Here is a 112,464-nt window from a genome sequence, read left to right as displayed (position 1 = left end):
ACACAGATGACCGACAACTTCGATCTCGTGATCGTGGGCTCCGGACCCAACGGCGCGATCATCGCCCGTCAGGTGCACGAGGCGGCCCCGGATGCCACGATCCTGGTGCTCGAGGCCGGGCGTGAGATCACCGACGTCCCGGGCGAGCATCTCGTAGAAGCCGACGAGACCGCCATGAACGCGTCCTACGACGACCTCATGCGCCGCGCGCGTCAGATCGAGTACGTCAAGGATGCCGTCTCGATGAGCGCGATCGAGGGCGACGGATGGGACCCCGAGTCGTCCGGCGTGTTCCCCGCGGCCTTCTTCGGCCACAACTTCGCGGCGTTCCCGGGGGCCTCGGTGTCATGGAACATCGGCGGGATGGGCGTGCACTGGACCGCCGCGACGCCGTGGCCCTACGCCGAGGAGATCCCGGCGTTCATCGACCGCGACGAGTGGGACGACGACCTCGAGACGGCACGACGCCTGCTGCGCACCTACGTGGGACCTCTCGTTCCCGGGAACCCTTTCACCGAGCCCCTGATCGCAGCCGTCCGTCGAGCCGTACCAAGCCCCGATCCCGCTCGAGAAGCCGGCTACATGCCCATGGCGGGCGTGCCCCGAGCGGGCCGGCCGTTCGCTCGCACCGGTCCGCGGGACATCGCGCCCTTCGTGTTCGACGCGAGCGTGCCGAACGTGCAGCTGCGCTCCGGCGTGCTCGTGCACCACATCCATCGCGACGGTGCCCGCGTCACGGGGCTGTCGTATCGCGACCTGGTCACCGGCGAGGAATCCACCGTGCAGGCGAGACGGGTGCTGGTCGCCGCGGACGCATTGCGCACGCCGCAGCTGCTGTGGGCATCCGGCATCCGCCCGGCACCGCTGGGAGCCTTCCTCAACGAGCACGCCACGGTCGACGGCGAGGTCGACATCGACGCCGCTCGTCTCGGCCTGACCGATGCCGACATCGCCACGCCGGCCCCGGGGGAGCCTTTCATCGCCTCGCTCTGGAGCCCGTCCATCGGCGCCGCGCGCCCGACGCACGGTCAGCTCATGGAGCGGGTCTTCGAGGGACGGCACAAGATCAGCGTGGGCTTCTACTGCGCGACGGAGATCCGTGCCGAGAACAGGATCGAGTTCTCGGACGAGTTGACCGATGCCTTGGGCATGCCGCACATGACCGTGCACTTCTCATACTCCGAGGCCGATCTCGAGCAGATCCGGCGCACCCAGGAGGTGCAGCGGGCGGCGGCGGCGGTGATCGGCGACTTCCCGACCGACGATCGTGCCGTCCAGCCTCCCGGCGCCTCGCTGCATTACACCGGCACCGTCCGGATGGGCACGGACGACGACGGCACCAGTGTCGTCGACACCGACGGCCGTGTCTGGGGCTTCGAGAATCTCTTCCTCGCCGGCAACGGCGTCATCCCGACCGCCCTCACCTGCAACTCGACGCTGACCGGTGCCACGCTCTCGGTGCGCATCGCGCGCGCGTTGGCCGCCTCCCTCTGACCCCGTAACACCCAACCAACCAAGGAGATGATCGCGATGCACATCCACCTCTCTTCGCGACACCGGGCGACGATGCTCGGAATCGCGCTGGTGGCATCCAGCGCACTGTTGTTGACCGGATGCGGCCGCAGTGACGCGGGCGCCGCCGGCGGCGGCGAGTCGGTCACCGTCGACGACGGGCCGGCGACCGGCACGATCGAGATCTGGACGCAGGGCGCCGATGGCGCGGAGCTGCCCCAGATGTTCGACAAGTTCACGGCGGACAACCCGGACGTCAAGATCAACATGACGCAGATCCCCGCGGAGGAGTTCGCGTCGAAGATGACGGCGGCCATCACCGCCGGAACCGTTCCCGATCTCATCTACGCCTTCACGGAGACGCAGGCGTCGCTCATCTCGACGGGCGGCTTCGATGCCGTTCCCAACGGACTCGTCGACCCGGACGACTTCTTCCCGGTGATCTGGGACAACTCGGTGTACGACGGCGTCGCCTACGGCGTGCCCTGGTACGCCTATGCGGACATGGTCATCTATCGCACGGACCTCGCCGAGGCGGCGGGAGCCGAGGCGCCGACCGACTGGGACGGCCTGCGTACCTTCGGCGAGAAGCTCAAGGCCTCGGGCGTCGAGTATCCGCTCGCTCTGTACGTCGCCTACGACGACTACACGGCGCGTCAGCTGCTCACCTTCTCGAAGCAGAACGGCGGCGATTTCATCTCGGACGATCTGTCCACATGGACCATCAACTCGCCCGAGAACGTCGAGGCGCTGGACTACTGGGCAGGGCTCATCAAGGACGGCCTCGCCTCGCCGGACGGTCCCGCCTTCCTCGACACCGTGTCGTGGACGTCGACCGGTAAGAACGCGGCGATCATCGACGGCGGGCCCTGGTTCGTCGGCTGGTTCGACGATGCGAACGGCGCCGGGTGGGCAGACAGCCACCTGTCGCTGAGCACGATGCCCGTGGGTCCCGGCGGCGACGCCGCGACGACCGTCGGTGGCGGCAGCTGGTTCGTCCCCTCGGACTCGAAGAACAAGGACGCCGCGTGGAAGTTTGCACGCTTCATGTCGCAGCCGGAGAGCCAGGTCGAGTGGTTCCAGATCTTCAAGAACATGCCGGCGGTCAAGGCCGCGTGGAACGACCCGGCGCTCGCCGACGACCGCCTGCTGCAGACGGTGCAGGCGGGGCTCGAGACCGGAGTGACGCTGCCGAAGGTCCCGACCTGGACACAGGTGGCGACCGTCATCGGACAGCAGATCGAGAAGGTCGTGCGGGGCGGCGCCTCGGCTCAGGACGCGCTCGACGAGGCGCAGTCCCAGGCCGAGTCCATCGGGATGGGCGACTGATCCGCCCATGTCCACCACCGCCACTCGCACCCTGGTCACCTCGGAGGCGTCATCGCGACGCCTCCGAGGGGCCGGGCCCCGCCAGAACCGTCTTCGAGGCGGCCGGAAGGTGCGCGAAGGCTCGCGGGCGGAGACCACGACGGCGTGGCTCTTCCTCACACCCTTCCTCGCGCTCTTCCTGGTGTTCACGGCCATTCCCGCCGTGCTCGCCGTCGCGGCGAGCCTCACCGACATCTCGGCCCGTGACATCCGCGATCCGTTCGCGGTCGACTTCACCGGTCTCGACGGCTTCGCCGCGGTCATCGGCAATCCCGGATTCCAGAGTGCGTTCTTCAACACCGTGCTGTTCGTCGTGCTGTGCGTGCCGATCAGCATGGCGATGGGGCTCGCCCTCGCGCTGATGCTGAACAACGGCATCCGCCGGTTGCGCAACTTCTTCCGCGCCGCCGCCTACGTCCCTGTCATCACCAACATCGTGGCCGCCGCCGTGATCTGGCAGTACGCGTTCTCGATCACGGGCCCCGTCAACACGACCCTCATCGACCTGGGCCTGCCCGCCCCAAACTGGCTGGGCGACCCGGGCTGGGCGGTCACGACCGTCGTCATGATGGGCGTCTGGCGGACCACCGGCACCTGCATGGTCCTCTTCCTCGCCGGCCTGCAAGCCATTCCCGAAGAAATCTACGAGGCAGCATCCACCGACGGTGCGGGGCCGTGGCGTCGCCTGTGGTCGATCACTCTGCCGCTGCTGCGCCCCACCACCCTGCTCGTGACGGTGCTGCAGACGGTGTCCTTCCTCAACATCTTCGAAGAGCCCTACCTGCTGACCAAGGGCGGTCCGCTGGGCTCCACGAAGTCGATCGCGGTCTGGGTCTACGAGCAGTTCGGGTTCGGCAACGTGTCCGCCTCGATGGTCGGTTCGGTGCTCCTGCTCCTGCTGGTGGGCATCGTCGCGATCGTCCAGTTCCGAATCCTGAGGCCGAAACATTGAAAACGATCTCGCCGACGCGTCAGGCGTTGAACTACACCGCGCTCGCCGTCATCACGGTGTTCATGCTGCTGCCCTTCGTCTGGGTCCTCTTCGGATCCTTCAAGACGCAGGCCGAGTTCCTCGCCTCCCCTGGAGCCTGGTTCCCCGAGTCGCTGCAGGTGGGCAACTACATCCAGCTGTTCGCAGACCGGGGCTTCGGCACCTACATGATCAACAGCATCATCGTGTCGACCGTCGCGATCGTGGGCAACGTGCTCTTCAGCGCGATGGCCGGCTACGCGCTCGCGAAGCTGCGCTTCCGCGGACGGGGCCTGGTGTTCCCCTTCGTGATCGCCTCGATGATCGTGCCCTACGTCGCGCTCTTCGTGCCGCAGTTCGTGATCGTCGTGCAGATGGGGCTCGTCAACTCGCTGGTCGCGATCATCCTGCCCGTGCTCATCCTTCCGCTGTGCGTGTTCATCATGCGCCAGTTCGCCCACAGCGTGCCTTTCGAGCTCATGGAGGCGGCGCGATTGGACGGCGCGGGCGAGGCGCGGATCTTCTTCCGGGTCTTCCTGCCCCTGACCGGGCCGGGCCTGGCCACCGTGGCGATCCTGTCTTTCCTGACCTCGTGGAACAACTTCCTCTGGCCGCTCGTCGTCGCGCAGTCGCAGTCGACCTACACGGCTCCGGTCGGATTGTCCGTCGCATCCCAAGCCTCGAACACGATCTCGTTCGGGCTCCTGCTGGCCGGCGCGATGGTCGTCCTGCTGCCGATCCTCATCCTCTTCCTCTTCCTGCAGAAGTACTTCATCCAAGGCGTCGCCGCCACCGGACTGAAGTGACGAAAGGACATCCCGCATGGCGCTGAAAGACCTCAAGTTCGCCCTCAACCCGATCCAGTGGATCAATGTGAAGGCGGATCCCACCGATCCCGACAGCGCGAGCCTCTGGCGCTTCGCGGACCCGGCCTTCGTCGCCGAGTATCCCGATGTCCTGCGCGAGATCCGCCGGGCAGGCTTCGCTGCGACGATGATGGAGGTCCTCGACACTCAGACCCTGCAGAACTACGCAGCCATGGTGCGAGACGCCGGCCTCATCCTCGCTCCGGGATACGTGCAGATCCCGCTGCCCGGCGATCACGGCAGGCGACTCGAGCGCGGCAGCTTCGAGCGCATCCACTGGTTCGACGGCGTCCGCCGCAAAGCGGAGGAATCGAACTATGCCGGTCTCGGCACGATCTTCGTCGCTGCGGAGGTCGATCAGACCGCTGTGCGCTGGCGCCGGCCTGCGGTCGGCGCGGACTTCTCGCAGGATCGTCTCGACGAGCTCATCGACGTGATCGACGAGGCGGTGGACGTGCTCAACTCCGAGGGCATCAGACCGGGTCTGCACAACCATGTCGGCACCTGGATCGAGACCGAACCGGAGATCGAGCAGGTGCTCGACGCGATCGACTCCTCCCGCCTCGGTGCCGCCTTCGACATCGGTCACCTCGAGTGGGCGGGCATCGACGCCAGGCGCACTCTCGCGCGGTGGGGCGACCGCGTGCAGGACCTGCACCTCAAGGACCTCGACCTCGACCTCGCCCGCCGCAGTCGCCTGGAGGGCATCGGTTACGAGCGGGCGACGGATCTCGGGCTCTACCTCGAGCCCGGGCTCGGAGGGATCGATCTCGTGGGCGTGCTGGAGGAGCTGCCCGACGGCTGGGACGGCTGGGTCATCGTCGAGGTCGACCGTGCCAGCATGGATCCGGTCGAGAGCGCCCGTCACACGGCCCGCTGGGTCGCCGAGATCACGGCCTAGACGCCGCGAGAGCAGAAGAAAGGAACGACGATGACGCTCACACGCGACCACTTCTCGCTGAACACCCTGCAGTGGATCACCGTGTCGCTCGGCGATGCGTCGGGCGAGCCCGGCAGTGTCGGCTGGGAGTTCGACCGCCCCCGTTTCCTCTCCCGCCAGCCGGCGGTGCTGGAGCAGGTGCGTGATTCCGGCTTCTCTGCGGTGATGCTCGAGGTGCTGCCCACCCAGACCCTGCAGCGCTACGCTCGCGTGGTCGCCGAGTCGGGGCTGCGCGTCACCCCCGGCTACGTGCATATCGGCCTGCCCGAGGAGTTCGGCCGACGCTTCGGGATGGATGACGACGACCATTTCCGATGGTTCGACGGCATCCGACGTCGCGCCGAGGAATCTCTGTTCATGGGCCTCGACCGCATCTTCCTCGCCGCGGACATGGCGCCGGGGCGCCCCCGCATCGACGAGGCGGCGGCCATCGGCCACGCGTACGACGCCGCCCGACTCGACCGTGTCGCGAACGTGATCGGTGAGGCCGCCGAAGTCCTCGTCGCCGAAGGGGTCACCCCCGCCCTCCACAACCACGTCGGCACCTGGATCGAGACGGAGGACGAGTACGAGTACGTGCTGGACACGGTTTCGCCCTCTCTGCTCGCGGCGGGCCCGGATCTGGGTCACCTCGCCTGGACGGGCGTGGAGGTCGTCGACTGGGTGGCGCGTCACGCCGATCGCATCTCCGACCTCCACATCAAGGACATGGATCTTCAGCTCGCCGCCGCGGCCCGTGAGACGCCGACGCCGTACTTCGACGTCATGGCGCAACGCTTCTTCCTCGAGCCGGGGCTGGGTGACGTTCCCCTGCGCGAGGCGCTCGCCGAGCTTCCCGCCGACTTCGGCGGTACGGTCCTGATCGAGGTCGACAAACCCAGCATGGAGCCGTTCGCCAGCGCGCGTCGCAGCTGGGCCTGGGTCGCCGAGAACTACCCCGCCCCCGCACACATGGAGGACCAGCGATGAGCACGCATCCCGTCACGTTGTTCACCGGTCAGTGGGCGGATCTCCCGTTCGAGGAGGTGGCGCGTCTTGCGGCTTCTTGGGGGTATGACGGGTTGGAGATCGCGGCGTCGGGTGATCATCTGGATCTGCGTCGTGCGGATGAGGATGATGCGTATGTCGCGTCGCGGCGGGAGATCCTCGATAGGTACGGTCTGCAGGTCTTCGCGATCTCGAATCACCTCGCGGGTCAGGCGGTGTGCGATGCGCCGATCGATTTCCGGCATGAGGCGATCGTGCGTGAGTACGTGTGGGGTGATGGGGATGCGGAGGGGGTGCGTCGGCGGGCGGCGGAGGATATGACGCGGGCGGCGCGGGTGGCGCGAAAGCTCGGTGTGGACACGGTGGTGGGGTTCACGGGGTCGTCGATCTGGCCGTATGTGGCGATGTTCCCGCCGGTTCCCGCATCCGTCATCGAGGCCGGGTTCGAGGATTTCGCGGCGCGGTGGAATCCGATCCTGGACGTGTTCGACGGTGAGGGTGTGCGGTTCGCGCATGAGGTGCATCCGGGGGAGATCGCGTACGACTACTGGAGTTCCGTGCGGGCGTTGGAGGCGATCGATCACCGCGGCGCGTTCGGTTTCAACTGGGATCCGTCGCACATGATGTGGCAGAACATCGATCCGGTCGGGTTCATCTGGGACTTCCAGGACCGGATTTATCACGTGGACTGCAAGGACACCAGGATGCGGCCGCGTAACGGTCGTGCGGGGGTGTTGGGTTCGCACCTGCCGTGGGGGGATCCTCGCCGGGGGTGGGACTTCGTTTCCACCGGTCACGGTGACGTTCCCTGGGAGGACTCCTTCCGTGCGCTCGAGGCCATCGGCTACACCGGGCCGATCTCGATCGAATGGGAAGACGCCGGCATGGACCGCCTGCACGGCGCCGCCCAGGCGGTCGAGTTCGTCCGGAGCCTGCTCTGGCCCACACCCACCGCCTCCTTCGACGACGCCTTCCGGAATCAGTGAGGTGGCGGGAACGCTTCACGCGTGAGGCGCTGGCGCGATCCTTCGCGGCGCTGCGCGTCGGGGACTATCGCCGCTGGAGCGCTGCGCAACTGCTCTCCGCTGCCGGCGGTGCGATGTCGCAGATCGCGGTCGCCTGGCTGGTGGTCCAGCTCGGCGGCAATGGTCTGGCCCTGGGCCTCGTGACCGCGAGCATGATGGTCCCCACGCTCGTACTGGGACCGTTCATCGGAGCGCTCGTCGACCGGTTCCCGCGCCGATCCGTGCTCATCGTCACGGCATCCGCGCAGATGGCGATCGCCGCCTGCCTCGCAGGGCTCGCCTTCGGCGAAGCGCTGCAGATCTGGATGCTGGCAGCGCTGTCTCTGGCGCACGGCGTGGCGTTCGCCGCCGACAATCCGGCGCGACAGCTACTGGTGCTCGACATCGTCGGTCGCGAGCGCATCACGAGCGCCGTGAGCATGAACGAGGTCATCATCAACGGCGCGCGGGTGCTGGGGCCCGCTGTCGCGGGCCTGTTGCTCGTGTTCGCCGAGCCCGCGTGGTGTTTCGTGGTCAATGCTCTGCTGTTCGTCCCCTCGCTCCTCGTGCTCTGGCGACTGCGGGTCGCTCCTCGGGCGGCGACGGTGCCCGGCCCCGCGGGTCCGGGTCGAGGGGCATGGGGATTCGCTGCGCGCACGCCCGCGGTTCGCTCGACGCTGTTGCTGGCCGTCTGCGCGGCCGCCGGTTACAACATCGCAGTCGTCGTGCCGCTGATCGTGGCGGATGTGTTCGGCGCCGACGGCGGCACCTACGGTCTGCTTGCCGTCGCCTTCGGGCTCGGGGCGTTGCCGGGAGCGTTCTTCTCGGCAACGGGGCCCACCACTCCCCGAGGCCGCGAGGTGCGGGTTCTCGCCCTGGCTATGGGAGCGGCGGTTCTCGCGGCGGCCCTGTCGTGGACGCTGCCGAGGCTGTTCGTCGCGCTGGCGCTCGTCGGGGCCGTCGTGATGTGGTTCATCGCCCGTGCCAACGCGCTCGTCATGCTGGCGACGCCCCCGTCCATACGCGGCCGCGTCATGGGTATCTGGGCGATGGCGCTGCCCGGCTCGAACGTCGTGACGGGGCTCGCAGTGGGCTCGCTCGCCGAGGCGTTCGACCCCCGTGTCGCCTACGGCGCCGTCGGAGCCGTGACGGTAGTGGTGGCCTGCTCGTGCTGGCGTGCACTGACGCGTATCCCCGGGACCCCCTCACCCTGACGGCCCTCGCGTCCCCTCTGCGAGGGACCGGTCCCACGCAATTATGTTGCACCTCTGGACAAAATTCGCCGAGGTGGTTAATTTTACGGAGCCGTCATAATTCCGACGGTCATCAGCCGGGACGACGAAGCCCCGAGCCCGCCGCAGCGACAGTGCGGGCGCGCCGCTATCGGCCTTGCGATTCAGAGAGGAAACGCACAGCACATGAAGAAGAAGCTCCTTGCGGCCGTGGCGGTCGGCGCCCTCGCCGTCAGCCTCGCCGCGTGTTCGTCGACGCGCGGCGGCGACGACCCGTCCGGCGCCGCGGCCTCGACCGACTGCAATGTCGGCATCGCGATGCCCACCCGCAGCCTCGAGCGCTGGATCAACGACGGCGAGCAGCTGCAGGCCAAGCTGAAGGATGCCGGCTGCACCGTCGACCTGCAGTACGCCGACAACAAGACCGACCAGCAGATCAGCCAGATCCAGAACCAGCTCGCCGGCGGCGCGAAGATCCTCGTGATCGCCGCCATCGACGGCTCCACGCTCGGCCCGGTGCTCGAGGAGGCGAAGGCGCAGGACGCCACCGTCATCGCCTACGACCGTCTCATCAACGGCAGCGAGAACGTCGACTACTACGCCACGTTCGACAACTACAAGGTCGGCACCCTCCAGGGCCAGTACATCGAGACCCAGCTGGGCCTTGCAGACGGCAAGGGGCCGTTCAACCTCGAGCCCTTCGCCGGGAGCCCCGACGACAACAACGCGAAGTTCTTCTTCGCCGGCGCGTGGGACGTCCTGAAGCCCTACGTCGACAAGGGGCAGCTGGTCGTTCCCAGCGGCAAGGCTCCCGCGAACGACGACGCCTGGGCGTCGATCGGTATCCAGGGCTGGGCGTCCGACAAGGCGCAGGCCGAGATGGACAACCGCCTCTCGTCGTTCTACGGCGACGGCAAGAAGGTCAACGTCGTGCTCTCGCCCAACGACAGCCTCGCGATCGGCATCGAGGCGTCGCTGAAGTCCGCGGGCTACACCGCGGGTGCGGACTACCCAATCATCACCGGGCAGGATGCGGACAAGGCGAACGTCAAGGCCATCCTCGACGGCCTGCAGTCCATGACGGTCTGGAAGGACACGCGCGCACTCGGTGACCGCGTGTTCACGATGATCCAGGAGATCACGCAGGGCAAGGAGGTCGAGGTCAACGACACCAAGACCTACGACAACGGCAAGAAGGTCGTGCCGTCGTTCCTGCTGACGCCCGAGGTGGTCACGAAGGACGACGTGCAGTCGAAGCTCATCGACTCCGGCTTCCTCAAGGCCTCCGACGTCGGTCTCTGATCCATCCACGCGGCGGGGCGGGTCTCACCCGCCCCGCCGCTCGAGCGTCGCCCGCGGGCGGCGAAGGGACACACCATGACCGAACCGATCCTGCGCATGGCGGGGATCTCCAAGTCCTTCAACGGCGTGCCGGCGCTCTCCGACGTCTCGATCGACGTCTACCCCGGCGAGGTGCACGCGATCTGCGGCGAGAACGGCGCGGGCAAGTCCACGCTCATGAAGGTGCTCAGCGGCGTCTACCCGGCGGGCAGCTTCGAGGGCACGATCACCCTCTCCGGGCAGCAGGTCGCGTTCCGCTCGATCAATGACAGCGAAGCGGCCGGCATCGTCATCATCCACCAGGAGCTCGCGCTGAGTCCGTATCTCTCGATCGCCGAGAACATCTTCCTCGGCAACGAGAAGTCGCGGCGGGGCGTCATCGACTGGAACGCCACGAACCGGGAAGCAGCAGCCCTGCTCGCGCGGGTGGGCCTCAAGGAGAACCCGGCGACGAAGATCTTCGAGCTCGGTGTGGGCAAGCAGCAGCTGGTGGAGATCGCGAAGGCGCTGGCCAAAGAGGTGAAGCTGCTCATCCTGGATGAGCCCACCGCGGCTCTCAACGACGACGACTCCGCCCATCTGCTGGATCTCATCGACCAGCTGCGGGCGCAGGGGATCACCTGCATCATCATCAGCCACAAGCTGAAGGAAGTGCTGCGCATCGCGGACCGCATCACCATCATCCGCGACGGCCGCACGATCGAGACGATGCGCCGTGACGACCCGGAGACGGACGAGGGGCGCATCATCCGCGCCATGGTCGGTCGCGACCTCAACAGCCTGTTCCCGCCGCGCGAGCCCGACATCGGCGAGGAGCTGTTCCGCGTCGAGCACTGGACCGTGCACCACCCGGTCGACACCGAGCGCGTCGTGATCGACGACGCGTCCTTCATGGTGCGCGCGGGAGAGATCGTCGGCTTCGCCGGTCTCATGGGCGCGGGGCGCACCGAGCTCGCGATGAGCGTCTTCGGTCGCATGTACGGCACCGGGATCTCCGGTGAGGTCTACAAGAACGGCGAGCGGATCGACGTGCGGACGGTGGATGCGGCGATCCGCCACGGCATCGCCTATGCCACCGAGGACCGCAAGAAGTACGGCCTGAACCTCATCGGCGACATCCAGGTCAACGTCTCGGCGTCCGCGCTCGCGCGGCTGGCGCGGCTCGGCGTCGTGGACCGCTACCGCGAGTACAAGGTCGCCGACTCGTACCGCTACAAGATGAACATCAAGGCGCCCAGCGTCGCCGCGATCACGGGCCGGTTGTCCGGTGGCAACCAGCAGAAGGTCGTGCTCTCGAAGTGGATGTTCACGGGACCCGACGTGCTCATCCTCGACGAGCCCACCCGCGGCATCGACGTGGGAGCCAAGTACGAGATCTACGGCATCATCAACGAACTCGCGGCGCAGGGGAAGGCGGTCATCGTCATCTCCTCGGAGCTTCCCGAGGTGATCGGGCTCTCCGACCGCATCTACACCATCTCCGAAGGGCGCATCACGGCGGAGGTCGACCGTGCCGACGCGACCCAGGAAACGCTCATGCGGCACATGACCGCCGGAAGGAACTGACATGGCTACTGCGTCGACGCAGACGGTGGACACCCCGCCGAAGAAGAGGCGGGGTCTGCTCGCCCGGATCAACTTCCGTCAGTACGGCATCCTGGCCGCCCTCGTGATCATCATCGTGCTGTTCCAGGTGATGACGGGTGGCCGCCTCCTGATGCCCGGCAACGTCAACAACCTCATCCAACAGAACGCCTACGTCCTGATCCTCGCGATCGGGATGGTGATGGTCATCATCGCCGGTCACATCGATCTGTCGGTGGGGTCGGTCGTCGCCATGGTGGGCGCGATCGCGGCGATCTCCATGAACAACTGGGGACTGCCGTGGTGGGCGGCGGTCATCCTCTCCCTCGTCGTCGGCGCGGTCGTCGGTGCATGGCAAGGCTTCTGGGTGGCGTTCGTCGGGATACCGGCGTTCATCGTGACCCTGGCCGGCATGCTCCTGTTCCGCGGTCTCACCCTCGTGCTGCTGACCGGCGGCACGATCAGCGGGCTCCCCGACGGCTTCACGGCGATCGGTGCCGGGTGGCTTCCGCCCGTCTTCGGCTACGTCGCGGACCGCGATGCGCTCACCCTCGTGCTCGGGCTGCTCGCCTCGGTCGCGCTCGTGGCCCAGCAGCTGCGCACGCGCGCCACGCTGCGCCGGATGGAGCTGCCGCGCGAGGTCGCGTGGTCGTTCTGGCTGAAGAACGCCGTCGCGGTCGTGGCGATCATGGCCACCGCGTGGACGCTCGCCACGTACAACGGAACGCCGATCGTGCTCATCATCCTCGCGGTGCTCGTGCTCGCGTACACGTTCGTGCTCAACCGCACGGTGTTCGGCCGGCACATCTACGCGATGGGCGGCAACCTGTTCGCCGCCGTCATGAGCGGTGTGAAGACGAGATGGGTCAACTTCTTCATCTTCGTCAACATGGGTGTGCTCGCGGGCCTCGCGGCCGTGGTGAGTACGGCCCGTGCCGGCAGCGCGGTCGCCTCCGCCGGTCAGAACTACGAGCTGGATGCGATCGCCGCCGTCTTCATCGGCGGGGCGGCGGTCCAGGGCGGTATCGGCACGGTCGTCGGCGCCGTGATCGGTGGTCTCGTGATGGGCGTGCTCAACATGGGTCTGTCGATCCTCAGCGTGGATGCGGCATGGCAGATGGCGATCAAGGGCATCGTGCTGCTGCTGGCGGTCGCCTTCGACATCTTCAACAAGCGACGCAGCGGCGGCGCGTGAGCGCCGCGCCCCGCGCCGGGCGACCGCCGGACGCCGTGCCAGAATTGCCGGGTGACTGCGGTGACCGTCGCGACGGGGCCTGATCTTCCACCCCCCGCGGGCTCCGCGGGGGGTGGAACCACGAATGACGCGGTCCGCCGCCAGAACCTCGTGGCCGTGCTCTCGGAACTTCGGCTGAACGGCACCCTCTCGCGCGCGCAGCGCAGTGCCCAGACCGGGCTCAACCGCTCCACGATCACGGGCCTGGTCTCGGAGCTGATGGATGCGGCTCTCGTGCGGAGCTGCCGGCGGTCCCCTCGACCGGCAAGGCGGGCCGGCCCATCTCTGAGTTGCAGGTCGACGACGCGGTCTCGGCGATCAGCGTCGGTGTGGATGCGGACGGCGTCACGGTCGCACTCATCGGACTCGGCGGCACGGTGCACGCCCGCCTCCATCACGACACCGCCCGCCCCGTCAGCCCGCGCCGCTTCGTCCAGCTCGCCGTCGATCTCATCAACGTGATGCGAGCCGACATCGATCGGCACTACCGCGTGGTCGGTGTGGGGCTCGCGGTGCCGGGCCTGGTGGATGCCCGCGGATCGGTGCTCGTGGCACCGACCCTGCAGTGGCGGCACGAGCCCATCGCGGCCCGGATGTCCGACAAGCTCGGCATGCACGTCACGGCGGGCAACGACGCCAGCATCGGCGCGCTGGTGGAGACGCGGTTCGGCGTCGCCCGCGGGGTGCGCAATCTGCTCTACCTCGGCGGCTCGCTGCGCGGGATCGGTGGCGGCGTGATCATGGACGGCACGCTGCTGCGGGGCACGTCCGGGTACGCGGGCGAGCTCGGTCACACGGTCGTCAACCCCGGCGGCATCAAGTGCGTCTGCGGTCGGCGGGGATGCCTGGAGGCGGAGGTGGATCTCAGCCTCATCGAACCGCTGCTGGGACGCCGACGACTCGACGAGGACGAGTTGGATGTCGAACTGGGGGTCGCACGCGACCCGAAGGTCATGGCGGAGGTCGCGCGGCAGGTCGACGTGCTCTCGATCGCTCTGACCAACTTCGTCAACGCCTTCAGCCCCGAGCTCGTGGTGCTCTCGGGCTACTTGGGCTCGCTGCTCTCCGTCAGCAGGGAGCGGCTCTCGGCGGCGGTGCGCCTGCATCCGTTGGGCGCGGAGGGGCGCGTCGTGCGCCTCGAACGTTCCCGGCTGCGCTCGCGACTCATGCTCATCGGGCCCGCCGAACTCGCCTTCGCGCCGATCCTCGCCGACCCGACGACCGCGCCCCGTCGCTGACGAGGATCAGCCCCGCGGCGGTTGCGGCGCCCCGGCGGTGCGCCGCGGCTTGCGAGCGCAGGCGCTTTTAGGCTGCCCTGCCGGAGGGGCAGGCTGTCGAGAATCGTTCGAAACTGAGAGTTTGTTATGCGAGGCCATTGTGTTAGCGCTAATGGTACCGGTAACATCACGAACGGTTCCCCATTCTCGCGTTTTCGCCGACGACCAGACGCCGACGACGCAGGGTGAGTCGGCCCCTCGCAGCGGCGACAAGCCTGCGTGCGAAGGGGACGGCGTCCCGCGGCCTCCCGTGCGCGGACAGGGTGCAGTGAGCGAGGTGGCTCCCTGCGTCGGAACCGGGTTCGTGGCCGGTGAGGCCGGCGACTGATCGACGGGAGCGGCGCTTTCGCAGATGAGGCGCTGGTGGCACTCGAACTCAAAGGAGACAAGACGTGAGACCACCCCTACGCACCCCTCGCCGTGCACTCGCACGCGGGCCACGGACGCTCGGCGCGCTGCTGGGAATCGGCGCGCTTGCGCTGTCCTCGGCGGTCGCGATTCCCGCGGCCCACGCCGCGTCCACCCCGCTGATCGCGAACGGCACGTTCGAAGCCGGGATCAGCGGATGGAGCGCGCCCCTCGGCGGAACGCTCGCCGAGAGCAGCGATGCGAAGTCGGGGAGTAAATCGCTCGCCATCAGCGGTCGCACCACGTTCCAGTCCGGGCCGACGGCCACCGTCACCGGCCTCCTGGATCCTGCGAAGAGCTACGATCTGTCGCTCGCGGTGAAGTTCGACGCGGGCGCGGCCACCCAGAACTTCAACGTCGTGCTGTGCACGAGCTCGCGCAGTCAGTGCGATGTCGTGACCAGTGCCACCCTCACCGCAGGGCAGTGGAAGGTCCTCGAGAAGACCTTCACGCCGGCGATCGCGAACTACGACATCATGTTCGTCGAGACGCCGTGGAACACGAACGTGCAGAGCTTCGTCATCGACGATGTCTCCCTGACGGCGGCAGGCGGCACCGATCCCGGTACGCCCGCCGTGACCGAGCCGCCGGCCGTCGCCGGCAACCTTCTTCCCGATGGCCGGTTCGTGGACGGGTTCACGGGATGGACCGCGACGCGCTCCGGCACGCTCGCCCTGAGCGATGACGCCGCCAGCGGCGCACATTCCCTCAAGGTCACGGGCCGCACCAACACCCAGTCGGGTCCCTTCGCCTCGGTGACCGGCAAGCTCGAAGTCGGCGCCACCTACCGCCTCGGCGGCAAGCTGAAGTACACCGAGGGTGAGCCGACCCAGCAGTTCAACTTCACGTTCTGCCCGAGCAACTTCAACGACTGCGTCGACAACGGTCAGACCTACACGCGCGGCGAGTGGGGCACCTTCTCCAAGGAGTTCACGGCAGGGGCCAACCACGCGTCCGCGGACTGGTTCTTCGTCGAGACACCGTGGGGATCGAGTGCACTGCAGGACTTCCAGGTCGACGACATGTCGCTGATCAAGGTCGCGGACGCCCCGGCGGCCCCGACCTACGGCAGCCTGGAAGAGGTGCAGACCAAGCCCGTCGGCGACCACAACCCGCTCGTCGGCCACAAGTTCGGCGCCGACCCGCACCACCTGATCTACAACGGCCGCCTCTACATCTACTCGACGGATGACACGCAGCAGTACGAGAAGAACAGCAAGGACGCGAACGGCCTGCCGACGCAGTCCAACGGCTACGGCGACATCACGCGTCTGAACGTCATGTCGACCTCCGACATGGTCAACTGGGTCGACCACGGCGCGGTTCCGATCGCGCGTGAGGGCGGCGCAGCTCCGTGGGCACGCAACTCCTGGGCTCCGGCGGCGATCGAGAAGGACGGCAAGGTCTACCTGTACTTCTGCGACAGCGGTACCGGCACGGCCGTCGTCGTGGGTGGATCGCCCCTCGGGCCCTGGACCGACCCGGTCGGCAAGAAGATCATCCCCGACACCGTCTCGCCGGAGTACATCGCCGGTGGTGGATTCCCCGCGGGGATGTGGCTGTTCGACCCCGAGGTCTTCATCGACGACGACGGACAGGCGTACCTGTACTTCGGCGGCAACTCGCAGATCGGCTCGGGCAGCAACGTCCAGGGTCCGCAGAACCCGAAGTCGACGCGCGTCGTGAAGCTGAAGGACGACATGGTGACGCTCGACGGCGACCCCGTGGAGATCGACGGCCCCGGCATGTTCGAGGCCTCGAGCATGTTCAAGCGCGGCGACACGTACTACTACTCGTACTCGTCGAACTTCCAGGTGCGTCCGCAGGAGGGGGTCTACCCGCCCACCGGAGCGATCGCCTACATGATGACCGACGACCCGATGAACCTGCCGGCGTCCACGTATGCGGGTGTCGCCTTCCAGAACCAGTCGAACTTCTTCGGCGCGGGTAACGGCGGCAACAACCACTCCGACATGTTCACGTTCAAGGGCGAGACGTACTTCACGTACCACGCTCAGACGCGGGGCGCGGCGTGGGCTGCGGCGCTCGGAACCCCGGGATCGACCCAGGGCTACCGCTCGGTGCACATCGACAAGCTCGAGTTCAACGCGGACGGCACCATCAAGCCCGTCCAGGGAACCCGCGCAGGCGTCGAGCAGGTCGAGGCGTTCGACCCGTACCGCACCTTCGAGGCAGAGACGCTGGCATGGCAGCTCGGGCTGAAGACGGTCGCGACGGATGCGGCGTCGGTCGAGTTCCCCGAGCACAACGGCAGCGGCAACATGGCGCTGAGCTCCATCGACGACGGCGACTTCGCCGGAATCTCGGGGGTCGACTTCGGTGACGGGGCCGCCTCGGTCTCGGCCCGGGTCAAGCCGCTCGTGGAGGGCGCGTCGATCCAGGTCCGGCTCGACGAGGTCGACGGCCCCGTCGTCGGCGAGATCGCCGTCGAGGGAACCGTGGGCGAGTGGACCACCGTGAAGGCTGACGTCACCGGCGCGACCGGGGAGCACGATGTGTTCTTCGTCTTCGCGGAGCCCGAGGGCGGCACGGACTCGAAGCTCATGGAGGTCGACAACTGGACGTTCACGGCCGAAGACGGAACCGAGCCCGGCAACCCGGGCAACCCGGGCAACCCGGGCAACCCGGGCAACCCGGGTGAGTCCGACGTCACCGCGGTCCTGTCGCGCACGGACGTGCGGGCCGGAGAGTCGTTGACGGTGACGGCGCAGGGACTCGATGTCGCGAAGGTGGAGATCGGCATCGCGAGCACGTATCGCGCGCTCGCCACGGTCGATGTGACCGACGGCGCGCTCCGTGCGACCGTGACGATCCCCGCGGACATCACGCCGGGGGAGCACCACATCCAACTGCGCGATGGCGACCGGATCCTCGCTGAGCTACCCGTCACCGTACGTGCGGCCGCGGGTGCGCTGGCCGCGACGGGGCAGGACACGACGCCGATGATGTCCGCGTCGCTGTTCGGCGCCGCGATGCTCGGCCTCGGCATCCTGGCGATGCTCCGGCTGCGGGCGCGGGCGCGTCGCTCCGAGCTCTAACGGATGAGCAGCAGGTGCCCGGGACGGCGTTCGCCGTCCCGGGCACCTGCTTTTGCGTGGAGGGTGAGAGAATCGACCGATGTCCGAGCCGTCGCTTTCCTCCGTCGCCCTCACTCGCGACATCGCCGCTGCCGAACGGATGTGGGGGAGTATCGCGCCGCCCACCCCGAGGCGGTGAGTGCTTCACCCGACTACACCGTCGAGCACTTCGGTGATTCGGCGCGCCTGGCCGACGAGCTCCTCGACATCGTCCTGTCGGGACGCAAGCGCGCGACCGCCGAGCTCGTCGCGGACTTCGTGGCGCGTGGCGATGCCGTGCCGCGTATCGGTTCCCACTGGATCGCCTGCGACAGCACGGGCGCACCGCGCATCGTGATCCGCAGCACCGAGCTGCGCCTCGGTCCCTTCACCAGCGCCGACGCATCCTTCGCCAGGGACGAGGGAGAGGACGACGGCTCGCTCGAGAGCTGGCGGCGCGAGCACCGGCGTTACTGGGAGCGGGTCAGCGCCGCGCGCGGCGCCGTCTGGTCGGAGGACGAGGAGATCGTCTTCGAGCGGTTCTCCGTGGTGTGGCCGCCGGAACACGCGGACTGACCGCGGCGGCGTGAGTCGGAGACCCCGCGACGTCGGGCGCAGGGTCTCTCGGCTCAGCTTGCGCCGCCCTCCTGGGAGGCGATGCGATCGGCTTCGGCGCTGTCGATCTGGTCGTCGTCGAGGTCCCCGTCCAGCACCTCTTCGCCGTCCACGTCGCGCGTCGGCTCCTGGTCTCGCTCTCCGTCCCCGGGAAGCGGTACGGGGGGAGGGAAGGTGTTGTTCGACATCGTGGTCTCCTTTCGATCGGATCCAGCGGATGCCGGCACGCTACGCCGCGCCGCGTTCTCCCTCGCGGGGGTTGACGCGGCGTCGTGTCAGGGACCGCTCTGGATGACCTGCTCGAGCTGCACGATCGTCAGCGGCTGCCACGGCGAGCCGTCCGCATCCGTCGCCTGCGCGGCGGGGCTGTCGCCGCGCGTCCAGTACTTGGCTTCATTGGGGACCTGCTGGAACATCACCCGTTGGCCTTCGGTGTACGTCGTCACCGGGTCCCAGTCCGGGTAGGTGCCCTCCGGCAGCGTGGGCTGCGGGTAGGGCGTCTCGCCCGGCAGCACGGGACCGATCAGCCGCCACGGCCACGAGTCCGCATCCGCCAAAGGGTTGTCCGGATCGTCGCCGCGCGTCCACCACTTCGCCTCGTAGACGTTCTGCCGCCATACGACCTTCGCGCCTGAGAGGTACGTGTTGGTCTCGGTCCAGATCGGGTACGGGCTGGCCGCGGGGTCGTCGGTCGCCGTGGGCACGGGCTCCGGCGTGGTGCGGCGCCCCGCAGATTCGTCGGGCGCGGCCTCGAATCCGGGCTGCAGGGTCTCGGCGAATGTCGCGTCCTGCTGGTCGATGCCGCTGCAGTCGTTGGAGACGACCGAGGTGTCGGCGTAGTTGGTGCCGCACGTCCGGTCCCGGTTCAATGACCACATCGACAGTCGTGACATCCGCTGCTGCTGCGCGAAAGCGTTCAGCGCCGTCGCATCGTCGAGGGTGAAGACCTCGTCGGGCACGTCGTTCTGGCCGATCATGGGCGTGGCCGCCAGCTTGCCCCAGAGGGTGGGCGCGGTAAGGGTCGTCCCGGCGTCCTCGTAGAGCGCGCCGAGTTGCGCATGCGTCGCGCGGAGCGCGTCGATCGCGGTCTCGGCCATGGTCTGCCTGCCACGGTCGACGCCGAAGTCCATCGTCATGACGTTGACGCCGGTCAGATCCACCCCGGACTCCAGCATCTGCGCGATGGCGGTGCGCGCAGCGGCGGTCAGCCCGTCGGGCGCGACCGGCAACGTGAGCCAGACCGCGAGGTCCTCGCCCGCCGCCCGCCGCTCGCGCTGCAGGTCGGCGATCGCGACCGCGCGGCGCAGACCCGACACGGGGTCCTCGAGGTTCTCCCCCTCGATGTCGAGGTCGATCGTCGATACGTCGTAGCGGTCGACGACACTCCGATAGGCCTGCCCGAGCCCCTCTTCGTCGGCGCAGGCATTGGCGAGCTCGGTGCCCGCTGCGCCGCCGAAGGACAGGACGACATCGCCGCCGCTCTCGCGCAGCCGCGTGATGCGCCGGTCCAGATCGACATCGCGCGCCGCCTCGTCGAGGTCGTAGTACCCGCCCCAGGACGGCGTGCACGAATCCGCCGCGGCGGCCACCACGAACGAGAGGACGACGTCCCGGTCGGCATCGTTCTCGGGTTTCTCGAACGCGAAGAACGGTGTCGTGGTCACGTCGACGTACGGTGCGAACCACGCGGCCCCCGTCACCGCGCGCACCTGATCGACCACGAGCAGGCGGTAGCCGAAGAGCGAACCGGCGACGATGGCCACGAGGATGATCACCCCGAGCGTGACCCGCCACGGCGACAGGCGTTTGCCGTCGTATGGGCCGGGAGCGGGCGGTGCAGTGTAGGCGACGCGCGGGTTCATGCGCGCCGGCCCGTCGCGCTTCTCGCCTCGAGCGCGCGCGACGGTGCCTGCTCGACCGCGGCGGATGCGGTGGGCCGGGCTGCGCGACGGACCGGATCGCCGGCCGCGGGGTAGCCGTGGAACAGTGCATCCTGCCAGTCGAACCCGGGCTCACCGGGGGCGGCGCGGCCCGAGGTCTCGGTGGGAACGGGAACCCACATCCAGTTGGTCAGTCCCATCCACACATCGACGAGCGAGTTGCGGATGCCGATGTTCTCGACACACGCCCACAGGGCGCAGACCGCGTTGAGCGTGCCGAAGAAGAACGTTCCCCAGTTCTGGGCGTTGAAGCTCCACCACGCGGTGAAGATCGAGAACGCGACGATCGCCCAGGGCGCGACGACGTAGAGCAGCGTCGTCGCCGTGCGCTCGCGCACCTTCGGAGTGCGGGCGAACGGGATCTTGCGGCCGGTCAGGCCCTGTTCGATCGACTTCAGCACGCCGGCGAGGTTGACCGGCAGGAGGATGAGGTTGAAACCGTAGATGCGGAGGATGTCGAGGTAGCGGTAGCCGGAGTACTTCAAGTCGCTCGCCTGGCACAGGAAGTACGGGGCTGCCGCCACCAGGACGAGCGGGCTCAGCAGGTCGCTGTCGAACGGGAACGTGAGCAGGAAGAGCAGCGCGAAGCTGGCCCACGCGAGCGAGGCCATGTAGTTCACGCGGATCATCCACTCGCCCAGGCGTACGGGGCGCGACGTGCGTCTGCGGGCGCGCACCTGGCGCAGGAACTTCGGCAGGATGAGCAGGCCGCCGTTCGCCCAGCGCCGCCGCTGCACCACGAGCGAGCCGAAATCGGGCGGCGTGGCCGAGTAGCTGAGTCGCTCGGGGTAGTTCACGAGCGTCCAGTTGTGATCGGCGAGATCCACCGAGGACTCGGTGTCCTCGATCACGGTGCGGTCCTGCACGTAGCGACGCACCTCGAAGCCCTCGGCATCATCGATCTGCATGATGTCGTCCATCGCCTCCATGCGGATGACGGCATTGGCACCGACCCAGAAGGTCGCGTCGTAGCCCGACATGCCCTGGTGGAGGATGTGCTGGATGTCGGTCGTCGCGCCCGCCAGTCGCTCGATGCGCGTCGGAGCGCCGCGGAACGAGGAGTACGGCGTCTGCGTGACGGCGACGCGTTCGTTGCCGGGCTGCTCGAGGAAGTAGACCAGCCGCAGGCAGTAGTCGCGGAGCAGGAGAGAGTCGGCGTCGAGGGTGAGCAGGTAGTCCGAGTTGGGGATGACGAGGTCCGCTTCCTGTCCCGCGCCGGCGACCAGGCGCAGCACCGTCTTGCGACCGGGGCCTTCCACGAACCGGTAGCGACCGCCCATCAGGCCGATGTACGCGTTGAGGTTCATCGCCTTGTTCGCTTCGCTGGACAGCGAGGCGTAGCGCTTGCGCTCGAACGTTCCCACATCCACCGAGAAGATCCACACCAGGCGCCGATGCAGCTCGTGCAGGCGCTGGTGCGAGAGCTCTGTCTGGGACTCGGCCGCGGATTCGAGCGCGGACGCCGTGAGGTCCAGGTCGTCGGCCAGCCCGCGGACGACCTGGTCGATGAAGAAGGTGTCGACGTGGTCCTCGTGCGGTTCGGAGTCCGCCATGTCGTTGAGCCAGGCGACCGCGTAGCGGTACTCGTCTCGCAAGGAGAGGATCTCCGCCTCGCCGACGCCGCCCGTTGCGGCGCGCTGCTCGAAGTCGAACATCGCCTCGGTGAAGCGGTACGCGGGTTCGGCGAGGTCCTCGGCGATTCCGAGGGCGATCTGGCGGGTCGCCTCCAGGCGTGCGATCGTGTGCGGATCCGTGGGGAACGGGGGGTCGTCCAGGAGCAGCACGACCCGCAGCGACGGATACTCCTGCAGCGCCGCCGACCACATGGTCTTGCGGATGACCGAGGGCTCCTCGGCATAGGAGGGGATGAGGACCGTCATCCCCTCGCCGTGCTCATCGTCGAAGTGACGGTCCAGCCCGCGCGCGGCACCCGATCGTGATCGCGGAACCGTCGGAGAGCGGCTTCCCGCTGCACGAGGAACATCAGCGCAGAGAAGCTCAGTGCCGTGATGACGAGGGCGTAGATGCACGCCTCGATCGTGGGCCAGATGTGCTCGCCGTCGTACGCGAAGATCTGGCGCAGTGCCGTGGTGAGCATGTAGGCGGCCCAGCCGGCGACCGTGATCGCGATGGCGATGCGTGCCCAGACGATCTTCGCGGCCGAGGGACGCGGGTGGAGCGTGGGCAGTGGCTCGCGGCGTCGTTCGGATCCCCACTGCCGCTTTCGTGCGCTCGGAAGCGCAGGAGTCTTCGCCATGTCGTCCCCTGCCGAAGGAGCGGTGAGCGCCCACGTCTTCGGGTGACGGGGCGCTCACCGAGAGCAGCGGAGTGCTGCTGGAGCTACGGTACGAGAGCGGTTCCAGCTGCGGACGGCGTACGGGGGAATTCGGACGGAACCACCCGAATCTTGCGGTGGGATTGCGGATCTTGCGCATTTCTTGCGCATTCCTTGCGGTTCGAGCAGTGACGCTCAGACGCGACCGAGTCGCAGGATGTCGATTCCCAGCCACCCCAGGGCGCGCAGTCGGCGGCGGTCGGCCCGGTCGCGTGTGGTCGCCAGCGAGGGCGCGGTGCTGACCACGATCTGGTGGACGACCTCGGCGCTCAGCAGACGCGCGAGGGTGCGCGGTGCCACCGAGTTCGCGCCGCCCACGATGAGACAGATCCGCGGTGCGTCGTCGACGAGCTGCGCATCGATGCGGGAGAAGAACTCCTGCGCGCGGTGCAGGGTGGAACCGTGCGCCTTGCGGTCGATGATGACGACGCCGAGATCGGCCGGCCGCTCGCCGACACCGGGTAGGACGAGCTGATCGGGGCCGATGACGCGCCGGATGCCGGTGATGAGAGCCTCCGCGTCGCCGTCGATGAGCACCCGGGCGCTGCGCAGGTCTTCTTCGACCCGCCGACGCAGTCGCGCCTGGAGACTCATCGTGCGCTCCTCGCCTCGCCGGTATCGTCCCTACACGCTATCGCGCCGCGTCTGTGCGCGCGCGAGTCGGGCGCCCGCTTCGCGGAGCCATCGTCGCGGATCCGACACTGCCGCAGAGGCGGAACCCGCGAGCTCTTCCAGCGACAGGTCATCCATCCCGGGGGTTACGCCGAAGCGCCCCGCGACGACGCTCACGGGCACGCCCCGAGCCTCGGCGTACGCGCGGACGACGCCCGGCGCCTTGCCCAGCAGCGACTGGGAGTCGTAGGACCCTTCGCCCGTGATCACCCGTTGCGCGCCCGCGAGGGCGGCGTCGAGTCCGATCGTCTCGGCGACCGCGTCCGCCCCCGAAGCGAGCCGGGCGCCCCAGACCAGGAGGCCGAAACCGCATCCGCCGGCCGCTCCCGCCCCCGCCGCATCCGGGGCGGCACCGGCGACCCGGGCCCACTGCGTCAGCGCGGTCTCGATCCGGTCGACCTGATCGGGGTCCGCCCCCTTCTGGGGGCCGAACATCCGCGCGGCGCCGCCGGGGCCCAGGAGCGGGGCGCGCACGTCGGAGAGCACGAGGCTCCCGTCGGCCGGCGGCGGCAGGAGCCCTCTGGCATCGAGGGATGCGGCGCGCGAGAGGCCGGCCGCTCCGGAGGGCACCTGGCGGCCGTCCGTATCCCGGACGATCGCGCCGAGCGCGGTCAACACTCCTGAGCCGCCGTCGCTGGACACGCTGCCGCCGATCCCGAGCAGAAGGCGGGTGGCACCCGCCGCGAGGGCGGCGCGGATGGCTTCGCCGAATCCGAGCGTGTGCGTCGTCAGCGGGTCGACGGTCTCGCCTGCCTCCACGAGCTCGATGCCGGACGTGCACGCCAGCTCGACCACGGCGGTGCGGGGGTGCTCGCCGGGCAGCATCAGCCAGTGGGAGTCGATCCGACGCCCCGTGGGTCCCGTCACGGCGACGGGAACGCGTCGAGAGCCCGGGATCGCTGCAGCGAACGCATCCAGGGTGCCTTCGCCGCCGTCGGCCATCGGCCTCAGCAGCAGCTCGTCGTCGGGGCGGACGCTCCGCCACCCCTCGGCCAGGGCGCCCGCCGCGCTCGTCGCGTCGAGCGAGCCCTTGAAGCTGTCGGGGGCGACGACGATCCGCGAGCGGGCGGGGGAGGTGGGGTCGGACACCCGTCGATCGTCGCAGCCGGGGCCCGGCATGGGTATCCCTGGAAGCGACGTGCCCCGCGACCGAGGCCGCGGGGCACGTCCGTTCCGGCTTACTTGAAGGCGTCCTTCACGTTCTCGCCGGCCTGCTTGAGATCGGACTTGGCCTGTTCGGCCTTGCCCTCGGCCTCGAGCTTCTCGTTGCCCGTGACCTTGCCGGCGGCTTCCTTGGCCTTGCCGACGAGGTCCTCCGCAGCGTTCTTGATCTTGTCGTCGAGTCCCATGAGGGTCTCCTTTCTCTTCTTTCGGATGACCCGCGCGCGGTGCGCGGTCACGTGAGGGTGCGCCGGTCCGAGGCGAGACGTGCCCGGAGCCCTGCGTGAAGTGAGATGTAGGTGCGCGTGGGGCGGTCCAGGAGGGTGTCGAGACGGGCGCCGACGGTGGCGACGTGGTCGGCGATCTCGCGCGGCGACGCCTGGGGGTGCGGGGTGACGGCCACGTGGAGCACGGGAGCGTTCCGGACGTCGTCGGCCACGACGCGCGTCGACAGGATGTCGGCCCGCCGCGCCAGCGACGCAGTGACCGCGTCGGAGGCGAACCCCTCCCGGACGACGACGCGGCCGGGAGCCGCATCCGCCTCGGCGCTGCGCAGTACGGTGCGCGAGCGGCGGTGCGCCAGCAGTGCGACCGGGGTGAGCAGAAGCACGATGAGGATCACCGCGCCGGCCACCGCGCCCATGCCCGCCCAGGAGACGGGACCCGCGCCGACGAGGGTCGCTGCATGTGCGGCATCCACGGCCTCTGCGCCCATGGTCAGAGTCTGCTCCCACAACCGATGCGCGTCGGCGGACAGGGACGCCCATACGACCACCGCTCCCGAGGCGAGGGCGATGAGGCCGACGAGGAGGACGAGGGCCCGGTTGAGACCGCGGCGGGTGGTGTTCATCGCTCCTCCTTCCTGTCGAGACGGCGGTGCACGCTCAGCACGACCGACGGGCTCAGCCGGTATGTGGCCAGCTCCGCGTCGGCCGCGGCACGCACCTCATCGAGGTCGATGTTCAGACCCGTCTCGGGCCGGACGGTGACATCGACGCGGCGGTGGCCCACTCCGACGGTGAGCCGGCGCCGATCGATGCCGAGGGTGTCGCTCAGATGCTGAGCGAGGGCGGCGGCGACCACGCCGTTGTCCACGACGACGATCGTGCCGTCGCCGGCGGCCATCGTGTGCTTCGCGAGTCGGCCGGGGGTGACGGCGATCACCACGAGGACCGCCCCCAGAAGCGCCACGGCCGCACCGATCGCGGTCATGACCGTGCCGGATGCCGCGGCGAGGCCGCGCAGCAGATCGGCCGGGGCCGCGATGAGCGACGGTGCGTCCGCCATGACCAGCACGATCTCGGTCGCAAGGTAGGCGACCAGCGCGATCAGCAGGACCACGGCGACGACCATGGCCGTCGACCGGGGCGAGTGGGTCTCACGTCGCCGCACGCGCGCGAGGGCGCGGTCCGACGACGCGGTGGTACCGGTGGCGGTCATCTCACCCTCCTCTTCTTCTCGATGCGGGCGCCGGTGATCGTGAGGTCGATGCGGCGCACCTCGCGGCCCGTGAGCGCCGCGACGTCGGTGCGGATCTGCTCGCGGATGCGGTGCCCGCGGGCAGTGACGGTCTCGGACTGCGCGGACGGGAGCGCTTCCGACAGGTCCGGGACGGGAAGCGGTGCCTCCACCCGGACCGCCAGTGCGCCGGCGGTGGCGCCGAGCCGGACGCTGACCTCGCGCCGCGGCAGTCCCATGGCCCGGGCCGCCACCTGCTCGCAGACGGCGACCAGGGCGCGCTCGGCCACGAGCGTCCGGCCCGGCAGGACCGTCTCGGCGGCGGGCGTCATCCCGCCGCCGAGCGCGGACCAGGTCGCGGTGCTCATGATGTGCGGCGGCCGGAGAACACGTTGGCGAGCGCGCGAAGGTCGAGCGAACCCGACACGACGCGACCGACCAGCGCGCCGATGCCCATGAACAGGGCGACCAGGAGGAATCCCCAGAAGCCGAACAGCAGGGCGGACACGGCGAGCACCGCACCCACGAGCGCTCCGCTCACCGTGGCGCTCATGCGACGCGCGCTTCGGTGTCGTCGTCGGTGTCGTCACCGGGAAGGTGCACGTCGTTGACCTCCACGTTGACCTCGACGACCTCGAGGCCCACCAGCCGCGAGATCGCGCCGGCCACCGCGGCCCGGACGCCCGCGGCGACCTCCTGGATGGGGGCGGGGTACTCCACGACGATCGTGAGGTCGGCCGCGGCCTGCGTCTCGCCGACCTCGACCTTCACACCCTGTGTGAGGTCGGTCGCGTTGATCGCGTCGCGGATCATTCCGAGCGCGCGGGCGCCGCCGCCGCCGAGCGCGTACACGCCGGGGACCTCGCGTGCCGCGATGCCGGCGACCTTGGCGACCACGCCATCGGCGATGACGGTCCGGCCTGCGGCCGCGACCGTCGGGGCGGTTCCGGTCGTGCCGACGGCGCCGCGGTCGACGCGGGCGGGGGTCACGGCGGGGGTGGTCTTCTGCTCAGTGGCCATGATGTGCTCCTTTATCTCGTTGCCAGGGCGGTGACAAGAGCGCGAGACGGTTCTCGTCGTCGGCGCTAACTTCGCCCTACTGACATGAGGCACCTACCCGCCGGATCGTCACAAAAAAGTTCCGGTGGATTTCGGAGGGGCCGATGGCGGAGCCTGAATCGGCTGCGAAGGGCCTCGCAGCACTGTCCGACCGCATCCTGGTGCAGCGCGCGGTCGACGACGACGTCGCAGCCTTCGCGGAGATCGTGCGTCGGCACAGTCCGCTCATGCGCGCGTGCATCGCGCGCATGCTCCGCTCGCAAGCAGATGCCGACGACGTGGTGCAGGACGCCTTCGTCGTCGCGTGGCGACAGCTGCCGACCCTGCGCGACGGTTCGTCGGTCAAGGCGTGGCTGCTGCGCATCGCGTCGCGCGAAGCACTGCGGGTGCTGCGCCGCTCCGCGAAGGAGGAACCGTTCGAGGACTGGGAGCCGTCCACACCCGAGAGCACCAGGCCCGAGCACGTCGCCGAACGCAACGCTAGACTCGCGGCACTCTCGGCCGCGTTGGAGAGACTGCCGGAGGCGCAACGACGGACCTGGCTCCTCAGGGAAGCCGCGGGACTCGGCTACTCCGAGATCGCGGAGGAGTTGGACGTGCCGGTGAGTACGGTACGGGGAAACCTCGCCCGCGCCAGAGCGAGCATCATGATCGGGATGGAGGGATGGCGATGACCGCCTCGAACGCCTCACCCGACGTCCTCGACTGCGGGCGCACGGTCCAGGAGCTGAGCGAGTACCTGGAAGCGGGACGTTCGCCGCGCGACGCCGAGATCGAGCAGTGCCCGGAGTGCCTGAACGCCCTCGAGTCCCTCTCCCGCGTCGGAGACCTCTCCCGCGATCTGTTCGCCGCCGATGCGGCCTCGCTTCCCGAGCCGTCGGCGGGGTGGTTCGGCGGCATCCTCGACCAGGTCGCGGCAGAGCTGCGGTCCGGCCGCGATCTGCCGGTGCGCCATCCCGACCCGAGAGTGCGGATCACCGTCGCCGAAGGCGCGGTGCGTACCCTCCTGCGCTCGGCCGCCGACGAGCTGGACGGGGTGTTCATCGGGCGCACGCGCATCATCGGAGATGTCGAGGAGCTCGGCGCCCCGGTGACGATCGACATCACCGCATCCATCGCCTGGGATCTCGACGCGCACGCCGTGGCGGACGACGTCCGCCGCCGGGTCGCCGAGGTCGTCGAGCGGCACACCGATCTCGAGGTCGCAGCGATCGACGTCACGATCGAGGACATCCACGCCCCCCAGCCGCGAAAGGACGCGTCATGACCCTGCCCTCTGCGCCGCGGGACGCGGTGACCGAACTCGTGCTCGGCTCGCCCGGCGTCGCGGCGGTGTTCCCGCCGCGCGTCGCGGATGCGGTGGCCGGCGCGCTCGGCTCGGTCGCGCCGTTCGTGGCGGGTGGTGCGGCCTCGGAGGCGGTCCAGGTGCGGATCGCCGCGGACGCGTCGGCGGGAGCGGCCGACGCGGGCCGCGAGGTCGCGGATCTCCTCCTCGCGCGTTTCCCGGATGCGGGGCTCATCCGCGTGCAGGTCGACCGCATCCAGTGAGCCGGGCGGTGCAGAGGTGAAGGAGTACCGCGTCCAGTTCAAGAACTCCTGGTCCGAGAAGAACGGCGATGAGGTGACCGAGAGAGTGATGACGCTCGAGGATGCGCAGCGCTTCATCGCGGAGCATCCCGAGACCGAGTACGTCGTCCTGGAGCGCAGCGTAGGTGACCCGCCCTCGATCTGGTCGCTGCTGGCGCCGGAGGACGCGGGATGATCGAGCGGGTCAGAGCGCGACGAGCGTCGCGTCGATCCGGTTGCCGTCGATCGTGACCCTCATGCAGGTGTGGGCGGGCTGACGGCGGCGGTCGGTCGGCGAGCCGGGATTCAGCAGGCGCATCCCCGCGGGCGTGACGGTGTCCCACGGGATGTGGCTGTGTCCGAACACGAGAAGATCCGTCTCGGGGTACGCCGCATCCATCCGACGTTCCCTCGAGCGCGCGTCGCCCGTCTCGTGCACGACGCTCATGCGCACATCCTCGATCCGACGGTGCGCGACCAGCGGGAGCCGGGCGCGGAGGTCGGCGCCGTCGTTGTTGCCGTAGACGCCGACGAGCTCGCCGTGCCGAGCGAGGTCGTCCAGCACCCCCGCGACGACCCAGTCGCCGGCGTGCACGATGAGATCGGCGTCGTCCGCGAGCCGACGCACCGCATCCGGGAGGGTGCGTCGACGCGCCGGGATGTGGGTGTCGGAGATCAGCAGCAGCCGCGTCGTCACGCGCGGGCCGCCGAGAAGGGTCCGCGCAGCGCCGCCCACTGCAGCAGCATGATCGTCTTGGCGTCGACGATGTCGATGCCGATGCGCGCGAGCGCGTCGTCGACGTCGAGCTCGAGCACCTCGATGTCTTCGCCCTCGTCGGCGAGTCCCGCTCGCGCCCCCGATACGACGTCGCCGCGGCGGTAGGGCGCGGCGAAGAAGTGCAGCCGTTCGGTCACCGAGCCGGGGCTCATGTACACGTCGAAGACGTGCTCCACGTCGCCGACCGGGCGCCCGGTCTCCTCCTCTGCCTCGCGCCGGATGGCGGCTTCGGGAGCATCGTCGTCGAGAAGTCCCGCGGCTGCCTCGATCAGCATGCCGTCGGGATGCCGGTTGACGTAGACCGGGTAGCGGAACTGACGGGTCAGCAGCACGGTGCGCGCCTCGGCGTCGTAGAGCAGGATGCACGCTCCGTCGCCGCGGTCGTACGTCTCGCGGTGCTCGGTGGTCCAGGTGCCGTCCGAGTGCTGGAAGTCGAAGGTCGTGGTACGCGTCACGAACCAGTTCGAGGTGAGCACGCGGACCTCGCGCACCCTCACCCGGGGGTTGCCGTCCAGATCGCGCCCTACGCGATCGAGGCCCGTGCGGCCACGCGCATCGGGGACATCGACTCCGGGCTGACCCGTCATCGGCGTTCCAGACGGACCACGGGGATGGTGCGCGTCGTGCGTCGCTCGTAGTCGCCGAAACCGGGGCTGGCGGCGAGGAAGCGCTGCCACGCCGCATCCCGTTCGGACGGACCCAGCACCCAAGCCGTGACCTGGACCTCGCCCGCCGGCGTCTCGATCGTCACGTCGGGGTGGGCGCGGAGGTTGTGGAACCAGGCGGGGTTGTCCTCCGCCCCCGCCTTCGAGGCGGCGATCAGCCAGGCATCGGCTCCGTCCGGGAGGGCCATGAGCGGGGCGATGCGCTCGAGGCCGCTGCGGGCGCCGATGTGGTGCAGCAGGATCAGGGCGTCGCCGAAGTTCTCCACCCGGCCGCCGTTTCGCCGGAACTCCGCGATCACGTGATCGTTGTACGAGGTCATGCCTGTGCTCCGTCCGTCGGTGGGTCCGCCGTCTCGATCCTCGCACCCCGCGCGGGAGATCGGAGATGCCGCCTGCGAGCCGTCTGCGCACGCTACCGTCGTCGTGTGAGCGATGACCGTCGAGACGACGAGGTCGATCTGCTGATCGACGCGTGGGGCAGACGCCTGCCCGATGTCGACCTCACTCCGCTCGATGTGATGTCGCGGCTGCGTCGTGCGGCCATCCGGCTGGACCGGCTGCGTGCGGCCGCGTTCGCGACGGCGGGTCTGGCCTCGTGGGAGTTCGACGTGCTCGCGGCGCTGCGCCGGGCCGATCCTCCGCACCGGCTGAGCCCCGCACAGCTGATCGAACGGACGATGATCACGAGCGCGACGATGTCGCACCGGCTGGCGAACCTCTCGACGCGAGGGCTCGTGGTGCGAAAGCGCAACCCCTCCGACGGGCGCAGCGTCTACATCCTGCTGACCGAGGAGGGCATCAGAGTGGTGGATGCGGCCATGACGGAGCTGGTGCGGCGGGAGGCGGAGGTGCTGGCGGGGTCGGATCGCGCCGACATCGCGGCGCTGACGCGGGCCCTGCGCCCGCTCATGGGCCCCGAACGCGGGTGACGCGCCCGTCGAGTTGTGGCGGAGCCGGCCGACGAGGACAATCCCGCGTATGAGTCACGAGACCGTCGCCGTGCCGACTCGTCCCTCCGAGCTGACCGATGCGCAGTGGGAGCGGTTGTGCGCGTACGGCACCGCCGAGGAGGTGGACGCCGGGGACTACGTGTTCCGCTCCGGCGATCACGACTACGACATGATCCTCGTCGACACCGCCGAGATCGAGATCGTCCGCGACGGTCTGGGCTGGGTCGACGAGGTGGTGCTCACACGCATGGGTGCGCGCACGTTCGCGGGTGAGTTGAGTCTGCTGAACGGGCAAGGGGCGTTCCTCTCCGCCCGCGTGGCCGAGCCCGGCCGCATCCTGCGGGTGCCGCGGGGGCAGCTGCGTCGGCTGATGGCGGAGGACGACGAGCTCTGCGACCTGATCCTGCACGCCCTGTGGGAGAGGCGGGAGTCGTTGCGAACCGGCCCCGCCGCCCTCACTCTCAAGTTCGTCGGGCTGCGCGGATCGCGCGAGTTCCTCGCTCTGGACCGCTTCGCCGAGCGGCTCGACCTCGTGCACACCGCCGTCGAGGTGGATCCCGACGACATGGGCGTGCATGCCGATCACGGCGTGCGTATCGAGGACCTGCCGATCGCCTATCTGCAGGGCGAGCCGGTCGCGCGCGCGACGCCCGGCATCGTCGCGGACCGGCTGGGGCTGAGCTACCAGGCCGAGACGGATGCAGCCGTCGACCTCGTCGTGATCGGCGGCGGACCTGCCGGTCTCGCCGCCGCCATCTACGGCGCATCCGAGGGCCTGAACACGGTGCTCCTGGATGCGGTCGCGCCCGGTGGTCAGGCCGCCGCGACATCTCGCATCGAGAACTTCCTGGGCTTCCCGTTCGGCGTGAGCGGCGGTCAGCTCATCGGGCAGGCGACGCTCCAGGCGCTCAAGTTCGGGGTGCGCGTCTACGCCCCATGCGAGGCCGTCGCGATCGCCGAGGTTCCCGAGGGGCTCGAGGTCACCCTCGCCGACGGGCGCCTCATCCGCACCCGCACCGCCATCGTCACCTCGGGGGCCGCCTACCGCCGTCTCAACATCGAGGGCTGGTCGCGGTTCGAAGGCTCGAGCATCTACTACGCGGCGACGCCCCTCGAACTGCACCAGGTCGCCGGAGCACCTTCTGTCGTCGTCGGCGGTGCGAACTCCGCGGGGCAAGCCGCGCTGTACCTCTCCGGCAACGGCTGTCCCGTGCACCTCGTGGTGCGCGGAACCGATCTGCGCCAGCGCATGTCGAGTTACCTCGTGGACCGGCTGCTGGAGAGCCCGGGAGTCCGCATCCACACGGCCGCCAACGTCACGGCGCTGGGCGGCGACGGCATCCTCGAGAGCGTGCGCATCGACACGGTCGGCGACGTCGACGCCCGTGGACTGTTCTGTTTCATCGGTGCCGAGCCCGCCACATCCTGGCTCGGATCGCTCGACCGCGACGACCACGGTTTCCTGCGCACCGGCACGGACGTCACCGTGCAGTCGATCTCCCGCTGGCAGCAGCTGGGCCGCGAGCCGCTGCCGTTCGAGACCTCGCTGCCGCGGCTGTTCGCCGCAGGGGACGTGCGACGCGGATCCATGAAGCGGGTGGCGGCGGCGGTCGGGGAGGGATCCAGCGCCGTCGCATCCGTCCATCGGGCGCTCGCGCTCGCGTGAGCGCCGTCGCACTCATGGCCACGCCTACGCTGGTGCGATGATCAACGTCGCCACGATCGGCTCGAGCATCATCACCGAGGCCTTCGCGCGTGCCGTCGCCCAGGTCGACGGCATCGCGCTGCATACGGCGACCTCGCGCGACGCGGACCGCGCGGCCGAGATCGCCCTGCGCATCGGCGCGCCGCACGCGGCATCCGATCTGGATGCCGTGCTGGCCGACCCGGCGATCGATGCGGTGTACGTGGGCTCTCCCAACTCGGTGCACGCCGAGCAGATCCGCGCGGCGCTCGCCGCAGGCAGGCACGTCATCGTCGAGAAGCCGGCCGTCTCGTCCGAGCGGGAGTGGGTCGAGCTCACCCGGGAGGCGGCGCGGCGCGGCCTCATCCTCATGGAGGGGATGCGGATGGCCTACGACCCGGGGATCGGCGTCGTGCGCGACCTGCTGCCGACGCTCGGTGTCCTGCGGCGGGCGTCGCTGCACTACGGCAAACGGTCCTCGCGCTACGACGACGTGCTGGCGGGGCGACGCGTCAACATCTTCGACCCGGCGATGGGCGGCGGCGCGCTCGCGGATCTCGGCGTGTACAGCGTTCACGCGGCCGTGCTGCTCTTCGGCCGCCCCGACACGGTGCAGGCGCTGGACGTGCCGATCGCGAGCGGCGCCGACGGCGCCGGCGTTGCGCTGCTCGGCTATCCGGGCCTCGTCGTGGACGTGTCGTACTCGAAGATCACGAACGCCGGGCGTCCGAGCGAGATCGAGGGGGAGCGGGCGACCCTGTCGATCGACGACCTCGTCAGCCCGCGACGCGTGGTGCGTCACGCCGTCGGCGGCGATCGTGAGGCCGTCGAGGTGCCCGACGAGCGTCACTCGCTGCGCGGTGAGGTGGAGCGTTTCGTGGCCCTCGTCGAGGCGGGCGGGACCGCCGCCGCCGAGGACCAGGAGCGCACGCGCCTCACGCTGGAGACGATGGACCGCATCCGGGCCGCCCTCGCCCGCTGACACCGACTGCGTTGGCCCGCCGCGCTCGCCTGTCACAGATCGAGCCTCCGGCGTCGTTCTGTGACAGGCGAGCACCGAACCTCCACGCTCCCCTGTCACAGATCGACCGCGGCGCGTCGTTCTGTGACAGGGGAGCGTGGGTGGGAGACGGAACCGGCGGGGGTCAGTGGCGGCGGAGGGTGCGCAGCAGCGGCGATAGTGCGGCCAGGATGACGGCTGGCACGAGGAATGCGGGGCCGAGCGACGGCCCTGCGGCGATGAGTCCGAGCGCGACCGCTCCGGCGACGGCGCCCGCGTAGTTGAAGAGGTTCACGCGTGCGATCACCTCGTCGCTGCGTTCCGGAAGCAGCTCGCCGGCACGGCTGAACGCGATCGGCACGAGCGCCCCCGATGCCACGCCCATCGCCGCGAAGCCGAGGATCGCCGTCGGCACGAACGGCGCCGCCGCCACCAGCACGGTGCCGGCCACGGCCACGACGACCGCCGCGACACCCAGCCGCATCCGTCCGATCCGTCGCACGAGCGGGTCCGTGCCCAGTCGCGCCGCCAGCATCGCGACGAGGTACGCCCCGTAGCCGAGGGGCGTGACGCCCGGGTCGGCCCGGAGCCCGTCGGTGAGGTAGATCGTGCTCCAGCTCGCGACCGCGGAGTCCACCACGAACGCCGCGAACACGATCGCACCCACCGCCCAGATCGCTCGGCGCGGCAGGGCCGGGCGGGATGCGGCCGTGTCGTCGACCTCGTGCGCCGCGCGCGTGGGATCGAAGGCTGCGAGTCCCCATCCGGCGATCGCGATCTGCGCCGCCGCGGCGATGACCAGGGTCAGGCCCGCGGGGGCGCCGGTGGCCAGCACCGCCGCGGTGACGCCGGTGGCGACGATGGCAGCACCCGTGTATCCGGCGTACAGCCGGCCGAACACCGGCCGCTCGTGGTGACGCTGCAGGAGCGAGCCCTGCATGTTCGACGAGGCGTCGACGGCGCCGAGTCCCACGCCGTAGAGCACGATCGCGACGATCAGCACGGGAAGGGATGCGGTGAAGCTGACGAAGAGGAGTCCCACCGCCTGGGCGGCGAGCCCCGACGCGAGGGCGAGCCGGCTGCCCGCGCGCACGGCGATGACGTCGGCGAGCACGGAGCCGAGCGCCGCGGCGAGACACGTCGCGAGCAGAAGCATCGACACCGCGTCGTCGCCGATGTCGACGCGGTCCTTGATCGTCGGCAGAGCGGTTACGATCGTGGCGTAGCCGAGGCCCTGCGCAGCGTAGGCGCCACCGACGGCGGCACCGCGCGTGCGCAGTGCCGGCAGCGACGTCATGCCTCGATCGCGCGGAACGCCTCGTCGGCGATCTCGAGCGTCCGGGTGATGTCGGCGCTCGTGAGCGCCGCGTTGATGAAGTGGTTGTGGTGGGAGCTGAAGAAGGCTCCGCGCTGCACGCACTCGGCGATCCACCGCTGATGGAGCATGAGCGACTCGTCGTCGGCGAGTCGCAGGTAGAACAGGGCCGGCTCGCCGGAGGCGACGAGCGTCCGGCCGTGCGACGCGGCGACCTCGGTGAGTCCCGTCGTCAGTGTCGTGCCGAGCTCGCGGAACAGGGCGGGGGCGTCGATCGCCTTGAGCTTCTCGATCGTCGCGATGCCGGCGGCGAAGGGCACCGCGCTCATCCAGTAGCTCCCGGTGTAGGTGATGCTCGACACCGCTTCGCGCAGGCTGTCCTTCCCGCACAGCGCCGACATGTTGTAGCCGTTCGCGATGGCCTTGCAGAAGCAGATGAGGTCCGCCTCGAAGCCGTAGAAGTGGTCGCTGCCGGCGAGGTCCAGTCGCCAGCCTGCGCGCACGTCGTCGACGATGAGCACGACGCCGTGCTCGTCGCAGAGCCGCCTCACCGCCTGCCAGTAGCCCCTGGCGGGCAGGGCGTTGTCGAAGAAGTTGCCGTGCTTGTACGGCTGGGCGATGAGCGCGGCGATCTCGCCTCGGTGCTCGGTGAACACCCGCCGCATGGCCTCGATGTCGTTCCACGGGACCTCGATGTTGCCCTGCACGTCGGTGTCGAGCACGCCGGGGTAGTCGAGCTTCTGGGTCCACGGCGCGACGCCGTGGTAGTACCCCTCGATGAAGACGATGCGTCGGCGGCCCGTCGCGGCGCGGGCGGTCATGATGGCCAGCGTCGTCGTGTCGCCGCCGTTCTTCGCGAAGAACGCCCAATCGGCGCTCGCGACGGTGTCCACCAGCAGCTCCGCCAGGTCGATCATCGTCGTCGAGGGGAGCGAGACCACGTCCTCCTTGCGCGCCTGCGCCTGGGCGGCGGCGGCCACATCCGCGTCGCCGTAGCCGAGCACGTTGGGACCGTAGCCGCACATGTAGTCGATGTACTCGTTGCCGTCGACGTCCCAGAACCGGGTGCCTTCAGCACGCTCGGAGAACAGCGGGTATGCCGATCGGGGAATGAAGCAGCCCTCGGAGGGGCCGAGGTGGCCGGGGACGCCGCCGGGGATGACCTTCACGGCCCGGGCGAACGCCTCGTTGCTCTTCGTGTAGCTGTAGACGGGGGTCAGGGTGGGGGTACTCATGATCACGCTCCGAGGTAGGCGCCGACACGGTCGAGGATGCGGCTGGTGTTGTCGACGAGGGGGATGAAACCGCGCATGGCGAGCCTGCCGTCGCAGACGCAGGCCAGCGCACTGTCGCGGCCGCTGATCACACCACCGGCGACGTCGAGGTCGGCGAAGCGGAGGGCGGCGCGCGGCGGGTCGGACAGTTCGTCGTCGAGGCGGATGCGGTGGTTCTTCACCTCGAGGCGGTAGCGCAGCTCGTCGCCGATCTCGAGGTCGAGATCGCCGTCGGGCATGTGCGCGGCGGAGAAGCGCCCGCTGGTGTCCTCGTTTCCGACGACCGCGATCGCTCGTGCGGCGACCTCGAGGGTGAGTAGGGTGCTGCGGCGGCGGAACTCCGCATCCTCGAGGCGTTCGTCATCGGGCTTCAGGTAGACCCCGAGCAGATCCGTGAGCGGTGTGAACACACGCGTCAGGAACCGGATGCCGGCGGGGCCGGCGATCGGGATGGGCTGCGCGGTTCCGGCGATGACGGCGTTGAGGTGATCGACCGAACGGAACATCAGCGTCGGTCCGCGACCCTCGGACACCGGCGCGATGCCGTCCGGGGAGAATCGGTATCGCGTCACGGGGATCCCCGGTGCGACGAGCGACAGCGTCGTGGGCGCGGGCAGGGTTCCGAGGATGCGTCCGGCCTCGGGCACCAGCTCGACCAGGCGGGGAAGCGCCCCCAGCACGGCTCGCGCGTTGGTGAGCGCGAGCACGCGGGCATCGGTCTCAGTCAGCATCGGTGGTCTCCTTCACAGGGGTGGCGTAGGCGGCGAAGGCATCGGCGAGCAGGCGGATGTGGCGGCGTGCCGCATCCGAATCGCGCGTGCTGAGCCACGAGAGGGTGAGTCCGTCCAGGCAGCTCGCCAGCGACCACGCGAGATCGTCGAGCGGACGTGTCCAGGCGATGCCGGCGAGTTCGGCGGCGTACGAGAGGCTGGCGCGCGCTGCGGCGCGGTAGGTGGCCCACTGGCGCCCCACCGCCTCCGGATCGTGCCGCATGGCGTGCGTGGCGACGTCGAGCAGGGTCAGCTCGCGCTGGGGCTCCGACTCGAGCAGCCGCAGGTAGGCGTCCAGCCCGCGCGCCAGCACCTCGGCGCAGGTCGCGTCGGTGTCGGCGTCCATCCACGCCGCGAGGCGCTCCTGCTCGGTGATGTGCTCGACGATCGCGGCGATCAGGTCGTCGCGCGAGGCGAACACGTAGTGGAATGCCCCCAGCGGCATATCGGCCTCGGCGACGATCGCGCGCGTCGTGGCCGCCGCCAGTCCCTCGCGCCCGATGACCCGCACGGCCGCGTCGAGCAGCTCGCTGCGGCGCTCCTCGAAGGAGAGCCGGCGCATCAGGCGCCCCTCCCGGCGCGCTCGGTCGCGGCGCGGCCGACCCTGAGCGTGAGCCGGCGCGGAGCGAGCTTGGCACCGATCGACTGGATCCGGTTGCCCCAGCCGACCGTGACGACGGGTCCGCGGCGGGCGTCGAGGGCTGCGAACGTCGCGTCGAGCACCTCGTCGATCGTGCCGACGCGGCCGACCTTGAACTGCTCGGAGCCGGAGGCCTCGAAGAACTCGGTCGCCGTCGGGCCCGGGCACACGGCGAGTACCCGCATCCGGGACCCGCGATTCTCCTCCCAGATCGACGCCGTGAGCGAGGTGAGGAACGCCTTGCACGCGCCGTACACGGCGAGGTTCGGGGTGGGCTGGTGACCGGCGATGCTGGAGACCATGAGCAGGATGCCGCCGTCGGCGGCGAGGAGGTCGGGCAGCAGCAGCCGCGTGAGCACGGTGGGTGCGGTCACGTCGACCGCGATCTCCTGGGCGATCCGCGCGGGGTCCTCACCGGCGAAGGCCCCGGCGGTGCCGAATCCGGCGCAGTTCACCAGCACCTCGGCCGTGAGGGAGCGCTCCGCGAGCGCCGCCGCGATCCGCGCGGGAGCGGCGGGATCGGTGAGGTCGGCGGGGATCACATCGACGTCACGACCGTGCTGCGCGCGCAGCGCGGCGGCGAGCTCCTCGAGCCGGTCCGCTCGGCGGGCGATGAGCACGAGGTCGTGGCCGCGGGCGGCGAAGCGCTGCGCGTACCCGCGCCCGAGCCCCGAGCTCGCCCCCGTCACGACCGCCACGGGTCGTCGCGTCTCCTGCATGTGAGCCTCCTCCGCCACTGCGCCTTCGCAGTTGGACGTTTGACCAAGTTGGTTCATGAAAGCGCACGCACCCCGCGCAGGGCAAGCATTCGCCGCGATTCGCAGGTGGGCGAAACGCCGCCGTAATCTGCGGCGCGCGGGAGATACGCCAACCGCCCCGCAGAACGAACGGGAGAGATCGTCCTGCGGGGCGGAGTCGTGCGACGGCGGATGCGAGGCGTCCTCGCATCCGGCCGACGTCAGGCGCGGGGCTTGTCGGGGAAGGCGGCGGCGACGCCCGCGTTCGCGATCGAACCGCGGAGCGTGTTGAGCCCGAGCGCGAGGGCCGGATCGTCGGCGAGCGCCCGCTCCCAGCCCTTGTCGGCGAGGGCGAGAGCGTAGGGCAGCGTCGCATTGGTCAGGGCGGGCGTCGAGGTGCCCGCCGCGGCGCCGGGCATGTTGGCCACACACGAGAAGATCGTGGGGCCGACGCGGAACGTCGGGTCGTCGTGGGTCGTCGGGTGGGAGTCTTCGAAGCAGCCGCCCTGGTCGATGGCGATGTCCACGAGCACGCTGCCCGTCTTCATCCGTTCGACGATCTCGTGCGAGACGAGGTGCGGCGCCTTTGCGCCGGGGATGAGGACGGCGCCGATGACGAGGTCCGCATCCAGTACCGTGCGCTCGATCTCGTACGCGCTGGATGCGACCGTGCGCACCGCGCCGCGGTACAGATCGTCGAGCTGGCGCAGCCGCGGGATCGAGATGTCGAGCACGGTGACATCCGCTCCGAGCCCGACGGCCTGCGCGACCGCATTGCTGCCCGCGATGCCGCCGCCGATGACCGCGACCTTGGCGGGGCGTACGCCGGGCACCCCGGCCAGCAGGACGCCACGACCGCCCTGCGACCCGAGGAGGTGGTAGCCGCCGGTCAGCACGGACAGGCGTCCGGCGACCTCGCTCATGGGGGCCAGCAGCGGCAGGGAGCGGTCGGGCAGCTGCACGGTCTCGTAGGCGATCGCCGTCGTGCCGGCGGCCAGCAGCGCGTCGACCAGGTGCTCGTCGGCGGCCAGGTGCAGGTAGGTGAACAGCGTCAGGTCGTCGCGCAGGTAGCCGTACTCGGAGGCCACCGGTTCCTTGACCTTGAGCACGAGCTCCGCCGACCACGCCTCGGCGACGTCGACGAGCCGCGCGCCCGCGGCGGCGAACTCCTCGTCGGTGATCGAAGCTGCCGACGCCGGCACCGTTCTGCACGACGACCTCATGGCCGTGCCGCACCAGCTCGCGCACACCGGCGGGTGTGGCGGCGACGCGGTACTCGTGGTTCTTGACCTCGGCGGGGATTCCGATGCGCATGGGCGCCGTCCTTCGTGTCGATGTATCAGGATGTTCGTCTGGAGCGGGCCGAATCTAGAAGAAAACCGTGTCAGAATCACTAGCTGCCGAAGAGAATTCTCTGCTGGCGCGCAATTGCGGAGAATCTCCGGCTGAATGCGAGGTAGGGCATGGCGCAGGCGCAGAACCGACGGACGGATCCGGTCGATGAGAGCATCCTCTGGGAGCTGCGCCGCGATGCGTCGCAGACCAATGCGGCGCTCGCCGCGCGGGTCGGGCTCTCGCCCTCGGCGACGCACGCCCGCGTGCGCGCCCTGAGGGAGTCCGGCGCTCTCGGTTCGGCCCACGCCGACGTGGACTTCGCCGCTCTGGGGCTCCCGCTCCAGGCCATCGTGGCGGTCAAGCTCCGCGCGCAGGCACGTCCGGCGATCAAGACCTATGCCGAGAAGGTCTCGCGTCTGCCGAACGTCCTGAACCTGTTCTTCCTCGGCGGTCAGACCGACTTCCTCATCCATGTCGTGACGACCTCGCCCGAGCAGCTGCGCGACTTCGTCGCCACGCGCCTGAGCATGGATCCCGCGGTCGCCTCCACGGAGACCCAGATCGTGTTCGATTGGGTGCGCACCTCGGCGCGCGCCGCCGGGTTCGACGACATGCGCGGCCCCATCGGCTGACCCCGCATCCCACCCTTCTCCCCGGCATGCGACCCTCCCGCGTGCCACACGCCGCCCCTTCCCCCGCGAGACTGCACCTTTCGCACGAGATCACGGGTAATGACAGTGATCTCGTGCTCGAAATGCAGTCTCGCGGGAAATGGATGGGGGTGAGCCCGCGGGTCAGGGCTGGAGGTAGCGGCGCAGGAGCAGGCGCAACTCCTGCAGGGTCTGCTCCTGCGCGGCAGGCGGGGCGGCGAAGGCGTCGTGCAGCACGGCGTCGGCGGCGAGGAACGCGACGCGGGCGCGGGCCGTGGCATCCGTCTCGTCGCGGGTGAGTCCGCTGGCGTTCAGCAGGCGCGCGGCGGCCTCGGCCATCCGCTGCTTGTGGGCCGCGCGGTCGGCGTCGATGAGTCCGCCGGCCGACGCGGTGCCGAGGGTGCGCACGACGTCGCGGTCGCGGTAGACCTCGGCGACGGCGTCGATCACGTGGCCGACGGGATCGGCGGGCGGCGTGCTCTCACGCGTCAGGACGACCGCGTTCTCCAACAGGGCCTCGAGTCGTGCGTGGTATTCCGCCACGAGTGCGCGCACGATCGCGTCGCGATCGGGAAGGTACTGGTACAGCGCGCCCACGCTGACGCCCGCGGTCTCGGCGACGCGCGGGAGCGTCAGAGCGGCGACGCCCTCTCGAGCCACGAGCTCGGATGCGGCCGCCAGCGCACGCGCCACCTTCTCGCGCGAGCGTTGCTGACGCGGAGCGCGCTGCAGCGGGATGCGGTCCCAGTCGGGCTCTGTCGGGGCGAGAGGTGCCACGGTCGCCGCATCCTTCCCTCAGAAACCAAACTTGACTTTGGTTTGTCCTCGTGGTCATGCTAGCGCCATGACAACGACGTCAGATATCTCCGCCGCGCGCGTCGCGGTGGCAGACGCCTCCCGATCTCTGGCCGAAGCAGGCCTTCTCGTCGGCACGGCCGGCAACGTCAGCATGCGTGTCGGCGAGTTCGCCGCCGTGACGGCGACCGGTGCCGTGCTCGGCGAGCTCACCCCGGAACAGGTGACGATCGTCACGCTCGACGGTGAGGTCGTCCAGGGCGACTGGGCGCCCACATCCGAGACGGCTCTGCATCTGGGCGTGCTTCGGCATGCGCCAGCTGACCAGGTCGGCGCGGTGGTGCACACCCATGCACCGATGGCGACGAGCCTGTCGCTCGTGCTCGACGAGGTGCCGGTCGTGCACTACCAGCAGCTGCTTCTCGGCGGAGCGCTGCGCGTCGCGCCCTTCCACCCCTTCGGCAGCGTCGAACTCGCGGACGCCGTCGGGGCGGCGCTCGACGGGCGGCTCGCCGCGCTCATGGCCAACCACGGCGCCGTCGCCCTCGGGCGCGACCTCGTCCACGCCGTCGAGAACGCGCTGCTCACGGAGTGGATCTGCGGCCTGTACTGGCACGCGCGCGCCATCGGCGAGCCCCGCGCGCTGGACGCCGCCGCGCAGCAGGCGGTCGTCGAGGCCGCGACGCGCCGTGGATACGGACAGCCGCAGCGAGCCGAGCGATGAGCGCCGTGGGCTCCCGGCCGATCGCCCGCGGTCGGTCCGCCGAGGTGTTCGCCGACGGCGACGACCGCGTCGTCAAGCTCGCATTCGGCGGCATCGACGCCGGCGAGGTCGCGCAGGAGATCGCCGCCTCGCGCCTCGCCTACGAGCTCGGCATCACCCCGGTGCGCTGTCACGGCGGCGTCGAGATCGACGGACGCCACGGCATCGTGTTCGACCGCATCGACGGCATCCCGCTCACGGCCGTGGCAGAGCGCAACATCCTGCGCCTGCCTCAGGTCGGCAGCACGCTCGCGGCCGAGCACCTGTTCGTCCACCGCGCCCGCACCGACCGGCTGCCCGATGTGCGCGAGCTCGCCGTCGCTCAGCTCGACACCCCCGCGCTCTCGGCCCTCACACAGACCGAACGGGATGCCGTCGCCCGCCGCATCCGCGCCCTCCCGGCGGGAGATGCGGTGCTGCACCTCGACTTCCACCCGCAGAACGTGTTCGTGCTCGCCGAGCGCAACGTCGTCATCGACTGGCAGACCGCGGTCGCCGGTCAACCCGCCGCCGACGTCGCCCTCACGCGTCTGCTGTTTCGCGAGGCGGAGCTGTTCCCCGGTACCTCGGCGCCGATGCGCGTCGTCTACGGGGCGGTGCGCCGCATCCTCCTCCGCTTCTATCTGCGGTCGTACCTGCGGGCCGACACCGTCAGCGTCGCCGACCTCGATCGATGGGAGATCGCCGCGCGCGTGCTGCGTCTGGGGCTGCTCGACATCCCCTCCGAGCGTGAGCGCATGATCGCCGGCATCCGCGCCGACCTGGCGGCGGCATGAGTCTGCGGCGCGCCCTCCCGACCGGAGCGGTCGACGTGCTGATCGTCGGCGGCGGCATCACCGGCGTCGCCGCGGCCTACGAGGTGGCGAGCCGGGGCTCTCTGTCGCGCTCGTGGAGGCGGACGATCTCGGCGGCGCAACGAGCGCGGCCACCGGCAAGCTCATCCACGGCGGCCTGCGCTACCTCAAGAACCTCGAGGTGCGGCTCGTGCGCGAGTCCCTCGCCGAGCGGCGCACCCTGCTCGCCATCGCGCCGCACCTCGTCCGCCCGATCGGCATGGTGCTGCCCGAGCCGGGACTCATCGAGCACCTCGGTCTGACCGCGTACGACGTGCTGTCGTTCGATCGCAACCGGCTCCCGGATGCGGCCGCGCACATCCCCCGGCACCGGTCGTTGTCGGCATCCGAACTCGTCGACCGCGGACTCGGATGGATGCGGCACGGCATCCTCTACTACGACGCGATGATGCTCTCGCCGGAACGCCTGACGCTCGCGTTCGCGGAGGCGGCCGCATCCCACCGCGCGACCATCTCGACCTACACCCGTGCGACCCGGCTGCTGGTGCGCTCCGGGCGCGTGGTCGGGGCCGAGGTGCACGATCTCGTCGCGGACGAGACGTCGGAGATCGCCGCCACGGTGACGATCGATGCGACCGGCTCGTTCTCGCACGACTTCCTCGCCCAGACCCCGCTGCTGCGCGAAGCCATCGGCCCGGCGCCGGCCGTGCGTTCGGAGGGCATCTATCTCGTCACCCGACGACTCGGCGAGACGATGGTGCTCACGGTCTCCTCCGGCGGGCACTTCAGCGTCGCGCCGTGGCGGGATCGGAGCCTCATCGGGCCCACGGAGACGCCGTACACGGGCCCTGTCGATCAGTGGCGACTCACGCTGGGCGCGATCGAGCGCTTCATCGCCGAGATCAACGCCGGCGCGAAGCTGCCGGAGCCGCTGACGCTCGACGATGTCACGGCCGCGTACGGCGGTCTGCGTCCGCTTGCCGAGTCGGCGGGCACCGACACGTACCGGGCATCCCGCGCATCCGATCTCGTCGATCATGCGCGGCACGGTGCCGCGGGTCTTCTCTCGGCGCTCGGCGGGAAGTACACGACCTCCCGCGCGTTCGCCCAGCAGATCGTCGACGGGCTTCCCGCGCACGGCCTGCACCCCGCGCCGTCGACCACCGCGACGACGCCCCTTCCCGGTGGCGATGTCGACGACGTTACCGCCGCGCAGGCCGTCCTGCGCCGGGATGCCGCGGGGCTCGGTTTCGCGGCGGACACAGCCGACGTGCTCTTCGCCCATTACGGCAGCAGGGCGCGATCCGTGCTGGCGCTCGCCGCATCCGACCCGCGTCTCGCCGAGCGGGCCACCTCTGACGGCGAACCGCTCGCAGCGGTCGCGTGGGCCGTACGCGACGAGGCACCCGAGCACCTCACCGACGTGCTGCTGCGGCGCACCGGTATCGGACGCCTCCAGGACCCCGGGGAGCGCATCCTCGGTCTCGCCGCCGACATCATGGCCGAGGCCCGCGGCTGGAGCCCGGAGCGCACCGCCGCGGAACTCGCCACGGCGCGCACCGCCGTCCGCCTGCCCGTGGACTGACCGCCCGGGCCGAGTTCCGCGACATCTGCACGACCCGTGGTGCAGAAGGGGTTCGGTGGGAAGGAGGGGACGCCCGCCCGGCGATCGATCGTGCACATGTCGCCGCACGGCCGGCCCCGCACCGGCCCGGATCAGAGGGCGCGGAGCTTCTCCAGCAGGGGAGCGGCGACCTCTGCGACGAAACGCTCCTGCTGCGCGTCACCGATCTGGACGACGGCGACATCGGTGAAGCCCGCATCCAGGAACGGTCGCACGCTCTCGGCCAGTTCGTCGAGGTCCGGTCCGCACGCGATCGAGTCCGCGACGTCCTCCGGACGAACGAACTGGGATGCGGCCGCGAACCCGGCGGGAGTCGGCAGGTCGGCGTTGACGCCCCAGCCGCCGCCGAACCAGCGGAACTCGTCGTGCGCCCGGGCGATCGCCGCCTCGCGGTCCGGATCCCAGCTGATCGGGATCTGCCCGATCTTGCGCGACTCGCCCGATTCCGAGCCCCCCGTCGGGTGTTTGCCGTCCCACGTCTGCACGAGATCCGCATCCGGCTCGACGGCGATGAGGTGATCGGCGAGGTCGACGAACCTCTCGATCGAGCTGTCGCCCGACACCGCGACGCCGATGGGCACGCCGCCCTCCGGGTTGTCCCAGATGCGGGCCGAGTCGACCCGGAAGTACTGGCCGTCGTAGGTGACGAGCTCGCCCGTGTGCAGCGCCCGGATGATCTCGATCGCCTCGACGAGCATGTCCTGGCGCATCTGCACGGCCGGCCAGCCTTCGCCGACGACGTGCTCGTTGAGGTTCTCACCGGAGCCGAGACCCAGCGTGAAGCGCCCCTCGGAGAGTAACTGCAGCGTGGCCGCCTTCTGGGCGACGATCGTGGGGTGGTAGCGCATCGTGGGGCAGGTGACGTAGGTCATCAGCTCGACGCGGCTCGTCGCCTGCGCGACGGCTCCCAGCACGGTCCACGCGTGCGGAGCGTGTCCCTGGCTCGTCAACCACGGGGAGAAGTGGTCGCTGGAGACGAGGAAGTCGAATCCCGCTTCTTCTGCGCCGGCGGCATAGCGCACGAGCTCGCGCGGCCCGCTCTGCTCGGTCATGAGGGTGTAGCCGAAACGTGTCATCGCGTCGTCCTTCCGTGAGGGGTGCCAGCGACGCTATGCCCCGCACAGCCGGGCACCCCGGGCCTTGCGCCGAGCCCGCGGATGCGGCAGGCGACGCTCGCTGTCAAGCCGCTGCGGCGGGCGGGAGGTGCGGGTAGCGTCCGCGATGTGCAAGCGGACGGAGGCGACATGAGACCGCGGATCGCATCGGCGCTTGCCGTGGCGGCGACGCTCGCACTGGCGCTCACCGGATGCGGCATCCCCGCCGATCCGGACGGATCGCTCGATCGCATCACGGGTGGCGTGCTCCGCGCCGGCGCATCGCCGAGCGGGAACCTCGTGATCGTGGACGGCGACGAGGTGTCGGGCGTCCTCCCGGAGGTGATCGAGGACTTCGCCGCGACGCGGGATGCCCGCGTCGAATGGACGGTCGACAGTGAAGAGGATCTCGTCGACGATCTGGCTTCGGGGCGTCTCGACGTCGCCGTGGGAGGCATGACCGCTCAGACGCCGTGGGCCGAGCGGGTCTCGGTCACCCGCGCGTATCCGGAGCTCCCCGGGTCGAACGGGGCGGATGTGGTCATCCTCCTTCCGATGGGCGAGAACGGGCTCCAGGCGGCGATCGAGCGTTACCTCGACGAGGAGGTCGGCTGATGCGGATCGACTCGGTCGGGCGCACCGATCTTCCCGACGAGCAGCGGGATGCGCTGCGCTCGGCTGTGCGCTGGGAGTGGTTCACGATCGGATACACGACGGTCACGATCGTGCTGATCGCCCTGGTCGTGGGCGGATCACAGGCGATGAAGACGGCGTGGATCGAGGACATGCTCTCCCTCATCCCGCAGGTCTCGTTCTTGATCGCGCTCCTGTTCATCCGTCGCCGGCCCACGCGCGCATTCCCGTTCGGGCTGCACCGTGTGATGGGCGTCGGGCACCTCGTGGCCGGTGTCGCTCTGCTGGCGATCGGCGGCAGTCTCGCCATCGAGTCGGTCATCGGACTCGTGAACGCCGAGCATCCGGCGATCGGGACGGTGCGCGTGTTCGGTACGACCGTGTGGCTCGGATGGTTCATGGTCGCCGTCATGGCGCTCGTGGTGGTGGGGCCGTTCTTCTACGGCCATGCGAAGGCGAAGCTCGCGCCGGTCCTGCACAACAAGGTGCTCTACGCGGATGCCGACATGGCCAAGGCCGACTGGACCACGACGGTCGCCTCGATCGTCGGAGTCCTCGGCGTGGGAATCGGCCTCTGGTGGCTCGACGGCGTCGCCGCACTTTTCATCTCGGTCGGCATCGTCTGGGACGGCATCAAGAACGCACGCACGGCCATCCTCGATCTGATCGATCAGCGCGCACGAACAGAGGACGACAGCGGCATCCATCCGCTCATCGGCCGCATCGTCCAGCGTCTCGAGGAGCTGCCGTGGGTGGATGCGGCCGCGGTGCGCATGCGCGACATGGGCCAGGTCTTCCACGTCGAGGCGTATGTCGTGCCCCGACGCCGGAAGGTGCGCGTGCGCGAGCTCGACGAGGCGCGCCGCGCCGTGGCGGAGATCGACTGGAAGATGCAGGACGTGTCGATCGTGGTGGTGCCGGCCTTTCCAGAGGAGGCGACGCCGGCGACGGTCGTGGCCTGATCAGCGCAGGCCGAGCACCGCATCCCAGACCGCGTCGGCCACCTCGCGCTTCGAGCCGGAGGCCTCGGTCTCGGTATGCTCCGTCAGCAGCAGCGCGGCGTTCTCCTCGGACTCGAACCCCTCGCTCCAGCCGACGCGGTTGACCACCAGCAGGTCGGCGCCCTTGCGCTCGCGCTTGCGGCGCCCGCGCTCGCGCAGTTCGTCGCCGGATGCGGTCTCGGCGGCGAATCCGACGATCGTCTGGCCGGGTCGGCGCGTGCGGGCGAGTCCCGCCAGCACGTCGGGGTTCTCGACGAGCCGCAGGGTCAGCGTGCCGTCGCCGCCCTCCTTCGTGAGCTTCGTGTCGGCGACCTCGCTGACGCGGTAGTCCGACACCGCGGCGGCCATCACGACGACGTCTGCGACGGATGCGGCGGCCACCACCGCATCCTGCAGCTCGGCGGTCGTGCCCACGTGCGAGATGTGGATACGGGGGTGGGAGGCGGCCGCGAGGACGGCGGCTTCCACGTGCGCGGCGACGAGATCGACCTCGGCCCCGCGATCGGCAGCGGCGAGCGCGAGGGCGATGCCTTGCCTCCCGCTGGAACGGTTGCCGATGAAGCGCACCGGGTCGAGCGGCTCCCGCGTGCCGCCCGCGCTCACGAGCACCCGCAGGCCCGCGAGGTCGGGAGTGGAGACGGCGCCGAGGGCCGTGCGCAAGATGTCCGCCGGCTCACTCATCCGGCCGGGCCCGCTGTCGCCGCCGGTGAGCAGTCCGTCGTCGGGGCCGACGACGATCACGCCGCGGCTGCGCAGGGTGGCCATGTTCGCGGTCGTGGCGGGGTGGCGCCACATCTCGGTGTGCATCGCCGGGGCGATGACGACGGGTGCGGTCGTGGCGAGCAGTGTCGTGCCGAGCAGGTCGTCGGCGATGCCTGCCGCCATCTTGGCGATCGTGTTCGCGGTGGCGGGCGCGACGATGATGAGATCCGCCTGTTGCCCGAGGGAGACGTGGCGCACGCGCGCGACGTCGTCATGCACCGAGGTGGTGACCGGGTTGCGGCTGAGCGCCTCCCACGTCGGCAGGCCCACGAACCGGAGGGCATCGGCCGTGGGGACGACGTGGACCTCGTGGCCGGCGCGAACGAGGTCGCGCACCAGATGTACCGTCTTGTATGCGGCGATGCCGCCCGTGACTGCGACGACGACGAACATGTCTCGATTGTCGCATCCGGTCCCGTCGCCCGAAGGAGACCGTCCCGCCGATGTGCACCGTGATCGTCCGCGTGCCCGAGGATGCCAGCGAGCCCACACGGATCGTGGCCATCCGCGACGAGGACCCGAACCGTCCCTGGAATCGTCTGGGCCCCTGGTGGCCGGACGCCTACCCCGGGGTCATCGGGGTGCACGACGTCCGCGCCGGGGGCGCGTGGCTCGCGGCGGACCCTGCCGCCTCCCGGCTGGCGGTGCTGTTGAACCGCGCCGACAGCTCACCCCTCGCGGACGACGCGGTCACCTCGCGCGGTGTGCTGCCGCTGGAGGCGGTGGCGGGCCGGGCTCCCGAGGGAGCGCCGCCGACGCGCGGCTTCAACCTGCTCGACGTCTCGCCGGCCGGCGCCCGGGTGATATCGTGGGACGGTGAGGCGCTGCGCGAGAGCGTCCTGAGCCCCGGCACGCACATGATCGCCCACGACGACCTCGACGATCCGCGCACGGCGCGCATCACCCACTGGCTGCCGCAGTTCGCCGCGGTGGCCGACGAGGAATCCGGCGACGGCTGGTGGCGCACCTGGCTCGAGGTCATCGAGCGCAGCGCGGAACTCGAGGCGACGGACGACCGCGCCCTCATCCGGGATCACCGCCATCTCGGCATCCCGACGCTGTCGTTGCTCGTGTGCGTGGCGAGTGTCGGGGGAGCCGGCGGCGTGGACGTGCGCTACGCGGACCTTCCCGCCCCGGGGCACTGGGGCCCGCTCACCCCGACCGCCTGAGTCAGGAGGCCGTCGGGGCGGGGTGGGAGTCGAAGTGCTCGGCGACGAGCATGATGCCACCGGAGGAGTTGGCCGAGTTCGCCAGCTCCTCGACCCATTCGCGGCTGAGCATGGCCGGCTCCGGGTCGTCGAAGACGAAGCGCAGCGGGATCGAGGGATGCAGCCAGAGCGTGCTGCGCCCGCGCGGCTGATCGTCGGGGTGCCGCCACGACAGAGTGAAACTCTCACCGCGGCGGAGCTTGGTCGCGATGACGACCTTGAGATGCGCGAGAGCACGATCCTCGATGTGGATCGGCGTGCTGCCGCCGCCGTAGTAGATGGTTCCCATGCGCACACCCTAATCCCGACCCACCCGGAACGGGAGGTCACAGCATCCGGTGCCCGCCTGGTTATGCTCGTACCGTGGGCCGATTCATTTACGACACCGCCTCGAACGCCGTCGAGATCGAGGACAGGACTCTTGCGCATCTGCGCATCGTCGTGATGAACAAGCTGCGCCGCGGCGAGCCGTTCATGTTCGACGTCGAGGTGGGCGACGGCAGCGGCCGCCGCAGCTTCTGGGTGCATCCGTCGGTGCCGATGCAGTTCCACTTCTACGGCTCGCGTCAGCCGAAGATCAACCGTGCCTGGGTCGAGGACCTCATGCTCGCCGCATCCGGTCCGCACGGGCTCTCGATCGTGCCGGAGCCGGCCGACGAGCCCGTCGACCACGGCTGAGAAGCTCTACGGCGCCCGGTTCGCGCTGTCAAGAGCGCCCGGGCTCGTCCCGCGGATGAGGCAGGCTTGTCTTCCGCAGGAGGTGAGGCCGATGCGCCCCCGCGACGAGAACGCCCAACCCGATTCGCCCGAGGCGGGCGCGTTGTTCGACAGCATGCCCGGGATCGACGTGGTGGACGGCGAGCTCGCTGCCGCGAACGGACGGCCCCCTCAGCCCGGGGTCGTCGCGCTGACCCAGTCCAGTACGCGCTCGTGCACGAGCGTCCTCGCCAGCGGCTCGCAGTGGCCGTCCGCGCCTTCGGCTGCGGTGAAGCGCACCAGGTGCGAGACGGTCGTCGTCAGGGCGGCGAGTCTCTCCGACTGTCCCGGCCAGAACTGCTCGCCTTCCGGGGAGGTGATCAGCAACGGTGTGTCGATGCTCGCCGCCTGAGCATCCGTCAACGCGAACTCCCGGATGCGGCGGATCACCGCGGCGTATCCGCTGACACCCACCGGCCGGGCGCGGAACGCCCAGGTCGCCGAAAGATCGTGGGAGAACCGCATCCCGAGAGCCATGTCGCGATCGAACTGCGCATCCTTGCCCTCGTCGAGGAGCTTGCCGAGCGACGCCGGCAGGTGATCCGTCCACGACGTCGACACGTCGACGACGCCGGGATCGACGACCGCGGCCGCGAAGCGATGCTCGCCGGAGAGCGCCCGCGGCACCCAGTAACCCGCCTGACTGATGCCCCAGACGATGAGACGGTGCTCGTCGACGTAGCGGTGGCGCACGAGTTCGTCGAGGACAGGGGTCAGTACGTTCTCCCAGTCCGGGCGGAACGGCACGTGGTGCTGGAAGAGCATCGACTGCTGGCCGGGCCCGTCGAAGACGTACGCGTGGAAGCCCCGTGCGAGGGCAGCGGCGACGCCGGTGCCCCAGAGGGAGCTGATCGAGCCGTCGCTGCCGTTGACGAACACGATGGTCGGGCGGGGACCCGCCGCATCCGCGTGGAAGAGGTAGCCGGGCATCGTGGCGCCGTCGAGCGGCACATCGATCCGACTCATCCGCACACCGGCGTCGGCGGCGAACGCATCCCACGCGGCGCGATGCGCGGCGAACAGTGCCGCGGCCCGGTCCGTGTCGTCGGCGGCGGATGCGGCGTCCACCGCGACCGCCAGGTAGTTCGCCGCCCGCAGCGACGCCCAGCGTGCCGAGTCGGAACGCCCGCCGGCCGCCGCCTCCCCCGCCTGCCCCGCCACGCGCTCGCCGAGCGTCTGCCACGCCGAACGCCATGCGGCCGCGTCCTTCGGCTTCACCTCGCCGACCGCCGCGAGGACCTCGCCGATGTCCGCGCCGCCGGACGGCGCGAGACCGAGCACGCAGCGCACCACGAAGTCACGATCCGCCGACCGCGCGAACGGTGCGGCGAAGACACTGGTGTGCGACATGATTCCCCCGAATCGTCTCTGTGCCCGACAGCGTGTCAGAGGCGCTGCCAGGCCTCGGTGAGCACACCGCGCAGGATCTGCTCGATCTCGTCGAACTCCGCCGGCCCGATCGTGAGCGGAGGTGCGAGCTGGATGACGGGATCCCCTCGGTCGTCCGCGCGGCAGTAGAGCCCCGCGTCGTAGAGCGCCTTGGAGAGGAAACCCCGCAGCAGACGCTCGGACTCGGCCTCGTCGAACGTCTGCTTCGTCGCCTTGTCCTTGACGAGCTCGATACCGAAGAAGTACCCGGCGCCTCTGACGTCGCCCACGATCGGCAGATCGGTCAGCCGTTCGAGAGCCGCACGGAAGAGGGGAGAGTTCCCGCGGACGTGCGCGTTGAGCTGCTCCTCCTCGAAGATGTCGAGGTTCTCGAGGGCGACCGCGGCCGAGACGGGGTGCCCCGCGAAGGTGTAGCCGTGCGCGAAGCTCGTCGTCCCGGTCGCGAACGGTTCGTAGATGCGGTCGCTGACGATCGTGCCGCCGAGGGGGGAGTAGCCGCTGGTGACCGCCTTGGCGAAGGTGATCATGTCGGGCTGATAGCCGAAGGCGTCAGCGGCGAAGTACTCTCCGACGCGGCCGAAGGCGCAGATGACCTCGTCGCTGACCAGCAGGACGTCGTGTCTATCGCAGATCTCCCGCACCCGCGCGAAGTAGCCGGGTGGGGGAGGGAAGCACCCTCCGGAGTTCTGCACCGGTTCGAGGAAGACGGCGGCGACCGTGTCGGGACCCTCGAAGAGGATCATCTCCTCGATGCGATCCGCCGCCCACCGACCGAACTCCTCTTCCGAGGCGCCGGTGAAGCCCATCTCGGCGGCACGGTAGAAGTTCGTGTTCGGAACGCGGAAGCCGCCCGGCGTGAGCGGCTCGAACATCTGCTTCATGCCCGGAAGCCCCGTGATCGCGAGCGCTCCCTGCGGGGTGCCGTGATAGGCGATGGCGCGGGAGATCACCTTGTGCTTTCCTGGCCTGCCGACGAGCTTCCAGTAGTTCTTGGCGAGCTTGAACGCGGTCTCGACCGCCTCGCCGCCGCCCGTGGAGAAGAAGACGTGATTCAGATCACCGGGGGCGAGATCGGCCAGTCGGTCGGCGAGCTCGATCGCGGCCGGATGCGCATACGACCAGATCGGGAAGAAGGCGAGCTGTTCGGCCTGCCGGGCGGCGGCCTGGGCGAGACGGCGGCGGCCGTGACCCGCGTTGACGACGAACAGGCCGGCGAGTCCGTCGATGTAGCGGCGCCCCGCCGCATCCCAGATGTGATGGCCCTCGCCGCGGACGATGATGGGGACCCCGTCGGGCGAGTCCATCGTGGACTGCCGCGCGAAGTGCATCCAGAGGTGGTCGCGCGCCTTGCTCTGCAGGTCGGCGATGTCGAAGGACGGGGCGGGCTCAGCAGTCATGTCGGCGCCTTTCGTTGCGCCCGACGATACTCCCGCCCCCGGCGAAACTGTACCCGTCGGACGGTCCCCTCCTCCTCCGCCCGAGTTGCGTCGCATGTGCGCAGGTGCGCCACTTTTGCGCAGGCGCGGCAGTGGTTGTCTGTGGCGGTTGCGCAAAAGTGTGGCGGATGCGGGATGCCGCCGGATCCCGGATGCCGGCGGATGCGGGGTGCGGGCGGGTGCGGGGGTGCGGTGTCTTGCTGCGCTCGCTCGACGACCGGAGCGGAAGGCGGGAGGACGCGAAGAGGCCGGCGCGCGAGCTGTCCCCCCAGCGCGCGCCGGCCCGTCCCGCTCGACGCCTACGACGTGATGCTCACCACCGTGAGTCGCTCGTCGCGCGCCGTGATCTCGTGCACCCCTCCCGTAAGAGTGGTCCCGGTCATCGTCTCGCGCTCGTCGCAGGACGGTCCGACCCAGACCTCGAGGGCGCCGGGTTCCACCACCCGGCGATAGCCGCGGTCGGAGAATGCGAGTCGCGCGGCGGGGACGGCGAACTCCACCGTGGCCCGCTCGCCGGCGGCGAGCTCGACGCGGGCGTAGCCCACGAGCTGCGCGACCGGGCGGGTCACCGAGGCGACCGGGTCGTGCGTGTACAGCTGCACCACGTCGACGCCGGATCGGTCGCCGACGTTCTCGACCACGACGCGCGCCGTGAACCCGCCCGCCGTGCTCGCGTCCGCATCCACCTCGAGCTCGCGGTGCGCGAACCTCGTATAGGAGAGGCCGAAGCCGAACGGCCGCACCGGGGTGCTGTCCGCGCTCGTGATCTCGTTCGCCGCGCCCAGCAGCGGATGCAGGTAGCTGTACGGCTGCGCCCCCGCCGACCGCGGGAGGGAGACGGGCAGCCGCCCCGACGGTACCGAATCCCCGGCGAGAAGGGAGGCCAAGGCAGTGGCGCCCTCCTCGCCGGGGAAGAATGACTGCAGCACCGCGGCCGGCGCGGTCTCGCCCTCGAGCGCCCACTCGATCGCGTAGGGGCGGCCCGACAGCACGACCAGGACGACGGGCGTGCCGGTGGCGACGATGCGCTCGACCAGCTCGCGCTGCACGCCGGGCAGCTCGAGCGACTCCACGTCGTTGCCCTCGCCGACCGTTCCCCGACCGAAGAGCCCGGCGCGGTCGCCCACCGCGACGATCGCCACCTCGGCGCCGCGGGCGGCATCGATCGCGGCCGTGAAGCCGGAGCGGTCTCCGCCCTCGACGGCGCACCCTTCGGCGACGTCGAACGATGCGCGCGGGTAGCGCGCCGTCAGGGCCTCCCGCAGCGACGGGATCTCGAATCCCATCGGAACGCCGGGATGGTGCGCCAGCACGTGGTTGACGAACGAGTAGCAGCCCATCAGTGCCGAGGCCGCATCCGCGTTCGGTCCGATCAGCGCGATGCGCGTGGGCTCGGCGAGCGGCAGGACGCCGTCGTTGGAGAGCAGCACGATCGACTCGTCGGCCAGGCGGCGGGCGAGCTCGCGGTGGCGAGGGGTGTCGAGATCGACGGATGCGGGTGCCGGCTCCTCGAAGGTGGCATCCAGCAGACCGAGCTCCTCCTTCTGGGTGAGCACACGCAGCACCGCGCGGTCGACGTCGGCGATGGGCACCACTCCCTCGCGGACGCGCCGGGCGAGAGGCTCCGCGTACGCGTCGCCGGTGGGAAGCTCCACATCGATGCCCGCCGCGAGCGCGAGTGCCGCCGCCTCGCCGCGGTCCGCCGCGATCTTGTGCATCGTCTCGAGGAACGCCACGGAGAAGTAGTCCGAGACGACGACGCCGTCGAAGCCCCACTCCTCCCGGAGCAGCCCCGTCAGCAGTTCGCCGGATGCGGCCACCGGGACACCGTCGATGTCGGCGTAGGAGTTCATGACGCTGCGCGCGCCGCCGTCGCGGACGGCCATCTCGAACGGCGGCAGGAACACGTCCTGCAGCTCGCGCCGGCCGGCGTGCACGGGAGCATGGTTGCGGCCCGCCTGCGAGGCGGAGTACGCCGCGAAGTGCTTGAGCGTCGCGTGCACGCCCGCATCCTGCAGGCCCCGCACATATGCCGTGCCGACGGTTCCCACGAGGTACGGGTCCTCGCCGATGCACTCGTCGACGCGTCCCCAGCGCGGGTCGCGGATGACGTCGAGCACGGGGGCCAGACCCTGGTGGATGCCGAGTTCGCGCATCGATTCGCCGATCACCTCACCGACTTCGGCCACGAGCTCGGGATCGAACGCCGCGCCCCAGGCGAGGGGGGTCGGGAACGTCGCCGCCTGCCACGCGGCCAGGCCCGTGAGGCACTCCTCGTGCACGATCGCGGGGATGCCCAGCCGCGTCTGCTCCCGCAGCCGGCGCTGCTCCGACCACAGCCACTGGGCGCGCTCGACCGGGTCGACCGGACGTGTGCCGTAGACGCGGGTCAGGTGGCCGATGCCGTGCACCGACGCATCCGCGTACCGCGTGGAGCCGGCCATCTCGCCGGCCATCGGCGCCACGACTTCGTCGCCCTGGTCGATCCAGAATCCGACGAGCTGAGCGAGCTTCTCCTCGAGGGTCATCTGCCCGAGCAGGTCGACGACGCGGGAGCTGGGGGCCGCGGCCGACACGGCCGCATCCTGTTCGAGCGACATCAGCCCTTCACCGCCCCGGTCAGGCCGCCGACGATGCGGCGCTCGAAGAGGCTGAAGAACACGAGGGCGGGGATCATCGACAGGGAGGTGAACGCGAGCACCTTGGCCGTGTCGACCGAGTACTGCGACGCGAACGCCTGCGTGCCCAGCGGCAGCGTGAAGGACGCCTCGTTGTTGAGGATGAACAGCGGGAGCATGTAGGAGTTCCAACTCTGGACGAAGACGAGGATGCCGACGGTGATGATGCCGGGCACCGCGAGCGGGACGACCATGCGCCAGAAGAAGCCGAGGCGCGAGCATCCGTCGATGGATGCGGCCTCCTGGAGCTCATGGGGGATCGCGGCGAGGAAGGGGACGAGGATGATGATCGTCATCGGCAGGCCGAAGGCGATCTGCGGCACGATGACGCCCGCCAGGGAGTTCATGAGGCCGAGGTCGCGCACGAGGATGTACAGCGGTGTGATCGCGACGGTCATCGGGAACATGAGTCCGGCGGTGAACAGCGCGTAGAACGCACCGCGTCCGCGGAAGTTGTACCGCGCCAGAGCGAAGGCGGCCATGAGCCCGAGGACGACCACGAACAGCGTCGTGGCCACGGCGGCGATGAGCGAGTTGCCCACCTGTCGCCAGAAGACGCCGCTGGCCAGGACGTTGACGTAGTTCTCCCAGTTCCACGTGGTCGGAAGCCCGGACGGGTCGAGGGTGATCTCGGAGTTCGTGCGGAACCCGCCGAAGATGACGTACGCGACGGGCGCCAGCATCAGGGCGACGAGCACGAGAGCGACGAAGTAGACGGCGAGGTTGGACGACTTCCGCTGGCCGGGAAGGCCGCTCGAGTGTCGGCGGGTCGGCGTTCGCCGGCCCGGGGTGACGACGGCGGCGGTGGCGGTCATCGGGAACCTCCCGTGATGGCGCCGGCGGTGTCGCGGCGCAGGACGAAGCGCTGGTAGAGCAGTGCGACCGCCAGCGAGATGAGGAACATGACGACCGCGACCGCGCTGCCGTAGCCGTAGCTGCCGGCATTGCGCCCGTTGGCGACCATGTAGGTGGCCATGGTGGAGGTGCCCGCCGTCGAGGCGACGTACTGACCCCACACGATCCACACGAGATCGAACAGCTGGAGCGATCCGATCACCGAGAGGAAGGCCCAGATGCGGATCGTCGGTCCCATGAGCGGCAGCACGATGTGGCGCTGGATCTGCCAGTACGACGCGCCGTCGATCGCGGCCGCCTCCGACAGCTCCTCCGGGATGCCCTGGAGACCTGCGAGGAAGAGGATGACGGCGAAGCCGACGTACTTCCACGTGATGATGACCATGAGTGTCCAGATCGCGAGCGAGGGATTCGAGATCCAGTCGTTCGCGAGAGCGCCGAGGCCGATCTTCTCGAGCAGCCCGTTCAGTGCGCCGTTCGACTGCAGGAGCAGTCCCCAGCCGAGGCCGACGACGACCTCGGAGATGACGTACGGCACGAAGATGAGCACGCGGATGAGGGACTGGAACCGCATCTTGCGGTTCAGCAGCAGTGCGAGCCCCAGAGCGAGAGGTCCCTGCATCACGAGCGACATGACGACGATGAAGCCGTTGTGGCCCAGGGCCTCGTGGAAGGCCGGGTCGGTCAGGATCGTGACGTAGTTGCGGATGCCGACGAAGTCGGTGGGGGCGCCGTAGCCCGACCAGCTGAAGAAGCCGTAAAACGCCGCCATCGCGACCGGGAAGATCACGAACGAGACGAAGACGATCAGGGCGGGGCCGAGGAGCAGGAGCAGCTCGGCGCGCAGGCGCCACCTGCCCCCGCGTCGGCGGGGCCGGGTGGGCGATGCCGCGGATGCGGCACCGCCCACCGGCGGAAGGCTGTCCGCCGCGTCAGCGACGGTACTCGCGTGTTCGCGAACGGAAGCCATCGTCATCGACCTCTCAGGACTTCGCGGCCGCGGCGTTGACGGCGTCGACGATGCCCTGCGGCGTGCCCTTGCCCGCGAACAGGTCGACGACGGCGACGTTGAGCGCGTTGCCCACGTTCTGGCCGTACAGGGTGTCGAGCCACACGACCACGTAGGGGGCGCTGTTGTAGCTCTTGAGGATGTCGACCAGTGCGGGGTCGGTCACGACGCTCTGCGCTTCGGTGGATGCCGGAAGGGTCTGGAACGCCTTCGCGTAGCCCTCCTGGTTCTCCTTCTCGGCGATGAAGTTCAGGAAGTCGACGCACTGCTTGGGCGCGTTGACCCAGCAGCTGAAGCCGTCGACGCCGCCCATCATGGCGCCCGCCTCGCCCTTACCGCCCGAGACCTCGGGGAAGGGGAACCACTTGAGGTCGGCGAGAGGCTCCTCGTTCGGCGTCAGCGAGGCGATCACACCCGGGTCCCAGGCGCCCATGAGCTCCATCGCGGCCTGGTGGTTGGCCAGCAGGCCGGCCGACGAGCCGGCGCCCTGCTGCGCGGTCGTGGTGAGGAAGCCGTCGTTGAAGGGGTTGGTCTTGATGAAGGCCTCGAGGTTCTCGCCCGCCTCCAGCCAGCACGGGTCGTCGAAGGACCGGTCGGAGGCCGCCTTGTCGAGGGCGTCCTTCGAGCAGGCGCGGAGGGCAAAGTTGTAGTACCAGTGCGCGGCGGGCCACGCATCCTTCGCACCGACGGCGATCGGGTCGATGCCCGCCGCACGGAGCTTCTCGTTGGCCGCCTCGAGCTCGTCGATTGTGGTGGGGGTCTCGGTGACGCCGGCCTGGGTGAACAGATCGGACGCGTAGTAGATGCCGGAGGGCAGGACGGCGGTCGGAACGCCGTAGTTCTTGCCGTCGATCGCGAAGGCGGAGAGCGAGCCGCCCATCGCGTCCTTCGTCGCCTGCGTCAGGCCGTCGGTGAGGTCCATGGCCTGTCCCGCCTTGACCACATCGGCGAGCTTGCCGCCGCCGCGAGCCATGAAGATGTCGGGCGCATCGCCCGAGTTGAGGGCGGTCTGGAGCTTGCCGTCCATCTCCTCGTTCTGGATCGACTGGATCTCGATCTTCACGCCGGGGTTGGCCTTCTCGAAGGCGGCGGCCGTGTCGACCCAGTACTGCTTACCGTCACCCGTGGTCGAGTTGTGCCAGAAGGTCAGCGTGACATCGCCGCCGTTCTCGCCGGAGTCGCCGCCGCCGCTACAGCCGGCGAGCGCGAGGGCGCTCATGGCCAGCGCAGCAGCACCGACCAGCAACTTCTTGGTTCTCATGTGATCCACCTTTTCTCTTCATCGAGTCGCACCCCGAGGTGCTGCTGTGGGCACGAGCATCCGTGGCGTCGCTGCCTCGACGTGGCGTCGTGCGGGGGCTCGAAGGGTTCGAGCGGTGTCAGTGTGGCAACCACCCGAAAGGGTGTCAAACGTTTTCGAAAACCTTTTCCGGTGGTCTACGCTGAGGCGTCATGGTCCGAAGGGTCACGATTCACGACGTCGCCGCCGCCGCCGGCGTGTCCGTCGCGACCGTCTCGAAAGCCGTCAACGGCCGGTATGGCGTCGCGGAGGAGACGGTGGCGCGCGTGCTGTCGGCGGTTGATGAGCTGGGGTACGAGTCCAGCCTCGTCGCCTCGAGCATGCGCTCGCGGCGCACGGGCGTGATCGGTGTTCTCGTCGCCGATTTCGAGCCCTTCTCCGCCGAGGTGCTCAAGGGCGTGGGAAGCGCGCTGGCCGATTCCGGTCACGACGTGCTGGCCTACAGCGGTTCGCACCAGGAGGGGACGGGATGGGAGCGCCGCTCCCTGAGCCGGCTCAGCGGAACGCTCATCGACGGGGCGATCATGGTGACCCCCACGATCGTGAACGTCGCATCGGACGTGCCGATCGTCGCCGTCGATCCGCACACCGGCCGCGCCGATCTCCCGACCGTCGAGTCCGACAGCTTCACCGGCGCGCAGCAGGCGGTTCGCCATCTCGTCGAACTCGGGCACCGCCGCATCGGCTTCATCGCGGGCCGCCCGGACCTGCGCTCGTCCGCCGCGCGAGACGCGGGCTACCGGGTCGCGCTCTCCGAGGCCGGCATCCCGTTCGACCCGAACCTCGTCGGCGTCGGCCGGTATCACGGTGACATCGCTCGCGAGGCGGCCGTGCAGATGCTCTCGTCGCCGCACCGTCCCACGGCGATCTTCGCCGCCAACGACCTCTCCGCGCTCTCGATCATCGACGTCGCGCACGAGCTGGGGCTCTCGGTGCCGGAGGACCTGTCGGTCATCGGGTTCGATGACGTCCCCGAAGCCGCCCGCGCGGCGCTGCCCCTGTCGACCGTCCGCCAGCCCATGCAACGACTCGGCGCCGCCGCCGCGACGATGGTCCTCGCCCTCATGAACGGCGAAGAACTGGATGCGACGCACGTCCGGCTCGCGACCCGGCTCGTCCCGCGCGCCACCACCGCCCCGCCGCGCGCGGAGCGCTGAGACCACCGCCCGCACCGGGCGGCACCCGACCATCACGCGAAGGAGCATCCATGGGTCGTTACCGCAATCCCATCCTGCCGGGCTGCCATCCGGACCCGAGCATCTGCCGTTTCGGCGACCGCTACGTCCTCGTGACCTCGAGCTTCGAATACCTGCCGGGGCTCCCCGTCCACGTCTCCGACGATCTCGTGAACTGGACGCTGGCGGGACACGCGCTGCACCGCCCGGGACAGATCGACCTGTCGAATCTCACGTCGTCCTCGGGCACGTACGCGCCGACGGTGCGCGAGGTGGGCGGTCGGCTCGTCGTGGTGTGCACGGTCGTCGGGCCCGAGGAGGGCGAGTGGGGCGGGCGAACCGGCCACTTCCTGGTGACGGCGAGTGCTCCCGAGGGTCCCTGGTCCGACCCGGTGTGGATCGACGGCGTGGGCGGATTCGACCCCTCGATCACGGTCGACGGCGATCGCGTCTGGCTCTGCGGCACGCGGGAGGCGGTGGAGGGCTACTGGCCCGGCCGCACCGAGGTGTGGGTGGCGGAGCTGGATGTCGCCACGGGCGCTCTCGGCAGTGAACCGGTCGTGATCTGGACGGGAGCCGCCGTGGGGGCGGTCTGGGCCGAGGGCCCGCATCTTCTCCCGCATCCGGACGGCGGATGGATGCTGCTGGTCGCCGAGGGCGGGACCGACCTCGAGCACGCGGTGTGCGTCGCCTACGCCGATCGCATCGAGGGGCCCTACAGGCCGGACGCGGGAAACCCCCGCCTCTCGCACCGCGATCTCGGGCCCGTGGCGCCGATCGTCGCCGTGGGCCACGCCGATCTCGCCGAGGACGGCGATGGCCGCAGCTGGGCGACGGTGCTGGCGCTGCATCCGGTGGACGGGCGCCGCGGAATCCTCGGGCGCCGGACCTCCCTCGTGCCGGTCGCCTGGGCCGACGGTCGTCCGTTGTTCGCGCCGGGCGTCGGGCGGGTCGAGGAGGTCGTGACGGCGGAGGGCGTGCCGGACCAGCGCCCCTGGCCGACCCGCATCGAGGAGCATTTCACCGGCGAGCTGCTCGACCTCGAATGGAACGGCGCCGGACGCCTGCCGGAGGAGTTTGCGAGCTGGGGCGCCGACGGCCTGCTTCTTCCCGGCGGCGCCGAGCCGTCGAAGACGGCGGGGGTCTCGTTCCTCGGTCGGCGTCTGCCCGACGAGAACAGCGACGTGTCGCTGCGCGTACGGATCGCTGCGCAAGACGACGCGTTCCGCGCGGGCATCCTGCTGCGGGTCTCCGATGCTCAGCAGCTGGAGCTGTCGGTGACCGGCGCTGGCGAGGCGATCGCGGTGCTCGCCGGAGCCGAGATCGGACGGCTGTCGCTCGGACGCGACGCCATCGGCGACGAGCTCGAGCTCACCCTCCGTATCCGGGATCTCACCGCGCGGGCCTTCGCGGGCGAGGAAGAGCTGGCCTCCTGCGAGCTCGACGTGCTGGCCCCCCAGCCGCCGCGCGGGTTCATCGGCGCCTGGGTGGGGCCGGTGGCGGTCGGATCGGGTCAGGCGCGCATCACGCGTTTCACGCTCAGCGCGGGCTGAACTCAGAAGGGTCGGCGAGGAGGTCGGCGAAGGCGAGTTCGCCGGCCCCGATGAGCAGGCGGTCCTCCGCGAGTGAGGCGAGGCGCAGCTGGAGTGTCTCGGCGCACGCGGGCATCGCCTGGGCGCGCACTGCGTCGCCGAGTGCGCCCAGGTCGCTCGCGCACAGCGCCGCGAGGAACCCGCCGAGCACGACGACGCTCGGGTTGAGGACGTTCACCGCGTTCGCCAGCGCCGTCGCGAGGATGCGCTGCTGTCGCTCGATCTCGGCGCGGGCGTCTCCGGATGCGGCGGCGACCGCATCCGTGAGCTGCGCGTCGTCGGCATCCGTCAACCCGAGGGCGGCGAGCAGGAGCGAGCGGTTGACCTCGTCCTCCAGGACGCCGCCGGGTACCCGGCGATCGGCCGCGTCCTCGATCCCCGGCCGGTTCTGCCCGAACTCGCCCGCGTACCCGCCGGTGCCGGCCAGCGGGTGGCCCGCGACGATGCCGCCGCCGCCGATGCCGCTCGCGCCGCCGTTGAGGTAGACGACGTCGGCCGTGCCGCGCGCGGCGCCGAAGAGGTGCTCGGCGAGCACGCCGAGGCTCGCGTCGTTGCCGATGGCGGTGGGAAGTCCCGTGGCATCGCGGATGAGCTCGGCCAGGGGGACATCCCGCCACCCGAGGTGAGGGGCGTCGCGCACGAGGCCGTCGCCGGTGCGGACGAGGCCGGGGACGGCGAGTCCGACGCCCACGATGCGGTGATCGGCGAGCTCCGCGCGCCGCCAACGGTCGATGTGCTCGGCGACGAGCGTCGCGGTTCGGGTGGGCGTGGGGGACTCGGGCATCGTGACGCGAGCGCGGACGGGGATCGAGAGGTCGAGCCCGACGGCGGCGAGGGTGACCGCGTCGACTTCCGGGTTGACCGCGATCGCGACCGTGCGGGATTGCGGGGCCACCATCGGGGAGGGGCGCCCCGCCCGCCCGGCGGGGTCGGGCGCCTTCTCTGCGACGAGCTGCTGCGCCGCCAGCTCGGCGACGAGGGCCGCGACCGTCGAGCGGTTGAGTCCCGTCGCCTCGGTGAGGGCGGCGCGCGAGAGGGCGCCCTCGCGGTGCACGAGTTGAAGGATGCGGGAGAGGTTGCGCTGCCGCATGCCGATGGCGTCCATGGCTCCAGTGTAGTAAGTTGCGAATAACAACATATCCGCCTCGCATCGCGAAGGAGCGTCATGCCCGCCCCCACTCCCGCCGACAAGTTCTCGTTCGGCCTCTGGACCATCGGATACAACGGCACCGACCCGTTCGGCGGGCCCACCCGTCCCCCTCTCGACGTGGTCCACGCCGTCGAGAAGCTCGCCGAGCTCGGCGCCTACGGCCTCACCTTCCACGACGACGACCTCTTCGCCTTCGGCTCCACCGATGCTGAGCGCCAGAAGCAGATCGATCGCCTCAAGGGCGCACTCGCCGACACCGGGCTGATCATCCCGATGGTCACCACCAACCTCTTCTCGGCCCCCGTCTTCAAGGACGGCGGCTTCACCGCCAACGACCGCGACGTGCGCCGCTACGCGCTGCGCAAGGTGTTCCGCCAGCTCGACCTGGGCGCGGAGCTCGGCGCCAAGACCTTCGTCATGTGGGGCGGCCGTGAGGGCGCCGAGTACGACAGCGCGAAGGACATCCGCGCCGCCCTCGAGCGCTACCGCGAGGCCGTCAACCTGCTGGGCGACTACGTCACCGACAAGGGCTACGACATCAAGTTCGCCATCGAGCCGAAGCCGAACGAGCCCCGCGGCGACATCCTGCTGCCGACGCTCGGCCACGCGATCGCCTTCATCGACTCGCTCGAGCGTCCCGAGCTCGTCGGCCTGAACCCCGAGGTCGGGCACGAGCAGATGGCGGGCCTGAACTTCGCCGCCGGCATCGCGCAGGCGCTGTTCCACGGCAAGCTCTTCCACATCGACCTCAATGGTCAGCGCGGCATCAAGTACGACCAGGACCTCGTGTTCGGACACGGCGACCTGCACAACGCGTTCGCGCTCGTCGACCTGCTCGAGAACGGCGGCCCCGGCGGTGTTCCCGCGTACGACGGCCCCCGCCACTTCGACTACAAGCCGAGCCGCACCGAGGACGAGAAGGGTGTGTGGGAGTCGGCCGCGGCCAACATGCGCACCTACCTGCTCCTGAAGGAGCGCGCCGCGGCCTTCCGCGCCGACCCCGAGGTGCAGGAGGCGCTCGCCGCGGCCAAGGTTCCCGAGCTGTCGGTGCCGACCCTCAATGAGGGCGAGACGTACGAGCAGTTCCTCGCCGACCGCTCGGCCTATGAGGACTTCGACACCGACGCGTACCTGGGCGGCAAGGGCGGCGGCTTCGTGCGCCTGCAGCAGCTGGCGACCGAGCACCTGCTGGGCGCCCGCGGCTGACGCACCCGCATCCGGCCCGCCGCGGTCCGGCCCGCATCCGGTCCGGGCGCCCCGTGTCCCACTTGCCGCACTCCGTGTCCCACTTTCCGCAGGATTCGACCCCGAAAACTGCGGAAAGTGGGACATGGGTGCGCGGGGCGGATGCGGGAGGCACCCTCTGACGAAGCAGACGTCCTGAACAAGAAGGAGCAGCGATGACGCTGGTGTTGGGGGTCGACTCGTCGACCCAGTCGTGCAAGGTCGTCGTGATCGACGCGGAATCGGGTGCCATCGTGCGCACCGGACGCGCCCCGCATCCGGACGGCACCGAGGTGGACCCGGCGGCCTGGTGGGAGGCGCTGCAGTCGGCCATCGCGGATGCGGGCGGCCTCGACGACATCGCCGCGTGGTCCATCGGCGGGCAGCAGCACGGGATGGTGGCGCTCGACGCCGACGGCCGAGTCATCCGCCCGGCGTTGCTGTGGAACGACACCCGGTCGGGCGGGGCTGCCGCCCAGCTGACCGCCGAGTTCGGCGCCGAAGCGCTCGCCGAGCGTACGGGTCTCGTTCCGGTCGCCTCCTTCACCATCACGAAGCTGCGGTGGCTGCGCGACAACGAGCCCGACAACGCGGCGCGCGTGGCCGCCGTCGCGCTGCCGCACGACTGGCTCACCTGGCGGCTGCGGGGGTACGGGCCGGCAGACGAGAGCGCCCTCGGTCCCGTGCTCGACGAGCTCGTCACCGACCGCTCCGATGCCTCCGGCACCGGTTACTGGTCGCCCGAGACGGGCGGATACGACCGTGGGCTGCTGGTCGCCGCTCTCGGCCACGACGCCCTGCTGCCGCGCGTGCTCGGCCCCGAGGAGTGGGTGACGGATGCGGCCGGCCGCCGCGTCGGCCCGGGCGCCGGCGACAACGCGGGTGCCGCCCTCGGCGTCGGCGCGGTCCCGGGCGATGCGATCGTGTCGATCGGCACCTCGGGCACGGTGTTCGCGGTCAGCGCCGAACGCACGATCGACGCCACCGGCACGGTCGCGGGGTTCGCCGACGCGTCCGGCAACTTCCTGCCCATCGTCGTGACGCTCAACGCCGCGCGCGTGCTCGACGCCATCGCGCGGCTGCTCGGCGTCGACCACGCCGAGCTCAGCGCGCTCGCGTTGACGGCGCAGCCGGGCGCTGGCGGCCTGCGGCTCATCCCGTACTTCGAGGGAGAGCGCACCCCCAACCTGCCGGACGCGACCGCATCCCTGGAGGGCATGACGCTCGCCTCGACGACGCGGGAGAACCTCGCTCGCGCGGCGGTGGAGGGCATGCTGTCCGGGCTCGGCGCGGGTCTCGACGCCCTCCGCGCGCTGGGTGTGCCGCTCGAGCGGGTGCTGCTGATCGGTGGTGCCGCGCAGTCCGAGGCGGTGCGCCGCGTGGCGCCCGAGGTCTTCGGACTGCCGGTGGAGGTTCCGGAGCCGGGCGAGTACGTGGCGCTCGGTGCCGCGCGCCAGGCCGCCCGCATCCTGGACTGAGCGTGAGGGTCGGCCGGGGCATGGCCGATCCGGTCGGTCCTCACAGCACCCACCGAGCGGGTGCCCGTACGGTCGGAGACATGAAGGTGCCGCTCGAGCAGCAACAGATCATGATGTCCCCCGCGCAACTGCGCGAGGTGCGTGACGAGCTCCAGCGGTTCCTGCTCGAGTACCGCTTCGGCATGCAGGAGATCGAGACCAAGATCTCGATCCTGCGAGACGAGTTCCTGCACATGCACGAGTACAACCCGATCGAGCACGTCACCAGCCGCTTGAAGTCGCCCGACAGCCTCGTCGACAAGGTCACGCGCAAGGGCATCCCGTCGGACTTCGCCTCGATCCGCGAGCACATCACCGACATCGCCGGCGTGCGCGTCACCTGCAGCTTCACGACGGATGCGTACCGCCTCTTCGACCTGCTCACGCAGCAGGACGACATCAGCGTGCGCACCGTCAAGGACTACATCGCGACCCCCAAGGAGAACGGCTACAAGAGCCTGCACGCGATCGTCGAGGTTCCCGTGTTCCTCTCGACCGGCCCCGTACGCGTGCCGGTCGAGGTGCAGTTCCGCACGATCGCCATGGATTTCTGGGCGAGTCTCGAGCACAAGATCTACTACAAGTACGACCGCCAGGTGCCGATGGGGCTCACCGAGAGCCTGCGCGAGGCGGCCGAGACCGCGGCCGCGCTCGACGAGCGCATGGAGCGGCTGCACCGCGAGGTGCACGGAGAGCGGGGGCAGGCGAGCAGCCCGCCGAACGTCATCCGCGTCTGAGGCCGCAGCGCGGTTAGGCTCGGCGCGTGGACGCCGTGGCCGAACTGCTGGATGCGGCCCGGCGCGAGCTGGGCGAGGTGCCGCGCGAGGCGCTGGGCGCGTGGCGCAGCCGCCGCATCCTCGGTATCCCCACGGCGCCGCGCATCGTGCCCGCAGGCTCCGCGTGGCACCTGGGCGTGCTGCTGCTGACGGAGGACGCCGTCCTCGCGACGGGTGAGATCATCCGGGCGCGGGAGGAGGTGCGGCGCGGGTTCGCGGCCGAGTCGCAGCGGGAGCGGGCCGCGATCGCCGCGGCCGCATTCCGCGGCGGATTCGCCGAGGGGCAGAGCGTGCACGTCGGCTGGCAGGCGATCGATCCGGATGCGGTGGATGCGGCATCCTCACCGCTGCGCCTGGGCGCCGACGGGCCTCTCGTGCGCTGGAGCGCGGCGGGCGGGTTCATGCCGCTGGGCGCCTACCTCGCCGAGCGTGTGGCTCTTGCCCGCACCCCGCCCGCGGGAGCGTGAGGGCCGAGCTCGAAGCGCTGTTCACAGGGCGTCCGCGACCGTGGCGACGGGGTGCCAAGATGATGCGGTGAGTGCACCCGCGACCGTCCTGCAGAACCATCCGGGCGAGGTCGAGTTCCCGGTGCGGACGCGCTGGCGGTACGTGCGTGTGATGGAGCGGCGTCGGCGGGCCGATCCGCGCCAGATGCGCCGTCGCGCGCTTCCCGTCACCGCGATCGCCGTCCCCTTCGGCATCGTGGCGGTCGTCGCGTCGGTGGGCTCGTGGGCTGGCGGGTCACCGACCTCGTTGTTCGTCATGTTCGCCCTCGGCCTGATGGTCGGGCTGCTGGTCGCCTCGACCGTGCTGTCCTTCTTCGACGCGTCGGCACCGCTGCGCGCGCAGCGCCGGTATCTCGCCCTCGCCGCTCGCGTGCCGCTGACCGAGCGGCAGCAGCAGATCCTCGCGCTCGATGCCGCCAGCGATTTCGCGATCCGAGGCTGGAACTCCTCGCTGGCGTTCACACCGACGTTCGCGGAGCTTCCACAGCAGGTGCGCGCGAAGCACCAGGACGGCCAGCGCGGCGCTCCGTGGTTCGCCCTCCCGCTGCCGCCGATCGCGCAGCTGCGGGCCTCCCTCGACGAGCAGTACAAGATCGTCTCCGGCTCGGACGCGGAGCTGCTGGTGGCCGACACCCTGTCGCAGGGTCTGCTGTCGAGTCGATTCGCGGAGATCGCGAACAGCGACGACGCCGAGCGGATGATGTCCCGGGTCGCCGCGCTCACCGGCCTGCCTGTGTTCGACGTCTACGATCTCGCGCGCGGCAGAGACGAGCAGCCGCCCCGCCTCCTGCTGGCAGCCGATATCGAGCGCGCGATCGGGGGCGTGCGCTACGCCTACGTCGCCGACTACCTGGATGCGGCGGATGCGTGGCGGCTGCTGGAACAGCTCGCCGCCAAGGCTTTCGCGGTGTACCGGAGCCCCGAGGTCTACTGGAGCGACGTCGTCATCGCGACGGCCTTCCGCTCCGACTCACTCGAAGCCGTGCAACGCCAGCGCACCGCGATCGCCGAGCTGCGCGGCTCCGCCTGGCCCGCCGCATCCGTCGCCTGGCCCGCCGCCTGACGCGGCGTCACCCGGCCGCCGGATCCGGAGTCCTCACGGTGGTCCCCGTCAAGCCCCGCATCCGCCTCATCCTGATGAGCCATGCTCCGGTGGTGACCGACGAATCCACGCCCCCCGCGTCCATTAGGGTGAAAGCCCCTGCATCCGATGCCTCGGGAGGCGACGACGTGCACACCTGGCCCGGATCGGCATATCCCCTGGGGGCGACGTACGACGGGAACGGTACGAACTTCGCCCTCTTCAGCGAAGGGGCCGAGCGGGTCGAACTGTGCCTGTTCGACGACGAGGGCCTCGAGACCCGTCTCGACATCATCGAGGTCGACGCGTTCGTCTGGCACGCCTACCTGCCCAACGTCGGCCCGGGGCAGCGCTACGGCTACCGCGTGCACGGCGAGTACGATCCCGCATCCGGCAAGCGGTACAACCCGAACAAGCTGCTGCTGGATCCCTACGCGAAGGCGGTCGACGGTCAGATCGATTGGGACCAGTCGCTCTTCGGCTACAACTTCGGCGACCCGGATTCGCGCAACGACGACGACTCCGCCGCCCACATGATGAAGGGCGTCGTCATCAACCCCTTCTTCGACTGGGGCGGAGACCGCCAGCCGAAGACGCCCTACTCGGAGACCTTCATCTACGAAGCTCACGTGAAGGGGCTCACCCAGCTCCACCCCGGGATCCCCGAGGAGATCCGGGGCACGTACAGCGCGATCGCGCATCCGGTCATCATCGAGCACCTCAAGAAGCTCGGCGTGACCGCGATCGAGCTCATGCCCGTGCATCAGTTCGTCGACGACGACACCTTGCAGCAGAAGGGACTGTCGAACTACTGGGGCTACAACACCATCGCGTTCCTCGCGCCGCAGAACACGTACTCCTCCACCGGCGGCAGCGGGCAGCAGGTGCAGGAGTTCAAAGGCATGGTGCGGGCGCTGCACGCCGCCGGCATCGAGGTGATCCTCGACGTGGTCTACAACCACACGGCCGAGGGCAATCACCTCGGGCCGACCCTGTCGATGAAGGGCATCGACAACGAGGCCTACTACCGGCTCGAGGCCGACGACAAGCGCTACTACACGGACTACACCGGCACCGGCAACAGCCTGAACGTCGGCAACCCGCACGCGCTGCAACTCATCATGGACTCGCTGCGCTACTGGGTGCTCGAGATGCACGTCGACGGGTTCCGGTTCGACCTGGCCGCCACGCTCGCGCGCGAGTTCTACGAGGTCGATCGCCTCGCAGCCTTCTTCGAGCTCGTGCAGCAGGATCCGATCGTCAGCCAGGTGAAGCTCATCGCCGAGCCGTGGGATGTGGGACCCGGCGGGTACCAGGTGGGCAACTTCCCGCCCCAGTGGACCGAATGGAACGGCAAGTACCGCGACACGGTGCGTGACTTCTGGCGAGGCGAGCCCGCCACGCTCGGCGAGTTCGCCTCGCGTCTGACCGGATCCGCGGACCTCTACGAGAACTCCGGGCGGCGGCCCGTGGCATCCGTCAACTTCGTGACAGCCCACGACGGTTTCACGCTGCGCGACCTCGTCTCGTACAACGAGAAGCACAACGAGGCGAACGGCGAGGACGGCAACGACGGCGAGTCCCACAACCGCTCCTACAACTTCGGCGTCGAGGGCCCGACCGACGACGTCGAGGTGCTGACGCTGCGCGCCCGTGCCCAGCGCAACTTCATCGCGACGCTGCTGCTGAGCCAGGGGATCCCCATGCTGCTGCACGGCGACGAGCTGGGTCGCACGCAGGGCGGCAACAACAACGGCTACGCGCAGGACAACGAGATCACCTGGGTCGACTGGGAGAACGTCGACCTGCCCCTGATCGAGTTCACCGCAGCGCTGTCCCGCCTCCGCCGCGATCATCCGACGTTCCGACGCAGCCGCTTCTTCGACGGTCGTCCGGTGCTGCAGGAGGAGGACGCACCCGTCCCCGACATCGTGTGGCTGCGTCCCGACGGCACGCCCATGCGGCCCGAGGACTGGGACTCCGGCTTCGGCCGTGCCGTGGGCGTGTTCCTCAACGGCAACGGCATCCGCGAACGCGATCGCCGCGGCGAGCAGATCATCGACAGTCACTTCATCGTGCTCTTCAACGCGGGCGACGAGCCTGTCGAGTTCACGCTGCCGAACGTCGACTTCTCCCCCGAGTGGGACGTGCTGGTCGACACGGCCGGCAACCGCGCCGACTCGGAGCCCGTCCGCCCGGGCGACGTGCTTCCGGTCGAGACGAAGTCGCTCATCGTGCTGCGCGAGCACCACGAGAGTGAGGCCGAGCCCGATCACTCGGTCGCCGCATCTCTGACGCAGAACCTCACAGTTCCCGTCGACGAGGTGCCCGGCGCTGCTCCCAAGTCCGAGCTCCCGCACTGACCCGGAGGACGCATGCTGCCCGCCTCGACCTACCGCCTGCAGATCCGTCCGAGCTTCGATCTGGATGCGGCCGCCGCTGTCGTGCCCTACCTCGCCGACCTCGGCGTGGGGTGGGTGTACCTGTCGCCGCTGCTGAAGGCGACGACCGGCTCCGATCACGGCTACGACGTCGTCGATCCCTCCCTCGTCGACCCCGCCCGCGGCGGGGGTGAGGCGCTCGATCGGTTCGTGACCGCCGCCCACGACGCGGGACTCGGCGTGCTCGTGGACATCGTTCCCAACCACATGGGCGTCTCGATTCCCCGCGAGAACCCGTGGTGGTGGGACTACCTGCGCCTCGGCGAGGCGTCCGAGCGCGCGGCCGCGTTCGACGTAGACCGCGCGCTCGACGATGGCCGGGTGCGGCTGCCGATCCTCGGCGCTCCGCTCGCGGAGGTGATCGGCGAGATCACGATCGACCCGACACCCGCCCCGGACGCTCCCGACGGACTCCTGCGGTACTACGATCACGAGCTGCCGCTTGCCCCGGGCTCGTTCGACGGGCTCGAGCCCGACGACGTCGCCGCGGTGCTCGACCGGCAGCACTACGAACTGCGCTTCTGGCGCGATGAGGCCGCGCTGCTGAACTACCGCCGGTTCTTCGCCGTGACGACGCTCGCCGCCGTCCGCGTCGAGGACCCGCACGTCTTCGACGACGCGCACGTCGAGATCCTGCGGTGGGTGCGCGAGGGGCTCGTGGACGGCCTGCGGGTCGACCACCCCGACGGCCTGCGCGACCCAGGCGGATACCTCGCGCGCTTGGCCGAGGTCACGAACGGTCTGCCGGTCTGGGTCGAGAAGATCCTCGAGCACGGGGAGGAGCTGCCCTCGTGGTGGCACACCGTCGGCACGACAGGCTATGACGCCCTCGGCGAGATCGAGCGCGTGCTCGTCGACCCCGCGGGGCGTGCCGGCCTCGACGCGCTGGATGCGCAGCTGCGCATCGAGACCGGTCTCCCCTCGGCGCCGTCGTGGGCCGAGCTCATCCACGGCACGAAGCGTCAGATCGCCGACACGATCCAGGCATCCGAGGTCGCGCGGCTGGTGCGCCTGCTGCCGATCCCCGTTCCCGGTGCCCGAGAGGCGCTGGCCGAACTCCTCGCGCTGTTCCCGACCTACCGCAGCTACCTGCCGGCGGGGCGCGCGTGGCTCGACGAGGCGGCGGAGGCCGCATCCGCCGCTCGTCCGGATCTCGCCGAGGCGATCGCCGCGCTCGTGCCGCTGCTCGCCGACGGCTCGAGCGAGCTCGCACAGCGCTTCCAGCAGACGACCGGACCGGTCATGGCGAAGGGCGTCGAAGACACCGCGTTCTATCGCTTCACCCGTCTCGGGTCGCTGACCGAGGTCGGGGGAGACCCCTCCGAGTTCTCGCTCGATGTCGCGGGGTTTCACGACGCCTTCGCGCGGCGGCAGGCGTCGTGGCCGCATTCGCTCACCACGCTGTCGACGCACGACACGAAACGGGGCGAGGATGTGCGGGCGCGCCTCGATGTGCTCGCGGAGATCCCCGAGCGGTGGGCGGAGACGCTCGACGCGCTGCGCGAGATCGCGACGACCGGCCACGGCCCGTTCGACGCGCTGCTGTGGCAGGCCATCGTCGGCGCCTGGCCCGCGAGCGCCGAGCGGCTCCACGCCTACGCCGAGAAGGCCGCGCGCGAGGCCGGCGACGCGACCAGCTGGCTCGACGTGAACGAGGACTTCGAGCGGCAAATGCATGCCGTCGTCGACGCCGCCTTCGGCGAGGCGCGCCCGCTCGTCGAGTCGTTCGTCGCAGAGATCGCTGCGGCCGGGTACTCGAACGGCCTGTCCGCCAAGATCCTCCAGCTCGCCGGACCCGGCATCCCCGACGTGTACCAGGGGTCCGAGCTGTGGGAGCAGTCGCTGGTCGACCCGGACAACCGTCGCCACGTCGACTTCGCGGCCCGCGCCGCCACGCTCGCACGGCTGGATGAGGGACTCGTGCCGCCCGTGGACGACAGCGCGGCGGCCAAGCTGCTGGTGGTCTCCCGCGCGTTGCGCCTGCGCCGCGATCGCCCCCACCTGTTCACCCGCTACACGCCGGTGACCGTGACCGGCGCCGCCGCCGAGCACGCGGTGGCCTTCGACCGCGGCGGCGTGATCGCGGTCGCGACCCGGCTGCCGATGGGCCTCGCGGCTCGCGGCGGATGGGGTGACGCGACCCTCCTGCATCCCGCCGGCGCCGTGCAGGACGAGCTGACCGGCCGGATCTTCGACACCGAGCGGATCCCGCTCGCCGAGCTGCTGGCGACCTACTCGGTCGCGCTGCTCGCGCCGGTCGCGCTCGCGGCACCGCGCGGATGACGACCGACCCACGAGACGAGGACGAGACGATGATCGAGCTCTGGGCGCCCCAGGCGCGGCGGGTACGGATGCGCTCTGGTGCGGACCTGACACGCGAGAGGGAGCTGACGGCCGAAGCTGACGGATGGTGGCGTGCATCGGTGGATCTCACCGACGGCGAGCGCTACGGGTTCGTGCTCGACGACGGTGAACTGCGCCCCGACCCGCGGTCGCGCCGCCAGCCCGAGGGCGTGCACGCGGCATCCGCGTGGGTCGATACTGCTGCATTCGCGTGGACGGATGACGCATGGACCGGTCGCCAGCTGGCGGGGGGTCTGGTCTACGAGCTGCACCTCGGTACGTTCACGCCCGAGGGCACGCTGGATGCGGCGATCGAACGTCTTCCCCACCTGGTCGAGCTGGGAGTCAGTCACATCGAGCTGCTGCCGGTGAACGGCTTCAACGGCGTCTGGAACTGGGGATACGACGGGGTCGCCTGGTACACCGTGCACGAGGCCTACGGCGGACCCGCGGGATACGCGCGCTTCGTGGACGCCGCCCACGCTGCCGGCCTCGCCGTCGTGCAGGACGTCGTGTACAACCACCTCGGCCCGTCCGGGAACTACCTCCCGGAGTTCGGCCCGTACCTGCGGGAGGGCACCCGAAACACGTGGGGCGACTCCGTCAACCTCGACGAGCCGGCTGTGCGCGCCTTCATCGTCGAGAACGCGCTGATGTGGCTCCGTGACTACCACGTCGATGCGCTGCGACTGGATGCGGTGCACGCGCTGCACGACGAACGGCCCGTCCACATCCTGCGCGAGATGGCGGAGGCCGTCGACGCGCTGTCGGCGCACGTCGGCCGCCCGTTGACACTCATCGCCGAGAGCGACATGAACGACCCGACGCTGATCCTGCCGCGCGAGGCCGGAGGCTACGGGCTCGCCGCGCAGTGGAGCGACGACTGGCACCACGCCGTGCATGTCGCGCTCACCGGCGAGACGAGCGGCTACTACGCGGACTTCGCCGCATCCGACGCGCTCGAGAAGGTGTGGACGCGCGGGTTCTTCCACGACGGGACGTACTCGTCGTTCCGCGAGCGTCACCACGGACATCCGATCCCCGCGGAGGTTCCGACCTGGCGTCTCGTGACCTTCACTCAGGACCACGACCAGGTCGGCAATCGCGCCGCGGGCGACCGGCTGAGCGCGACGCTGTCGCCCGACCGGCTCGCGGTCGCCGCCGTGCTGACGCTGACCGCGCCGGGCACGCCCATGCTCTTCATGGGCGAGGAATGGGGTGCGTCGACGCCGTGGCCGTTCTTCACCTCGCATCCGGAGGAGTGGCTCGGTGAGGCGGTGCGGAAGGGGCGGGCGGAGGAGTTCGCGAAGACGGACTGGGACGATTCGGTCGTGCCCGACCCACAGGATCCGGCGACGTTCCAGAGCGCCAAGCTCGCGTGGGACGAGGCCGAGTCGGGCGATCACGCCCGCATCCTCGCGCTCTACCGTGAGCTGGCGGGGCTGCGGCGCGAGCGGCCCGAGCTCACCGACCCCGCGTCGGCGCACCTGTCGGCGGCGATCGAGCGACCGGATGCGGCGCCGTCCGCCAGGCGGTTCGTGCTGGGGCGCGGGGCGCTGCGGATCATCGTGAACCTCGCGGCCGATCCATGGGACGTGCCGCTCGCCGCGGCGGAGAGCGTGCTGCTGGCCACCGTGCCGGTCTCGCCCGCCGCCGGCACGGTCTCCGTCCCGGCGGATGCCGCCGTGGTGCTCGGTCCGCCCCTGCGCTGAGGCTCCCCTTTCTGCGTTCGGCGAACGGCGCGGGCTCTCAGCTTCCGTCGCGCACGTCCGCGAGCTGTTCGCGGAGCAGGGAGATGTTCCCGAAGCGCGCGGTCGCCGGCGGTCCCATGGGTGCTTGCGACATGAAGCCGATCCGAGGGCGCGTCGACGCGTTCAGCCGGAACTGACGCACGAAGTGCCAGGTGATGCCGTCCGTCGAGTAATGGAACGCGTACGCGCTGCCGGCAAGGCTCGATACGCGGAGCCAGACGGAGCCGTCCAGGATGACGGGGCCGTTCGCGTCGTCGGAGAACCGATCCGTCACGACGCTGACGACCATCTCCTCGCCCCGGGGCGAATACTCGAAGCACAGCTTCGCCCAGCAGTCCTCGTCCACCCACAGGGCGAGCACGGCGGCGTCGAAGGTCGTCCGCGGAGAGTTCACCGACACGCGGGCGGACAGCTGGAACGGTTCGTCGATGTCGAAGGCGAGACTGGTCGAGGTATGCGACGGCGGCGCGCCGGTCGCGTCGTTCGTCCAGTCGACCTCCGCGTCGGAGGTGATCACCAGCGCGTCGCCCTCCCGGCGGTGCTGACCCTCACTGTGAGTCCAGGTCACGGGCGGCAGCCCCGGCAGTTCAACCGTCATGGTGGTGATCCCCCTTCATCGCGAATCCCTCCGAATCTACAAGCGGAGCCGCGCCGTACCCCGGCCGAGAGGACCGTGGCAGATGTAACGCGGGGGAAACGCGGGCCGTCTAGCCTGGCGGCAGCGTTCATGTAAACACGCGCCGCGGCCCTCGCAGCCGCGGTGGGAAACCGTGAAGTGGCTACCTCGATACCCATCGGTCGCCCTTCCGAGGGCGATCCCCACCCAGGAGTCGCCATGACCTTCCACGTCCCCCTCGTCGACATCACCGCGTACGTCGCAGACGGCAGCCCCGAAGCGAAAGCCGCCGTCGCGCGCGCGATCGATGAGGCCTGTCGCACCGTCGGCTTCATCCAGATCACCGGACACGGCATCCCGGATGCGGTCACCGCCGGCCTGACCGACGCGATGGATCGCTTCTTCGCCCTCGATCTGGAGCAGAAGAAGACCTATCGCACGCCGCCGCAGATCAACCGCGGCTACAGCCCGCCCAAGTCCGAGTCGCTGAGCCTTTCCTTGGGAGTCGAGTCGGCGAACCGGATGAACGACTTCTTCGAGGCCTTCAACGTCGGAGCAGCGCAGGCGGACTACCCCGCATCCCCGGACCTTCCGCAGCCGGAGTACGCCGACAACCTCTGGCCCGACGTCGACGGGTTCGAGGTGCAGGTGCAGACGTACTTCGCCGAGGCGGCGCGGGTGGCGCGCACGATGACCCGCATCTTCGCCGATGCGCTCGGGCTGGAGCCCGACTTCTTCGACCGCCGCACCGGCCACTCCCTCGATGTCATGCGCATGAACAACTACGCCCTGCCGCCCGGGACCGACGTGACGCTCGACGGTGACCTAGTCGGCATGGGCGAGCACACCGACTACGGCATCGTGACGATCCTCTGGGCCGACCAGGTGAAGGGGCTGCAGGTGCTCGGCGCCGACGGTTCGTGGAACGACGTCGCTCCCGCCGACGGCGCGCTTCTGATCAATCTCGGCGACGTGACGGCGCGCTGGACGAACGAGCGATGGATGTCGACCCTGCACCGGGTGAAGCCGCCCGTGATCGACGGGACGATCGAGCGGCGGCGATCGGCCGCGTTCTTCCACGACGGCGACGTCGACGCGCTGATCGAGACGCTGCCGTCCTGCATCGACGCGGAGCACCCCGACCTGTACGAACCCATCACCGTGGGCGACCACATCCGTGCGAAGCTCGCGGGCTCGCGCGAAGGGAAGGCGAACGAGAAGGCGGAGCGGGAGTCGCAGCGGGTGCTCTCGAGCTACCGCTGAGCTCTGCGCATCGATCCGGCCGCCGAAGGAGTATCCGTTCGTCGAGCGAGTATGCGATGGAGTGCTCACTCGCCGAACGTGTGCTCGCTCGACGACGCGACCGCCGGCGGACGCTGTCAACCCCTGGCGCGGGTTAGCTAGATTATCTAGCGTTATGGGATGAACGTCGCCACATCGCGCTCATCCGACCTCACCCGGCAGATCGCCGTCCTCGCCGCGACCGGCTTCATGCTGGTCGCCGCCATGGTGGGCACGGGACTCTTCGGCGGCACGGCCGTGCAGGACCTGCAAGACGGTGCGCTCGACGCGGATGCGAGCTATCTCGCCCCCGCCAGGCAGGCCTTCTCGATCTGGTCGGCCGTGTACCTCGGCCTCATCGCGTACGCGATCTGGCAGGCGCTGCCCGGGCAGCGGGGCAGTGAACGCCAGCGACGCCTCGGGTGGCTGATCGCTGTGACCGAGGTGCTCAACGGGCTCTGGCTCGTTGCGGCGCAGTTCACCACGCTGCCGTTGACCGTGCTCGTCATCGTGCTCCTTCTCGTCGCCCTCGCGACCACGTGGCGCCGGGCCATCACGCAGCCGAGCGAGGGCGTCGTCTCCGCCGTGCTCATCGACGGCGTCACGGGGCTGCACCTCGGGTGGGTGACACTCGCGACGGTCGCGAACACCGCAGCCTGGCTCACCCGCATCCTGCCCGCCGGCGCCGAGGACGCGGCGGACGTCTGGGGCATCGTCGTGCTGATCGCCGTGGCGGCGATCGGATGCGGCATCGCCTGGTTCGGACGCATCGCTCCCTCGCTCGCGCTGTGCTGGGGACTGTCGTGGCTCGCCGTGGGCCGCCTCACCGATCAGCCGCACAGCGACGCGATCGGCACGGCGGCCGTCGGCGCCGCTGCTCTCATCGCCCTCGTCACCGTCGTGCGTGTCGCGCAGCGGTTGCGTCGCCGCTGAGCCGGCGCTCTCTCAGAGGCGCGCGAAGGCGTGCAGGATGCGCGCGGGCTCGGTGACTGGCGAGGCCAGCACCCGCGCCGCGACCGCGTCGAACTCGCTCGGATCGAAGTACCCGCCGTCGCGGTAGATCCGCATGCGGGCCGTGAAGTCCTGCGGTGTGAGCTCAGGGTGGAACTGCGTCGTGTACAGGCTTGCGCCGACACGATAGGCCTGCACGGGGCAGTCCTCGTTCGTGGCGAGCAGCACGGCATCCGGCGGCAGGATGTCGGTGCCCTCCTTGTGCGCCGTGAACGCCTCGAATCGCTCGGGCAGACCGCCGAACACCGGGTCGTGGCGTCCCGCATCCGTCAGGGTGACGGTCGTCGCTCCCGTGCCCTCGGGATACGTATCGGCCACGGTGCCGCCGAAGACGCGGGTGACGACGCCGATGCCGTAGCAGGTGAAAATCGCCCGCGTCGCGCCGGATGCGGCGGCCTCCGCCACACGGGCGAGGTCATCCTCTACTCGCGTCTGCACCGCGCCCTTGTCGGGCGTCGTCACGTTGAAGGGGCTGCCGCCGACGACGAAGCCCGCATAGCGATCGAGTGCGTCGGTCGGCAGGCGGTCTGCGACCAGATCCCACGCATGGAGCCCGTCCGCGTCGCACCCCATCGAGACGCGGAACGACGCCCACTCCGCCTGGGCCGCATCCCGCTGCGGGCGCGCGCAGAGGTACAGCAGCGGGCGGGGATCCATCCTGCGATTCTATGGCGCCGCTGTGGCGGCCTCCGCGGCTCGTGCTGTGCTGAGAATGCTCGCTAGTCGCGCGACGACTGCGCGGTGCGGCCTCTGAGGATGCCGATGAAGGTGTCGACGAGCGGCGACGCATCCTCGCGCGGCCACGCGAACCCGACGGGCGAGGGTATCGAGCCCGAGAGGACCCGGTACTCCACGTCCTTGCGGTGGTGCAGCCGCGCGAGCGACATCGGAACGATCACGATGCCCACACCGGATGCGACGATCTCGATGGCATCCGCCGTCGTCGCCGGTGCCGCGAAGGCGGGCGCGACGGTGCCGGCGACCCGCGGGTCCACGACGTCGTCGGCCGGGACGATCAGCACCTCGCCCTCGAGGTCCTCGACGGTGAGCTCCTCACCCGCGGCGAGGTGCGAGTCGGACGAGAACGCGACGACGACGGTCTCCTCGTAGAGGCGGATGAGGTGCCAGCGCTCGGTGTCGACGGGCGGGCGGACCAGCGCCGCATCCACCCGCCCGCTCTGCAACGCCCCCTCCTGCGCGGCGACCTCGAGCGGCACGAGTTCGAGCGGCGTACGCGGCATCCGCTCCTGCCAGATGTCGATCCACTTACCGGGTGTGGCTCCCGGGATCGCGCCGAGGCGGAACGGCCCCTCGGGGATCGGGGGAGCCGGGGCCGGCTCGGGCTTCTTGGCTGGGGGGCGGGGTGAGCCGCTCTTGGCGGGCCGGTGAGAGCCGCCGCTGCGGGTCGAAGCGGAGCGTGCGGGCTTCTTCCCGCCCCTCGGTGCCCCTCGACCAGCCATGCCCCCAGGCTATCCCGCCCCCGGTCCATGGCTCATGGTGTGGTCGTCGAGGGGCTCGGTCCTGAAACGGCAGTTCGCCTGTCACATATCGAGCCGGCGGGCGCGATCTGGGACAGGCGAACGGGTGGGAGTGACGGATGCGGTGCGCTCAGGCGGCGGAGCGAAGCCCCCGGCGGTCGGTGGCGACGCGCTCACCCTGCGCGATGGTCTGGTCGTCGCCGATCAGCGAACCGCCGGCGACACTCGCGCCGGGGCCGATCTGCGTGCGCACGCCGATCTGCGCTCCGGCGCCGACGCGTGCGCGGGAACCGATGTGCGCGTGCGGCGCGATCTTGACCTTCGGACCGATGACGACGTCGCTCTCGATCCACGCGCCGCGGCCGACATAGACGTCGGCGGCGATCTGCGCGCCGGGCTCCACATAGGCGCCCGCTTCGACGACGGCCGTCGGGTGGACCTTCGCGCCGTTCGCGATGAGCCCACGTCCGTTCACGTGCTTGCGGTAGCGCAGCATCTCACCGCGCTCGTTCTCGATATCGATGTAGTTCTTGCCCACGATCGCCTCCTCCGGACCTCGAGGTGCCAGCACTGATCGAAACGATCCGGTACGGGGTTTCATTCCCGACCCGGCACTCTTCCGGCCTTGCACCTTATTCGGAGCCGACGCGGGATCGGATGCGGGTTGCGCCGCACGCGTCGACGACCTAACCGCCGCGCAGAGCAGGCTCATCCAGGTGGCACGATGGACGACGTGAACGAGCCGCATCCGGAGTCCGCCGAGCCATCCGCCGACGCGATGGAACCGGAGCTCGGCGCACGCCCGAGCGCACCCGAGACCGCCTCGACCCTGGTCTTCGACGTCAAGCAGACGGCGCACAGCGTGCCCGAGGACATCCTCGGTATCCTCACCGGCACCTTCGCGGCCTCGCTCGGTCTCTATCTGCTGCAATCGGCGGGCTCGGTCACGGGCGGCACCGCGGGCGTCGCCCTGCTGTTCGACTACGCGACGTCGTGGCCGTTCTGGTTGATCTTCGCCGTCGTGAACCTTCCCTTCGCCGTGCTCGCGATCTGGAAGAAGGGATGGGACTTCACGCTGCGGACGGCCGTCTCGATCGCGCTCGTGTCGGGGTGGTCGGTCGTGCACCACGCTCTCCTGCGCATCGAGAGTCTGGACCCGATCTACGGGACGCTCGGTGGCAACCTCCTGGCCGGCGTCGGTCTGCTGATCCTGTTCCGACACAAGGCGAGCCTGGGCGGGATCAACATCGTCGCGCTCCTCATCCAGGAACGCACCGGCTTCCGCGCCGGATGGACCCAGCTCATCCTGGACCTCGTGATCATCCTGATCTCGCTGTTGGTCATCCCGGCCCCTGCCGTCCTGCTGAGCGCGATCGGCGCCGTACTGCTGAACCTGGTCCTCGCCATGAACCACCGCCCCGGCCGCTATATCGGCCACTGACATTCCGGGCCGTCAGCCGCCGGCATCTCCCGCATCCTGGGGCGCGGATGCCCGCGGCATGTCCCACTTGCTGCACTGCTGGGCTTGGATTCCCGCGGCATGTCCCAGTTGCTGCACTTTCGGGACGTGATTTCTGCGGAAAGTGGGACATGCCCTGCGGATAGTGGGACATGCCCGGGGCGTGACGAAGGGGCGACGACCGGCCGCGGAACTCAGCGGCCGGCAGCCGGCGGATCGGGATGAGGCGTTGAGGGAGCGAGAGCTCAGTCGGGCGCGGGTTGGCAGCGCGGGCACCAGAACACGTTGCGCTCCGCCGTGGGCGAGGCGCCCAGGGCCGTCTCCCGGATGAGGGTGCCGCACCGGCGGCACGGTTTGCCGGCGCGGCCGTACACCCAGGTGCGCTGCCCGGCGCGGTCCTGGCCGGTGAACGTGCGGGCCGGACGATCGCGGTTGGCGCGGATCATGCGCGCGCCGGTCTCGATCAGCCCGGCGGCATCGATTTCGTTCGCGGGCGTCTCGGGGTGGATGCCGCGCACGAACAGCAGCTCGTTCGCATAGACGTTGCCGAAGCCTGCCACGTTGCGCTGATCCAGGACGGCCACGTGGGCGGCTCGTGCGTCCGCGCCGATACGGCGCACCGCCTCGGCAGCATCCCAGTCGGCACTGAGAGGGTCGGGGCCGAGGTAGCCGACGAGCTCATCCTCCCGTGCCGTCGGCACTACCTCGATCATGGCCAGATCGAAACCCACCGCATCCGCTGCGGCGACGCCGACGATCGCGCGTGCCTTGAAGGCGGGTCTGCGCCACCGGGCTCCGGGCGCGTAGACGTGCCACTCGCCCTCCATCTTCAGATGCGAGTGGAGCGTCTGATCGCCGATGCGCGCCAGCAGGTGCTTGCCGCGCGGCACGACCGCGTGCACGGTCTGACCCTTGAGGTCGAGCGTCGCGAGCTGGGGTACACGCAGATCGAACCGTTCGACGACGCGCCCGGCCAGTGCGGCGTGCAAGCGGGCCGCCGCGCGATAGACGGTATCGCCCTCAGGCACGCGTCGACCGCTCCGCTCGCACCGCATCGCCCGCGGTGAGACGACGCAGCGTCAGGCCTCGGGTGGACTCGACGAAACCGGCGTCGCGCAGCAGCCGACCCAGCACCGTGCCGAAGACGAAGGCGCCGTCGACCTGCTCGATCGTGAGGGTCTCGAGCCTGCAGGCGCGCGCGGTCTGAGCCAGCGACGCCGCCGCGGCGGCCAGCGCGTCCTCGTCGTCGGTGAAGCTCAGCGCCGTCTTGCCGCCGCGCTCGAGATACAGCACGAGTTCGCCGTCGACGAGCACGACCAGCGCTCCCGCCTTGCGTCCGGGGCGATGCTTGACGCCGTCGCGCGCCGGCCAGCCGAGCGCCGCGCCATAGGGGTTGGCGGGATCGGTCGCCGCGAGAGTCACGCCGTGGCGAGGCGGTGGGTCGCCCACCGCGGCGAACTCGCGGAGCCGGTCGATCGTCGCCGAGGCGGCGAACTGCGCCGCTCCCAGCTTCTCGATGAGATACCCGCGTCGGCAGTGCCCTGTCTGCTCGAACTGGGCCAGCACGCGGTAGGCCTGGGCGAAGCCTCCCGGCAGACCCTCGTTCTGCACGGACCCGCGGGTCACGACGCCGTAGCGATCGAGCAGCAGCGATGCCGCGGCGGTGTGGCGCAGCGTGGGGTCGCTCTCCGGCGTCGGAAGCAGCGACCAGCGTCCGCCGACGGATGCGGGCCGCGCCGGAGCCGTCGGGCGCGGCATGCTCGTGCCTCGGAACATCCGCGCGCGGGGCGCCCGGCGGGCCACCCGATGCGCCTGGGATCCGCCCGAGAGCAGTCCGCGCACGGGGGTGAAGGTGTCGTTGGTCACGCGGCCTGCCCACGCCAGTCGCCAGAGCGCATCGACGACGGACTGCTCGTTCTCCGCCTGCGCGAGCTCGCGCACCTGTGCGGCGAAGTATGCGCCTCCGGCGGCGAGGACGTCGAGGATGCGGGCATCGAGCGAATCGGCCGCGACCTCGTCCTCGGGGACGGCGAGGGTGAGGGATGCGGCATCGGCGGGGTGCAGTGACACCCATCCGTCGCGACCGGGCAGTGCACCGTGGCCGGCCCAGACGACCTCGCCCGTGGCCGTCAGCTCGTCGAGCATCGACGGCGTGTAGTCCCTGACCCGCGAGGGGAGGACGAGGGCCTCCCAGGCGCTCGCCGGGATCGGGACCCCGGCGAGCTGTTCGATGACGGCGAGCGTGCCGTCGATCCCCTCCAGGGGCCGGGTCACGTGTTGCCACACCGGGAGGAAACGGGCGAAGGCGTCGGGGGAGACGGGCTCGACGCTGCCCCGGATGGCGGCCAGCGACCGCATCCGCAATCGTCGAAGCACCTCGCTGTCGCACCACTCGGTGTCGTCGCTGCGGCGCGCGGCAGACTCGGGAAGGAAGAAGCCGCTCGTGACCCGGCCCGACGACTCCAGGCGCTGAAGCGTGTGCCGTGCGACGGCGACCCCGACGCCGAAGCGGTCGGCGACCTGATCGGCGGTGAACGGACCGTGCGTGCGGGCGTGTCTTGCGACGAGGTCGCCGAGCGGATCCGCCACCGGTTCGAGGAACGCGACGGGCAGTCCCACCGGGAGTGCGGCACCGAGCGCGTCGCGCAGCCGGCCCGCATCCTCGATCGCGGCGATCCGCTCAGACCCGGCGATGCCGACCCGGATCGCGCGACGGCTCTCGACCAGGTCCGCGGCATACTGCGCCGCCTGCTCGCCGTCGGTCAGGCGCAGTGCCAGCTCGTCGACGGCGAGAGGGCCGAGCAGGCGCAGCAGATCGGCGACGCCCTCGGCGCCGTGCGCCTTGCGTTCGTCGTCGAGGCGCTGCGCCTCGCGTTCGAACTGCGCGATGACGTCGGGATCGAGCAGCTCGCGCATCTCGATCTTGCCGAGCAGCTCGCCCAGCAGCGCGGGATCGACCGAGAGCGCGGCGGCACGGCGCTCGGCCAGCGGCGAATCGCCCTCGTACATGAAGGCGCCGACGTAGCCGAACAGCAGGTCGCGCGCGAACGGGGAGGGCTGCGACGTCGTCGTCTCGACCAGGCGGATGCGGCGGTCCGCGATCTTGCGGGCGATCCCGGTCAGCGCCGGAAGGTCGTAGACGTCTTGCAGCACCTCGCGCAGCGTCTCGAGGATGATCGGGAACGTGGGGTGGCGGCGGGCGACCTCCAGCAGCTGCGCGGAACGCTGGCGCTGCTGCCAGAGCGGACTGCGGCGGTTGGGATTCGTGCGCGGCATGAGCAGGGCGCGGGCGGCGCACTCGCGGAATCGCGAAGCGAACAGGGCGGAGCCCCCGACCTCGTCCGTGACGATCTGCTCGAGCTCGTCCGGGTCGAACACGAACAGCTCGGCGCCCGGCGGCTCCGCCTCGGCATCGGGGACGCGGGCGATGATCCCGTCGTCGCTGGCCACGGCGGACCCCTCGACCCCCAGTCGCTCCCGGATGCGGGCGTTCACCGCCAGCGCCCACGGGGCGTGCACCTGCATGCCGTACGGGGAATGGAGGATGACGCGCCAGTCGCCGACCTCGTCGCGCCCGCGCTCCACAGTGAGGGAGCGATCCGTGGGGACCGAACCGGTGGCCTCGCGCTGCTCGGCGAGGTAGGCGAGCAGGTTGTCTTGCGCGAACGCATCCAGCCCGGCCTCCGACAGGCGCTCCCTGGCGCGAGCCGGCTCGGCCGCGGACACCTCGCGCGAGAAGGCGCCGAGTGCTTCGCCGAGCTCGGCCGGCCGACCCAGCCCGTCACCGTGCCAGAACGGAACCTTGCCGGGCTGGCCGAATGCGGGCACCACGTTGACGCGGTCGTGCGTGATCTCGACGATGCGCCAGCTGGTCGTGCCGAGGGTGAACACGTCGTTCACCCGCGACTCGTAGACCATCTCCTCGTCGAGCTCTCCGACGCGGGCGTTCTGGCTCTCGCCCGCGACGAACACGCCGAACAGCCCTCGGTCGGGGATCGTGCCGCCGCTGGTCACGGCGATCCGCTGCGCGCCCGGGCGACCGGTGAGCGTTCCGTGATCGCGGTCCCACACGAGCCGCGGTCTGAGCTCCGCGAACTCGTCGGACGGGTAGCGGCCCGCCAGGAGATCGAGCGTCGCCTCGTAGGCGGAGCGGGGGAGCGTCCGGAAGGGCGCGCTGCGTCTGACGGTCTCGAACCAGTCCTCGACCTCGATCGCGCCTCGCGCGGCGGCCGCGACGGTCTGCTGGGCGAGGATGTCGAGCGGGTTCTGGGGCACGCGGATCGACTCGATCCGACCCGCCAGCATCCGCTCGGTGACGATCGCGGTGTGCAGCACGTCACCGCGGTGCTTCGGAAACAGGGCTGCGCGGCTCACCTCGCCCACCTGGTGACCCGCGCGACCGATGCGCTGCAGTCCGGACGCGGCCGATGGGGGCGCCTCGACCTGGATCACCAGGTCGACCGCTCCCATGTCGATGCCGAGCTCGAGACTGCTCGTGGCCACGACACAGCGCAGTACGCCCGATTTCAGCTCGTCTTCGACGATGGCGCGCTGCTCTTTGGAGACCGAGCCGTGGTGTGCCTTGGCGAGCACCGGCTCCGCGCCGGCGGTGGCCCCCGCCTGCGCCATCACCGCGGCGGGCACAGCGGGGTCGGGCAGATCGAGCCCCAGCCGTTCGCTGTAGATCTCGTTCAGGCGTCCGGTGAGGCGCTCGGCGAGGCGGCGGGAGTTGGAGAAGACGATCGTCGAGCGGTGCTGAAGGATGCGGTCGACGATCGCCTCTTCGACGTGCGGCCACAGCGATCCCGTGACCTCGGTGCTCTCGGCCCCGTCGGAGGCGAACCAGTCCTCGCCCTCACCGTCGGCCTGTTGCCCCGGTGGTGGCGGCGGATGCAGCATGTCGTCGACCGGCACGACGACCGTCATGTCGAACGCCTTCGTGGCGCGCGGAGCGACGATGTCGACGGGGGCCGCACCCCCGAGGAAGCGCGCGACCTCATCGATCGGACGGACGGTCGCCGACAAGCCGATGCGCTGCGCCGGTTTCTCCAGCAGTGCATCGAGGCGCTCGAGGCTGACGGCCAGATGCGCTCCGCGCTTGGTGGCAGCCACCGCGTGCACCTCGTCGACGATGACGGTGTGCACACCGCGCAGGGTCTCGGACGCCTGGCTCGTGAGCATCAGATAGAGCGACTCGGGCGTCGTGATGAGGATGTCGGGCGGGTCGCTCACGAGCTTGCGTCGATCGGCGGATGTGGTGTCGCCCGAGCGCACGCCGACGCGCACATCGGGCGCGACCAGGCCCAGGCGTCGGGCCGACTGCCCGATTCCCACGAGCGGGGAGCGGAGGTTGCGCTCCACGTCGACGCCGAGCGCTTTCAACGGCGAGATGTACAGGATGCGGGTGCGCGGTGCATCCTTCGCCGGAGCGGGGGACGCCGTCCGCTCGCGGAAGACGCTGTCGATCGCCCAGAGGAAGGCGGACAGGGTCTTTCCGGAGCCGGTGGGAGCGACCACGAGCGCGTGGCGCCCCTGCGAGATCGCGTGCCAGGCTCCTGCCTGCGCGTCGGTGGGAGCGGCGAAGGCGCCCCGGAACCAGTCCTGCGTGGCAGGCGAGAACTGGCCGAGCACATCACTCACCCGATCATTGTGGCCGTAGCCGCCGACACCCGGGCGGGGATTGCGCTCAGAGCGCAGGCCTAGACGCCTGTCGCGCCCGGGTCAACGGGGTGCGCGATCGGAGCCCCCTGCCTAGGGTGTCGGGATGGACACGAACAACGAGAACGATCGCCCGATGCGCTCCTCGGCGTGGCGCATTGTGGCCTTCGCCGCCATCATGCTGGTCCTGGCCGGCATCATCGGCGGCTTCACCGCCGCCATCACCCAGAGCGTGGTCGCCGCGATCATCGCCGGCGCCGTCGTCGTCGTGCTCGGCGCGCTGTGGGTGCCCCGCGTTCTGCGCGATTCGCCGCCGCCGGAGCACCGACCCGGCGAGCGACCCGGATACGAGCAGTACGGACCTCTGGGTCAGCCGAACACGGTGGGGCTCGGCAACGCGGGCGGATCTTCGACGTCTGGAGGGACGAGCTGATGGTCGGCACCTCCGAGCCCTACGACGAGCAGCAGCCGCTCCGGCGGCCATCGATCGGCGCGATCCTCGGGGTGGTCCTCGGGATGCTGGCACTGGCGGCCGTGCTCGCCGTCATCCTCGGCATCGTCACGCAGAGCCTTGCGGTGATCTTGGCCGTCGTGGTGGTGATCGGGGCGCTCACCGCCGTGTGGGTGTGGCGCATGATGCGCGGGGTCGGCTCGTCGGTGCGTCCGATCCAAGACCACCGTGCGACCGGCGAGCACGGGCCCTATGGCCAGCCGGGCGCGCCCGGCATCGGAGGAGCGGGGCGCGACGGCGGCCGCTGATCAGCGTCGTCCGCCGGGCGCCTGGCCCGCGGACGGTGTGGTCGTCGTGTCGACGCGGACGGCGAGCGCGGCGGTATAGCCGCCGGTCGTATCGCCCGTGACGGTGGCGACCTGGAGCGCGCCGCCGTCGTCGCCGAAGACGTTGTCGCTGGCGAGCGTCACCTGCGACAGATTGCGCGCCGACCCGTCGTAGGCGGCCAGCGCGTACACCTCGGCGAGCGGTGCTTCCGGCACGGCGAGCTGGGAGGTGGCGATCGCGTTGCCGGCGTCCGTGATGTCGTCGACGCTCGGATACACCTCGAAGTGGATGTGGGGCCAGCGGCCGGTGTAGCAGCCGGGCACGATGGAGGTGAAGCTCACCTGCCCGTTCGCATCGGCCACCTGGACGCCCCGCAGCCACGTCTCGTTCTCGACGCCCTCCGAATACATCGAGTAGCGGCCCTGCGCGTCACAGTGCCACGCGTAGACGGCGACGCCGGCGAAGGGCACGTCGCCGTTCGCCATGTCAGTCACGCGCAGCGTGAAGGTCAGGGGGACGCCCTCGACCGCGGTCGAGGAGCCGATGCTCGTCCGCAGGTCGCTGCGCACGATGCCGCTCTGCTCGAGCACGTCCGGGCCGTTGGATCCGTCGCCGGGGTAGGGGCCGGCCGTCTCGTCGGGGATCTCGCCCGCGGGGAGTGTTCCCGAAGCCGACCGGGCTGTGGCGGAGCCCGAGGGGGTCGGCGTCGCGGTCGGTGTCGTACCCGCCGAGCTCACGGGGGCGCAGGCCGCGAGCGCCGCCGTTCCCAACCCCACTCCCACCAACCCGAGGATGCCACGGCGGCTGATGAGGGTACGGACGTCGAACGGGGCGCCCTGGTCGACGACCTCTTCGTCCGGTCGGTCCAACAGGCGGCCTTCGTAGGCGAGCCCTCGGGGGGTCTGTTCGGCACCGGGGATGCGTGTCACGGTCGTCTCCTGACATGTCGGGGAGGGTTCGTCGCTCGATGATGTCCGACGCGCTCAGGCGGCGACGGTGACGCTCCTATACGTCGGCTATGAACGGGTCCGTCTCCCGCATCCCGTCCTCGTCGATCTCGATGACCGTGTCGACGCCCAGGCGGGAGAGGAAGTCGTCATCATGGCTGACCACGATCAGCGCACCGCGATACGCGGAGAGCGCGTCGACGAGCTGGTCGACCGTCTCGAGGTCGAGGTTGTTGGTCGGCTCGTCGAGCAGGAGCAGTTGCGGCGGCGGGTCGGCGAGCAGCACGCGTGCCAAGCAGAGCCGGAACCGCTCGCCGCCGGAGAGGGTCGCGACGGCGCGGTCGACGGTCGCGCCCCGCAGGAGGAAGCGCGCCAGGCGGTTGCGCAGTTGCGCCGTCGGCGTCGTCGGTGCCGCATCGGCGACGACCGACAGCACGGTGGCGTCGTCGTCCAGCCCGTCCAGGCGCTGCGGAAGGTACCCCACCCGATCCGTGAGCGGCACCGCACGTGCAGAACTCAGCCAGGCAGGGCCGACCTGGCCTTCGGCGTCTTCGCCGCGACCGGTTCCGGCGGAGTCTTGCGCCGTCCCCGTCGCCAACCGCTCGAGGAGGGTCGACTTGCCGGCGCCGTTGGCTCCGACGATCGCGATCCGCTCGGGGCCCTGCACGATCCAGGTGCGCTCGCCGTCGCCGATCTCGGCGAGCCGCCTGCCCGCGGCGACCTGCGGATCGGGCAGATCCACGTGCACACTCTCGTCGTCACGCACGCGCCGCTCCGCCGTCTCGAGCGCGGCGCGCGCGGCTGTCTCGCGATCGGCGACCGTACCGCGGAGCTTGCCGGCCGACACCTGCGCCGCATTCTTTCGTCCGCCGGCGATGATCTTGGGCACACGCTTCTCGACCTGCGCCTTGTGGGCCGTCCTGGCGCGTCGTGCGAGCGTCGTCTCCGCTTCGATGCGCTGGCGCTTCTCGCGCCGGACGGCGGATGCGGCGGTGCGTTCGGCGGCGCGTGCCGCATCCTGCTCGTTCTCCAGATGCTCGCGCCACGCGCGGTAGCCCCCGCCGAAGCGGGTCAGTCGATTGCCGTACAGCTCCGCCGTCTCCGACATCCCGTCCAGCAGTGTCACGTCGTGGCTCACGACGATCAGGGCGCCCGGCCAGTCCGCGAGCAGATCGCGCAGGCGCGCCCGTGCCGCGCGGTCGAGATTGTTCGTCGGTTCGTCGAGAAGCGTCACCGCCGCCCGGCGCGCCCGCAATCCCGCCGTCGCGACGAGCACTGCTTCGCCGCCGGAGAGCTGTCCGACGCGCCGGTCGAGGGCGTCACCGGGGAGCCCTGCGGCGTCGAGCGCGGCGATGGCACGGGCTTCGGCGTCCCAGTCGTCGCCGATCGTGTCGAAGTGGCGGGCGTCGACGTCGCCCGCCTCGACGGCGCGGAGCGCGGCCAGCACCTCGCCGAGACCGAGCAGGTCCGCGACGGGGCGGTCGGCGTCGAGCGTCAGGCGCTGCGGCAGCACCGCCACGTCGCCGTCGACGCCGAGCTGACCGGATGTGGGATGCAGCTCTCCGGCGATCAGGCGCAGCAGGGTCGTCTTGCCGGAGCCGTTGCGTCCGACCAGGCCCGTGGTGCCGGTGCCGAACGTGCCGGAGACCTCGGTCAGAGCGGCCGTGCCGTCCGGCCACGAGAAGGAGAGGCGGTCGAGGACGACCGCGGCGGAGAGAGCGGGCATGATGCCTCCCGGGATGTCGGTGGAAGCACTGACACCCGGGTGCCCGCGGGCACGGTGATCGACGGGGTCAGCGCGTGGGCTGGAAGCCGTCGAGGAAGTACACCGGTTCGACCTTTCGGAAGGGGCAGGACTCGAAGACCCTACCGAGCGCGGAGGGCGATGTCCAGGCCGAGCGGAGGATCAGCCGAGCTGCCGTTCGAGGAACGCCCGGATGTCGACGAGCTCCTCCGCGCTGACGGAGTGGCCGAGACCGGGGTACAGGCGCCCCGTCAGATCGACGTGATCGGGCAGCCACTGCGCGGTATGGGTGATCAGAGGAGCGGGGATCACGTCGTCGGCGGAACCGCGCCCCCAGAACACCGGCGGGCGCAGCGCTGCGAGCGCCGCATCCGTGTCGAGCTCTCCCGGCGTGGCATAGCCGCTGAGGTTCACCGCGAACGCGAACCGGTCTGGTTGTCGTCGCAGGGCCTGCAGCGAGACGGCGCCGCCCTGCGAGAACCCCAGGAGCCCGACGGCCTCGGCCGTGCTCGTGCGATCCAGCCAGGCGATGAGAGCGTCCGACCCGGCGGTGATCGCTGCCGCGTCTCGGCCGTTGAGGCCCTCGATCGGGTACCACGAGTAGCCCGGCGACGGCCACGGCGGCGCGAGCGGCGCGCGCACCGCAGCCATGCGGTACTCGGCAGGCAGATGCGCCGCCAGCGAGAAGAGGTCGCGTTCGTCGCTCGCGTAGCCGTGCAGCAGCACCAGCAGGGGGCGGTCGGCAGCATCGTCGTCGTCGGAGAACAGCACGGCGTCGTCGTCGAGCATCGGGGTGGCATCCATCGCTCCATCCTCTTACCCACCACCCCCATCCGCCATGCGAGGCGGGCGTGTGGGGTATACAGGAGGCATGCCGGTCCGCACGCCCGATCCAGATCCCCACGAGCCCGGCGACGACTCGTCGCGCGATCCCCTGGGTCTCGGGGGGCTGCCCGGGAGCGCCGGCAATCCGGCGTGGCTGAGCGACGTCGAGCTCGCCGAGGCGCGCCGTCGCCTGCCGATGCTCTATGTCGAGGCGATTCCGGTGCGCACGGACGGCATGGGTGTGGTGACGCAGGTGGGCATCCTCCTGCGCGCGACGCCGCTGGGGGAGATGACCCGCACGATCGTGTCGGGGCGGGTGCGCTACGGCGAGACCGTGCGCGACGCGCTCTTCCGCCACCTCGAGAACGATCTGGGCCCGATGGCGTTCCCGCTGCTGCCGCCGAGCCCGACGCCGTTCACGATCGCAGAGTACTTCCCGCTGCCGGGCGTGAGCGCGTTCCACGACGACCGCCAGCACGCGGTCTCCCTCGCCTTCGTGGTGCCGGTGACCGGCACGTGCGAGCCGCGTCAGGACGCCCTCGAGGTGACGTGGATGGAGCCGGCGGAGGCCGCATCCGACGCGCTCGCGGCCGAGATGGAAGGCGGCCGGGGAACCCTCATCCGCCTGGGCCTGGCCAGCGTCGGCGCCCTGCGCTGACATGGTGCTCGCCGCATCCGCGTTCCCGGCGAGCCCCTCGCTCGTCGACTTCGCCGTCGCGCTGCCGGTGGTCCTCCTCGTCGCCTACGGCATCGCACTGTTGCTGCGACGGCTGTTCGGGGAGCGCCTGTCGCTCGGCACGGCGACGATGACCCTCATCGGCGTGCTCGGCGTCAGCGCCGGTGCGCTGATCTCGGGACTCTTCATCCCGGGCCAGCGGCTGTGGATGCCGAGCACCCTGCTGCTGGCGACGGGGGCGAGTCTCGGACTGTCCTTCCTGGTCGCGGGAGCGGTGGCGGCGGTGCGCGGGGCGAGTGCGATGCCGGATGCGGCCGCGGTGCTCGCCGCCGGCGAGTCGGAGCGCCGGGAGTTCAAGGAGACCGCCCGGTGGAACGTGCGCGAATCGCGCAAGGACGCGCGCATGGAGCTCGCCGTCGCGAAGACCGTGGCGGCGTTTCTCAACTCGCGAGGCGGTGTTCTCGTGATCGGCGCGAACGACGCGGGTGAGGCGGTCGGACTCGAGCGCGATCTGCAGACGTTGCGCACGCCCGACCACGACCGCTTCGAGCTGTGGCTGCGCGACATGCTCTCCACCTCCCTCGGCCGCAACGCCGCGGCGCTTCCCCGCATCCGTTTCGGGACCGCGGGCGACGGCGTCGTGGTGTGCCTCGTGCAGTGCCGGCCTGCGGGCAAGCCGGTCTTCGTCACGCAGCCCAAGGACGGCGGCTCGAGCCGTGAGCTCTGGGTGCGGGTCGGCAACTCGTCGCGCGCGCTCGGGGTGGATGAGGCCGTCGACTACGTGGCCCGCCACTGGCGTCCGTCGGTGGCGTCGTTCGTGCTCGGGCGTCCGTCCGGCGCCTGAGAGCGCGTCAGCGCGTGGTCTCGCGCGCGATCGCGGCGACGAACGCGTCGATGTCGTCCTCGGTCGTGTCGAACGAGCACATCCAGCGCACCTCGCGGCGCGCCTCGTCCCAGTCGTAGAACCGGAAGCACTCGCGCAGGCGCTCCGCCACGCCCTCGGGCAGGATCGCGAACAGGCCGTTGGCCTGGGTGGGATGCGTGAACGAGACGCCGCGGATCGTGCCGTCGGCGAGCCCCGCATCCACACCTCGGCGCAGGCGCTGGGCCATCGCGTTGGCGTGCGAGGCGTTGCGCAGCCACAGATCGCCCTCGTAGAGCGCCACGAGCTGCGCCGAGACGAAACGCATCTTCGAGGCCAGCTGCATGTTGAGCTTGCGGAGGTAGGTGAGACCGGTGGATGCGGCGGGGTCGAGCACAACGATCGCCTCCGCGCCCAGCGCGCCGTTCTTCGTGCCGCCCAGGCTCACCACGTCGACGCCGGCGTCGGTCGTGAAGGCGGCGAGCGGCACGCCGAGGGCGGCCGCCGCGTTGGAGATGCGGGCCCCGTCGAGGTGCAGCCGCATCCCGCGCTCGTGGGCGTGATCGGCGAGGGCGCGGATCTCGTCCGGCGTGTAGAGCGTGCCGAGCTCGCTCGTCTGGGTGATGGAGACCACGAGGGGCTGTGCGCGGTGCTCGTCGCCCCAGCCCCATGCCTCGCGGTCGACGAGCTCGGGGGTGAGTTTGCCGTCGGGCGAGGGGACGGTGAGCAGCTTCATGCCGCCCACGCGCTCCGGCGCACCGCCCTCGTCGACGTTGATGTGCGCGGTGGATGCGGCGATGACTGCACCCCAGCGGGGCAGCATCGACTGCAGGCCGGTGACGTTCGCGCCGGTGCCGTTGAAGACGGGGAACGCCTCCGCGCGGTCGCCGAAGTGGGAGGCGACGACCTCCTGCAGGCGGGCCGTGTAGACGTCCTCGCCGTAGGCGATCTGGTGCCCCTCGTTGGCGGCCGCGATCGCGGCCAGCACCTCGGGGTGCACGCCGGAGTAGTTGTCGGAGGCGAAGCCGCGCACGGCGGTGTCATGCAGAGTCGTCACAATCGTCCAATCTACGTCGGCTGCTGCCCGCATCCGTACGCCCGGTTCGTCGCACCATGTCCCACTTTCCGCAGAAATCGGTGCGTTGATCTGCAGAAAGTGGGACACGGGTTGCGGCAAGTGGGACATGCGCTGCGGCAAGTGGGACATGCCGGAGGGGCGGATGCGGCGGCGAACCGCTCGGGCGGGTCAGTCGGCCGCGCGGATGCCGGCGGTGGAGGCGATGACGTCGCGCATCTTCTTCTCCAGCGCCTCATAGAACATCGACAGCGGGAACTCGTCGGTCAGCACCTGGTCGGTGTAGCCCGACGGCGGGCCCGACAGCACCTCGTCCGGCAGGCCCCGCGCCCAGACCGAGGCCGGATGCGGGGTCACGACCGAGCTCACGAGCTCGTACGCCGCCAGCCAGTGCGCCGTCTTGGGGCGGTCGATCGAGCGCCAGTACAGCTCGTCGATGGCATCCGCCAACGCGACGACCGCATCCGGAACCTGTTCCCAGTCGATGCGCAGCCGGGTGTCGGTCCAGTGCAGCACGCCGCGGCGGTGCAACCACGCGAACAGCAGCTGACCGCCGAGCCCGTCGTAGTTGCGCACCCGGCTGCCCGTGATCGCGAAGCGGAAGATGCGGTCGAACAGCACGGCGTACAGTACGAGTCCGGCGTGCTCCCGCATCCGCTCGTCGACCTCGCTCAGCTGCTCGCCGGCCGCGATCCGCTCGTCGAGGCGCCGGCGGATCAGCACGCACTCGCGGAACGCGGTCAGATCGCACCGCAGCTCCTCCAGCGAGTACAGGAAGTACGGCATGCGCTGCTTGATCATGAACGGATCGAACGGCAGGTCGCCGCGCATGTGCGTGCGGTCGTGGATGAGATCCCACATCACGAACGTCTGCTCGGTGAGAGCTTGATCGGTCAGCATCCGGGCCGCGTCCTCGGGCAGTTCGAGCTTCGTGATCTCGGATGCGGCCGCGACCACCCTGCGGTAGCGCGCGGCCTCGCGGTCCTGGAAGATCGCGCCCCACGTGAACGCGGGGATCTCCCGCATCGACACGGTCTCGGGAAACAGCACGGCCGAGTTCGTGTCGTAGCCGGGGGTGAAGTCCACGAGGCGGAGCGAGACGAACAGGGCGTTCGTGTACTCGGTCTCGAGCTGCGCGATGAACTCGGGCCAGATGACCTCGACGAGCACCGCCTCGATGTACCGGTTCGGCGAGCCGTTCTGCGTGTACATCGGGAACACGACGAGGTGGCGCATCCCGTCGACGCGATGCCGCTGCGGCTGGAAGGCGACGAGTGCGTCGAAGAAGTCCGGCACGCCGAAGTCCTCCGCCGACCAGCGCAGGAAATCGCCCACGAGGGCCTGCAGGTACTCGGCGTCGTGCGGGAAGCGCGGCGCGAGCTCCTGCACGGCCGCCACGATCCGCTCGACCTCCACCCGGGCCGCCGCCCGGTCCTCCGCCTCGGGCACGGAGCCGTCCTTCGCCTGCATCCCCTGCAGTGCGACGGCGGCGTCCTTCAGCTCGAGCCAGGCCGGATCGTCCTCCACGCCGAGAGCGAGGTTCGCGGCGTCCTCGACGACCTCGGGCTCGCCGATGATCGCCTTGAGCTCACGGGAGGGGTGGGCGGCGTCGATGGACATGGGAACCTCCGATCGTCGAAGTCGGCCGCGGATGCGGCATGGTGATGGTGCGAACAGGCTACGCGGCCGGAGGGTGGGCGCGCTCAGGCGTTCTGCGGGAACCCCAGGTTGAGACCGCCGTGCGAGGGGTCGAGCCAACGACTCGTGATCGCCTTCTCCTGCGTGAAGAACGAGACGCCGTACGGGCCGTACGCCTTCGCGTCGCCGAAGAGGGAGGCCTTCCAGCCGCCGAACGAGTGGTAGGCGACCGGAACGGGGATCGGCACATTGACGCCGATCATCCCCACCTGCACCTCGCGCTGGAAGCGGCGGGCGGCGCCGCCGTCGTTCGTGAAGATCGCGGTGCCGTTGCCGTAGGGCGAGGCGTTGATGATGTCGATCGCCTCCTCGTATCCGCTCACGCGCACGATGGAGAGCACCGGACCGAAGATCTCGTCGCGGTAGACGGCGGAATCCAGCGGCACGCGGTCGATGAGCGAGGGGCCGAGCCAGAAGCCGTCCGCCTCACCGTCGACGTCGATCCCGCGCCCGTCGACGACGACCGTGGCGCCGTCGGATGCGGCCTGATCCAGGTACCCGGCGACCTTGTCGCGGTGCTCGCGCGTGATGAGCGGACCCATGTCGCACCCGCGCGTGCCGTCTCCGGTGCGCAGCGTCGACATCCGCTCGGTGATCTTCGCGACCAGCGCGTCGGCGACCGCATCCACCGCCAGGATCATCGAGACCGCCATGCAGCGCTCACCGGCCGAGCCGAACCCCGCGTTGACCGCGGCATCCGCGGCGAGGTCGAGGTCGGCGTCGGGCAGCACGAGCATGTGGTTCTTCGCGCCGCCGAGTGCCTGCACGCGCTTGCCGGCACCGGCGGCGGTCGCGTAGATGTACTGCGCGATGGGCGTGGAACCGACGAACGAGATCGAGCGGACGTCGGGGTGTACGAGCAGGGCGTCGACCGCCTCCTTGTCGCCGTTGACCACGGTGAGCACGCCCTCGGGCAGGCCTGCCTCGGCGAACAGGCGCGCGAGCCAGATCGAGGCGGAGGGGTCCTTCTCGCTGGGCTTGAGCACCACGGCGTTGCCGGCGGCGAGCGCGATCGGCAGGAACCAGAGCGGCACCATGGCGGGGAAGTTGAAGGGGCTGATGACGCCGACGACGCCCACCGGCTGACGCAGCGTGTACACGTCGACGTCGGTGGAGACGTTCTCGGAGTAGGTGCCCTTGAGCAGCTGGCCGACGCCGCAGGCGAAGTCGACGACCTCGAGGCCGCGGGCGATCTCGCCGAGGGCGTCGGAGAGCACCTTGCCGTGCTCGGCCGTGAGGATCTCCGCGAGCTCCTGCTTGCGGGCGTTCAGCAGCTCGCGGAACGCGAACAGCACGGAGGTGCGCTTGGCGATCGACGCATCGCGCCAGACGGGCCACGCGGCCGCGGTGGCGGCCACCGCCGCATCCACGTCGGCTGCGCTCGCCAGACGCACGTGCTTGGTCACCGTGCCGCGCGCGGGGTTGTAGACCGGCGCCGTGCGCTCGGATGCCCCATCCCAATCGCTTCCCGATACCCAGTGTCCGAGGGTGTGGGTCATGTCGTTTCTCCTGTCACGTCGTCGTGGGTGGGGGATCAGAGGGCCGCGAGGGCTTCGTCGTAGATGGCGATGGCCTCGCTCACATCCTCGTCGGTCACGACGCAGGGCGGCACGACGTGGATGCGGTTGTCCTGCACGAAGGGGAGAAGTCCGCGTCCGATGAGATCCTTCTTGAGCGCGCCCATCGCGGAGGCGGCGAGGGGCTCGCGCGTGCCGCGGTCGGCGACGAGCTCGAGCGCCCAGAAGACGCCCTCGCCGCGCACCTCGCCGATAACATCGTGCTTCTCGGCGAGCCCGTGCAGCGCGGGGCCCAGCACGTTGCGTCCGATCCGTGCCGCGTTCTCGACGATCCCCTCCGCCTCCATCGCGTCGAGGGTCGCGACGATGGAGGCCGCCGCCAGGGGGTGGCCGGAGTAGGTGAGACCGCCCGGGAAGACGCGCTCGTCGAAGGCCGCCGCGATCGGATCGGAGATGATGACACCGCCCACCGGGACGTATCCGGAGTTCACGCCCTTGGCGAAGGTGATGAGATCGGGCACGACGTCGTGGCCCTCGAAGGCGAACCAGCGCCCGGTGCGACCGAATCCGGCCATCACCTCGTCGAGGATCAGCATGATGCCGTAGCGGTCGCAGATCTCGCGCACGCCGGCGAGATAGCCGGGCGGCGGCACGAGGACGCCCGCGGTGCCGGGCACCGACTCCAGCAGGATGGCCGCGACCGTGGCCGCCCCCTCCGCCTGCACGACGCGTTCGAGGTGGTGGAGGGCGCGAGCGCACTCCTCCTCGGGCGTTGTGGCCCAGAACTCCGAGCGGTAGAGGTACGGCCCGAAGACGTGCACGTGTCCGCGGGCGTACTCGTTCGGGATGCGGCGCCAGTCGCCCGTGGCCACGATGGCCGCCCCGGTGTTGCCGTGGTACGAGCGGTAGCGCGAGAGCACCTTGTCGCGGCCGGTCACGAGACGCGCCATGCGGATGGCGTTCTCATTCGCGTCGGCGCCGCCGTTGGTGAAGAACACCTTGTGGAATCCCTCGGGGGCGCGCGCGATGATGCGCTCGGCCGCCTCGCCCCGCGTCAGGTTCGCCGTCGACGGCGCGATCGTCGTCAACAGCTCGGCCTGCTCTTTGATCGCGGCCACGACGGCCGGATGCTGGTGGCCGATGTTGACGTTCACGAGCTGGCTCGAGAAGTCGAGGTAGCGCGTGCCGGCGTGATCCCAGACACGTGTGCCCTCCCCGCCCGCGATGACGAGCGGATCGAGGGCCGCCTGCGCCGACCAGGAGTGGAACACGTGGGCGCGGTCGAGTTCCCAGGCTCGGCGGTCGAGGTCGGTGGTCATGCTCTTCTCCTTTGATGAGCGGTGGGGGCGACGCGTGCATCGCCCCCACCGCGGATCCTACTTACCGCCTTCGGTGAGCGTCACGTCGATGGGCGTGTAGGTGCCCTTGACCGCGACCCCCTCGGCTTCGAGCTCCTGCAGCGCCTTCTCGATGTACTCGTTGCTGTACGCCGTGTCCGAGGGCTCCTCGGTGATGAGGTTCAGACCGTCCTGGTTGACCGCCTTCAGCGCGCCGGCGACCGTCTTCTTCCACGCATCCTCGTTCACGACGCCGAAGTCGTCGTCGGTCCAGATCAGCTTGTTGACCTCGTTCATCTGCCACAGCTGGTGCACCGGGCCGACGGGGAAGGCCGCCTCGGCGTTGATCGCCGCATCGTAGGTGATGGATGCTGCTTCCTCCGGGTTGTCACGGGCGAAGATCCATCCCTTCGTGACGGCCTTCAGGAACCGCACGGCGGCGTCCGCGTAGGCGGGGTCGTCGGACAGGCGCGCCGTGTCGGCCCAGAGGGCGTCCTGGAGCATGGCGCCCTCGGTGTCCTCGTAGGAGATGACGTTGAAGTCCTCCGGCTGGTAGAGCTTGCCCGTCGCGGGGTTCACGACTTCGAGCACCTGCGCCCACTCGTTGTAGGTCATGGCCTGCGCCGCATCCACGTCGCCGTCCAGCAGCGCGTTCATGCTGAAGTCCTGCGTCGTGATCGAGACCGAGGTGGAGTCGAGGTCGTCCGCCGCCATGGCGGCGAAGATCTCCCACTCGTTGCCGAAGCCCCACGAGCCGATGCGCTTGCCCTCGAAGTCGGCGACGGACGTGATGCCGCTGTCGGCCCAGGAGACCTGGAGGGTCCCGGACTTCTGGAACACCTGCGCGATGTCGGTCAGCTCGGCACCCGTGGCCTCGAGAGTGCCGAGGACCTTGGGTACCCACGCGACGGCGAAGTCGACATCGCCGGCCACGAGCGCGTCCTGGGGGACGATGTCGCCGCCGGACGGGACGATCTCGACGTCGTCGAAGCCCTCTTCCTTGAAGTAACCCTGGTCGAGAGCGACGTAGTAACCGGCGAACTGGGCCTGGGGCAGCCATTGCAGCTGCAGCTTGACCGAGGTGAGCGGCTCGTAGTCGGGGTCGCCGGAGGCGGCCGGTGCGCCGGAGTCTCCGCCTGCGCAGGCAGCCAGCGCCATCGAGGCGATGCCGACGGCGGATACGGCGACGAGGGCGCGTCGAATGCTGTGTCTCATGCTGTTCCTTTCGGGTTCGGTGGTGCCGGGTGGTGCGATGGAACGCCTCCGGTCAGACCGGGGCCCGCCTCGTCGACAGTCGCTCCAGGAGACTCGTCACGAGGAAGAAGAGAAGGCCGATGAGGATGCCGCCGAGCACGAACGCCCACGCGAGAGAGGCGCGGCCCGACTTCGCGTAGCTGGCGATGGCGGTGCCGATGCCGTCGGCGGGCCCGCCGAAGTACTCGGCCACGAGGGCGGAGATGACCGCGAGGGATGCGGCGATGCGGATTCCGGACATCAGGTAGGGAAGGGCGGTGGGCAGGGTCAGGAAGCGGAACGTCTGCGCGCGGGATGCGGCGGACGCGCGCAGCAGGTCGCGCTGCACGGGGCGGGTCTGGCGCAGGCCCCGCAGCACGTTGACGAAGACGGGGACGAACGCCGCGATGGCGGCGACGGCCTGCCGGCCGAACTGGCTCGAGGCGCCGAACATCGTGTTCAGGATGGGGGTCAGAGCGACGATCGGGATGACGGCGAGCGCCGCCACGAGAGGCGCGAGCATCCCGTCGATCGGTTTGGCGGACGCCGCCAGTGCGGACAGGAGGATCGCCAGTACGGTTCCGGCGACGAGGCCCACGAGAGCGTTGGTCCCGGTGATCGCCATGTCGGGCGCGATGATCGACCAGCGGGTGAAGAACTCCTCGAGGATCGCGAAGGGGCTCGGAAGCATCCGCGGTGCCGCATCGGCGACATCGACGATGAGCACCCACACCACGAGCCCGATCAGGGCGACACCGGCAGGGGCGGCGACGCGCAGCCACGACGGCAGCCGACGCTCGACTCCGGTGGCGCTCATCGTTCGTTCGCCCGGGTCGCCGGCGTTCCGTGCAGGGCCTCGCGCACCTCGGTGACCTTCTCGAAGTACTCGGTCGACTCGCGCAGCGCCTCGTCGCGGATGCGGTCGAAACGTGTCGGGATCACCGTCGTGATGCGTCCGGGACGGGGACTCATCACGACGACCCGATCCGAGAGGAACACCGCCTCCGGGATCGAGTGCGTCACGAAGACGACGGCGGCACCGGTCTCTGCCGCGATGCGGGTGAGCTCCGCCTGCAGCCGCTCGCGGGTCATCTCGTCGAGCGCTCCGAACGGCTCGTCCATGAGCAGCAGCTTGGGCCGCGCGGCGAGCGAGCGGGCGATCGCGACGCGCTGCTGCATCCCGCCCGAGAGCTGGTCGGGGTACCGCTGCACGAAGTCGGTCAAGCCGACGAGTTCCGCGAGCTCGGCGACCCGTGCGACGCGCTCCGCCTTCGTCACCCGCTGGATCTCCAGGGGGAGGGCGATGTTCTCGGCGATCGTGCGCCAGGGGAGCAGCCCTGCCTGCTGGAAGGCCATGCCGTAGTCCTGGTCGAGTCGGGCGGTGGCGGCAGGCTTGCCGAAGATCTCGAGGGTGCCCGCAGTCGCGGCGTCGAGGTCCGCGATCAGGCGCAGCAGCGTCGACTTGCCGCATCCGGAGGGGCCGATCAGCGACACGAACTCGCCCGGCGCGACGTCGAGATCGACATCGGTGAGCGCGACGACATCGCCGGTCCGGGTCGGGAAGATCTTGCCCACGCCTGCGGCACGGACGGCGGGTGCGGTGCTCATGCGGTCTCCTCGCCTCTGCGGTAGTTCTTGAGCCCTGCGCCCACGAGGGCCACGGACGCGGCGGCCACGAGGCCGAGCGCGATCGTGCCGAAGGTGGGTCCCCAGGGGGCGGCGGGATCGGACGACGCTTGACCTGCGAGCTGGATGAGCATGCGTCCGATGCCCCCGCGCATGCCGATGGACACCTCCGCGACCACCGCTCCGACGACCGCCGCCGCGGCGGCCAGTCGCAGCGCCGGCAGCAGATACGGCACCGCCGCGGGCAGCCGCAACCGCCAGAGCGTCGTCCCGTAGCCCGCCGCGTACGTGCGGAGGAGGTCGACGTGGATGCTGTCGGGCGCCTGCAGACCGCGGAGCATGCCGATCGCGACGGGGAAGAAAGCCAGATAGGACGCGATGACGGCGACCGACAGCCACTGCGGCCAGGGGATCCCCTCGCGCGCCAACTGCCCGCCGAGGGCGTTCACGACAGGCGCGAACGCGATCAACGGCACGGTCTGGCTGACGACGATCCAGGGCAGCAGGCCCCACTCGATGAGCCGCCAGCGCTGCATCGCGATCGCGAGGATGCCGCCGACGAGGACGCCGATCACCCATCCCGCCGCGGCGATGCCGAGCGTGACGCCTCCCGCCGACAGGACCGACACCCACAGCGGCGGGGTGTCGCCGCCGCTCGTCGAGGCGAACAGCCGGGCGACCATCTCCCACACGCGCGGCATGGCGCGGTCGTGGGTGCGCGGGAGGATCATGACCCCGCTGCCGGTCGATCCGTCGCCTCCGATCGTCACGCCATCGGCGGGACCCAGGAACTTGTACAGCTCCCACAGCGCGATGACGGCCGCGACGCCCACCACACCCCAGATCGCGGCGGCCGCGCGGCGCGTGATCATCGCTTCGCCGTGATGTGCTCGGCCAGGGCGGGGATGACGCGCTCGCCGTACACGCGCATCGTCTCCTCCTTGTTGTCGTGCTGCAGATAGCCCGCGAACTGGGTGACCCCGATCTCGCGCAGCGCCTCGAGCTTGGCGATGTGCTCCTCGGCGGTGCCGAGGAGGCAGAACCGGTCGACGATCTCGTCCGGCACGAAGTCGACGTGGTCGTTGGCCGCTTTGCCGTGGCTGTTGTAGTCGTAGCCGGTGCGTCCCGCGATGTAGTCGGTGAGCGCCTGCGGCACCTCGCCCGAGGTTCCGTACTTCGCGACGATGTCGGCGACGTGATTGCCGACCATGCCGCCGAACCACCGGCACTGATCGCGCATGTGCTCCCGGTCGTCGCCGATGTACATGGGAGCCGCGACGCAGAACGCGATGCTGTCCGGGTCGCGGCCGGCAGCGGCGGCGGCATCCTTGACGACCTTGATCATCCACCGAGCGATGTCGAGGTCGGCCAGCTGCAGGATGAAGCCGTCGCCGACCTCTCCGGTCAGCTTCAGGGCGAGCGGGCCGTAGGCGGCCACCCAGACGTCGAGCTGGGACCCGCGACTCCAGGGGAACTGCAGCGTCGCGCCCTTGTACTCGACCGGGCGCGAGTTGGCGAGCTCGCGGATGACGTGGATCGACTCGCGGAGCTCCGACATCGAGACCGGCTTGCCGTTCGTGACCCGCACGGCGGAGTCCCCGCGTCCGATGCCGCAGATCGTCCGGTTGCCGTACATCTCGTTGAGCGTCGCGAACACGGATGCCGTCACGGTCCAGTCCCGGGTGGCGGGGTTCGTCACGAAGGGGCCCACGGTGATGCGCTTGGTCGCGTTCAGGATGGCGGAGTGCACCACGTAGGGCTCTTCCCACAGCAGGTGCGAGTCGAACGTCCAGACGTGGCTGAAGCCGTGCGCCTCCGCCAGCTGCGACAGCTGGACGGTGCGCGAGGCGGGCGGATTGGTCTGCAGGACGACACCGAAGTCCATGGGTCACACCTTCCGGTCGTTGAGCGAGCGCAGCGAGCTGAGCCCCCGGTCGTTGAGCGAGAGCCGCGAGACGAAACGCAGACGTGTCATCAGATGAGGTACTGGCTCAGGCCGCGCTTGACGAACCGGCCGTCGCCGGCCCGGCCGAGGTACTGGCCGGCATCGACGACGACCTTGCCGCGCGCGATGACCGTGTCGACGTGCCCGTCGATCTCGAAGCCCTCCCACGCCGAGTGGTCCATGTTCATGTGGTGGGTCTTGTCGACACCGATCGAGGTGTGCCCGTTGGGGTCGTAGATCACGATGTCCGCATCCGCGCCGGGTGCGATGACGCCCTTCTGCCCGTACATGCCGAACATGCGTGCCGGGGTCGTGCTGGTCAGCTCGACCCAGCGTTCGAGGGTGATCTCGCCGGTCACGACGCCCTGATACATGAGGTCCATCCGGTGCTCAACCGAGCCGATGCCGTTGGGGATCGCGCGGAAGTCGCCGAGACCGAGCTCCTTCTGCCCCTTCATGCAGAAGGGGCAGTGGTCGGTGGAGACCATCTGCAGGTCGTTCGTGCGCAGCGCCTGCCACATGTGGTCCTGGTGGCCCTCGGCCCGCGAGCGCAGCGGCGTGGAGCAGACCCACTTGGCGCCCTCGAACGCCCCCCACTGCTCGCTCGAGGCTCCCAGCTGTTCCTCCAGGGAGAGATACAGGTACTGCGGACACGTCTCGCCGAACACGTTCTGTCCCTTGTCCCGCGCGGTGGCGAGTTGCTCGACGGCCTGCTTCGCGCTCACGTGCACGACGTACAGCGGCGCGCCGGTCAGGTTCGCGAGCATGATCGCGCGGTGCGTCGCCTCCTCCTCGGCCTGCCACGCGCGGGCGATCCCGTGGAAGTACGGGTCGGTCTTGCCGGCTTCGACGAGCTGCTCGGCGAGCACATCGATCACGGGCCCGTTCTCGGCGTGCATCATCGTGAGCAGGCCCGTGTCGGCGGCGACCTGCATGGCGCGAAGGATCTGCGCGTCGTCGGCGTAGAACACGCCCGGATAGGCCATGAACATCTTGAAGCTCGTGATGCCCTCGTCGATGAGTCCGGGCAGGGCCGCCAGCGCATCCGCATCCACGCCGCCGACGATCTGGTGGAACCCGTAGTCGATCGCACAGTTGCCCGCGGCGAGTTCGTGCCAGTGCGCGAGGCCGTCCTGCACGCGCTCGCCGGTGCGCTGCACCGCGAAGTCGACGATCGTGGTCGTGCCGCCCCAGGCCGCGGCGCGCGTGCCCGTCTCGAAGGTGTCGGACGCGCTCGTGCCGCCGAACGGCAGCTGCATGTGCGTGTGGGCGTCGATGCCCCCGGGGATGACGTACTTGCCGGTCGCGTCGATGACGGCGTCGACGGATGCGGTGAGGTCGCTGCCCAACAGCTGGGAGCCGGGTGCGAGCACCGCGACGATCCGCTCGCCGTCGACCAGGACATCGGCCGTCACTCGGCCGGTGGCGGAGACGACGGTGCCGCCCGTGATGAGTGTGGTGGTCATGATCGCTCCGCCTCTCAGGGGGCCGTGATCTCGTCGTAGGTGTCGGGCCGGCGGTCGCGGAAGAACTGCCAGTCGTCGCGCATCTGCTGCACGATATCCATGTCGAGATCGCGGATGAGGATCTCCTCGTGCTCGCCCGAGCCGAGCTCGCCGACGTAGTTGCCGCGCGGGTCGACGATCTGGCTCTTGCCGTAGAAGGTGACAGCCTCGTCGCCGTACTCGTTGTCCTCGCGGCCCACGCGGTTCGGCGCGAGCACGAAGTATCCGTTCGCGACGGCCGCGGCCGGCTGCTCGACCTCCCACAGGCGGTTCGACAGGCCCGGCTTGGTCGCGTTGGGGTTGAAGGCGAGGTGCGCGCCGTTCAGGCCCAGCTCGCGCCATGCCTCGGGGAAGTGCCGGTCGTAGCAGATGATGACGCCGACCTTGCCGACCGCGGTATCGAAGACGGGGTAGCCGAGGTTTCCGGGACGGAAGTAGAACTTCTCCCAGAACTTCTCGACGTGCGGGATGTGGTTCTTGCGGTAGACGCCCGCGATCGAGCCGTCCGCATCCACCACGACGGCGGTGTTGTAGTAGACGCCGGTCTGCTGCTCCTCGTAGATCGGGAGCACCATCACGAGCGACAGCTCCTTCGCGAGAGCCGCGAACCGCTGCACGATGGGCCCGTCCACGGGTTCCGCGTAGCGGTAGTACTTCTTGTCCTGGGTGATGCCGAAGTAGGGGCCGTAGAACAGCTCCTGGAAGCAGATCACCTGGGCGCCGGCGGCTGCCGCATCCCGAGCGAACTGTTCGTGCTTGTCGAGCATGGACGCCTTGTCGCCCGTCCACGTCGTCTGCGTGATCGCTGCGCGTACCGTCGTCATCATCGCCTCCCGGTCGTTTCTCGTGGAGGACCCTCGCAGCGACGGGGACCGGAGTGGCTCCGGCGGGTCATCCCCGTTCTGTTATCTTTCTGACTGAACATTTCTCTTCGGTTTCAGCCTGTGACGTGATGGTTAATGGTGCACCCGTGACTGATTCGGCGAAAGACCCGGTCGCAGCACGGATCGCTGCGGCCGGTGAACGCAGTCCCGAAGGGATCGCCCGCGAACTGGGACGTCTGGTGACCGACGGCGTGCTCGCGCCCGGCGACCGTCTGCCCACCGTGCGCGAGGTCGCTGCGGCGCTCTCGGTGAGCCCGGCGACGGTCAGTGCGGCGTGGCAGGCGCTCGCGCGCGCCGGCGTCATCGTGTCGCGGGGGAGGGCGGGAAGCTTCGTGCGTGCGCCTCGTCGTGCGTGGCTCACCCCGCGCGTGAAGGGCCTGTCGGGGGCGGCGCCCGCCGGCTGGGATCTCGCATCCGGCATGCCCGACCCCGCCCTGCTGCCGCCGCTGGGCGCAGCCTTCGAGCGCGTCGACCTGCGAGCGGGAGCGGGGCGATACCACGATGTCCCGGTCCTTCCCGAGCTGGCCGACGTGCTGCGGGAGAGCTGGCCCTCGCGGGTGGAGACGCTGACGGTCGTCGACGGCGCGATGGACGGCATCGCGCGGGTGATGGAGCAGACCGTGCGCTTCGGCGACCGCGTGGCGATCGAGTCTCCCGGCTACCCCTACTTCTTCGACCTGTTGGATGCGCTCGGGGCCGAGGCGGTGCCGGTCGACGTCGACGACGAGGGGATGGTGCCCGCGTCCCTCACCCGGGCGCTCGCCCGGCATCCGTCGGCGGTGCTGCTGCAGCCGCGGGCGCAGAATCCGACCGGAGCCTCGATGACCTCGATGCGGGCACAGCAGCTCGCGGGCGCGATCCGCGCAGCGCGCGACGGCGACCGGGTGCTCGTGGTCGAAGACGATCATTCGGGCCTCATCGCGATGGCGCCCGCGGTGACGCTCGCCCGCTGGCTGCCCGATCAGGTCGTTCAGGTGCGCAGCTTCTCGAAGTCGCACGGGCCCGACCTCCGCATCGCCGCGATGGGGGGTCCTGCCCGGGTGCTGGACCGTGTGATCGCACGCCGGATGCTGGGGCCGGGGTGGACCTCGCGCCTGCTGCAGAGCGTGCTGCTGGACATGCTCACCCGACCGGACTCCGTCGCCGCCGTGAAGCGCGCCCGCCTCGCCTACCGGGACCGGCAGGAGGCGATGGTGGGGGCGCTTCGGCGAGAGGGGATCCCGCTCGTGCCGCCGGATGGGATCAATCTGTGGGTGCCCGTCGTCGACGAGCGAGCAGCCATGGTCGAACTCGCCGCCGCCGGGATCGTGGTCGCGGCGGGGGCGCCGTTCGTGGCGGGCGAGGCGCGCGCGCCCCACGTGCGCGTGACGGCGGGTCTCATCGCCGCCGGCGATGCCCAGGGCGCGGCGGCCGCCCTCGCCGCCGCCGCGCGCGCGAACGGACGCTGATCCGGATACATCGCTAGGCGGATGCGGGTGCCGGATCGTCCGCGTAGCGTGTCAGGGTGTTCCGCCGCCTCTCGCCCGTGCAACGGCTCGTCGATGCCGTTCTCGCGTTCGGGTTCTTCGGCATCACCGGCTTCGTGCTGTACATCCCCTCGACGGGGGACCAGGTGTGGGGCGTGCTGGTGTCGCTCGGTATGGCGGTGGCGCTGGGCCTGCGCCGATTCTCGCCGTTCCTGGCGTTGGCCGTCGCGTGGGTGTCCGCCCTCGCCCAGATGGCCATGGGACTGCCGCCCATGCTCAGCAACGTGGCGATCTTCGTCGTGCTGTACGCGACCGCCGCCTACGGGACGCGGCTGTTGTTCTGGCTCGGGTTCTCCTCCGCGGTCGCGGGCTCCGCGGCCATCGCGATCTACCTCGTCTTCGTCAACACCTATATGGCGACGTCCGGGCTCGATTGGCGGAGCCTGCCGATCGCCGTGTTCGTCATGCTGGCGGCGCTGTTCGCCCTCGGGCTCTCGTGGACCGCGGGCGCGCTGGTGCGCACCGCGGCACGCGCCAGAGAGACCCGGCAGGCGAGGGACGCGGCGCGTGCGCAGGTGGCGATCGAGTCCGAGCGGATGCGGATCGCCCGCGACATGCACGACATCGTGGCGCACTCCCTCGCGGTAGTGATCGCCCAGGCCGACGGCGCCCGATACGCGGCGGCGGCCGACCCGGCCGCTGCGACCACGGCGCTCGGGACGATCTCGTCCACGGCGCGTTCGGCGCTGACGGATGTGCGCCTGCTGCTGACGCAGCTGCGTCATCAGCAGGGTGCGGGGCCGCAGCCGACGCTCGCCGACCTCGACGCCCTGTTCGCCCAGGTGCACGCCACGGGGGTCGATCTGCGGGTGCAGATCGCTCCGGTGCCGCCACAGGATGTGCCGGCGGCCGTGCAGCTCGCCGTCTTCCGCATTCTGCAGGAGGCCCTCACCAATGCCCTGCGCCACGGCGACGGCCCGGTGGAGGTCTGGCTCGCGTGGCAGAGTGATCACGTGCGAGCAACCGTGCGCAATGCGCTGCGTTCCCCCTCTCGCGAGTCGCAGCGGATGCTGGAGGACGCCGGCGGGCACGGCCTCGTCGGCATGCGCGAGCGCGCGCAGCTCGTGGGCGGAACGCTCTTCGCCGGCGCCACCGACGATGGTTTCGTCGTCGATGCGTACCTGCCGATCGGGGTCGCGGTATGAGCGCCCCGGTGCGTGTCGTCCTCGTCGACGACCAGGCGCTCTTCCGCGCCGGCATCCGCATGCTGGTGGATTCTCAGCCCGACCTGAGCGTCGTGGGCGAGGCCGGCGACGGCGTCGAGGCGATCGAGGTGGTGCGCCGCGAACGCCCCGACGTCGTGCTGATGGACATCCGGATGCCCCGCCTCGACGGCCTGGCGGCCACGGCGGAGCTGCTGCGCGACGCCGATGCGCCCCGAATCGTGATGCTGACGACCTTCGATCTGGATGAGGCAGCGGCGCGCGCCATCCGTGAGGGGGCCAGCGGGTTCCTGCTCAAGGACGCCGATCCCGAGTTCCTCCTCGCAGCCATCCGCACGGTGCACGCGGGATCCGCCGTCATCGCCGCGAGCGCGACGCGCGACCTGTTCGCGCAGTTCTCGCCCCCGGCCGTCGCGGCGCCGCCGGCCTGGCAGGCGCTGACGGACCGCGAGCGGGAGATCTTCGCGCTCGCCGCCCGAGGCCTCTCCAACGCCGAGATCGCGGAGCGGGAGTTCCTGTCGGAGGCGACCGTGAAGACCCACATCAGCCGCATCCTCGCCAAGCTCGCCCTGCGCGATCGGGTGCAGCTCGTCGTCTTCGCCTTCGAGCACGGCCTCGTCTGACCCTCCCCGGTGCCCGCCTGTGGGCGCCCGCCCGTGGGTGCCCGAGTTGCGTCGCAGTTGCGCAGATGCGCCACTTTCCCGCATCCGCCACAGTCATTCACTGTCGCGGATGCGGAAAAGTGTGGCGCTCACGGCACCGGCCGCCTCGCCCCACCGCCCCGCGTCCCGGCCCCGCTGCCCCGCCCGGTGTCCCGGCCCCACCATCCGCGCGCTCCCGCGAATCATCCGCCAGAAGGATGCGGATACGCCCGGCGGGCGACGCGGCCGATCCCGCCCGATTCATAGCGTCGGAGACATGCACACCTCCTCCAGTGAACTCGGCCTCGCCGCGCGTGTCTCGCGGCTCACGAAGACCTATGGCAGCGGCGCCGGCGCCGTCCGCGCTCTCGACGACGTCGCGGTCGGCATCCGCCGCGGCGAGTTCACCGCCATCATGGGCGCCTCCGGCTCGGGCAAGTCGACGCTCATGCACATCATGGCCGGCCTCGACGCCCCGACGAGCGGATCGGTGTGGATCGGCGACACCGACATCACCGGCCTCGGCGATCGCGAGCTGACCATTCTCCGGCGCCGCCGGGTGGGCTTCGTGTTCCAGTCCTTCAACCTCGTACCGACGCTCGACGTCATCGGCAACATCACGCTGCCCTTCGACCTCGACGGCCGCCGCCCGTCGGCGATCGAGCGCGCGCGGATCGACATGCTCGTCGAGACGCTCGGGCTCCGCTCGCGTCTGACGCACCGACCCCACGAGCTCAGCGGAGGACAGCAGCAGCGTGTGGCGATCGCCCGTGCGCTCGCCACGGCGCCCGATCTGCTCTTCGCCGACGAGCCGACCGGCAACCTCGACTCCCGCACCGGGCGCGAGGTCCTGGCTCTGCTCGGCGCGGCGAGCCGCGAGCACGGGCAGTCGATCGCGATGGTCACGCACGACCCGATCGCCGCGAGTCACGCCGACCGCGTGATCTACCTCGGCGACGGCCGCGTCGTCGCCGACCACCGCGGGCAGAGCGCCGAGCAGATCGCCGCGTTCATGCTCGCCGCGGAGCAGGGAGCGGTCGCGTGAGCGGCGCCGTCCTCGCCGCAGGCCCGGCACGCACCGCTCCGCTGTCGTGGCTACGTGAGCGCGGGATGGGGGCGAGCATTCTCGTCTCCGCCATCTCCACGGCGTTCGGCGTCGTCCTCATCTCCGCCACCGGGTACATCGCGGCCCTCCTGCGCGCGGATCCCTACATCGGCGACAGCGGAACTCTGGCCTTCGTGCTCAGTTTCCTCACCGTCCTGTTGGTGGGCGTCGCGGTCTACGTCGCGGCGGTCGTCACGGCCAACACCTTCGCCACGGTCGTCGCCGGCCGCACGCGCCGGATCGCTCTCTTGCGCCTCATCGGCGCGTCTGCGCGTTCGCAGCGCACGGAGCTCGCGCGGCAGGGTCTCGTCGTGGGCGCGATCGGAGCGCTTCTGGGCCTCGTCGGCGGAACGTTGGTGGCGGTCATCGGGGTCGGAGCGGCCGATTGGATGCTGGGCCTCGACGTCTCGTTCACGCCCGTGGAGCCGATGCTCGTGGTGCCCGCGGTGATCGTCGCACTGACCACGTGGGTTGCCGCATGGGCGGGATCGCGGCGGGTGCTCACCGTCACGCCGCTCGAGGCCCTCGGCGGGTCAGTGGAGGCGCCCTACGCCCGCGCCGCACGGCGCACCGGACGCAACGTCTCGGCGCTCGTCCTACTGGTGCTGGGTGCGCTCCTGCTCGGCGGCGGAATCGCGTACGGCCTCGTCAGCCCCACCGGCGTGATCATCGCCTTCTTCGGCGGCGTGCTCTCCTTCACCGGACTGGCGCTCGGTGCGACGCTCGTGATGCCGCCCGTCCTGCGTCTGGTCGGCTCGGTCTTCGGTCGTTCGGCCATGTCGCGACTGGCGGCGCAGAACGCGCTGCGCTACCCCGAGCGCTCGAGCCGGATGGCGATCGGTGTCGTCATGGGCGTCACCCTCATCACGATGTTCGCCGTCGCGATCGCCTCGACGAAGGCCGTCTTGACCGCGGCCGGCGGCGGAGTCCTGGACGACGACATGTCGCGCGTGCTCGACACCTTCTCCGCCGTCATGATGGGGCTCGTGGCCGTGTCTGCCGTGATCGCGGGTGTGGGTCTGGTCAACCTGCTGACGCTGGGTGTGGTGCAGCGGCGCCGTGAACTCGGCCTGTTGCGCACCCTCGGGGTCTCGAACGCGCAGCTGCGCGCGATGGTGCTGCGCGAGGCCGCTCACATCACGATCGCGGCCACCGTCACCGGGCTGCTGCTCGGCATCGCCTACGGGTGGGCCGGGGCCCAGTCGTTGCTGGGCTCCGTTCCGATCGATCCGACCCGTCCGCCCGAGCCCACCTTCGTGCTGCCGGCCATCCCACCGATCCCCGTGCTCGTGATCGTCGCGGCGACGACCGTGCTGACCCTCGTCGCGGCCGTCGTGCCGACCCGGCTCGCCACACGCGTCGCCCCCATCGAGGCGCTCGCCGAGGCGTGAGCCGTGAGGCGGGCCCGTGCCGGAGCGTGCGGGCCCGCTCAGACCGCGGCGGCGGCTTCCGGATCGTGCGCCCAGGAGGGCGCGAGCGCGCGGATGCGGGAGGCCCGCCACTGCCACGTCGCCCACAGCACCGGCCAGAACAGCGGGGCGGTACGACCCTCGATCACGAGCCGCTCACGCCAGAGCGTGCGGCCGTATCCGGCGGGGCTCACCGCCATCTGGTGGTCCCACACGTCCAGCGACGCGAGGGGGCCGGTCAGCGGCGCCCCCGAGTCGCGGAAGATCCGCACCGGGCCGCGGAGCTCGTCGACCGCGCGGTCGCTGACCGAGATGAGCTGCGAACCGAGGGGCAGCAGTCCGCCGGCGAAGAGCCCTACGGCGACGTCCTGGCCGCTCTCCCAGCTGGTGGGCAGCGGACTGAGGGGCTGCATGTCGATCAGCGGACCGTAGAGCTCTGCGACGGCGCGCGGCGAATGCAGCGCTCGCCAGGCCGCATCCGGATCGCAGTCGATGACGAACTTCAGCAGGATGCGCATGGCCCCAGTCTGCCCCGCGCGTCTCGCGACGTCACGCGGCTCTGCGCCGGGCCGGGCTCGTCCTAGTCTGGATGGATGCCCGAGACCGCCGACCAGTCGCGTTACCAGATCCGCTTCGAGTGGGGGGCTTCTGGGGTGCGCCGACTCGCCGCATCCGACGTGGTCGTGATCGTGGATGTGCTTTCCGCCTCGACCGAGGTCGTGGATGCGGTCGCCGCCGGTCGCGCGGTCCCGCTGGCGGAGACGGGGGTCGCGGATCTCGCCGGCGCCGCGAACGATGCGGGTGCCCTCGTGCTGCTCGGCGCGTTGCGCAACGCGGCGTCCGTCGCCGCAGCGGTGCTGGCGGAGCAGCAGCGTCGCGGCGCGCGCACCTCGGTCGCGGTGATCGCCGCGGGAGATGCGGATGCGGCCGGCTGGCGCGCCGCGGTCGAGGACCAGCTCGGCGCGGGCGCCGTGATCGACGCGCTCGGCTCTCTCGGGCTCGACCACACCTCGCCCGAGGCGGCCGCAGCCTGCGAGTCGTTCCGTGGTCTGCGGGGCGCGGTGCGGCATCTGCTGACGGCGAGCGCGAGCGGACAGGCGCTGCTGGAGACGGGGGAGCGCGATGCGGTCCTGGCTGCCGCGACGCTCGATGCCGCATCCGTGGTCCCGGTGCTGCGGGACGGCGTCTTCGTCGCAGCCTGAGGCCTCAGCGCGGCGTGGACGCCGCCATCCGCGCCGCACGCGTGATCTCGCGCCGGGTCCAGGTGAACGCGAAGCGCGGGTCGTAGCGCGCGGCGCAGCTCGCGCAGGAGGTCGGACGGGTCGCCTTGCGGTGTCGGTAGACGACGTGTCCGTTGGGACACACGCCTACCCAGGGAGCGAGGTCGGTGGCCGTCTCGCCGTGGTGGGTCGCGCCGCCGACGTATCCGAGCTCGCGGGCGACGCGCTTCCACGCCGGCCCGTGCCCTGCGGCGGAGCCCGCCAGTGCGTGCGCGACCTCGTGCAGGAGCGTCTGGTGGTTGGTGTCGTCGTCGTAGCGGGCGCTCAGATAGCGCGACAGGCTGATGCGGCGCTTCGTGTAGTCGCAGAGACCGGCGCGACGTTTTGCGTTGTCGAAACCGAAGCTCCAGCCCTCATCGAGGTGCAGGGCGATCAGGGCCTCCGCCCAGACGCGCACGCGCTGCAGATCCGACATGGGACGAGCGTAGATCGAGCCGCGGACAGCGGGGCGGCTCAGCTGGCGACGCTCGCCGCGATGCGGCGGCGATCTACCGTGTCGATGGCGAGCAGCGTCGTCTCCAGCTGCTCTTCCGGCGCCCCGGCCTGCTGGCGCAGGAACAGTGTGCGCTTGAAGTCGGCGCGGGCCGCATCCAGGTCTTCGCCGTCCAGGTGCACCTTGCCGCGGTGCTGGTAGGCGAAGGCGGCGATGCCGGCCCAGCCCTGGCCCTCGGCCTCCTCGGCGCAGGTCGTGAGCTCGTGCGCCGCGGCGCCGAGCTGGCCTCGCTCCTGCTGCACCGTGGCGTGCAGGATGCGGGCGCGCAGCAGATCCTTGCGGGTGCCGGCCATGCGCGCGGTGCGCACCGTCTGTTCGGCCACGAGGAGCGCCTCGTCGAGCTGGCCGGTGACCTTCAACAGCCAGACGCGCTCCATCAGCGCGGCGAGGCTGCGCTGTGAGCCGATCTCCTCGAGCCGCTCCAGGCATTCCCGCTCGTCGACGATCTCACGCAGCGTCTCCGGGTGGTGCCCCCTGATATAGCTCACGTTGCTCCCTTCGTGCCGGCGCCGCATCCAGTGTCGCCGACCTCTGCCGCCGGGCGCTTCAGGCACGCCGCGTCGGCCCGCCCCCACCTTCCCGCCCCGCGCGCGCTTCGTCCCGTCGGCCCCTCACCCCGCTCCCATCCGCCCCCG

General features: G+C 70.2%; 105 protein-coding genes and 2 pseudogenes. 52 read left to right on the top strand and 55 right to left on the bottom strand.

The window, feature by feature from the left end; all coding sequences use genetic code 11:
• The first annotated feature begins 6 nt into the window (after window positions 1–6).
• The 14 genes and pseudogenes from AC1VNH_RS09135 (at window position 7) to AC1VNH_RS09070 (ending at window position 18,376) form a co-directional block, all read left to right on the top strand.
• The gene (locus AC1VNH_RS09135) at window positions 7–1,494 is read left to right on the top strand and encodes a GMC oxidoreductase (protein ID WP_483110987.1); all 1,488 of its coding nucleotides are present in this window, start codon (window positions 7–9) and stop codon (window positions 1,492–1,494) included.
• Between the two features lie 36 nt (window positions 1,495–1,530).
• Complete coding sequence (locus AC1VNH_RS09130) at window positions 1,531–2,841, top strand: sugar ABC transporter substrate-binding protein (RefSeq protein WP_483110986.1); 1,311 nt, start codon at window positions 1,531–1,533, stop codon at window positions 2,839–2,841.
• A 7-nt stretch (window positions 2,842–2,848) separates the two neighbouring features.
• The gene (locus tag AC1VNH_RS09125; RefSeq protein WP_483110985.1) at window positions 2,849–3,832 is read left to right on the top strand and encodes a carbohydrate ABC transporter permease; all 984 of its coding nucleotides are present in this window, start codon (window positions 2,849–2,851) and stop codon (window positions 3,830–3,832) included.
• Window positions 3,829–4,656 carry a carbohydrate ABC transporter permease gene (locus AC1VNH_RS09120; protein WP_483110983.1) on the top strand — a complete coding sequence of 276 codons (828 nt, stop codon included), beginning with the start codon at window positions 3,829–3,831 and terminating at the stop codon, window positions 4,654–4,656. The genes AC1VNH_RS09125 and AC1VNH_RS09120 overlap by 4 nt, the downstream gene beginning before the upstream one ends.
• Before the next feature lie 16 nt (window positions 4,657–4,672).
• On the top strand, window positions 4,673–5,617 hold the full coding sequence (locus AC1VNH_RS09115) for a sugar phosphate isomerase/epimerase family protein (RefSeq protein ID WP_483110981.1): 945 nt from the start codon (window positions 4,673–4,675) through the stop codon (window positions 5,615–5,617).
• A 30-nt stretch (window positions 5,618–5,647) separates the two neighbouring features.
• Complete coding sequence (locus AC1VNH_RS09110; RefSeq protein WP_483110980.1) at window positions 5,648–6,625, top strand: sugar phosphate isomerase/epimerase family protein; 978 nt, start codon at window positions 5,648–5,650, stop codon at window positions 6,623–6,625.
• Window positions 6,622–7,629 carry a sugar phosphate isomerase/epimerase family protein gene (locus AC1VNH_RS09105; protein WP_483110978.1) on the top strand — a complete coding sequence of 336 codons (1,008 nt, stop codon included), beginning with the start codon at window positions 6,622–6,624 and terminating at the stop codon, window positions 7,627–7,629. Before AC1VNH_RS09110 ends, AC1VNH_RS09105 begins: the two co-directional genes overlap by 4 nt.
• Window positions 7,626–8,861, top strand: a complete 1,236-nt coding sequence (locus tag AC1VNH_RS09100; RefSeq protein WP_483110976.1) for an MFS transporter — start codon at window positions 7,626–7,628, stop codon at window positions 8,859–8,861. The genes AC1VNH_RS09105 and AC1VNH_RS09100 overlap by 4 nt, the downstream gene beginning before the upstream one ends.
• A 204-nt stretch (window positions 8,862–9,065) precedes the next feature.
• Window positions 9,066–10,181 (top strand): multiple monosaccharide ABC transporter substrate-binding protein, encoded by a 1,116-nt coding sequence (chvE, locus tag AC1VNH_RS09095; protein ID WP_483110975.1) that lies wholly within the window; start codon window positions 9,066–9,068, stop codon window positions 10,179–10,181.
• A 75-nt stretch (window positions 10,182–10,256) separates the two neighbouring features.
• Window positions 10,257–11,786, top strand: coding sequence for a multiple monosaccharide ABC transporter ATP-binding protein (mmsA, locus tag AC1VNH_RS09090; RefSeq protein WP_243231070.1), 1,530 nt, complete (start codon window positions 10,257–10,259; stop codon window positions 11,784–11,786).
• 1 nt (window position 11,787) lies between these two features.
• Complete coding sequence (gene mmsB / locus AC1VNH_RS09085; protein ID WP_137418164.1) at window positions 11,788–12,999, top strand: multiple monosaccharide ABC transporter permease; 1,212 nt, start codon at window positions 11,788–11,790, stop codon at window positions 12,997–12,999.
• Window positions 13,000–13,328: 329 nt separating this feature from the next.
• A complete protein-coding gene (locus AC1VNH_RS09080) occupies window positions 13,329–14,276 on the top strand; it encodes an ROK family protein (RefSeq protein WP_483110972.1) in 948 nt (315 codons plus the stop codon).
• Between the two features lie 431 nt (window positions 14,277–14,707).
• A complete protein-coding gene (locus tag AC1VNH_RS09075; RefSeq protein ID WP_483110971.1) occupies window positions 14,708–17,782 on the top strand; it encodes a carbohydrate binding domain-containing protein in 3,075 nt (1,024 codons plus the stop codon).
• A gap of 79 nt (window positions 17,783–17,861) precedes the next feature.
• Window positions 17,862–18,376: pseudogene (locus tag AC1VNH_RS09070) on the top strand (ASCH domain-containing protein).
• Between the two features lie 53 nt (window positions 18,377–18,429).
• On the opposite strand, the gene AC1VNH_RS09065 reads toward AC1VNH_RS09070, so the two are convergent.
• The 12 genes from AC1VNH_RS09065 to AC1VNH_RS09010 all read right to left on the bottom strand — a co-directional run bounded on the left by AC1VNH_RS09065 (window position 18,430) and on the right by AC1VNH_RS09010 (window position 27,001).
• The gene (locus AC1VNH_RS09065; protein ID WP_483110969.1) at window positions 18,430–18,603 is read right to left on the bottom strand and encodes a hypothetical protein; all 174 of its coding nucleotides are present in this window, start codon (window positions 18,601–18,603) and stop codon (window positions 18,430–18,432) included.
• An 87-nt stretch (window positions 18,604–18,690) separates the two neighbouring features.
• The gene (locus AC1VNH_RS09060) at window positions 18,691–20,277 is read right to left on the bottom strand and encodes a chitinase (protein WP_483110968.1); all 1,587 of its coding nucleotides are present in this window, start codon (window positions 20,275–20,277) and stop codon (window positions 18,691–18,693) included.
• Window positions 20,274–22,235: a glycosyltransferase family 2 protein gene (locus AC1VNH_RS09055; protein WP_483110966.1), complete on the bottom strand. Its 1,962-nt coding sequence runs from the start codon at window positions 22,233–22,235 to the stop codon at window positions 20,274–20,276. The genes AC1VNH_RS09060 and AC1VNH_RS09055 overlap by 4 nt, the downstream gene beginning before the upstream one ends.
• The gene (locus AC1VNH_RS09050; protein WP_483110965.1) at window positions 22,232–22,612 is read right to left on the bottom strand and encodes a hypothetical protein; all 381 of its coding nucleotides are present in this window, start codon (window positions 22,610–22,612) and stop codon (window positions 22,232–22,234) included. Before AC1VNH_RS09050 ends, AC1VNH_RS09055 begins: the two co-directional genes overlap by 4 nt.
• Before the next feature lie 213 nt (window positions 22,613–22,825).
• Window positions 22,826–23,284: a hypothetical protein gene (locus tag AC1VNH_RS09045; protein ID WP_309734790.1), complete on the bottom strand. Its 459-nt coding sequence runs from the start codon at window positions 23,282–23,284 to the stop codon at window positions 22,826–22,828.
• A 30-nt stretch (window positions 23,285–23,314) separates the two neighbouring features.
• Window positions 23,315–24,451 carry a glycerate kinase gene (locus AC1VNH_RS09040; protein ID WP_483110964.1) on the bottom strand — a complete coding sequence of 379 codons (1,137 nt, stop codon included), beginning with the start codon at window positions 24,449–24,451 and terminating at the stop codon, window positions 23,315–23,317.
• 89 nt (window positions 24,452–24,540) lie between these two features.
• Complete coding sequence (locus tag AC1VNH_RS09035) at window positions 24,541–24,711, bottom strand: CsbD family protein (protein WP_309734794.1); 171 nt, start codon at window positions 24,709–24,711, stop codon at window positions 24,541–24,543.
• A gap of 47 nt (window positions 24,712–24,758) precedes the next feature.
• On the bottom strand, window positions 24,759–25,373 hold the full coding sequence (locus tag AC1VNH_RS09030; protein ID WP_483110962.1) for a hypothetical protein: 615 nt from the start codon (window positions 25,371–25,373) through the stop codon (window positions 24,759–24,761).
• Window positions 25,370–25,963, bottom strand: coding sequence for a DUF6286 domain-containing protein (locus tag AC1VNH_RS09025; protein WP_483110960.1), 594 nt, complete (start codon window positions 25,961–25,963; stop codon window positions 25,370–25,372). The genes AC1VNH_RS09030 and AC1VNH_RS09025 overlap by 4 nt, the downstream gene beginning before the upstream one ends.
• Window positions 25,960–26,349 carry a hypothetical protein gene (locus AC1VNH_RS09020; protein WP_309734798.1) on the bottom strand — a complete coding sequence of 130 codons (390 nt, stop codon included), beginning with the start codon at window positions 26,347–26,349 and terminating at the stop codon, window positions 25,960–25,962. Before AC1VNH_RS09020 ends, AC1VNH_RS09025 begins: the two co-directional genes overlap by 4 nt.
• Window positions 26,346–26,534: a DUF2273 domain-containing protein gene (locus AC1VNH_RS09015; protein ID WP_137418153.1), complete on the bottom strand. Its 189-nt coding sequence runs from the start codon at window positions 26,532–26,534 to the stop codon at window positions 26,346–26,348. Before AC1VNH_RS09015 ends, AC1VNH_RS09020 begins: the two co-directional genes overlap by 4 nt.
• Entirely contained in the window at window positions 26,531–27,001 is a 471-nt protein-coding gene (locus tag AC1VNH_RS09010) for an Asp23/Gls24 family envelope stress response protein (protein ID WP_309734801.1), read from the bottom strand. Before AC1VNH_RS09010 ends, AC1VNH_RS09015 begins: the two co-directional genes overlap by 4 nt.
• Before the next feature lie 143 nt (window positions 27,002–27,144).
• Between AC1VNH_RS09010 and AC1VNH_RS09005 the strand changes: the two genes are divergently transcribed.
• Genes AC1VNH_RS09005 through AC1VNH_RS08990 form a run of 4 tightly spaced genes read left to right on the top strand, consistent with a single transcriptional unit; the run spans window position 27,145 to window position 28,802 of the window.
• Window positions 27,145–27,714, top strand: a complete 570-nt coding sequence (locus AC1VNH_RS09005; RefSeq protein WP_483110959.1) for an RNA polymerase sigma factor — start codon at window positions 27,145–27,147, stop codon at window positions 27,712–27,714.
• Entirely contained in the window at window positions 27,705–28,307 is a 603-nt protein-coding gene (locus AC1VNH_RS09000) for an Asp23/Gls24 family envelope stress response protein (RefSeq protein WP_483110958.1), read from the top strand. The genes AC1VNH_RS09005 and AC1VNH_RS09000 overlap by 10 nt, the downstream gene beginning before the upstream one ends.
• Window positions 28,304–28,588 (top strand): hypothetical protein, encoded by a 285-nt coding sequence (locus tag AC1VNH_RS08995; RefSeq protein ID WP_309734807.1) that lies wholly within the window; start codon window positions 28,304–28,306, stop codon window positions 28,586–28,588. The genes AC1VNH_RS09000 and AC1VNH_RS08995 overlap by 4 nt, the downstream gene beginning before the upstream one ends.
• A gap of 16 nt (window positions 28,589–28,604) precedes the next feature.
• Complete coding sequence (locus AC1VNH_RS08990) at window positions 28,605–28,802, top strand: hypothetical protein (protein WP_483110956.1); 198 nt, start codon at window positions 28,605–28,607, stop codon at window positions 28,800–28,802.
• Between the two features lie 9 nt (window positions 28,803–28,811).
• Here AC1VNH_RS08990 and AC1VNH_RS08985 read toward each other — a convergent pair whose 3' ends face one another.
• The 3 genes from AC1VNH_RS08985 to AC1VNH_RS08975 are packed head-to-tail and all read right to left on the bottom strand — an operon-like array spanning window position 28,812 to window position 30,369.
• Complete coding sequence (locus AC1VNH_RS08985) at window positions 28,812–29,303, bottom strand: metallophosphoesterase family protein (RefSeq protein WP_483110955.1); 492 nt, start codon at window positions 29,301–29,303, stop codon at window positions 28,812–28,814.
• Window positions 29,300–29,971: an NUDIX domain-containing protein gene (locus AC1VNH_RS08980; protein WP_309734814.1), complete on the bottom strand. Its 672-nt coding sequence runs from the start codon at window positions 29,969–29,971 to the stop codon at window positions 29,300–29,302. Before AC1VNH_RS08980 ends, AC1VNH_RS08985 begins: the two co-directional genes overlap by 4 nt.
• Entirely contained in the window at window positions 29,968–30,369 is a 402-nt protein-coding gene (locus AC1VNH_RS08975) for a nitroreductase/quinone reductase family protein (protein ID WP_483110952.1), read from the bottom strand. The genes AC1VNH_RS08980 and AC1VNH_RS08975 overlap by 4 nt, the downstream gene beginning before the upstream one ends.
• Before the next feature lie 105 nt (window positions 30,370–30,474).
• On the opposite strand from AC1VNH_RS08975, the gene AC1VNH_RS08970 reads away from it, so the two are divergent.
• The 3 genes from AC1VNH_RS08970 to AC1VNH_RS08960 are packed head-to-tail and all read left to right on the top strand — an operon-like array spanning window position 30,475 to window position 33,665.
• A complete protein-coding gene (locus AC1VNH_RS08970) occupies window positions 30,475–30,978 on the top strand; it encodes a MarR family winged helix-turn-helix transcriptional regulator (protein ID WP_307322336.1) in 504 nt (167 codons plus the stop codon).
• A gap of 49 nt (window positions 30,979–31,027) precedes the next feature.
• Window positions 31,028–32,665: an FAD-dependent oxidoreductase gene (locus tag AC1VNH_RS08965; RefSeq protein WP_483110950.1), complete on the top strand. Its 1,638-nt coding sequence runs from the start codon at window positions 31,028–31,030 to the stop codon at window positions 32,663–32,665.
• A gap of 37 nt (window positions 32,666–32,702) precedes the next feature.
• Window positions 32,703–33,665 (top strand): Gfo/Idh/MocA family protein, encoded by a 963-nt coding sequence (locus tag AC1VNH_RS08960; RefSeq protein ID WP_483110948.1) that lies wholly within the window; start codon window positions 32,703–32,705, stop codon window positions 33,663–33,665.
• Window positions 33,666–33,828: 163 nt separating this feature from the next.
• Here AC1VNH_RS08960 and AC1VNH_RS08955 read toward each other — a convergent pair whose 3' ends face one another.
• From AC1VNH_RS08955 to ald, 6 genes and pseudogenes are all read right to left on the bottom strand, one after another.
• Window positions 33,829–34,980: an MFS transporter gene (locus tag AC1VNH_RS08955; protein WP_483110946.1), complete on the bottom strand. Its 1,152-nt coding sequence runs from the start codon at window positions 34,978–34,980 to the stop codon at window positions 33,829–33,831.
• Entirely contained in the window at window positions 34,977–36,233 is a 1,257-nt protein-coding gene (locus AC1VNH_RS08950; RefSeq protein WP_483110945.1) for an aminotransferase class III-fold pyridoxal phosphate-dependent enzyme, read from the bottom strand. The genes AC1VNH_RS08955 and AC1VNH_RS08950 overlap by 4 nt, the downstream gene beginning before the upstream one ends.
• 2 nt (window positions 36,234–36,235) lie before the next feature.
• Window positions 36,236–37,003: a hypothetical protein gene (locus tag AC1VNH_RS08945; RefSeq protein WP_483110944.1), complete on the bottom strand. Its 768-nt coding sequence runs from the start codon at window positions 37,001–37,003 to the stop codon at window positions 36,236–36,238.
• Window positions 36,993–37,604, bottom strand: a complete 612-nt coding sequence (locus tag AC1VNH_RS08940) for a TetR/AcrR family transcriptional regulator (RefSeq protein ID WP_483110943.1) — start codon at window positions 37,602–37,604, stop codon at window positions 36,993–36,995. The genes AC1VNH_RS08945 and AC1VNH_RS08940 overlap by 11 nt, the downstream gene beginning before the upstream one ends.
• A complete protein-coding gene (locus tag AC1VNH_RS08935) occupies window positions 37,604–38,401 on the bottom strand; it encodes an SDR family NAD(P)-dependent oxidoreductase (protein ID WP_483110942.1) in 798 nt (265 codons plus the stop codon). Before AC1VNH_RS08935 ends, AC1VNH_RS08940 begins: the two co-directional genes overlap by 1 nt.
• Window positions 38,402–38,640: 239 nt before the next feature.
• Window positions 38,641–39,733, bottom strand: a pseudogene (gene ald, locus AC1VNH_RS08930) (alanine dehydrogenase).
• A gap of 149 nt (window positions 39,734–39,882) precedes the next feature.
• On the opposite strand from ald, the gene AC1VNH_RS08925 reads away from it, so the two are divergent.
• A complete protein-coding gene (locus tag AC1VNH_RS08925; protein ID WP_243231149.1) occupies window positions 39,883–40,386 on the top strand; it encodes an Lrp/AsnC family transcriptional regulator in 504 nt (167 codons plus the stop codon).
• A 162-nt stretch (window positions 40,387–40,548) separates the two neighbouring features.
• Here the strand turns inward: AC1VNH_RS08925 and AC1VNH_RS08920 are convergent, their stop codons facing one another.
• Window positions 40,549–41,181 carry a TetR/AcrR family transcriptional regulator gene (locus tag AC1VNH_RS08920; protein ID WP_483110941.1) on the bottom strand — a complete coding sequence of 211 codons (633 nt, stop codon included), beginning with the start codon at window positions 41,179–41,181 and terminating at the stop codon, window positions 40,549–40,551.
• A gap of 67 nt (window positions 41,182–41,248) precedes the next feature.
• Between AC1VNH_RS08920 and AC1VNH_RS08915 the strand changes: the two genes are divergently transcribed.
• From AC1VNH_RS08915 to AC1VNH_RS08905, 3 genes are all read left to right on the top strand, one after another.
• The gene (locus AC1VNH_RS08915) at window positions 41,249–41,923 is read left to right on the top strand and encodes a class II aldolase/adducin family protein (RefSeq protein ID WP_483110940.1); all 675 of its coding nucleotides are present in this window, start codon (window positions 41,249–41,251) and stop codon (window positions 41,921–41,923) included.
• A complete protein-coding gene (locus AC1VNH_RS08910) occupies window positions 41,920–42,738 on the top strand; it encodes an aminoglycoside phosphotransferase family protein (RefSeq protein ID WP_483110939.1) in 819 nt (272 codons plus the stop codon). Before AC1VNH_RS08915 ends, AC1VNH_RS08910 begins: the two co-directional genes overlap by 4 nt.
• 112 nt (window positions 42,739–42,850) lie before the next feature.
• On the top strand, window positions 42,851–44,341 hold the full coding sequence (locus AC1VNH_RS08905; RefSeq protein ID WP_483110938.1) for a glycerol-3-phosphate dehydrogenase/oxidase: 1,491 nt from the start codon (window positions 42,851–42,853) through the stop codon (window positions 44,339–44,341).
• 131 nt (window positions 44,342–44,472) lie between these two features.
• Here the strand turns inward: AC1VNH_RS08905 and AC1VNH_RS08900 are convergent, their stop codons facing one another.
• Window positions 44,473–45,456: an LLM class F420-dependent oxidoreductase gene (locus AC1VNH_RS08900; protein WP_483110937.1), complete on the bottom strand. Its 984-nt coding sequence runs from the start codon at window positions 45,454–45,456 to the stop codon at window positions 44,473–44,475.
• A 168-nt stretch (window positions 45,457–45,624) separates the two neighbouring features.
• Between AC1VNH_RS08900 and AC1VNH_RS08895 the strand changes: the two genes are divergently transcribed.
• Both AC1VNH_RS08895 and AC1VNH_RS08890 read left to right on the top strand, forming a co-directional pair.
• A complete protein-coding gene (locus AC1VNH_RS08895; protein ID WP_483110936.1) occupies window positions 45,625–46,089 on the top strand; it encodes a transporter substrate-binding domain-containing protein in 465 nt (154 codons plus the stop codon).
• On the top strand, window positions 46,089–47,069 hold the full coding sequence (locus AC1VNH_RS08890; protein ID WP_483110935.1) for a cation efflux transmembrane domain-containing protein: 981 nt from the start codon (window positions 46,089–46,091) through the stop codon (window positions 47,067–47,069). The genes AC1VNH_RS08895 and AC1VNH_RS08890 overlap by 1 nt, the downstream gene beginning before the upstream one ends.
• Here the strand turns inward: AC1VNH_RS08890 and coaBC are convergent, their stop codons facing one another.
• A complete protein-coding gene (gene coaBC / locus AC1VNH_RS08885; protein WP_483110934.1) occupies window positions 47,070–48,263 on the bottom strand; it encodes a bifunctional phosphopantothenoylcysteine decarboxylase/phosphopantothenate--cysteine ligase CoaBC in 1,194 nt (397 codons plus the stop codon). It lies immediately after the preceding gene.
• Window positions 48,264–48,313: 50 nt separating this feature from the next.
• Between coaBC and AC1VNH_RS08880 the strand changes: the two genes are divergently transcribed.
• Window positions 48,314–49,039: an NRDE family protein gene (locus AC1VNH_RS08880; RefSeq protein WP_483110933.1), complete on the top strand. Its 726-nt coding sequence runs from the start codon at window positions 48,314–48,316 to the stop codon at window positions 49,037–49,039.
• Between the two features lies 1 nt (window position 49,040).
• Here the strand turns inward: AC1VNH_RS08880 and AC1VNH_RS08875 are convergent, their stop codons facing one another.
• Entirely contained in the window at window positions 49,041–49,367 is a 327-nt protein-coding gene (locus tag AC1VNH_RS08875) for a DUF7882 family protein (protein ID WP_243231181.1), read from the bottom strand.
• Between the two features lie 74 nt (window positions 49,368–49,441).
• On the opposite strand from AC1VNH_RS08875, the gene AC1VNH_RS08870 reads away from it, so the two are divergent.
• Window positions 49,442–49,756: a DUF7882 family protein gene (locus tag AC1VNH_RS08870; protein ID WP_137418129.1), complete on the top strand. Its 315-nt coding sequence runs from the start codon at window positions 49,442–49,444 to the stop codon at window positions 49,754–49,756.
• A 210-nt stretch (window positions 49,757–49,966) separates the two neighbouring features.
• Here AC1VNH_RS08870 and AC1VNH_RS08865 read toward each other — a convergent pair whose 3' ends face one another.
• From AC1VNH_RS08865 to AC1VNH_RS08840, 6 genes are all read right to left on the bottom strand, one after another.
• Complete coding sequence (locus AC1VNH_RS08865) at window positions 49,967–51,184, bottom strand: alpha/beta hydrolase family protein (protein WP_483110932.1); 1,218 nt, start codon at window positions 51,182–51,184, stop codon at window positions 49,967–49,969.
• Between the two features lie 35 nt (window positions 51,185–51,219).
• Window positions 51,220–52,620 (bottom strand): aspartate aminotransferase family protein, encoded by a 1,401-nt coding sequence (locus AC1VNH_RS08860; RefSeq protein WP_483110931.1) that lies wholly within the window; start codon window positions 52,618–52,620, stop codon window positions 51,220–51,222.
• Window positions 52,621–52,958: 338 nt separating this feature from the next.
• Window positions 52,959–55,259 carry a beta-xylosidase/alpha-l-arabinosidase gene (locus tag AC1VNH_RS08855; RefSeq protein ID WP_483110930.1) on the bottom strand — a complete coding sequence of 767 codons (2,301 nt, stop codon included), beginning with the start codon at window positions 55,257–55,259 and terminating at the stop codon, window positions 52,959–52,961.
• A complete protein-coding gene (locus AC1VNH_RS08850; RefSeq protein ID WP_243231207.1) occupies window positions 55,259–56,152 on the bottom strand; it encodes a carbohydrate ABC transporter permease in 894 nt (297 codons plus the stop codon). Before AC1VNH_RS08850 ends, AC1VNH_RS08855 begins: the two co-directional genes overlap by 1 nt.
• Window positions 56,149–57,162 (bottom strand): carbohydrate ABC transporter permease, encoded by a 1,014-nt coding sequence (locus AC1VNH_RS08845; RefSeq protein WP_483110929.1) that lies wholly within the window; start codon window positions 57,160–57,162, stop codon window positions 56,149–56,151. The genes AC1VNH_RS08850 and AC1VNH_RS08845 overlap by 4 nt, the downstream gene beginning before the upstream one ends.
• 13 nt (window positions 57,163–57,175) lie before the next feature.
• A complete protein-coding gene (locus tag AC1VNH_RS08840; RefSeq protein WP_483110928.1) occupies window positions 57,176–58,462 on the bottom strand; it encodes an extracellular solute-binding protein in 1,287 nt (428 codons plus the stop codon).
• A gap of 191 nt (window positions 58,463–58,653) precedes the next feature.
• On the opposite strand from AC1VNH_RS08840, the gene AC1VNH_RS08835 reads away from it, so the two are divergent.
• Entirely contained in the window at window positions 58,654–59,658 is a 1,005-nt protein-coding gene (locus AC1VNH_RS08835; RefSeq protein ID WP_483110927.1) for a LacI family DNA-binding transcriptional regulator, read from the top strand.
• Window positions 59,659–59,708: 50 nt separating this feature from the next.
• Complete coding sequence (locus AC1VNH_RS08830) at window positions 59,709–61,229, top strand: glycoside hydrolase family 43 protein (protein WP_483110926.1); 1,521 nt, start codon at window positions 59,709–59,711, stop codon at window positions 61,227–61,229.
• On the opposite strand, the gene AC1VNH_RS08825 is transcribed toward AC1VNH_RS08830, so the two are convergent.
• On the bottom strand, window positions 61,216–62,373 hold the full coding sequence (locus tag AC1VNH_RS08825) for an ROK family protein (RefSeq protein WP_483110924.1): 1,158 nt from the start codon (window positions 62,371–62,373) through the stop codon (window positions 61,216–61,218). The genes AC1VNH_RS08830 and AC1VNH_RS08825 overlap by 14 nt on opposite strands.
• Window positions 62,374–62,433: 60 nt before the next feature.
• On the opposite strand from AC1VNH_RS08825, the gene xylA reads away from it, so the two are divergent.
• The 8 genes from xylA (at window position 62,434) to treZ (ending at window position 74,018) form a co-directional block, all read left to right on the top strand.
• Entirely contained in the window at window positions 62,434–63,624 is a 1,191-nt protein-coding gene (gene xylA / locus AC1VNH_RS08820) for a xylose isomerase (RefSeq protein WP_483110923.1), read from the top strand.
• A gap of 194 nt (window positions 63,625–63,818) precedes the next feature.
• Window positions 63,819–65,120 (top strand): xylulokinase, encoded by a 1,302-nt coding sequence (gene xylB / locus AC1VNH_RS08815; RefSeq protein WP_483110922.1) that lies wholly within the window; start codon window positions 63,819–63,821, stop codon window positions 65,118–65,120.
• A gap of 80 nt (window positions 65,121–65,200) precedes the next feature.
• Entirely contained in the window at window positions 65,201–65,896 is a 696-nt protein-coding gene (locus AC1VNH_RS08810; protein ID WP_483110921.1) for a GTP pyrophosphokinase, read from the top strand.
• A 26-nt stretch (window positions 65,897–65,922) separates the two neighbouring features.
• On the top strand, window positions 65,923–66,402 hold the full coding sequence (locus tag AC1VNH_RS08805) for a glutaminase (RefSeq protein ID WP_483110920.1): 480 nt from the start codon (window positions 65,923–65,925) through the stop codon (window positions 66,400–66,402).
• Between the two features lie 67 nt (window positions 66,403–66,469).
• Window positions 66,470–67,504: a DUF1266 domain-containing protein gene (locus AC1VNH_RS08800; protein ID WP_483110919.1), complete on the top strand. Its 1,035-nt coding sequence runs from the start codon at window positions 66,470–66,472 to the stop codon at window positions 67,502–67,504.
• A 167-nt stretch (window positions 67,505–67,671) separates the two neighbouring features.
• Window positions 67,672–69,885, top strand: coding sequence for a glycogen debranching protein GlgX (gene glgX / locus AC1VNH_RS08795; protein ID WP_483112714.1), 2,214 nt, complete (start codon window positions 67,672–67,674; stop codon window positions 69,883–69,885).
• Window positions 69,886–69,897: 12 nt separating this feature from the next.
• Entirely contained in the window at window positions 69,898–72,246 is a 2,349-nt protein-coding gene (treY, locus tag AC1VNH_RS08790) for a malto-oligosyltrehalose synthase (RefSeq protein WP_483110918.1), read from the top strand.
• A 29-nt stretch (window positions 72,247–72,275) separates the two neighbouring features.
• Window positions 72,276–74,018, top strand: coding sequence for a malto-oligosyltrehalose trehalohydrolase (gene treZ / locus AC1VNH_RS08785; RefSeq protein WP_483110915.1), 1,743 nt, complete (start codon window positions 72,276–72,278; stop codon window positions 74,016–74,018).
• A gap of 37 nt (window positions 74,019–74,055) precedes the next feature.
• On the opposite strand, the gene AC1VNH_RS08780 is transcribed toward treZ, so the two are convergent.
• On the bottom strand, window positions 74,056–74,625 hold the full coding sequence (locus tag AC1VNH_RS08780; protein ID WP_483110914.1) for a DUF1349 domain-containing protein: 570 nt from the start codon (window positions 74,623–74,625) through the stop codon (window positions 74,056–74,058).
• 267 nt (window positions 74,626–74,892) lie between these two features.
• Between AC1VNH_RS08780 and AC1VNH_RS08775 the strand changes: the two genes are divergently transcribed.
• Window positions 74,893–75,936 (top strand): isopenicillin N synthase family dioxygenase, encoded by a 1,044-nt coding sequence (locus AC1VNH_RS08775; protein ID WP_483110912.1) that lies wholly within the window; start codon window positions 74,893–74,895, stop codon window positions 75,934–75,936.
• 159 nt (window positions 75,937–76,095) lie between these two features.
• On the top strand, window positions 76,096–76,887 hold the full coding sequence (locus AC1VNH_RS08770) for a tryptophan-rich sensory protein (protein ID WP_483110911.1): 792 nt from the start codon (window positions 76,096–76,098) through the stop codon (window positions 76,885–76,887).
• A gap of 12 nt (window positions 76,888–76,899) precedes the next feature.
• Here the strand turns inward: AC1VNH_RS08770 and AC1VNH_RS08765 are convergent, their stop codons facing one another.
• From AC1VNH_RS08765 to AC1VNH_RS08755, 3 genes are all read right to left on the bottom strand, one after another.
• On the bottom strand, window positions 76,900–77,622 hold the full coding sequence (locus AC1VNH_RS08765) for a glutamine amidotransferase-related protein (protein WP_483110909.1): 723 nt from the start codon (window positions 77,620–77,622) through the stop codon (window positions 76,900–76,902).
• Between the two features lie 62 nt (window positions 77,623–77,684).
• A complete protein-coding gene (locus AC1VNH_RS08760; RefSeq protein ID WP_483110907.1) occupies window positions 77,685–78,425 on the bottom strand; it encodes a LysR family substrate-binding domain-containing protein in 741 nt (246 codons plus the stop codon).
• Between the two features lie 148 nt (window positions 78,426–78,573).
• Window positions 78,574–78,981, bottom strand: a complete 408-nt coding sequence (locus AC1VNH_RS08755) for an acyl-ACP--UDP-N-acetylglucosamine O-acyltransferase family protein (protein WP_274286362.1) — start codon at window positions 78,979–78,981, stop codon at window positions 78,574–78,576.
• A gap of 240 nt (window positions 78,982–79,221) precedes the next feature.
• On the opposite strand from AC1VNH_RS08755, the gene AC1VNH_RS08750 reads away from it, so the two are divergent.
• Window positions 79,222–79,884: a YitT family protein gene (locus tag AC1VNH_RS08750; protein WP_483112713.1), complete on the top strand. Its 663-nt coding sequence runs from the start codon at window positions 79,222–79,224 to the stop codon at window positions 79,882–79,884.
• A 263-nt stretch (window positions 79,885–80,147) separates the two neighbouring features.
• Here AC1VNH_RS08750 and AC1VNH_RS08745 read toward each other — a convergent pair whose 3' ends face one another.
• Window positions 80,148–80,930, bottom strand: coding sequence for a DNA-formamidopyrimidine glycosylase family protein (locus AC1VNH_RS08745; RefSeq protein ID WP_483110906.1), 783 nt, complete (start codon window positions 80,928–80,930; stop codon window positions 80,148–80,150).
• Window positions 80,923–85,542: an ATP-dependent helicase gene (locus tag AC1VNH_RS08740; RefSeq protein ID WP_483110904.1), complete on the bottom strand. Its 4,620-nt coding sequence runs from the start codon at window positions 85,540–85,542 to the stop codon at window positions 80,923–80,925. The genes AC1VNH_RS08745 and AC1VNH_RS08740 overlap by 8 nt, the downstream gene beginning before the upstream one ends.
• 124 nt (window positions 85,543–85,666) lie before the next feature.
• Here AC1VNH_RS08740 and AC1VNH_RS08735 point away from each other — a divergent pair, with 124 nt between their 5' ends.
• Both AC1VNH_RS08735 and AC1VNH_RS08730 read left to right on the top strand, forming a co-directional pair.
• Window positions 85,667–85,993, top strand: a complete 327-nt coding sequence (locus AC1VNH_RS08735) for a hypothetical protein (protein ID WP_483110903.1) — start codon at window positions 85,667–85,669, stop codon at window positions 85,991–85,993.
• Window positions 85,993–86,319 carry a hypothetical protein gene (locus tag AC1VNH_RS08730; protein WP_483110901.1) on the top strand — a complete coding sequence of 109 codons (327 nt, stop codon included), beginning with the start codon at window positions 85,993–85,995 and terminating at the stop codon, window positions 86,317–86,319. The genes AC1VNH_RS08735 and AC1VNH_RS08730 overlap by 1 nt, the downstream gene beginning before the upstream one ends.
• Here the strand turns inward: AC1VNH_RS08730 and AC1VNH_RS08725 are convergent, their stop codons facing one another.
• The 3 genes from AC1VNH_RS08725 to AC1VNH_RS08715 form a co-directional block, all read right to left on the bottom strand.
• A complete protein-coding gene (locus tag AC1VNH_RS08725; protein WP_483110899.1) occupies window positions 86,320–87,267 on the bottom strand; it encodes an intradiol ring-cleavage dioxygenase in 948 nt (315 codons plus the stop codon).
• Between the two features lie 76 nt (window positions 87,268–87,343).
• Entirely contained in the window at window positions 87,344–89,011 is a 1,668-nt protein-coding gene (locus AC1VNH_RS08720; RefSeq protein ID WP_483110897.1) for an ABC-F family ATP-binding cassette domain-containing protein, read from the bottom strand.
• 180 nt (window positions 89,012–89,191) lie between these two features.
• Window positions 89,192–89,833 carry an alpha/beta hydrolase gene (locus tag AC1VNH_RS08715; RefSeq protein ID WP_483110896.1) on the bottom strand — a complete coding sequence of 214 codons (642 nt, stop codon included), beginning with the start codon at window positions 89,831–89,833 and terminating at the stop codon, window positions 89,192–89,194.
• A gap of 67 nt (window positions 89,834–89,900) precedes the next feature.
• Here AC1VNH_RS08715 and AC1VNH_RS08710 point away from each other — a divergent pair, with 67 nt between their 5' ends.
• A complete protein-coding gene (locus AC1VNH_RS08710; RefSeq protein ID WP_483110895.1) occupies window positions 89,901–90,512 on the top strand; it encodes a DUF4916 domain-containing protein in 612 nt (203 codons plus the stop codon).
• A 1-nt stretch (window position 90,513) separates the two neighbouring features.
• A complete protein-coding gene (locus tag AC1VNH_RS08705; RefSeq protein ID WP_483110894.1) occupies window positions 90,514–91,374 on the top strand; it encodes an AlbA family DNA-binding domain-containing protein in 861 nt (286 codons plus the stop codon).
• Between the two features lie 7 nt (window positions 91,375–91,381).
• On the opposite strand, the gene AC1VNH_RS08700 is transcribed toward AC1VNH_RS08705, so the two are convergent.
• The 11 genes from AC1VNH_RS08700 to AC1VNH_RS08650 form a co-directional block, all read right to left on the bottom strand.
• Entirely contained in the window at window positions 91,382–92,449 is a 1,068-nt protein-coding gene (locus AC1VNH_RS08700; protein WP_483110892.1) for a threonine aldolase family protein, read from the bottom strand.
• A 189-nt stretch (window positions 92,450–92,638) separates the two neighbouring features.
• The gene (locus AC1VNH_RS08695; protein WP_483110890.1) at window positions 92,639–94,087 is read right to left on the bottom strand and encodes a DUF6421 family protein; all 1,449 of its coding nucleotides are present in this window, start codon (window positions 94,085–94,087) and stop codon (window positions 92,639–92,641) included.
• 83 nt (window positions 94,088–94,170) lie between these two features.
• Complete coding sequence (locus AC1VNH_RS08690; protein WP_483110889.1) at window positions 94,171–95,664, bottom strand: CoA-acylating methylmalonate-semialdehyde dehydrogenase; 1,494 nt, start codon at window positions 95,662–95,664, stop codon at window positions 94,171–94,173.
• 35 nt (window positions 95,665–95,699) lie between these two features.
• Window positions 95,700–97,001: an aminotransferase class III-fold pyridoxal phosphate-dependent enzyme gene (locus AC1VNH_RS08685; RefSeq protein WP_483110888.1), complete on the bottom strand. Its 1,302-nt coding sequence runs from the start codon at window positions 96,999–97,001 to the stop codon at window positions 95,700–95,702.
• Window positions 97,002–97,058: 57 nt separating this feature from the next.
• The gene (locus AC1VNH_RS08680) at window positions 97,059–98,234 is read right to left on the bottom strand and encodes an ABC transporter substrate-binding protein (protein WP_483110887.1); all 1,176 of its coding nucleotides are present in this window, start codon (window positions 98,232–98,234) and stop codon (window positions 97,059–97,061) included.
• A 52-nt stretch (window positions 98,235–98,286) separates the two neighbouring features.
• Window positions 98,287–99,069 carry an ABC transporter permease gene (locus AC1VNH_RS08675; RefSeq protein WP_483110886.1) on the bottom strand — a complete coding sequence of 261 codons (783 nt, stop codon included), beginning with the start codon at window positions 99,067–99,069 and terminating at the stop codon, window positions 98,287–98,289.
• Window positions 99,066–99,860 (bottom strand): ABC transporter ATP-binding protein, encoded by a 795-nt coding sequence (locus AC1VNH_RS08670; RefSeq protein ID WP_483110885.1) that lies wholly within the window; start codon window positions 99,858–99,860, stop codon window positions 99,066–99,068. The genes AC1VNH_RS08675 and AC1VNH_RS08670 overlap by 4 nt, the downstream gene beginning before the upstream one ends.
• The gene (locus AC1VNH_RS08665) at window positions 99,857–100,750 is read right to left on the bottom strand and encodes an ABC transporter permease (protein ID WP_483110884.1); all 894 of its coding nucleotides are present in this window, start codon (window positions 100,748–100,750) and stop codon (window positions 99,857–99,859) included. The genes AC1VNH_RS08670 and AC1VNH_RS08665 overlap by 4 nt, the downstream gene beginning before the upstream one ends.
• The gene (locus AC1VNH_RS08660) at window positions 100,747–101,763 is read right to left on the bottom strand and encodes a TIGR03842 family LLM class F420-dependent oxidoreductase (RefSeq protein ID WP_344229155.1); all 1,017 of its coding nucleotides are present in this window, start codon (window positions 101,761–101,763) and stop codon (window positions 100,747–100,749) included. Before AC1VNH_RS08660 ends, AC1VNH_RS08665 begins: the two co-directional genes overlap by 4 nt.
• An 89-nt stretch (window positions 101,764–101,852) precedes the next feature.
• Window positions 101,853–103,289: a dihydropyrimidinase gene (hydA, locus tag AC1VNH_RS08655; protein WP_483110883.1), complete on the bottom strand. Its 1,437-nt coding sequence runs from the start codon at window positions 103,287–103,289 to the stop codon at window positions 101,853–101,855.
• Between the two features lie 14 nt (window positions 103,290–103,303).
• On the bottom strand, window positions 103,304–104,152 hold the full coding sequence (locus AC1VNH_RS08650) for a nitrilase-related carbon-nitrogen hydrolase (protein ID WP_483110882.1): 849 nt from the start codon (window positions 104,150–104,152) through the stop codon (window positions 103,304–103,306).
• A gap of 146 nt (window positions 104,153–104,298) precedes the next feature.
• Between AC1VNH_RS08650 and AC1VNH_RS08645 the strand changes: the two genes are divergently transcribed.
• The 5 genes from AC1VNH_RS08645 to AC1VNH_RS08625 all read left to right on the top strand — a co-directional run bounded on the left by AC1VNH_RS08645 (window position 104,299) and on the right by AC1VNH_RS08625 (window position 110,038).
• Window positions 104,299–105,660, top strand: a complete 1,362-nt coding sequence (locus AC1VNH_RS08645; RefSeq protein ID WP_483110881.1) for an aminotransferase class I/II-fold pyridoxal phosphate-dependent enzyme — start codon at window positions 104,299–104,301, stop codon at window positions 105,658–105,660.
• 56 nt (window positions 105,661–105,716) lie between these two features.
• Complete coding sequence (locus tag AC1VNH_RS08640) at window positions 105,717–106,883, top strand: sensor histidine kinase (protein WP_483110880.1); 1,167 nt, start codon at window positions 105,717–105,719, stop codon at window positions 106,881–106,883.
• Window positions 106,880–107,524: a response regulator gene (locus tag AC1VNH_RS08635; RefSeq protein WP_483110879.1), complete on the top strand. Its 645-nt coding sequence runs from the start codon at window positions 106,880–106,882 to the stop codon at window positions 107,522–107,524. Before AC1VNH_RS08640 ends, AC1VNH_RS08635 begins: the two co-directional genes overlap by 4 nt.
• A gap of 295 nt (window positions 107,525–107,819) precedes the next feature.
• Window positions 107,820–108,587: an ABC transporter ATP-binding protein gene (locus AC1VNH_RS08630; protein WP_483110878.1), complete on the top strand. Its 768-nt coding sequence runs from the start codon at window positions 107,820–107,822 to the stop codon at window positions 108,585–108,587.
• A 65-nt stretch (window positions 108,588–108,652) separates the two neighbouring features.
• A complete protein-coding gene (locus AC1VNH_RS08625) occupies window positions 108,653–110,038 on the top strand; it encodes an ABC transporter permease (protein WP_483112712.1) in 1,386 nt (461 codons plus the stop codon).
• Between the two features lie 38 nt (window positions 110,039–110,076).
• Here AC1VNH_RS08625 and AC1VNH_RS08620 read toward each other — a convergent pair whose 3' ends face one another.
• Window positions 110,077–110,574: a hypothetical protein gene (locus AC1VNH_RS08620; protein ID WP_483110876.1), complete on the bottom strand. Its 498-nt coding sequence runs from the start codon at window positions 110,572–110,574 to the stop codon at window positions 110,077–110,079.
• Window positions 110,575–110,649: 75 nt separating this feature from the next.
• Here AC1VNH_RS08620 and AC1VNH_RS08615 point away from each other — a divergent pair, with 75 nt between their 5' ends.
• On the top strand, window positions 110,650–111,258 hold the full coding sequence (locus AC1VNH_RS08615) for a 2-phosphosulfolactate phosphatase (protein WP_483110875.1): 609 nt from the start codon (window positions 110,650–110,652) through the stop codon (window positions 111,256–111,258).
• A 4-nt stretch (window positions 111,259–111,262) separates the two neighbouring features.
• On the opposite strand, the gene AC1VNH_RS08610 is transcribed toward AC1VNH_RS08615, so the two are convergent.
• Entirely contained in the window at window positions 111,263–111,751 is a 489-nt protein-coding gene (locus AC1VNH_RS08610; RefSeq protein WP_243231325.1) for a SprT-like domain-containing protein, read from the bottom strand.
• Window positions 111,752–111,789: 38 nt separating this feature from the next.
• The gene (locus AC1VNH_RS08605) at window positions 111,790–112,317 is read right to left on the bottom strand and encodes a hypothetical protein (RefSeq protein ID WP_483110874.1); all 528 of its coding nucleotides are present in this window, start codon (window positions 112,315–112,317) and stop codon (window positions 111,790–111,792) included.
• Window positions 112,318–112,464 lie beyond the last annotated feature (147 nt).

The organism is Microbacterium sp. KU4F, from assembly GCF_056868075.1.
The sequence above is the reverse complement of the archived record's forward strand: the minus strand, read 5'-3'. Positions and strand labels throughout refer to the sequence as shown.

Excerpts from the sequence above, each read along its gene's own strand:
- AC1VNH_RS08730 (WP_483110901.1), top strand. The coding sequence starts at position 85,993 with ATGGTCGGCACCTCCGAGCCCTACGACGAGCAGCAGCCGCTCCGGCGG.
- AC1VNH_RS09045 (WP_309734790.1), bottom strand. The coding sequence starts at position 23,284 with ATGAGTCTCCAGGCGCGACTGCGTCGGCGGGTCGAAGAAGACCTGCGC.
- AC1VNH_RS08875 (WP_243231181.1), bottom strand. The coding sequence starts at position 49,367 with ATGGGAACCATCTACTACGGCGGCGGCAGCACGCCGATCCACATCGAG.
- AC1VNH_RS08975 (WP_483110952.1), bottom strand. The coding sequence starts at position 30,369 with ATGACCTCGTACAACGATCACGTGATCGCGGAGTTCCGGCGAAACGGC.
- AC1VNH_RS08980 (WP_309734814.1), bottom strand. The coding sequence starts at position 29,971 with ATGACGGGTCAGCCCGGAGTCGATGTCCCCGATGCGCGTGGCCGCACG.
- AC1VNH_RS08685 (WP_483110888.1), bottom strand. The coding sequence starts at position 97,001 with ATGACCACCGACCTCGACCGCCGAGCCTGGGAACTCGACCGCGCCCAC.
- AC1VNH_RS08855 (WP_483110930.1), bottom strand. The coding sequence starts at position 55,259 with ATGTCGCTCGAACAGGATGCGGCCGTGTCGGCCGCGGCCCCCAGCTCC.
- AC1VNH_RS09105 (WP_483110978.1), top strand. The coding sequence starts at position 6,622 with ATGAGCACGCATCCCGTCACGTTGTTCACCGGTCAGTGGGCGGATCTC.
- AC1VNH_RS08995 (WP_309734807.1), top strand. The coding sequence starts at position 28,304 with ATGACCCTGCCCTCTGCGCCGCGGGACGCGGTGACCGAACTCGTGCTC.
- AC1VNH_RS09025 (WP_483110960.1), bottom strand. The coding sequence starts at position 25,963 with ATGACCGCCACCGGTACCACCGCGTCGTCGGACCGCGCCCTCGCGCGC.
- AC1VNH_RS08950 (WP_483110945.1), bottom strand. The coding sequence starts at position 36,233 with ATGAGTACCCCCACCCTGACCCCCGTCTACAGCTACACGAAGAGCAAC.
- chvE (WP_483110975.1), top strand. The coding sequence starts at position 9,066 with ATGAAGAAGAAGCTCCTTGCGGCCGTGGCGGTCGGCGCCCTCGCCGTC.
- AC1VNH_RS08940 (WP_483110943.1), bottom strand. The coding sequence starts at position 37,604 with ATGCGCCGGCTCTCCTTCGAGGAGCGCCGCAGCGAGCTGCTCGACGCG.
- AC1VNH_RS08925 (WP_243231149.1), top strand. The coding sequence starts at position 39,883 with ATGGCGCAGGCGCAGAACCGACGGACGGATCCGGTCGATGAGAGCATC.
- AC1VNH_RS08710 (WP_483110895.1), top strand. The coding sequence starts at position 89,901 with ATGCCGGTCCGCACGCCCGATCCAGATCCCCACGAGCCCGGCGACGAC.
- AC1VNH_RS08735 (WP_483110903.1), top strand. The coding sequence starts at position 85,667 with ATGGACACGAACAACGAGAACGATCGCCCGATGCGCTCCTCGGCGTGG.
- treY (WP_483110918.1), top strand. The coding sequence starts at position 69,898 with ATGCTGCCCGCCTCGACCTACCGCCTGCAGATCCGTCCGAGCTTCGAT.
- AC1VNH_RS09060 (WP_483110968.1), bottom strand. The coding sequence starts at position 20,277 with ATGAACCCGCGCGTCGCCTACACTGCACCGCCCGCTCCCGGCCCATAC.
- AC1VNH_RS08825 (WP_483110924.1), bottom strand. The coding sequence starts at position 62,373 with ATGGACGCCATCGGCATGCGGCAGCGCAACCTCTCCCGCATCCTTCAA.
- AC1VNH_RS08915 (WP_483110940.1), top strand. The coding sequence starts at position 41,249 with ATGACAACGACGTCAGATATCTCCGCCGCGCGCGTCGCGGTGGCAGAC.
- AC1VNH_RS08750 (WP_483112713.1), top strand. The coding sequence starts at position 79,222 with ATGGAACCGGAGCTCGGCGCACGCCCGAGCGCACCCGAGACCGCCTCG.
- AC1VNH_RS08965 (WP_483110950.1), top strand. The coding sequence starts at position 31,028 with ATGAGTCACGAGACCGTCGCCGTGCCGACTCGTCCCTCCGAGCTGACC.
- xylB (WP_483110922.1), top strand. The coding sequence starts at position 63,819 with ATGACGCTGGTGTTGGGGGTCGACTCGTCGACCCAGTCGTGCAAGGTC.
- AC1VNH_RS08960 (WP_483110948.1), top strand. The coding sequence starts at position 32,703 with ATGATCAACGTCGCCACGATCGGCTCGAGCATCATCACCGAGGCCTTC.
- AC1VNH_RS09135 (WP_483110987.1), top strand. The coding sequence starts at position 7 with ATGACCGACAACTTCGATCTCGTGATCGTGGGCTCCGGACCCAACGGC.
- AC1VNH_RS08890 (WP_483110935.1), top strand. The coding sequence starts at position 46,089 with ATGCGGATCGACTCGGTCGGGCGCACCGATCTTCCCGACGAGCAGCGG.
- AC1VNH_RS08695 (WP_483110890.1), bottom strand. The coding sequence starts at position 94,087 with ATGTCCATCGACGCCGCCCACCCCTCCCGTGAGCTCAAGGCGATCATC.
- AC1VNH_RS09125 (WP_483110985.1), top strand. The coding sequence starts at position 2,849 with ATGTCCACCACCGCCACTCGCACCCTGGTCACCTCGGAGGCGTCATCG.
- mmsA (WP_243231070.1), top strand. The coding sequence starts at position 10,257 with ATGACCGAACCGATCCTGCGCATGGCGGGGATCTCCAAGTCCTTCAAC.
- AC1VNH_RS08910 (WP_483110939.1), top strand. The coding sequence starts at position 41,920 with ATGAGCGCCGTGGGCTCCCGGCCGATCGCCCGCGGTCGGTCCGCCGAG.
- AC1VNH_RS08880 (WP_483110933.1), top strand. The coding sequence starts at position 48,314 with ATGTGCACCGTGATCGTCCGCGTGCCCGAGGATGCCAGCGAGCCCACA.
- AC1VNH_RS08670 (WP_483110885.1), bottom strand. The coding sequence starts at position 99,860 with ATGAGCACCGCACCCGCCGTCCGTGCCGCAGGCGTGGGCAAGATCTTC.
- AC1VNH_RS08865 (WP_483110932.1), bottom strand. The coding sequence starts at position 51,184 with ATGTCGCACACCAGTGTCTTCGCCGCACCGTTCGCGCGGTCGGCGGAT.
- AC1VNH_RS09030 (WP_483110962.1), bottom strand. The coding sequence starts at position 25,373 with ATGAACACCACCCGCCGCGGTCTCAACCGGGCCCTCGTCCTCCTCGTC.
- AC1VNH_RS09055 (WP_483110966.1), bottom strand. The coding sequence starts at position 22,235 with ATGACGGTCCTCATCCCCTCCTATGCCGAGGAGCCCTCGGTCATCCGC.
- AC1VNH_RS08860 (WP_483110931.1), bottom strand. The coding sequence starts at position 52,620 with ATGACTGCTGAGCCCGCCCCGTCCTTCGACATCGCCGACCTGCAGAGC.
- AC1VNH_RS08810 (WP_483110921.1), top strand. The coding sequence starts at position 65,201 with ATGAAGGTGCCGCTCGAGCAGCAACAGATCATGATGTCCCCCGCGCAA.
- AC1VNH_RS08775 (WP_483110912.1), top strand. The coding sequence starts at position 74,893 with ATGACCTTCCACGTCCCCCTCGTCGACATCACCGCGTACGTCGCAGAC.
- AC1VNH_RS08620 (WP_483110876.1), bottom strand. The coding sequence starts at position 110,574 with ATGCGCATCCTGCTGAAGTTCGTCATCGACTGCGATCCGGATGCGGCC.
- AC1VNH_RS09000 (WP_483110958.1), top strand. The coding sequence starts at position 27,705 with ATGGCGATGACCGCCTCGAACGCCTCACCCGACGTCCTCGACTGCGGG.
- AC1VNH_RS08760 (WP_483110907.1), bottom strand. The coding sequence starts at position 78,425 with ATGGCTGGTCGAGGGGCACCGAGGGGCGGGAAGAAGCCCGCACGCTCC.
- AC1VNH_RS08610 (WP_243231325.1), bottom strand. The coding sequence starts at position 111,751 with ATGTCGGATCTGCAGCGCGTGCGCGTCTGGGCGGAGGCCCTGATCGCC.
- AC1VNH_RS08630 (WP_483110878.1), top strand. The coding sequence starts at position 107,820 with ATGCACACCTCCTCCAGTGAACTCGGCCTCGCCGCGCGTGTCTCGCGG.
- AC1VNH_RS08615 (WP_483110875.1), top strand. The coding sequence starts at position 110,650 with ATGCCCGAGACCGCCGACCAGTCGCGTTACCAGATCCGCTTCGAGTGG.
- mmsB (WP_137418164.1), top strand. The coding sequence starts at position 11,788 with ATGGCTACTGCGTCGACGCAGACGGTGGACACCCCGCCGAAGAAGAGG.
- AC1VNH_RS08945 (WP_483110944.1), bottom strand. The coding sequence starts at position 37,003 with ATGCTGACTGAGACCGATGCCCGCGTGCTCGCGCTCACCAACGCGCGA.
- AC1VNH_RS08955 (WP_483110946.1), bottom strand. The coding sequence starts at position 34,980 with ATGACGTCGCTGCCGGCACTGCGCACGCGCGGTGCCGCCGTCGGTGGC.
- AC1VNH_RS08770 (WP_483110911.1), top strand. The coding sequence starts at position 76,096 with ATGAACGTCGCCACATCGCGCTCATCCGACCTCACCCGGCAGATCGCC.
- AC1VNH_RS08680 (WP_483110887.1), bottom strand. The coding sequence starts at position 98,234 with ATGAGACACAGCATTCGACGCGCCCTCGTCGCCGTATCCGCCGTCGGC.
- AC1VNH_RS09110 (WP_483110980.1), top strand. The coding sequence starts at position 5,648 with ATGACGCTCACACGCGACCACTTCTCGCTGAACACCCTGCAGTGGATC.
- AC1VNH_RS08720 (WP_483110897.1), bottom strand. The coding sequence starts at position 89,011 with ATGCCCGCTCTCTCCGCCGCGGTCGTCCTCGACCGCCTCTCCTTCTCG.
- AC1VNH_RS09050 (WP_483110965.1), bottom strand. The coding sequence starts at position 22,612 with ATGGCGAAGACTCCTGCGCTTCCGAGCGCACGAAAGCGGCAGTGGGGA.
- AC1VNH_RS09035 (WP_309734794.1), bottom strand. The coding sequence starts at position 24,711 with ATGGGACTCGACGACAAGATCAAGAACGCTGCGGAGGACCTCGTCGGC.
- AC1VNH_RS08660 (WP_344229155.1), bottom strand. The coding sequence starts at position 101,763 with ATGGACTTCGGTGTCGTCCTGCAGACCAATCCGCCCGCCTCGCGCACC.
- AC1VNH_RS09010 (WP_309734801.1), bottom strand. The coding sequence starts at position 27,001 with ATGGCCACTGAGCAGAAGACCACCCCCGCCGTGACCCCCGCCCGCGTC.
- AC1VNH_RS09115 (WP_483110981.1), top strand. The coding sequence starts at position 4,673 with ATGGCGCTGAAAGACCTCAAGTTCGCCCTCAACCCGATCCAGTGGATC.
- AC1VNH_RS08665 (WP_483110884.1), bottom strand. The coding sequence starts at position 100,750 with ATGATCACGCGCCGCGCGGCCGCCGCGATCTGGGGTGTGGTGGGCGTC.
- hydA (WP_483110883.1), bottom strand. The coding sequence starts at position 103,289 with ATGACCACCACACTCATCACGGGCGGCACCGTCGTCTCCGCCACCGGC.
- AC1VNH_RS08900 (WP_483110937.1), bottom strand. The coding sequence starts at position 45,456 with ATGACACGTTTCGGCTACACCCTCATGACCGAGCAGAGCGGGCCGCGC.
- AC1VNH_RS08895 (WP_483110936.1), top strand. The coding sequence starts at position 45,625 with ATGAGACCGCGGATCGCATCGGCGCTTGCCGTGGCGGCGACGCTCGCA.
- AC1VNH_RS08830 (WP_483110926.1), top strand. The coding sequence starts at position 59,709 with ATGGGTCGTTACCGCAATCCCATCCTGCCGGGCTGCCATCCGGACCCG.
- AC1VNH_RS08850 (WP_243231207.1), bottom strand. The coding sequence starts at position 56,152 with ATGACCGCCACCGCCGCCGTCGTCACCCCGGGCCGGCGAACGCCGACC.
- AC1VNH_RS08845 (WP_483110929.1), bottom strand. The coding sequence starts at position 57,162 with ATGGCTTCCGTTCGCGAACACGCGAGTACCGTCGCTGACGCGGCGGAC.
- AC1VNH_RS09020 (WP_309734798.1), bottom strand. The coding sequence starts at position 26,349 with ATGAGCACCGCGACCTGGTCCGCGCTCGGCGGCGGGATGACGCCCGCC.
- AC1VNH_RS08765 (WP_483110909.1), bottom strand. The coding sequence starts at position 77,622 with ATGGATCCCCGCCCGCTGCTGTACCTCTGCGCGCGCCCGCAGCGGGAT.
- AC1VNH_RS08935 (WP_483110942.1), bottom strand. The coding sequence starts at position 38,401 with ATGCAGGAGACGCGACGACCCGTGGCGGTCGTGACGGGGGCGAGCTCG.
- AC1VNH_RS08675 (WP_483110886.1), bottom strand. The coding sequence starts at position 99,069 with ATGAGCGCCACCGGAGTCGAGCGTCGGCTGCCGTCGTGGCTGCGCGTC.
- xylA (WP_483110923.1), top strand. The coding sequence starts at position 62,434 with ATGCCCGCCCCCACTCCCGCCGACAAGTTCTCGTTCGGCCTCTGGACC.
- AC1VNH_RS08635 (WP_483110879.1), top strand. The coding sequence starts at position 106,880 with ATGAGCGCCCCGGTGCGTGTCGTCCTCGTCGACGACCAGGCGCTCTTC.
- treZ (WP_483110915.1), top strand. The coding sequence starts at position 72,276 with ATGATCGAGCTCTGGGCGCCCCAGGCGCGGCGGGTACGGATGCGCTCT.
- AC1VNH_RS08835 (WP_483110927.1), top strand. The coding sequence starts at position 58,654 with ATGGTCCGAAGGGTCACGATTCACGACGTCGCCGCCGCCGCCGGCGTG.
- AC1VNH_RS09015 (WP_137418153.1), bottom strand. The coding sequence starts at position 26,534 with ATGAGCGCCACGGTGAGCGGAGCGCTCGTGGGTGCGGTGCTCGCCGTG.
- AC1VNH_RS08705 (WP_483110894.1), top strand. The coding sequence starts at position 90,514 with ATGGTGCTCGCCGCATCCGCGTTCCCGGCGAGCCCCTCGCTCGTCGAC.
- AC1VNH_RS09065 (WP_483110969.1), bottom strand. The coding sequence starts at position 18,603 with ATGTCGAACAACACCTTCCCTCCCCCCGTACCGCTTCCCGGGGACGGA.
- AC1VNH_RS08715 (WP_483110896.1), bottom strand. The coding sequence starts at position 89,833 with ATGGATGCCACCCCGATGCTCGACGACGACGCCGTGCTGTTCTCCGAC.
- coaBC (WP_483110934.1), bottom strand. The coding sequence starts at position 48,263 with ATGTTCGTCGTCGTCGCAGTCACGGGCGGCATCGCCGCATACAAGACG.
- AC1VNH_RS09005 (WP_483110959.1), top strand. The coding sequence starts at position 27,145 with ATGGCGGAGCCTGAATCGGCTGCGAAGGGCCTCGCAGCACTGTCCGAC.
- AC1VNH_RS08690 (WP_483110889.1), bottom strand. The coding sequence starts at position 95,664 with ATGACCCACACCCTCGGACACTGGGTATCGGGAAGCGATTGGGATGGG.
- AC1VNH_RS08840 (WP_483110928.1), bottom strand. The coding sequence starts at position 58,462 with ATGAGAACCAAGAAGTTGCTGGTCGGTGCTGCTGCGCTGGCCATGAGC.
- AC1VNH_RS08650 (WP_483110882.1), bottom strand. The coding sequence starts at position 104,152 with ATGACGACGGTACGCGCAGCGATCACGCAGACGACGTGGACGGGCGAC.
- AC1VNH_RS09130 (WP_483110986.1), top strand. The coding sequence starts at position 1,531 with ATGCACATCCACCTCTCTTCGCGACACCGGGCGACGATGCTCGGAATC.
- AC1VNH_RS08625 (WP_483112712.1), top strand. The coding sequence starts at position 108,653 with ATGGGGGCGAGCATTCTCGTCTCCGCCATCTCCACGGCGTTCGGCGTC.